Genomic DNA, 115,343 nt, shown 5'->3' on the forward strand with positions numbered 1-115,343 from the left:
TGCCCAATTTGAAGCGCCAAAGTCGACTTCCCGCAGTCCATGGTTCCGGAGAAGAACACCAGCTCGGGCATGGCGGGTTGAGCACCTTTCGGCGGAGGGGATTCGCGGAAGGGATTCCCGGGGCGATTCGGGCGGCCGACGATCAGGAGCGTACTTCGAGCAGCGGGACCAGCTGCTCCGCGGGGGTCATCGAACCGTGGTTGCCGAGCATCGACGACTCCTTCGGCTCCCGCTGCGAGGCGATGAGCAGGACGTCGTCGCGGGCCGCCGCGACCACGTCGCCGATACGGGCGTACACCCGCTCCTCGATCCCGTCGGGCGGCCCGAACCAGCCCGCCGCGATCGCCTCGTCCCGGGACGCCACCCAGAACTGCTCACCGAGCACCTCGCGCCAGCAGGTCAGGACGTCCGACGCGGCGCCCGGGACGGCGTACACATGCCGGGCGCGGCCCTCGCCGCCGAGCAGGGCGACCCCGGCGCGCAGCTCCCAGTCCTCGTCGAAGTCGATGCGGTGCGGCTCGCCGAAGGGGATGTCGATCATGCCGTGGTCGGCGGTGACATACAGGGCCGTGCGGGACGGCAGTTGCTCGGCCAGGCGCTGGACCAGGCGGTCCACGTACATGAGTTGTCCGCGCCAGGGATCCGAGTCGACGCCGAAGCGGTGGCCCTTGCCGTCCACCTCGGAGTAATACGTGTAGACCAAGGAGCGGTCCCCGGCGGCCAGTTGCTCGGCCGCGAGGTCCATGCGGTCCTCGCCGGAGAGGCGCCCGTGGAACGTTCCGCCGCTCAGCGCGACCTTCGTCAGGGGTGTGTTCTGAAAGGTCGGCGAGGAGACCTGTGCGGTGTGCACGCCCGCCGCGTCGGCCAGCTGGAAGACCGTGGGGTGCGGCTGCCAGACGTTCGGCGGTGTCCAGGGGTTCCAGCGGAGCTGGTTCATCAGCTCACCGGTCGCCGGATTGCGCACGGTGTAGCCGGGCAGGCCGTGGACGCCCGGCGGCAGCCCCGTACCGACCGTGGCGAGCGAGGTGGCGGTGGTCGCGGGGTAGGCGGCGGTGATCGGGCGGCCGGTGCCGCCGCGGGAGCTGCCCAGGAGGGAGCTCATGAAAGGGGCCTCTTCGGGGTGCGCCTTCAGCTGCTCCCAGCCGAGGCCGTCGATCAGGAAGACGCAGTTCCGGTCGGCCGGGGTCAGGTCCGTGAGCGTGGCGTTCTGATTCGGTACGCCCATGCCCGCGGCGAGCGTGGGCAGCAGCTCGGCGAGCGAACCGGAGCCGTACTCCGGCACGGGTGCGGACTCGACGGTCAATGGTTCCGGATGGTCCCAGACAGGCTGCGCCATCAGCGAGTGACGTCCGCGGTCGCCTCGGAGAGCGACTGGGCGAAGGCGAGCGTCTGGCGCACGGCGTCCGGGCCGTCGCCGGCCTCGCTGACGCGCAGGCTCAGGTCGTCCGCCGTCGAGCTGCCCGTATAGCCGTGGTCCGCTTCGCAGTTGGGGTCGCCGCAGGCGGCCGGCTCCAGGTCGAGGCGGGAGACCGCGCCCCAGCCGATGGTGAGGACGACCTCGCGGGGCAGTGTCCCGGGCACATACTTCTCCGGGTTGGCGACGACCCGGCTGAGGACGACCGACGAGATCCGGCCAAGCTTCACGGACTCGGTGGACGTCGTCGCGTACGGCGTCGGTGACGTACTGTCCGCGGCCTGCTCGTCGGTGTGGCTCACGATGAAGCGGTTGTCGGTGAGGACGAGCACCGTCACATGCCGACGCACCTCATTGGCGTCGAACGTCGTCTCCTGGTGGACCAGAAACGACCGGATGGCCTCGCCGCCGACAGCGGCCTCCACCGCCTCGGCCACGAGGGCCGGGTAGTAGCCGCTGCGCTCGATCGCCGATCGCAGCCCCTGGGTCGATGTACTGGTCTTGGCCATGCCGCCCATCCTACGGGGGCGCACTGACTGCGAGGCACCGCTCAGTACACAGGAAGCGTGCGCGGACCGAGGTCGTCTCGGGCGGGCGGGGGCGCGAGCCGCACGGAGGCACCGAGCGCGGTCAGCCCGCGCGGGGCGACGACCACGGGCTCCAGGGTGACGGAGACGACCTCCGGGTGGTCGTCCACAAGGCGCGACAGGCGCAACAGCAGTTCCTCCAGCGCTGCCGTGTCCGCCGGTGCCGAGCCCCGCCAGCCGAAGAGGAGCGGCGCCGTCCGGATCGACCGGACCAGGGAGGCCGCATCCCGGTCGGTGACCGGAATCAGCCTGTGCGCGGTGTCTCCGAGCAGCTCCGAGGCGGCTCCGGCGAGCCCGAACGAGAGCACCGCTCCGGCTGCCGGGTCGATCACCGCGCGGACGACGGTGTCGACGCCGCGGGGCGCCATGCTCTGCACCACCGGGCGCAGCTCGGCGGGCTTCCCGAAGAGCTCGGTCAATTCGGCGTACGCCCGCCGCAGTTGCTCCTCGTCCGCCAGATCCAGTCGTACGCCGCCCAGGTCGGCGCGGTGCCTCAGGTGCGGGGCCGTGGCCTTCAGCGCCACGGGGTAGCCGGAGCGCTCCGCCGCCAGGGCGGCCTCGTCGGGCGTCGGCGCGGGCAGGGCACGGCGTACGTCTATGCCGTACCGGCCGAGCAGCGCGCAGGTGTCGTCGGGGCCGAGCGTGAGCCCGGCCGGGTCGCCCTTCGCCAGCAGAGCGTCGATCTGCTCGGCGGCCCCCTTCTCGTCGATGTCCTCGAACTCGGGCACCCGACCGGGCTCGGCGACGTCCCGGCGCCACTGCCCGTACCTGACGGCTTCGGCGAGGGCGCGGACGGCGCGTTCGGCCGCGGGGTAGGCGGGGATGAGACGGGATTCGTCCGCGGGGGCCTGCGCCGTAGGGCGTTCGGCGGGCGGGGGTACCTGGGGCTCGACGGCGTGGGGCGCGGTGCTGGTGGCGGCGGAGAGGGCTTCGGCGAGCCCGCCGAGTTCCACGTGGACCACGAGGACCGGCTTGGCCGGGGACGCCGCCGCGGCCGAACGGAGCGCCTCGGCGAGGGCGGCGTCGGCAGGCGATGTCTCACCGACCGCCGGTATGGCGGTGACCACGACGGCGTCACAGGCGTCATCGGCCAGTGCGTGTGAGAGCGCCGCGTGGAAATCGTCCGCGGATGCCGCCGTGGTCAGATCCAGCGGCGGCAACGGCCGCAGTCCCTCGGCGAGACAGGCGTCGTAGGTCAGCAGCCCGAGCGACTCGGAGTTCCCGAGGATCGCCACACGGGGCCCGGCGGGCAGCGGCTGGCGTGCCAGCAGCAACCCGGCGTCGACGAGCTCGGTGATCGTGTCCACCCGGATGACCCCGGCCTGCCTCAGCAGCGCGGAGACGGTCGCGTGCGGCAGCCGCGTGGCCCGTACGGCATGTCCCGGAGGTGCGGCCCCGCCGTGCCGCGCGCCCTGGACGACGACGAGCGGCTTGGCCGCGGCGGTGCGCCGCGCGAGGCGTGTGAACTTCCGTGGGTTGCCGATGGATTCGAGGTACATGAGCGCGACATCGGTGTCTGGGTCGTCGTACCAGTACTGCAGTACGTCGTTGCCGGACACGTCCGCGCGGTTGCCCGAGGAGATGAACGTCGAGACCCCGGTCACGCCCGTGACGCCGCCGCCGCGCCGCTGCAGCCGGGACAGCAGCGCGATCCCGATGGCACCGGACTGCGCGAACAGACCGATGCGTCCGGCCCGTGGCATCTCGGGCGCGAGCGAGGCGTTGAGCCGTACATCCGGTGCGGTGTTGATGATCCCGAAGGCGTTGGGTCCGATGATGCGCATGCCGTACGCGCGCGCGTGGCGCACGAGTTCACGCTGGCGCTCCCGCCCTTCGGGGCCGCTCTCGGCGTACCCCGCGGAGATCACGACGAGCCCCTGCACGCCATGCTCACCGCAGTCGGCGACGGCCTGAGGGACGTGCTCGGCCGGAACGGCGACCACGGCGAGATCGACGGGGTCGGGGATGTCGTGGATCGAGCGGTACGCCGCGACCCCGCCGAGTTCCTTCTCCTGCGGGGCCTTGTTCACCGCGTACAGACGTCCGCCGAACCCGGCGTCGCGGAGGTTGTCGAGGACGCTGCGTCCCACCCCCCCGGGCGCGCGGCCCGCCCCGATGACGGCGACCGAACCGGGCGCGAGGAGCCGCGCCACGGACCGACCCTCGGCCCGCTGCTCTCTGGCCCACTGCACCGCGCGTGAGCGGTCGGTGGGCTCCAGGTCGAACTCCAGGCGTACGACGCCGTCTTCGAAGCTGCGCTTCTGCTGGTAGCCGGCGTCCGTGAACACCTTGATCATCTTGTTGTTGGCGGGCAGCACCTCGGCGGCGAACCGGCGGATGCCGCGCTCGCGGGCCACCGCGGCGATGTGCTCCAGCAGCGCGGAGGCCACGCCGCGGCCCTGATGGGCGTCCTGCACGAGGAAGGCGACCTCGGCCTCGTCGGCCGGAGCGGAGGCCGACAGCCCCTCGGCGTCGATGCGGTCGTAGCGTACGGTGGCGATGAACTCGCCGCCGACCGTGGCCGCGAGTCCCACCCGGTCCACAAAGTCGTGGTGCGTGAAGCGGTGGACATCCTTGGCGGACAGGCGTGGGTACGGCGCGAAGAAGCGGTAGTACTTCGACTCGTCGGACACCTGCTCGTAGAAGCTGACCAGGCGGTCGGCGTCGTCGGCCGTGATCGGCCGGATGCGCGCGGTGCCGCCGTCGCGCAGCACGACGTCGGCCTCCCAGTGGGCGGGATACTCGTGCCGGTCCGACGAGGTCTGCATGGGCCCCAGAGTACGGCTCGTGTCCGACAATGGCGCGAGGCGGCCTGGGAGCCCGACTCGGGCCCCCGCACGGGCTCGTGGTCTCCGACGGGCTCGGCGCCCGCTCGGGGGCGCTTCACGGTATGGAATAGTGGTCTAGACAACCTGAGAACACCTGAAGGGCAGCATCACATGGCTGAGCGCCGCGTCAACGTCGGCTGGGCCGAGGGCCTCCACGCCCGCCCCGCCTCCATCTTCGTCCGCGCGGCCACGGCCGCCGGCGTCCCCGTGACGATCGCCAAGGCGGACGGCAACCCCGTCAACGCCGCGTCCATGCTCGCGGTGCTCGGCCTGGGCGCCAAGGGCGGCGAGGAGATCGTCCTGGCCTCCGACGCCGAGGGCGCGGACGCCGCGCTCGACCGCCTGGCCAAGCTGGTCGCGGAGGGCCTTGAGGAGCTGCCCGAGACTGTTTAGTGCGCCTAAGCCGGCGCCGCTCTCGCGGACCTGGTTGATCGCCGTCGTGGTTCCTCAATTGATGGTTGCGGTAGGGGTCGCTTTGAAGGACATCTTCCGCACGCACACCTAAAGGGCTCGCCCGGAATGCCGGGCGAGCCCTTTGCAATTCCAGGTTGCGGGCAGCGGAAATAATCCCCCGCGAATTACTCCCCTTTTGTATACGGCGCCACTGTTAATGCCGCAGGCTCGTCGTGTTTACGGGATGTTGCGAAGTCCTCACGCGCTCCACGCGATCACCCCGTTCGGGGAAGCGCAGCCGGTGTGCGGCCGTCGCCCGCTCGGTGTGCAGCGCCGTGATCGCCCGGGCCCGGTCGCTGTCTCCGCGCGCGACGGCGTCCACGATGCCGCCGTGCTCCGACCAGGACTCGGCGGGGTTGGCAGGCGCCTCGACCGAGTACATCCAGGCGATCTTGTGCCGCAGCTGGGTGAGCATCGAGGTCAGCGCGGGGCTGCCGGAGGCCTGTGCGAGCGTCTCGTGGAACCAGCCGCCCAGCGAGCGCAGATCCTCGCTCTGGCCCCTCCTGGAGCGCTCCTGCCCCAGCCTGACCAGGCCTCGCAGCACCTTGAGGTGCGCCTCCGTACGCCTCTGCGCGGCGCGCGCGGCGCCCAGCGGCTCCAGGAGCATGCGCATCTCCAGCAGGTCGGCGGCCTCCTGTTCGGTGGGTTCCGCGACGCAGGCGCCCGCATGCCGGCGGGTGACGACGAAACCTTCCGCCTCCAGCGTGCGCAGCGCCTCCCGCACGGGGACCCGCGAGACGCCGTAGCGACGCGCGAGCAGTTCCTCGGTGAGCCGGCTGCCGCGTTCGTAGACACCCGCGACGATGTCGTCACGGATCGCCGTGCATACCGAGTGCGCGGGAATACGCATGACCCGACCTCCGCCTTAATCCCCGCGAAACGCGGTTGATTGACGCCAGTTCAGTGACTCTATTGCAGAGAGCCGGAAATTCCGATGGCGGACCGGAATCCGCAGCTATTTTTTGGACACATAGTGCCGCAGAACAGGCAGTCGTCCCGTCGGCATGCGCGAAGGCCCCGGCTCGGTGAGCCGGGGCCTTCGGGAGCGGTGCGCCTTCGGAAGCGGTGTGGTGAGTCCGAGTCGTCAGACATCCACGCCGTGCGAGCGGAGGTAGGCGAGGGGGTCCATGTCCGAGCCGTACTCCTGGGACGTACGCGCCTCGAAGTGGAGGTGTGCTCCGGTGACGTTGCCGGTCGCCCCGGAGAGGCCTATCTGCTGGCCCGGGGTGACGCTCTGGCCGACGGAGACGGAGAGGGACGACATGTGGGCGTACTGCGTGTACGTGCCGTCGTTCATCTTGATGACGACCTGGTTGCCGTACGAGCCCTCGAAGCCGGCCTCGACGACGGTGCCGGCGCCCACGGCACGGACGGTGGTACCGCTGGCGGCGTGGAAGTCGATGCCGGTGTGGCTGCCGGAGGACCAGACGGAGCCGCCGGCCTTGTAGCCGGTGGAGACGTACGAGTCGCTGATCGGCGAGACGTAGGCGTTGAGCAGGCGCTTGCGCTCGGCCTCGCGGGCGGCGCGCTCCTTGGCCTCGCGCTCCGCCTTGGCCTTCGCCTCGGCCCGGGCCTTCTCCTCGGCGGCGCGCTTCTGCGCGGCTTCCTCGGCAGCCTTGCGGGCGGCGGCCTCCTCGGCGGCCTGCTGCTGGGCGTGGGCCTGGGCGTCGATCTGGTCGGCGACCGAGTCGCCCATGGTGACGGCCTGCGTCAGCCCTGTCTGCTTGACCGAGGACGGGCCGGCGAACGCCGGGGCGGCCAGGGTGCCGATGACACCGGTGGTGGCGAGCGTCGCGACGCCCACGGCCCTTGAGGAGGACGTGCGCTTCGTACGGCTCGGGCGACGGTGCTTCCCGGTGGCGCGGGTGAACGCCATGAAGTGGCTGGTCCTTTCCTTCCTTCTCGCCTACCGGGTTAGCTGACGGGTTCGGAGCAGGAAGGTCTCCTACGGGCTCCCTCCAGGAGGGTGCCCGATTCACCCCAGGGACTGCGATGGGTCCCCGGCTCCCCTGGCTCGCGCCGTACGGGGACTCGGCGATGACTGTCCGGTGCCGCGGGTGCGGCGCAGTGCCTGACGAACAGCCGGACCGACGCTAAGCGGGCCATCTCTCAAACAACAAACGGATGACGGTTTTTGTAGCGCACGCCACAGCGCAGACACACAACCTCCATATCAACTCCCAACCAAACCAATCAATATGGACAAAGAGGGACCCTGAAGGCTCATCAGCCTCCAGGGTCCCCAGGATGTGCAGCGGCTCTACTCGGCCGCGACCACGCTCACTTCACCGATTCCGAGGGCCTTGACGGGCTCCTCGATCTGGGCGGCGTCCCCGACGAGGACGGTCACCAGACGGTCCACCGGGAAGGCGCTCACGGCAGCCGCGGTGGCCTCCACGGTGCCCGTCGCGGCGAGTTGGCGGTACAGCGTCGCCTGGAAGTCGTCCGACAGGTACTGCTCGACCTGATCGGCGAGCGTGCCGGCGACGGCGGCCGCGGTCTCGTACTTGAGCGGCGCCACGCCCACCAGGTTCTGTACGGCGATGTCACGCTCGGCGTCCGTCAGGCCCTCGGCCGCGAGCGTGCGCAGCACCTTCCAGAGGTCGTCGAGCGCCGGGCCGGTGTTCGGCGTGTCGATGGAGCCACTGATGGCGAGCATCGCGGCGCCGGTGCCGTCCGGGGCGGAGCGCAGTACCTGGCCGAACGCCCGCACACCGTAGGTGTAGCCCTTTTCCTCGCGCAGGACGCGGTCAAGGCGTGAGGTGAGGGTGCCGCCCAGGCAGTACGTGCCGAGCACCTGGGCGGGCCACACACGGTCGTGCCGGTCGGCTCCGACGCGGCCGATGAGCAGCTGTGTCTGGACGGCTCCGGGGCGGTCGACGATGACCACGCGGCCGGTGTCGTCGGCGGTCACCGGAGGCACCGGACGGGCCTCGGCCGGCGAGCCGGTCCAGGCGCCGAGCGTGTCGCCGAGCAGCGCGTCGAGGTCGACACCGGTGAGGTCGCCGACGACGACCGCGGTGGCCGTCGCGGGGCGTACGTGCTTCTCGTAGAAGGCGCGTACCGCCGCCGAGTCGATGGCCGCGACCGTCTCCTCGGTGCCCTGGCGCGGGCGCGACATGCGCGAGGTCGCCGGGAAGAGCTCCTTGGAGAGCTCCTTGGCGGCGCGGCGGGCCGGGTTGGCGGTCTCGTGCGGGATCTCGTCGAGCCGGTTGCGGACCAGCCGTTCGACCTCGTTGTCCTCGAAGGCGGGCGCCCTGAGGGCGTCGGCGAGCAGGCCGAGCGCCTTCGGGAGCCGCGACACCGGGACTTCGAGGCTCAGTCGTACGCCCGGGTGGTCGGCGTGCGAGTCCAGCGTGGCGCCGCAGCGCTCCAGTTCGGCGGCGAACTCCTCGGCGGAGTGCTTGTCGGTGCCTTCGGAGAACGCGCGCGCCATGATCGTGGCGACACCGTCCAGGCCCTTCGGCTCGGCCTCCAGCGGTGCGTTCAGGAGGACTTCGACGGCGACGACCTGCTGGCCGGGGCGGTGGCAGCGCAGCACCGTCAGGCCGTTGCCGAGCGCACCGCGCTCGGGCGCCGGGAAGGCCCAGGGCCTGGCCTCGCCTGCCTGGGGCTGGGGGTGGAAGTCCATGGTCACGGTGGCCTCGGTCACTGGGCGCTCTCCTCGTCGGTGGCGGTCTCCTCGTCGGTGGTGATCGGCTCGTACACGAGCACCGCGCGGTTGTCGGGGCGCAGCCGAGACTTGGCGGCCTCCTGGACCTCCTCCGCCGTGACGTCGAGCACGCGCTGTACGGCGGTCAGGGCGAGCTGCGGGTCGCCGAACAGGACGGCGTACCGGCACAGTTCGTCGGCGCGGCCGGCGACCGTACCGAGCCGGTCCAGCCACTCGCGCTCCAACTGGGCCTGTGCGCGCTCCATCTCCTCGGCCGTGGGGCCCTCCTCGGCGAACCGGGCGAGCTCCTCGTCGACGGCCGCCTCGATGACGGGAACCTCGACATCGCCGGAGGTCTTCACATCGAGCCAGCCCAGGGAGGGCGCTCCGGCCAGGCGCAGCAGACCGAAACCGGCCGCCACAGCCGTACGGTCCCGGCGTACGAGCCGGTTGTAGAGACGGGAGGACTCGCCGCCGCCGAGGACGGTCAGGGCGAGGTCGGCCGCGTCGCACGCGCGCGTGCCGTCCTCCGGGAGCCGGTAGGCGGCCATCAGCGCGCGCGCCGGGACCTCCTCCTCGACGACCTCGCGCAGCTGCTCGCCGATGGTGTCGGGCAGGGAGCCGTCGCGCGGGGCGGGCTTGCCGTCGTGCCCCGGGATGGAGCCGAAGTACTTTTCGACCCAGGCCAGCGTCGACTCCGGGTCGATGTCGCCGACGATCGACAGGACGGCGTTGTTGGGCGCGTAGTAGGTGCGGAAGAACGCGCGCGCGTCCTCCAGGGTGGCCGCGTCCAGGTCGGCCATCGACCCGATCGGGGTGTGGTGGTAGGGGTGGCCCTCCGGGTACGCGAGGGCGGTCAGCTTCTCGAAGGCGGTGCCGTAGGGGACGTTGTCGTAGCGCTGGCGGCGCTCGTTCTTGACGACGTCGCGCTGGTTCTCCATCGACTCGTCGTCGAGCGCGGTGAGCAGCGAGCCCATGCGGTCGGCCTCCAGCCAGAGGGCGAGCTCCAGCTGGTGCGTGGGCATGGTCTCGAAGTAGTTGGTGCGCTCGAAGCTGGTGGTGCCGTTGAGCGAACCTCCCGCGCCCTGCACCAGCTCGAAGTGCCCGTTGCCCTTCACCTGGGCCGAGCCCTGGAACATCAGGTGCTCGAAGAGGTGGGCAAGGCCGGTACGGCCCTTGACCTCGTGGCGCGAGCCGACGTCGTACCAGAGGCACACCGCCGCGACCGGGGTCAGATGATCTTCGGAGAGCACCACGCGCAGGCCGTTGGCCAGGCGGTGCTCGGTCGCTGTCAGCCCGCCGGAGCCGGCCTCGACGGTGGCCGTGTGACCCATGGGCATGTACGTCCCTTCGATCGCGGAAAACTACTGAATTCCTGCTAGTCATGCCACTGTATGCAAGCGCGCCGACAGCTGGCGAAGTTCCCGGGACGGCTACGCCGAGAGCGAGCGGGCCGGTGCTCGCCCGGACCCCTGTGCATGGGGCGTGGTCCGGGTTGTCAGTGGCGCGGTCCACAATGGAGCTCGTCAGAACCCGTTCATGCCCCGGCAGACACTGTGAAGGAGTCGCAGCAGCGATGGCCCGCCGCAGCACGAAGACCCCGCCGCCCGACGACTTCGAGGAGCGCATCCTCGACATCGACGTCGTCGACGAGATGCAGGGCTCCTTCCTCGAGTACGCGTACTCGGTGATCTATTCCAGGGCCCTGCCGGACGCCCGTGACGGCCTCAAGCCCGTGCACCGCCGCATCGTCTACCAGATGAACGAGATGGGGCTGCGCCCCGACCGCGGCTATGTGAAGTGCGCCCGCGTCGTCGGCGAGGTCATGGGTAAGTTGCACCCCCACGGCGACGCGTCGATCTACGACGCCCTGGTGCGCCTGGCCCAGCCCTTCTCGATGCGCCTGCCCCTGGTCGACGGCCACGGCAACTTCGGCTCGCTGGGCAACGACGACCCGCCGGCCGCCATGCGCTACACCGAGTGCCGGATGGCCGACGCGACCTCCCTGATGACGGAGTCGATCGACGAGAACACGGTCGACTTCGCGCCGAACTACGACGGCCAGGAGCAGGAGCCGGGCGTCCTCCCGGCCGCGTATCCGAACCTGCTGGTGAACGGCGCGTCGGGCATCGCGGTCGGTATGGCCACGAACATGGCGCCGCACAACCTCGGCGAGGTGATCGCCGCCGCCCGGCATCTGATCCGCTACCCGGGCGCCGATCTCGAGACGCTGATGAGGCACGTCCCGGGTCCCGACCTGCCCACGGGCGGGCGGATCGTCGGCCTCTCCGGGATCAGGGACGCGTACGAATCGGGCCGCGGCAGCTTCAAGATCCGCGCGACGGTCTCCGTGGAGCACGTGACGGCACGCAGGAAGGGCATCGTCGTCACGGAGCTGCCCTTCACCGTGGGCCCGGAGAAGGTGATCGCCAAGATCAAGGACCTGGTCGGCGCCAAGAAGCTGCTGGGCATCGCCGACGTCAAGGACCTCACCGACCGCTCGCACGGCCTGCGCCTGGTCATCGAGATCAAGAACGGCTTCGTGCCGGAGGCCGTCCTGGAGCAGCTCTACAAGCTGACGCCCATGGAGGAGTCCTTCGGCATCAACAACGTCGCGCTGGTGGACGGCCAGCCCCTCACGCTGGGCCTCAAGGAACTCCTGGAGGTCTACCTCGACCACCGCTTCGAGGTGGTGCGGCGGAGGTCGGAGTTCCGCCGCGGCAAGAAGCGGGACCGGCTGCATCTGGTCGAGGGCCTGCTGGTCGCCCTTCTGGACATCGACGAGGTCATCCGCCTCATCCGCTCCAGCGACAACTCCGCGCAGGCCAAGGAGCGCCTGATCGAGCACTTCTCGCTGAGTGAGGTCCAGACGCAGTACATCCTGGACACCCCGCTGCGCCGGCTCACCAGGTTCGACCGCATCGAGCTGGAGTCGGAGCGCGACCGGCTCAACGGCGAGATCGAGGAGCTGACCCGCATCCTGGAGTCGGACGCCGAACTGCGCAAGCTGGTCTCGGGCGAACTGGCCGCGGTGGCCAAGAAGTTCGGCACCCCGCGGCGTACGGTGCTGCTTGAGTCCTCCGGTGCCACCGCGGCGGCCGTGCCACTGCAGGTGGCCGACGATCCGTGCCGGGTACTGCTGTCGTCGACGGGACTTCTCGCGCGTACGGCGAACGGTGACCCCTTCGGGGAGAGTGACGGCAAGCGCACCAAGCACGATCTGATCGTCTCGGCCGTCCCGGCGACGGCCCAGGGCGAGGTGGGCGCGGTCACCTCGGCCGGACGGCTGCTGCGCATCAACGTCATCGACCTTCCGCAGCTGCCCGAGACGACCGCGGCGCCCAACCTCGCCGGAGGAGCGCCGATTTCGGAGTTCCTCACCCTGGAGGGTGACGAGGAGGTCGTCTGCCTGACCACGCTCGACGAGTCCTCGCCGGGTCTGGCACTCGGCACACAGCAGGGTGTCGTCAAGCGTGTGGTGCCCGACTACCCGTCCAACAAGGAGGAGTTGGAGGTCATCACGCTCAAGGAGGGCGACCGGATCGTCGGCGCGGCCGAGTTGCGCACGGGCGAGGAGGACCTCGTCTTCATCACCGATGACGCCCAGCTGCTGCGCTACCAGGCCTCCCAGGTCCGCCCGCAGGGCCGGCCCGCGGGCGGCGTGGCGGGCATCAAACTCACCGAAGGGGCCAAGGTGATCTCCTTCACGGCCATCGACCCGGCCGCGGACGCGGTGGTCTTCACGGTGGCGGGCTCGCGCGGCACGCTCGACGACTCGGTCCAGACGACCGCGAAGCTGACGCCCTTCGACCAGTACCCGCGCAAGGGCCGCGCCACGGGCGGTGTGCGCTGCCAGCGATTCCTGAAGGGCGAGGACTGCCTCAGCCTGGCCTGGGCCGGCCCCACTCCGGCCCGGGCCGCGCAGAAGAACGGCACGCCGGCCGAACTGCCGGAGACGGACCCGCGCCGCGACGGCTCGGGGGTCTCGCTGCCCAAAACGGTGTCGGTGGTGGCGGGACCGGTGTGATCAGGCCTCGGGGCCCGGTTCCACGGGCTCCGAGCTCAGTTCCTGTACGACGTCCGGGTCCTCGCCGTCAGGGTCCTGTACGTAGCGGAGTACGCCCCACATGCTGTGCTCGTCGGCGTGCGGGGCGTACTCCTTGCACGCCTCCAACTCCTTGCCGAGAGCGGGGGCGTCGATGCCGGAGCCGATGAGGACGAGCTGGGTGAGGCGCTCGTCATCGGTCCCCCAGGGCTCCGGGTAGAACCGCAGGAACCGGCCCACGGCATGCACGGCGTACCGGTTGCGGGTGTCGGCCGCGCCGAAATCGACGTACCCCTTGATGCGATAGAGGCCCTCCGGCCTGCTGTCGAAGAAGTCCATCAACCGGCGTGGGCCGAGGGGCACTTCGGAGGTGAAGGCGAGGGATTCGTAGGCGGAGTGCAGGTGTCCGGCGTGATGGCGCCCGTGCTCGTGACCGTCTTCGTGGCCCTGCTCGTCACCGTGCTCGTGGTCGTCCTCATGAAGGTCGTCGAAGGACAGCTGCCCGATCCGCTCCGTGGACGGCTTACAGTCGAAGAGGAGTTCCGGGTCGATCCGCCCGTACGTGGCGGGGGCGACTGCGGCGCGGTCGGTCAGCGTCCGGACGAGTCGAAGTACCCGCTCGGGGTCCTCGGCCCGGTCCGCCTTGTTGACGACGACGAGATCGGCGAGGCCGAGGTGCCGGTCGATCTCGGGATGCTTCTGTCGCGTGTCGTCGAACTCGGCGGCGTCGACGACCTCCACGAGCCCGCCGTAGACGACACGAGGGTTCTCACTGGCGAGAAGCATCCGCACGAGCTCCTGCGGCTCGGCGAGGCCGCTCGCCTCGATGACGATGACGTCGATACCGGCGGAGGGCTGGGCGAGCCGTTCCAGGTAGACGTCGAGTTCGCCGGCGTCGACCGCGCAGCACAGGCACCCGTTCCCGAGGGAGACGGTCGAGTCCCCGAGCGCCCCGGCAACCGCCATCGCGTCGATCTCGATCGCCCCGAAGTCATTGACGACGGCCCCGATACGGCTGCCTCCACTACTGTGCAGGAGATGGTTGAGCAGCGTGGTCTTGCCGGAGCCGAGGAAGCCCGCGAGGACGACGACCGGGATCTGCTGGGGGCTCGCAGGACTCAACGCGCGACCTCTCTCACACCGATGCGTGCACCGGCTCGTGGACCGGCTCTCGTTACGAGGATTGAATGCCGACTCAGGATACGAGCGGTGGAAACCCCCGTGAAGTGAACGATTGTTAGCGGCGTTCAGGGGGCACACGTTGGACATGGCGCCAGGAACGCGCCCCGCGCTTCCCCCTGTGCGCCCTCTTAGCCGCCTCCCAGCCGATCAGAGCCGCTCGGCACCCTGGAAGACGGCAAGCGCGCCGCCCACCCGCTCGCCGGTCAGTTCCCTGTCGACCCGCACCCGACGACCGGCGGACGGTTGCCTGATTCGGGGGTTGACATGGCCACACAGAGTGCGTTGAAGGGGTGGCTCTCCGCCGCCCGGGGGAGGCTCGCGTCCGCGGCCGGGATGGCCATGGAGGTAGGGACGCGGCACCGCAGGCGTGCCGCACTCACCGAACAGCACCGACTGCATTTCGACCTGCTCTGCAAGGCCATGGTCGATCCCACCCTCGCCGCGGTCCTCAACACGTACGAGGTCGACATCGCTCCCGAGAAGCAGCGGCAGTACCTCTTCGCGAACGCGCTCTACATCAACGCTCTGTACTTCCACCGGATCGGCGCCCTGACTCGGCGAGAGCTCCACGGACACTTCCGCATCATGTGCCAGAACAGAATCTTCCGGGAGTACTGGGCGGCGACCCAGCACCACCGGGAGAGCCTGCCCGACTCGTCCGAAGAGGCCGAACTGGGCCAGATGATGGACGACTTGATGCAGGAGCAGGCCGATTCCGACACCGACGAATGGTGGGTCGTGGGGGCACCGCCCGAAGAATCCCTTTGATCCCATGCGTCGCGGATTGCCCCACAGGCTGGAACACAGGGGCGCCCCGGAGCCACCGGTCCCTCCCCGGAGTCCGCCGAACACTTCTCGGCACAGGTCGCGGAAAACCAGGCATGCCCGGCCGGGCATACGAAAGGCCCGGCATTGCGTCGATGCCGGGCCGAAAGCGTCCCAACCGTGTGCGCAGGATTCCCGACCTCAGGCGTCCGGGATGTCCGCCTTCGCGCGTACGAGAGTCTCGCGTGTGATCACCACGATCCGCTCATAATCGGCCCGTGCGGCGTCGGGCGGAAGCTCGCTGTCGAGCGCAGCTGTGGCTTCGGTCCCGATGACGGCGAAACGGCCGTCACTGAGTTCGAAGATATCGGGACATGACTGACCGGTGGCGCTGCCTCGCTCGCGTGGTGTAGCCCCGACGCGTCGCACGATCTTCACGGATAGGTACCAGCCTTACTCGGAGTGGTGGACGTTCTCCGAACAGGGGTGGTCGCCGGAGGTATGGACCTCCGGTGTATGGGTGTGCGCCGGAGTATGCCCACAGAGTGGGTAGGTCACACATTATGTCGGCATCCTGTTGCTGGTGCGACTTGAAACAGCGTTGAGGCAGGTGAATTTTACCTGAGCCGCTTGACGGTGTGCGGTGTTTAGGTGATATGTGGCTTCGCGGGGATGTTGGTGGCCTGCGATGCGCAGGTGGCATCCGTAAGCCAAAAGGGAGCCGTACTGGGACAGTACTCGGCCAGCGAGGAGCGGCCTTTCACCGAGCAGCCCAGAAGCCCAGCCGGCTGGGCTGTTCGACCAGGCCCTCACTGGCCTGCGCCGCCGCGCGCCTTCCTCCAGACCGTGAGCCAGGCAACGTTCGGTGCGGGAACCAAAGGCCCGCGGCCACCTCAGCCACTGCAGGAACTCTGACCCCAGATGGCCCCGAAAGCCACTCCCGGTAACTCAGGTTAGGCTTACCTCCGTGAGTACGTGCACGAAGGTCTCCCGGGACTTGGACGAGCCCCTCGCGGGGACCGCCGCCACCGCGAGGACGTGGCTGCTGCTGGAACAGCCCGGACCCTGGGGCGCCAGAGCGCTGACCTCGAGTCATCTGGATCCGGACCTCGGACGCGCTCTGGAGAAGGCCATGGAGGGCACCGGCGTACGTATCGCGCTGATCCGCCGCCCGGGGCGGCACGCCGACTGCCACACGGTTGCCGAGCGCAAGGTGTACGCGGCCCACACCGTTCCTGGAAACATATGGCTGCACAGCGCCACAACGTCAGATCCCGAGCAGCTGCTCAAACTTGACTTCGCCGCACTGGGAGGAGGTGCATTCGGCACCTTCGACACGGTTCTCGACGGCCGCCCCCACACTGGCGACCCCCTCGCCCTCGTCTGCACCAACGGCAAGCGAGACCGCTGCTGCGCCCTCCTGGGCCGCCCCCTCGCTGCCGAGCTCGCCGCCTCCGGAGTGGACGGCGCATGGGAAGTCACCCACCTGGGAGGCCACCGCTTCTCGCCCACCCTGCTCGTGCTGCCGTTCGGCTACGCGTACGGGCGCGCGGAGGCCCACGCCGTCAAGGAGGTCCTCCAGGGCGTACGGGAAGGGCGTGTGGTCACCGAAGGATGCCGCGGAAGCTCCGCCTGGGAGCGCCCCGGCCAGGCGGCCGAGCTGGCGGTGCGTACGGCGACAGGCGAAGAGGCCGCCGACACGCTGACGGTCGTCCGCACGGACGGCACGGCACCGCGCTGGGAGGTGACCGTCGCCCACACGGACGGCCGCATCTGGCGCGTCACCGTCGCCCAAGGCGCCTCACTGCCGCCCCGCCAGGAGAGCTGTGGCTCGGCCCTCGGCTCCCCGGCCCGTATGGACGTACTGGCGGTGCGCGAGCTGACCCGTCCGGCTGTGGCGGCCCTCGTGGCCCGCTGATCACGCCCCGCTCAAGAGATCAACGCCACACCCCTACGGCGCGGCGCGTCCACCCCCGTACCGTCATAGGCATGAGTCCCACTCCCCCTGCCCGACGACTCCGCCTCGGCATGCCGAAACGGATGTTCTCGCAGGTGCTGTTGATGCAGGTGGCGATCGCCGCCGGAGTCGCCGTGCTCGCGACCGGCCTGTTCCTCGCTCCGCTCAGCGACCAGCTCGACGACCAGGCGATGCGCCGCGCCCTCGCGATCGCGCAGACCACGGCCGCGCAGCCGCAGCTCGCCGAGGAGCTGACGTCGACGCCGCCCACGGTCGGCGGGCCCGTACAGGCCGAGGCGGAGCGGATCCGGAAAGCCAGCGGGGCCGAGTACGTCGTGGTGATGAACACGGATGGCGTGCGCTGGTCGCACACCGACCCCGAACGGATCGGCGACGTCGTCTCGACCGACCCCGGGCAGGCCTTGGCCGGCCACGAGGTCATGGAGATCGACAGCGGGACGCTGGGCCGCTCGGCGCGCGGCAAGGTGCCGTTGCGCGACGCCGACGGCGACATCGTGGGAGCGGTCTCCGTCGGCATCGAGTACGACAGCGTGCGTGCCAGGCTCCTCAACGCGATCCCGGGCCTCTTCGCGTACGCGGGCGGGGCCATGGCAGTCGGCGCGCTGGCCGCGTATGTGATCTCCAGGCGAGTCCAGCGGCAGACCCGCGACCTGGCCTTCTCGGACATCGCCGCGCTCCTCGCGGAACGCGAGGCGATGCTGCACGGCATCAGGGAGGGCGTCGTCGCCCTGGATCGCGGCGGCAGGGTCCGGCTCCTCAACGACGAGGCTCAGCGCCTGCTGGGCATCGGCGACGAGGCGGTCGGGCAGCCGCTGGACGAGGCCCTCGGCGAGGGACGTACGACCGATGTGCTGGCCGGACGTGTCACCGGTACCGATCTGCTCACCGTCCGCGGTCAGCGCGTCCTGGTCGCCAACCGGATGCCCACCGACGACGGCGGCGCCGTCGCCACGCTGCGCGACCGCACCGAGCTGGAGCAGCTAGGCCGCGAACTCGACTCCACCCGCGGCCTGATCGACGCCCTGCGTGCCCAGGACCACGAGCACGCCAACCGTATGCACACGCTCCTCGGCCTGCTGGAGCTGGAGATGTACGAGGACGCCGTGGAGTTCGTCGGCGAGGTGGTGGGCGACCACAGGGCCACCGCGGAACAGGTCACGGAGAAGATCCACGACCCGCTGCTGGCCGCCCTGTTGGTCGGCAAGGCCACTGTCGCGGCGGAGCGTGGCGTGGCGCTGTGGATCTCGGACAGAACGCTGTTCCCCGACCAGCTGATCGATCCGCGGGGACTGGTCACGATCGTGGGCAACCTCGTCGACAACGCGCTCGACGCCGTCGCCGGCAAGCAGCACGCGCGCGTGGAGGTCGAATTGCGCGCGGAGGGGCGTACAACGGTGCTCAGGGTGCGGGACACCGGGCCCGGAATCCCCGCCGAACAGCGCGAGTTGGTCTTCACCGACGGATGGTCCACCAAGAAGCCTCCGGCGCACGGCAAGCGCGGAATCGGCCTCTCCCTGGTGCGGCGGCTCGCCGAGCGGCAGGGCGGCAGCGCGCGGGTCGCGGAAGCGGACGGCGGGGGCGCGGAATTCACCATCGTGCTGCCGGAGACACTGGCGGAGCCGGGACTCGCACCGCAGCCCGGGCTCGCACGAGGGCCGCGTCTCGTACCCGACTCGGGCCCGCCCCACGAAGCCGCCGTGGCCGGCTCCACGACCACCAAGGAGGAGTCGCGATGATCGAGGTACTGGTCGTGGACGACGACATCCGGGTCGCTCGGGTCAACGCCGCCTACGTGGAGAAGGTCGCGGGCTTCCATGTCGCGGGCGAGGCGCACTCCGCGGCGGAGGCGCTGCAACAGGTGGAGGCGTTGCCGCAGCTGGATCTGGTGCTCCTCGACCACTATCTGCCCGACGATACGGGCCTCGCGGTCGTCCAGGAGATGCGGCGGCGCGGCCACCAGACCGACGTGATCATGGTGACAGCGGCCCGTGACGTCTCCACGGTCCAGGCCGCGATGCGGCACGGCGCGCTCCAGTACCTGGTCAAACCGTTCGCCTTTGCCGGACTGCGAGCCAAGCTGGAGGCGTACGCGGCGCTGCGCCGGACCCTCGACGGCGGAGGCGAGGCCGAACAGGCCGAGGTCGACCGGATCTTCGGCGCCCTCTCCGCGGGCTCGGAACCGGGTCTGCCCAAAGGGCACTCCCCCACCACCGCGGAAGCCGTGCGCCGGGCGCTGCTGAGCGCCGAAGGCCCTCTGTCGGCCCAGGAGATCGCGGACCGGACAGGGCTCAGCCGGCAGACCTCCCAGCGCTATCTGAAGCTCCTGGAGCGCACCGGGAGGGCGACGCTGAGCCTCAGATACGGCGACGCGGGCCGCCCGGAGCACCGTTACGTCTGGGCGACCCGCGCCTGAGGGCACGGTCGAAGTACGGGAGTTGCAACCGCGCCCACCTCAGCACGGCTGTCAGGGGAGGCCAGCCGTGCGAGGAAACCCAAGCCCGCGGCCTGCGTCACCAACTCCGTGTCTGCGCACATGCCTTGCGACCTTAGAGGTGCCGTGTGCAAGAGCAGCAGTCTTGTGAGCGCAAGGCCTTCTTCTGCTTGCAAAAGCGTGTTGTGCTCGTTTTGCTCACGCCACAACACTGGAGCCGGAGCACGGGCACGACGCAGGCCCGGGCTCGGGAAGAGAGACCCGATGATTGATGTCCTGGTCGTGGACGACGACTTCCGTGTCGCCGAGATCAATGCCCAGTACGTGGGCAAAGTGCCCGGCTTCCGGGTCACCGCCCGCGCGCACACCGCGGCTCAGGCCCTGGCCACCGTGGCCCGCGAACCCGTCGACCTGGTGCTGCTCGACCACTACCTGCCCGACCGGACTGGGCTCGAACTCGTCCAGCGGATGCGGGAACTCGGCCACGCCAGCGACGTCATCATGATCACGGCGGCCGGCGACGTGGAGACCGTACGAGCCGCGATGCGCCTCGGCGCCCTGCACTATCTGGTCAAGCCGTTCACCTTCGCCGCGCTGCGCACCCGCCTCGACTCGTACGCCGCCCTGCACCGCACCGTCGAGCGGGTCGAGGGCCAGGGCGCGGCAGGCCAGGAGCAGGTCGACCGGATCTTCGGCGCGCTGCGTACGACACCCACGGCCTCCTCGCCCAGCCTGCCCAGCGGGCACTCGGAACCCACCCTTGACCTGATCTGCAAGGTCCTGCACGAGGCCGACCATCCGCTGTCGGCCCACGAGGTCGCCGCCGAGACCGGCCTCAGCCGCTCCACCGCCCAGCGCTATCTCCGCCACCTGGAACAGGCCGGACGGCTGCGGCTCACCCTCAAGTACGGCGACACGGGACGCCCCGAGCATCGCTACACGTGGGTGGCGCCCTGAGGGACTTGGCCGCTTGGGGTGCCCGGGCGGCCTTGCCGAAGCCCGGTGCAGTTCCCCGAGCCCCTAAAGGAAGCCGCAGGCCTTCCTTTAGGGGCGCGGGGCTGTGACATTTGCGGCTCCGCCGCGGGGCGCGACCAGCCACAACGAACCCGCAGCTTAAAACCGCCCAACCCAGCGGAGCGCTTAGGCGTCGATACGCGAACGGTCCAGTGTCGCCGCCGAGTTGGAGATGAACTCCTTTCGCGGGGCCACCTCGTTGCCCATGAGCAGGTCGAACACCTGCTCCGAAGCCTCCAGGTCGGAGATGTTGATACGGCGCAGGGTGCGGTGGCGCGGGTCCATCGTGGTCTCGGCCAGCTGGTCGGCGTCCATCTCTCCGAGGCCCTTGTAGCGCTGGATGGAGTCCTTGTACCGGATGCCCTTGCTCTGGAACTCCAGCAGCTTGTCGCGCAGTTCGCGGTCCGAGTACGTGTAGACGTACTTGTCCTGGCCCTTCTTCGGCTGGGTCAGCTCGATGCGGTGCAGCGGCGGAACCGCGGCGAAGACCCGGCCCGCCTCGACCATCGGCCGCATATAGCGCTGGAAGAGCGTGAGCAACAGGATGCGGATGTGCGCGCCGTCCACGTCGGCGTCGACGAGAAGGATGATCTTGCCGTAGCGGGCCGCGTCGATGTCGAAGGTCCGGCCGGACCCGGCTCCTATGACCTGGATGATCGCGCCGCACTCGGCGTTCTTGAGCATGTCCGAGATGGACGCCTTCTGGACGTTGAGGATCTTGCCGCGGATCGGCAGCAGTGCCTGGAACTCGGAGTTCCGGGCGAGCTTGGCGGTGCCGAGCGCGGAGTCTCCCTCGACGATGAACAGCTCGCTGCGCTCGACGTCGTCGCTACGGCAGTCGGCCAGCTTGGCGGGCAGCGACGAGGACTCCAGGGCCGTCTTCCGGCGCTGCGCGTCCTTGTGCTGACGGGCCGCGATGCGCGTACGGGCGGCGGCGACGGCCTTCTCCAGGACGGCGCGGGCCTGCCCGGCCACGTCCCGCTTCGTGGAGGTCAGGAACGCCTTGAGTTCCTGGGAGACGACGTTCGTCACGATGCGACGGGCCGCGGAGGTGCCGAGCACCTCCTTGGTCTGGCCTTCGAACTGCGGCTCGGCGAGGCGCACCGTCACCACCGCGGTGAGGCCCTCCAGGGCGTCGTCCTTGACGATGTCGTCCTCGGCGACGCGCAGCAGCTTCTTCGTGCGCAGCACTTCGTTGACCGTCTTCGTGACGGCCTGCTCGAAGCCCGCGACATGAGTGCCGCCCTTGGGCGTGGCGATGATGTTGACGAACGACTTGAGTGTCGTGTCGTAGCCGGTGCCCCAGCGCAGCGCGACATCGACGCCGAGCTCACGGGTGACCTCGGTGGGCGTCATCTGGCCGTGGTCGTCCAGGACCGGCACGGTCTCCTTGAAGGTGCCCTGGCCGGAGAGGCGGAGGACGTCGCAGACCGGCTTGTCGCTCGCCAGGTACTCGCAGAACTCGCTGATGCCTCCGTCGAAACGGAAGGACTCCTCGCCCTTGCTGCCGCCCTCGCCGAGCCCGTACTCGTCGCGGACGACGATCGTCAGTCCGGGTACCAGGAAGGCGGTCTGGCGGGCGCGCTGGTGCAGCGTGTCCAGGGAGAGCTTGGCGTCCTTGAGGAAGATCTGGCGGTCGGCCCAGTAGCGCACGCGGGTGCCGGTGCGGGTCCTGGGGATCCTCTTGAGCTTGCGCAGACCGGCCGAGGCGTCGAAGGGCGCGTCCGGGCCGACCCCCTTGAAGGCACCGGGCGTACCTCGCCGGAAGCTGACGGCGTGCGTGTGCCCACTGCGGTCCACCTCGACGTCCAGCCGGGCCGACAGGGCGTTCACCACGGAGGCACCCACACCGTGCAGGCCGCCGGAAGCCGCGTACGAGCCGCCTCCGAACTTGCCGCCGGCGTGCAGCTTGGTCATCACGACTTCGACACCGGAGAGGCCGGTCTTGGGCTCCACGTCCACGGGGATGCCGCGGCCGTTGTCCCGCACCTCCACCGAGGCGTCGTCGTGCAGGATCACCTCGATGTGGTCGCAGTACCCGCCCAGGGCCTCGTCCACGGAGTTGTCGATGATCTCCCAGAGGCAGTGGAGCAGACCGCGGGTGTCGGTCGACCCGATGTACATGCCCGGGCGCTTCCGCACGGCCTCGAGCCCCTCGAGGACGAGCAGGTGCCGCGCGGTGTAGTTGGAACCGTCCCGGTCTGCTCCGGTCAGCAGCGCTGTGGACGGCACGGACGTCTCGGCGGTCACGCGGTTCGCTCCTCGCTGAATTTCAAGTGGGGCCCTTTAGGGTAAGGACCGGCTTCGGTCGCCGGTCCGAGGGTACCGAGGCCTGGTAGAGCCGTTGTAACGCCACCCTCGTCTGAGACTCAGGGTAGTCCAGGGTCGCATGCCTGTTCGATCCCTCGATGGAGTGAAGTACATATCACGTTCCCTTCCAGGCATGAACCATTTAGGCTCCGGGCACGTCCTCATGAACAACCGGCAATCCAGCCGGGAGGACTTGACCCTGACAGACAGCGCGAACCCGTAAAGATACAAAGACACGCAATACGGCTCATTCGCCGCCAACCGGCAGCAGACAGCCGACTCGGAGAGAGATTTTTTCGAGGCAGAGCCCCGAGCGGGAACGTTTTGGGCCTGGTTGGATGTTGACCCTGGTACGACAGCTCGTCGAGCTAGAGAAGAGGCGACGTGACTACTGTTCTGACCCCCGCGAGCCCACTGACGGCCGCTGACCGCTGCGACCGTTGCGGCGCCCAGGCATATCTGCGCGTCGTTCTCCTCAGCGGTGGTGAACTGCTCTTCTGCGCCCACCATGGACGCAAGTTCGAGCCGGAACTCAAGAAGATCGCCGCTGAGATACAGGACGAGACGGAGCGGCTGACATCCGTTCCGGAAAGCGCCAATGAAGAAGAGCGCTGACACTTCGCATCCACGACGAGCCAGCTACGGCACAGGCCGGTGACCGGGCGGCTGCTCCCCGCATCGGGGGGCAGCCGCCTTAAGTCTGCCTATCGGCCTGGACATCCCAGCCGGCGACCATGCCTGTACGTCCCTGCCGTCGACCACGGCTGGACATCCTCGTCAGCGGCCCGCATCCAGCCCCCTGACAGCGCCTGAGGCCCGCGTATAGACCCCTGGGCTGTCGGCCAGTCCGCAGCCGCTTCCCCACGACACAAGGCCGATCAGCCGCCCCTGGGCGACCAGCGGACCACCGCTGTCCCCCTGGCAGGCGTCCCGGCCACCGTCCGGCTCCCCCGCGCAGAGCATGGAGTCGGCCAGATACGTCCCGTCCACACCGCCCGGATACGCCTTCTCACAGACCGCGTCGGACAGCACCCGCACCCGGGCGGCCCGCAGACCGTGTGCGAAGTCACCCTTGCCCGTCGTATCGCCCCAGCCGTAGACCACAGCGTCCGTACCGGGCCGGTAGGCCGCGTCACCGGGGTCCGCCATGCGAATCACCGAGCTCGCGGGCAGCGGCTCGGCGAGAGTGAGTACAGCGGCGTCACCGGCGTTCGTATAGCTGTCGTACGCCGGGTTGACCCGGATCTCGCGCACCGGGATCTCCCTGCCCCCATCCCCCAGCAGGTCCCCACGCCCGGAGATCACTTTCAGATCGCGGATCTTCCCCAAGGGTGCGCCCAGCGCCTCCTCTCCCAGACAGTGGGCCGCGGTCAGCACAGTCGACCGGCCGATCACCGCGCCCCCACAGAACTGCCCGGCACGCGTACCCCCGAACCGGTCGCGACTCGCCAGCGCCACCGCCCAGGGGCTCTTGGAGATCTCGACGGAATAGCCGCCGATGACGACGCTGTCGGCCGCCGCGGGTGTGGGGGATGCCAACGGGATCACGGCCGCCACGGCCACGAGAGCCAGCGCTCGCACATAAGGCCGACGCATACGCGCTCCTCACTCTGAGGTCATCATGGAAAACCCAGAGTGATTCACGCGACAGCGGCTCGCACTCCACACACACCGAGGGCCCGGCTCCCTGTGCGGGAGACCGGGCCCTGGGTGACGTACGACCGGGATCTAAGCGGTCTCGGGGAGACCTCTTAGTCGAGATAGTCGCGCAGGACCTGCGAGCGCGACGGGTGACGCAGCTTGGACATCGTCTTCGACTCGATCTGGCGGATGCGCTCACGCGTCACGCCGTACACCTTGCCGATCTCGTCGAGGGTCTTCGGCTGACCGTCGGTGAGACCGAAGCGCATGGAGACGACGCCCGCCTCGCGCTCGGACAGGGTGTCGAGGACGGAGTGCAGCTGCTCCTGGAGGAGCGTGAAGCTGACCGCGTCGGCCGGCACGACGGCCTCGGAGTCTTCGATCAGGTCGCCGAACTCGCTGTCGCCGTCCTCACCCAGGGGGGTGTGGAGGGAGATCGGCTCGCGGCCGTACTTCTGGACCTCGATGACCTTCTCCGGGGTCATGTCGAGTTCCTTGGCCAGCTCCTCCGGGGTGGGCTCGCGGCCCAGGTCCTGGAGCATCTGGCGCTGCACGCGCGCGAGCTTGTTGATGACCTCGACCATGTGCACCGGGATACGGATGGTGCGGGCCTGGTCGGCCATCGCGCGGGTGATCGCCTGACGGATCCACCAGGTGGCATACGTCGAGAACTTGTAGCCCTTGGTGTAGTCGAACTTCTCCACCGCGCGGATCAGACCGAGGTTGCCCTCCTGGATGAGGTCCAGGAAGAGCATGCCGCGGCCGGTGTAGCGCTTGGCCAGGGAGACCACCAGACGGAGGTTGGCCTCCAGGAGGTGGTTCTTGGCGCGGCGGCCGTCCTCGGCGATGATCTCCAGCTCGCGCTTGAGCTTGGGGGCGAGCTTGTCGGCGTTGGCCAGCTTGTCCTCGGCGAACAGACCGGCCTCGATGCGCTTGGCGAGTTCGACCTCCTGCTCGGCGTTGAGCAGCGGGACCTTGCCGATCTGCTTGAGGTAGTCCTTGACGGGGTCGGCGGTGGCACCGGCCGCGGCGACCTGCTGCGCGGGCGCGTCGTCCTCGTCCTCGTCCGACAGGACGAAGCCCTGGGCGCCGTCCTCGGCGGGCTCTTCGGCACCGGCCTTGCCGGTACCCGGGGTCTCCTCGGTCGCCTCTTCGTCGATGACCTCGGCGTCGTCCTTCTTGGCGGCGGTCTTCTTGGCCGTCGCCTTCTTGGCGACGGTTTTCTTCGCGACGGCCTTCTTGGCGGTCGTCTTCTTGGCAGCGGCCTTCTTGGCGGGAGCGTCCTCTGCGGGAGCGTCGACGGCAGGCATCGCCGGAGCGGCGGTGGCGGTGGCCTGCTCGGCCGTCGCCGTCTTCGCCGCGACGGTCTTGGTGGCGGTGCGCTTGGCCGGACTCTTCGCTGCGACGCTCTTTCGGGTGCGCTTGGGCTCCGCGGCACTGACCATCAGCGTCACACCCTCTTCCTCGAGGATCTGGTTGAGGCTGCGCAGTACGTTCTTCCACTGAGTGGCCGGAATCTGGTCAGCTTCGAAGGCCCGACGCACGTCATCGCCGGCGATCTGCCCCTCAGCCTTTCCCCGCTCAATGAGCGCCATGACAGAGACGGACTCGGCGATCTCCGGCGGGAGCGTACGGGATGTGCTGGCCGACACGAACAACCTCTCGGAACGTTGGAAAACGGCTTCCGGCCCCGTCCAGTGTGGACCGGAGCCGACGACCGTCGACTGGGGGATGAGTCGACGACGCGGGCGGGGGCCGCGAAGATGCACAGCGCCATGAACGGCGTCCGTATTCCCTCGTCGGCAGTCACCTCTTAGGTCATCGCGCTGTTCCGAGGAGCGTTACGCCCAATCTGCGTGGCCCGAGTCACATCCCGTAAGTTTACAAATGCGGCTAGATACGGTCAAAGTCGGTCAACTGACGGGCGCAAGATCTCAGCACACCGCCGGACTCTGCCGGATCCCAGAGGATCCGGCAGAGTCCGGCGGTGGATCGCTCGCCGACCGTGCGATGCCCTCGAGAGGACACGCCTCCGACTGCGCCGCCCTCGGCGCGCGGTCAGTGCTCGCGAGGCGCGGGCACCACGCGGTCGGGGTGGACGGTGAGCAGTTGACGCACGGCCGCCTCGGCCGCCGCTCCATCACCGGCGGCGAGGGCGTCGACGATCCGGGCGTGGTGTGCGAGGGAGATCTCGTTCGGCCGGTCGCAGCCGGCGATCGGGCCGCCGGAGACCTGGAGTGCGGCCGACACGATCCCGGAGAGGTGCTCCAGCATGCGGTTGCCGGCGACCTGGATGAGGAGCGAGTGGAACTCCGCGTCGGCGCGCGAGAAGGTGAGCGCGTCGCCCTGCGCCATGGAATGCCCCATGATCTCGACCATGTCGGCGAGCCTCTGCTGCACCTCCTCGCGTCCGTGTCCGGCAGCGAGGCGGGCGGCCAACGGCTCGATCGTCCAGCGCAGCTCGCTCAGCTCGCGCCGCTGGTCGTCGCACTGCGGCCCATAGGCCCGCCACTCGATGATGTCCGGGTCAAGGAGGTTCCAGTCGCTGACGGGCCGCACCCGGGTGCCGACATTGGGGCGGGCGCTGACCAGACCCTTGGCCTCGAGGACGCGGAGTGACTCACGGACGACGGTGCGGGAGACCTCGAACCGCTGGCCGATCTCCTCGGGCACGAGCGGGCGGTCCGCTCCGAGGTCTCCGGAAACGATCATCTGGCCGAGCTGTTGGACGAGTTGGCCGTGCAGGCCGCGACCGCGGGAGCCTGCGGCCCGCCTGCTCACGCGGCCCAACTCCGGGTCCGTGCCCTCCCACGCTGGGGCGCCGACGCGATCGACGCCGGGGGCCTCCGCGTAGGGATAGCGGTCGAGTTCGCCCGGGCCGGCGAGGCCGGAGTCTGCGGAGCGGGCGGCGGTCATCATGGTGTGCGCAAGGGTACTCACGCATCCTTTGTCGGCGTCGCCCCCAACTGCCTTGAGGTCTTTGGTGAAAAGCACACGAAAGGGTGATCGCTCACCCCGTCGCAATTGACGCCTTATCGGAAAGAAATGGGCGCTCCCCGATGAGTTGTACGCATCGCGGGAACGCCTGTGCCGCTCATAGCGGTCATCGGGTCCTGCTCCGCAGAGTCGTGAGCAAATACGTGCAGAGCAGGACAGTGAGCGACAACATCAGTGCACCGCCCACGGGTTGAGCGATCATCCGCGCCCCGGCTGCCAGATATCGCTCGCCCCCGAAGGGCCACTGCACCGGCACGAACTCACGTAGCCGCGTCGAAAACCCGGTCGCGGTCCGCACGGACGGTCCTTCCAGGACCTTGTGCACGAGGGGTACGACGACGATCGGTACGGTGAGAACGGCCGCCAGTCCGGCGGTCGTCGACCGGAAGACGCCCGCGGCCAGCACACCCGCCCAGGCGCAGCCCACCACGAGGCCGATCCAACTGGCGCTCAGCGAAAGCCAGTCGGCGGGAACCCCGACGACCTCCCGTCCGTAGACGATGTAGAGCAGTTCGGCGTCCACGCCCACCGTGAGGATGGCCAGGATCAGCGCGGTGATGGCGGCGACGAGGAGTTTGGCGGCGAGCAGTCCCAGGCGGCGGGGGACGGTGCCGCGGTCCGCGGCCAGGGCGGGATGGCGGAACTCGTCGCCGAAGGCGACGGCGCCGAGCAGCCCCGCGCCGAGCGCCGCGGGCGGCAGCGGGAATTGCTGCGGCCACGCGGCGAGCAGGCGCGGCTGCGGCGTGTGCCCCACCCGTGCCAGGAGTACGGAGGTGACGGCAGAGATGGCGACCACCGCTGCCGCAGTGAGGTAACCGGTCCCGACTCCTGCCGCGCGGCGCAGTTCATAGCACAGGGGACGCAGCGGATTGCGGCCTTGGCGGACGGTGATGGGGGGCGGGAGGGAGGGCAGCGCGTCCACGTTCTCCGGCTCGGCGAGCCTCTCAGAGGCTTCGGCCTCCTGAGGGTCAGTCGCGGGCCGCTGCTCGGTCGGGGGCCCCATGTCGCCGACTTCATCGGCCAGTTGATGTACGAGGATGCCGTGGCGGTACGCGGTTTCGCCGACGTCGGCACAGGTGCTGCCGTACACCGAGAGTCGGTTGCCGTCCTCTCGCACGACTTCGACGGAACGCCGTGTGGTGCGCGCCTCCTTGGCGAGGAGGGCGGCGAGCCGGGCGGCGTGTGGGCTGCGGACGGCGACGCGGGGCCGGAGCCGGGTGCGGGCGAAGTCCGCGACCTCCTGGTCGGCTACGAACTTGCCCTCCTCGATCGTGACGACCCGGTCGGCGGTCCGCGCGGCCTCCTTCGGGTCGTCCGTGGTGAACAGCACGGTGCCGCCCCCGGCTGCGTACGCGCGCAGAACTCCGTGCAGCCAGCGGCTTTCACGGATCGAGAGACCGTCGGCGGGGGCATCGAGAACGAGCGTGTGCGGATCCGCCAACAGCGCGCAGGCGAGACCCAGACGACGGTCCATACCGCGCGAGAGCGTGTCGAGGCGTTCATCGCGCAGGCTGACGAGGTCCACCACTTCGAGGACTTCGTCGGCGCGACGGACGGGCACGCCCACGGCGGCGCACAGCATGCGGAGTTGGCCGCGGACCGTGCGTGCCGGATGGCCGGGCACCTCTCCGAGGAGCACGCCCACTTCGCGTGCGGGATGGGGGATGCGGTGCAGCGGACGACCTCTGAAGTGGGTGATTCCGCGGCCCTGTTGGAGTTCGAGCATGAGCCTCAGCACCGTTGTCTTGCCTGCGCCCGGCGCTCCGAGAAGCGCCGTGACGCGTCCCGCGTGCGCCTCGAAGGACACGTCGTCGACGGCGGGCGGAAGCTCCTTGCGGGGGTTGCTGGTCAGTCCGATGGCCTGGATCACCCAACGCAAGATAGCGCGATATGTGCGGTTTTTCGGGCATTCCAACTTCGTTCCGGGACGCCCCTCGCACTGGGCGAGCCGAGTCCTGTGTCAGACCTCGGGACGCAGCATCGGCGGATTGAGCAACGTGGCGCCGCCCGCACGGAAGAGCTGGGCGGGGCGGCCGCCCTGCCGGGTGGTCGTACCGCCGGTGGGGACGAGGAAGCCCGGAGTGCCGGTCACTTTGCGGTGGAAGTTACGGGGATCGAGCACAACTCCCCACACCGCCTCGTAGACACGACGCAGCTCGCCGACGGTGAACTCGGTCGGGCAGAAGGCAGTGGCCAGCGATGAGTACTCGATCTTGGAGCGGGCGCGCTCCACCCCGTCGGCCAGGATCTGCGCGTGATCGAAGGCGAGCGGTGCCGCCTGTTCGCCGTCGCGGCCGTATCCGCCCCGCTGGAGCAGTTCCTCGACGGGGGCCCAGCGCGCGCTGTTCGCGTCGCCGCCCGCCCTGGGCGCGGGCAGATCGGGGGCGAGCGCGAGATGAGCGACACTGACGACCCTCATCCTCGGATCGCGCTTGGGGTCGCCGTAGGTGGCGAGCTGCTCCAGGTGCGCGCCGTTGTCCTGCGCGGGGGCGTCCGGGTCGTGGGCGCACAGCCCGGTCTCCTCGACCAGTTCCCGCGCGGCGGCCTGCGCCAGGTCCTCGTCGGGCCGCACGAAGCCGCCGGGCAGCGCCCACCGCCCCTGGAACGGGGGCTCGCCCCTCCGTACCGCCAACGCGCACAGGGCATCGCGACGCACGGTCAATACGACCAGGTCAACGGTGACGGCAAAGGGCGGGAAGGCTGACGGGTCGTAGGGCATGCCGCGATCATAGTCGTCTGCCTGACGATAAGCACTCCTTTCCCCGGTCGCCTGGACGGTTGATCCAATCCACCCCGATACGGACGCCAGGGGAGGCCGTCGGCCCTTGATCCCATCGGGTCCAACGGGCTCGCACCCCCGGCTGCAGCCCGCCGGCCGCCTCCTCGGCCATGGCGAGACCGAGCCTGCTGACGCGTACGGAGAAGTACCGTTGCCCCACCCTCATGTGTCGCTCCTTGTCTCACGACGTCCAGCCCCTCGCCGGGGCCGAGAAGTGCTGCTCGTGCTGTCGCCGACCCGGCCGCGTCCTTCCGCGGCGGTGGGGCTCTCGGCGGCAGGCCGGGGGCGGCGCGTGCCTCCCGGCCCGGTGGAGCGTCGGCTCGGATGGCCGCCGGAGCTGCCGGTGGACCGCGTCCTGCGTCGGCGGCGGAACGCCGTCCGTGTCGACGGTGTCGGGGTGCGGCCGGGCGGCCCGTCGGCTCCGGCCCGCGGCGCCGAGGAAACGCTCGCCTCGGACCCCGCCGTCACGCCGCTGCGATCGGTGCGCTCCTTCCGAAGGCACCGGCGGATCGACTCGGGATCCAGCCCCTCGTTGCACGCCTGGTGCAGCAGGCGAGCGAAGAGATACCCGGGGTCCGCGCCGAGCGCCATGGCGAGGGCTTCGCGGGCCTCCAGCTCATCGCCGGAGGACCAGGCGACCCATCCCGCGAGGGTCAGCGGCGCAGCGGCGTGCTCTCCGTACGCTCCGACACAGCGGCGGGCCAGGGCACGCCACAGGCGCAACGCCGGACCCGCCTCATCGCCCTCCATCCACTCCGCCGCGCTGTCGCGCGTCGTGCGGTCCTGGAGACCGAGGATCAGGGTGGCGGCCTCGTCATGGGCCAGTAGCTCATCATCGCGGAGATCCGCCGGAAGCGTGCCGGACAAGGGTGGGGCATCGGCGAACCGGCGCATGACCCGGTCGGCCAGCTCCAGGGTCTGGGCCGCCACGTCCGCGCGGCTCTCGTTGTCCAGGATCCTGGGGATGAGGGCCATGCTCACGGCGTTCAGCGCGGACTCCTGCTCCAGCGCCGCCGCGGTCTCCCAGGGGCTGAGCCTGGACCTCAACTCCCGCAAGGTGCCCCGCACTTGGAGACCGGCGTAAGTCGCCGCAGCGGCCAGGACCGAGGTGCCGGGCAGGCCCATGGGCGTACCGCCGGAAGGACAGCACTCCTCACTGGGACAGCAGTACGACCAGAAGCGGTTGTCCGTGATGCACAGTGTCTCGACCACGGGGACGTCTAGAACGCCGCACGCCGTGCGCAGCAACTGCGCCAGTGGGCGCAGCCGTTCCATGACCTCCCACCCGGACTCGTTGTCCTTGGGGTCCTGACAGAGGAAGGCGACCATGCTCTCGACCGGTGCGCCCCTGCGTTCACTTCCCTTGATCAGGCCCTGGGCCAATTGCTCGGCGACGGCCGGCCAGTCGTCCGCGTTGCCGGGGATGCCGAGCCGTGCTCGCCCGCCGAACCGGCCCCGCCCGTCCCGGTCGTGCAGGGCGACGAGCACGATGCTGTCCTCGGGCCGGTACCCGAGCAAGTACGGCAATGCATCGGCCAGTTCGGCCGGAGTGCGGAGCGTGACCTGGTGCTCGGCGCACGGGACACCGTCCGCACCGCGCCCCGCACCGTCGGCACCTCCAACCGCGCGGTCTTCCCCATGACCATCGCGCCCGCTCCCTTCTCCATGCCCGTCGCGCCCGCTGATGTTGCCGTTGCCGGAAGTCCCGGCCGCTTCGCTGTGATTCGTCATGTGGCGACCATCCCGCGGATTCCAGAATTCCGCTTTACCCTGTGGATAACCATGATCATGACCGCGTCAGAAGTTGTCCACAGCGCGGCGGACGCATTCGTGCGATGTCCGACCCATCGGGTTGCATGGGGCCATGACCCACGAAGAACTGCGTACCGCGCGCGGCCGATACTGTTCTCGCCCGCCTCGTCGGCGCCCGGGCGGGCGCGGCCCGACTGTGCGAGGACCAGTGGCGAGCCATCGAAGCACTCTTCGCCGACAAGCGCAGAGCCCTGGTCGTGCAGCACACCGGCTGGGGCAAGTCCGCGGTGCACTTCGTCGCGACCGCGCTGATGCACGAGCAGGGCGCAGGCCCACGGTCATCGTCTCCCCGCTCCTCGCGCTCATGCACAACCAGGTCGAGGCGGCCGCACGCGCCGGGATCCAGGCGCGGACCATCAACTCGTCCAACACGGAGGAGTGGGACACGATCCAGCACGAGGTGGCCGCGGGTGAGGTCGATGTGCTCCTGGTGAGCCCGGAAGCACTGTTTTCTCCACGCACGACGGCCACAGCGAGACCGACCTGGCGATGCCCGCCCTCTTCGGCTGCCCCTACTCGGACCAGGTCCTTGACGGCTACCGGTGGGCGGCATCCCTCGCCGACGGCTGGGCGGACCGCGTCGGACTGCACCAGTTCTTCCCACTGCTGGTGCACGCCGCGTTCGTCGGCCGCGGCTACGCGGAACAGGCCCTGAAAACGGCTCGGGCGGCGCTCGCGCGGTGAGCGCGGGCGCCGCGCGGAGCGACGTCGAGGCGAGGAAAGCGAAGGGACTCATCGCATGTAAGCCGCTTTCACGGCGGAGGAGAAGGAAGCCCTTTCATGGCCTCGCCGCAGGCAACGTTATCGGTCGGCCCGGGGCCAAGTCGTGTGGGTTTTCCGGGGTGATGAGCCGTCTGCGCACACGAAAACTGGGAGGCGCCGCGCGGGCGCCTCCCAGTCGAAGTCGAGGGCGAGGAGAGCGAAAGGACTTGAGTTCATTTGGAGTGAATGAGAAGGAAGCCCCTTCATGGCCTCGCCGTGGGCAACGCTAGCACTCAGCCCGGGATCAGGTCGCGCAGATTTTCGAGGGTGATGATCCGGGAGTCCGGGTGCAGGCCCTCGGGACGTTCGAGACCGATGTACATCACGGGCTCGTCCGGGACCGGCCCGCCGTCCCACAGGTCCACGGCCGTGGTGTCGCGGGACATCAGGTCGATCAGGTACCACACCGTCAGCTGCTCGCGCTCCACGAGGGCGCGCACCACCTTGGACACCGATACCTGGTTCTCCTCGACCCGGTTGGCCGATGAGATGCCCTTCAGGTACAGGTGCAGCCACTTCGCGCGCCACCGGCCGTCGTCCTCGCGCCGGAACACCAGCGGCAGCGCCACCCTGCCCACTCCGCGCAGCTCCGACTTCATCCGCACGGTGCGTGGCTCGAACGGCCGGCCCTTCTGCTCGCCGTCGCGCAGCATGAACCCGAAGAACGACTCCTCGACCTCCTCGAAGCCTTCGCCGGCGTAGATGTTGACCTGCGGCACGATGAATGCGCTGCGTACCCGGTCCAGGGACAGGTTGACGAATTCCGAGGCCCCGTCGGGCGCCTCGGTGACATCGCCCGAGTGCTCGCCCCCGACAGCCGTGAGGGAGGTGTAGGAGAGCCAGGAGTCGGTGCTGTAGTCGGCGTGGAGAAGCAGCGCCGAGAGGTCGTAGTCGGTCCGGTTCTCGGTCTCCTTCCAGTACACGAAGAAGCGCAGCTGTTCGCCGTCGACCGTCGAGACCGAACCTCGCGGCAGTACGCCGAGCCCGGCCGCGGTTGCCCGGCCGCTGAGCGGGAGCGCCACGTCCAGGATGTCGGGGTCGAGCAGCAGCCGGCCCGGGGCCGGGAGCCGACGGCGCATCTCGGCGTCGAGGGCGGCGATCAGCCGGTCGCGGTCGGCGGCGGGGACGGGCGGCCGGACGTCGGGGGTCACCCAGGCGCGACCCCGGCGGTTGACGAAGATGCGGGGTTCGTCGGTCTCCCGCTCCCGGTTGTGGAGGTGCTCGCGCACCGAGAGCACGACCCGGCCGGAGACCTCGGGAGCGACCTCCACCGCGGCGGCCACCACCGCGTCCCGCTCCTCCTGGTCGGCGGCGATGCGCAGCAGGAGGTCCAGGGCACGGAACAGCTTGCCGGGAGCGGACTTCAGCAGCTGCACCGCACCGAGGACGTCGAACGCGTCGAGCAGCTTCTCGACCCGGCTGTCGAAGGAGCGCGCCTCCTTCTCGCCCCGCGCGACGGCGAACACATCGGCGGCGTGCGGCCAGCGCGGGTACTCGTGCGGGTGGAGACGCTCACCCAGCCGCTTGAAGGGCTCGCGGTGCGCGTGCACATCGGCCAGCTTGGCGGGGTTCGCCGCGACCACGGCGTCGAGGCCCGCGAGCAGCCCGCGGCGCACCGGCCGTGACAGCGCCCGGAACCGGGTCGGCTCCTGCAGCATCACGTCGCCGCCCGACAGTGCGCAGGCCAGCCGCAGCACATCGGTGACGGTGTCCAGGAGGAGGTCCGCCCCGACGCCGAGACGGGCCTCGTTGACGACCGCCCGGTTCTCCCGAACCGGGATCGACTCCGGCTGGGGGCCCAGCGCACACCGCTCGGCGAGGGTCTTGAGGTCGCGCAGGTGGTCCTCGCCCAGCGGGGTCGTGCTGCCCGCCAGGGCCAGGTACAGGTCGGTGAGTTCGTCGTCCAGGTCCCGGCCGAGGTGCAGGACGGTCACCCGGTCGCCCGCCGAGGCGATCAGCTCGTCCTGCGCCGCGAGCATCTCCTCGTAGGTGTGCTGGTAGCGGCCGTACGTGGGGAGGCTGAGCAGGTCCAGCACTCCGTGCGCCAGCTGCGTCAGCACGTTCTCGCGCGACTTGTCGTCGCCGAGCGCCTGCGTCACGCACCGCATCCAGAACTCTTCGGTGTCCGGCACGTTCGCCGGGAAGTCGATGAAGTACGAGTTGTGCCGGACGTGGTCGCCCACCATCTCGCTCACGCTGTGCAGCGTCCGCTTGGCGGTGTGCACGACCGCGGCCTCGGACAGCCCCGACAGCCGCGCCAGCAGCTCCGCCGAGAGCTTGAAGCCCACGGACGTCAGCGCCGCGTCGAACTGCCGCGCGGCGGTGACTCCTTCCCCGGCGGAGCCCTTGGGGGAGGAGAGGCGGTGGGTGTGCCGGATGACCAGCGATTCGAGACTGTGCGCCATTCGGGGATGATCGCAGAGGTGTGCGAGCCGACGCACAGGAGTTTTTTGTACGCGCTCCGACGCCGTGGTCACACCCGCCACAGCAAGATCATCTCTGAGTAGTCCGACAGCACCACGGTGGCGTCATCGCGCACCGCAGGTCGGCCTGTTCTGAGGCCAACAGCGCACCGTCACCGGCGACTCCCCCAAGGCGATCGCCGCCTTCCTGCGCCCCGCCCGGTCCGGGAGTTGCCCGGCGTGGGCGCGAAAATCGCCGCGACGCTCGACGAGTACGGCCTGCACACCGTCGGCGACGTTGCCGATCGCGCCCGCTACGGGCACCGGGTGCTCTACCCCGCCGACCTTGCCGTCAGCTTCCATCCCCCGTCAACCCGGCAGTGGGACCCGAGGTGGTCGCCCGGAGGACGCGCGTGGCGTCGTGCGGCATGAGCGCGACAGCGGCAGGCGCCTGCCGCGCGAAGCCGTCCTGCCGCCCGAGCGCATCACCGCCGTCGAGACCGGCGCCTGCCCGCACACCGCGATCCGCGACGACATCTCCGCCAGTCTGGAAGCCGTCGAGCACCTGGAAGAGACCCTCCACCCCCTCGACCTGGTGCTCGTCGAGTCCGGTGGTGACAACCTGACCGCCATCTTCTCCAAGGGCCTCGTCGACGTGCAGATCTTCGTCATCGATGTGGCCAGCGGCGACGACGGCATCCGCGAAGTCGCCGACCGGGTCACCGGCCACCTCACCCAGTGGCGAGCCGGGGCAACCGTATGAACCCCTCCTCCCAACTCGCCCCCGCCCACGCCCCGTCCGACGTCGACATTCCCTCAACCGGCGACCAGGAGCCCGCCGGACACCCCTACGGCGTGTGTGCCACGGCCCGGATCCGCGCCGCACACAACGGACGCGCCACCGCCCTCCCGCAGTTGCTCAGCGACGGCCCCTTCCACCTGCGGCGCATGCGCACCGCCGGCAAAGCCGCCACGGTGGGGATCACCGGCGCGATGAGCGCCCCGCTCGGTGGCGACCGGCTCACCCTCGACATCACCGCCGAGGACCAGGCCGAGCTGGAGGTCACCACAGCTGCCGCCACGCTCGCCCTGCGCGGCCCCACCACCGAAGCGGCCACCTATGATGTGCGCCTCACCGCCGGAGAACACGCCCATCTGCGCCGGCTACCGCAGCCCTTCATCAGCGCCGCCGACAGCAACCTGCAGCAGGCGTACACCGTCGAACTCGCCGCTACCTCACGGTTCGTACTGCGAGAAGAGCAGCTCCTGGTCGTGGACCCACGCCTCGACGTCCGACGAGACGCCGTGCTCCTCGGCGAAGGCACCAAGAACGGGTGCGCCGTCCTCGCACCCCAGCAGGCGGCCCGGCACTGCTCGCCACCGCCATCGCACCAACCACCTCGACGCTGCGGGAACTGCTCGACGAGGCACACACACGCCCTCGGCGGGCCGACTGTCCCACGCCGTCCTGACATCCCAGGGTGGGCGGATGTCAAGCCCCGGAACTACGTGACTACCTCCCCGGGCTCTCTTCGCGGATGGTCGAGTCAGTCGATTCGGCAACCCGCTCGGTCTCGTGAGGATCAACGGGACGAGCGGTCCAAGGGAAAGAAGATGAACATGAACAAGCACTTCCGCAAGGCAGCGATGGCGACCGTGCTGGCCGTGGGCACCGCTCTCGGGGGATTCGCGGCGACGGGCATTGCCCAGGCGGACGAGGACGCCGGCGTCATCGACGGCAGCGGCAACACCCGCGACGACTGGGGCGACGAGGGAACGCTCAAGAAAGGTGACGAGAGCAACGCGGTCGCCCTGTGGCAGACCGTCCTGGTGGCTGACGGCACCTTCTTCAAGGACAGCGGCACCCTGCGCCCGTTCACCGAGGACGACATCAGCGGCGAGTTCGACTCGCGTACCGTGTCGGCGACCAAGGACTGGCAGAAGGACAGGGGTCTGAAGCAGAGCGGCAAGGCGAGCCCCGCGTCCTTCAAGGTCGCGGACAACAACCTCAGTGCCGTGAACGGTAATGGCACTGTCGTCTATGCCGGCAGCGTCGACAACGCGACCTTCAAGCGGAAGACGGTGGCCGGTTTCGAGAAGCAGGTCTACTTCGTAAAGTTCGACGGTTCGTCGGTCCCGGCCACTTACTGAGTAGCCGTCTCTCAGCTGATCATGGAACGTGCGGGTCGGACAGGTTTCCCGCGGGGTGACCTTCCCGTTGTACGCGTATGAAGACAGGGCCTCTCGGCAGCTCGGGGATGCGAATCCGACCGAGCAGTGCCGGGAGGCCCTGGTGTCGTTGTTGTACGCGTCCGAGCCCGTTCAGTTCAACTCGGCTGCTCCATCGTGTGATTGTCTCGCGTATGCGTACGGCAACGCGGCCGGTCATCCGGACCGGGAACGCCGGTATCCCTCCGACATGTCGGACGCGGAGTGGGCGGCTATCCGGCCTTTGCTGCCGGTGCCGGCCTGGCTCCAGGGCCGGGGCGGGCAGCCCGCAGAGTTCACCTATCCGGCCAGGGCGAGGACGAGTGGGAGCACCTGGTCGGCACCGGCCTGACGCAGGAGGCGTGCGCCTACAGCGAGGGTCCAGCCGGAGTCGGTGTAGTCGTCCACGAGCAGAACCGGGCCAGGAGTGGCGGCCAAGGCGGCGGCGAGTTCGTCAGGCACGGTGAACGAGGCAGCCAGAGCGCGCAGCCGCTGGGCGGAGTTGCTGCGGTGCCCTGCATGCTCGCCGGCCTGCGGGGTGTAGGCCAGGCTGCCCAGCAGCGGGAGCCGGCCCACCCGGGCCAGACCCCCGGCCAGGGAAGCCACCAGCTGTGGGCGGGTACGGGAGGGCATGGCGACGATCCCCACCGGCCGCGCCGCCGCGTCGGGGGCACCACTGGCCCAGCCGCCCGGCGAGCGCGCCCAGTCGGCCACCACGGTCACAACCGCGGCCAGCACGTCGTCCGGGACCGGCCCGTCCGCGGCCTGTGCCGACAGGAGCGGGCGCAAGCGGTTGCCCCAGCCGATGTCCGACAGCCTGCCCAGCGCGCGCCCGGTGACCGCTTGCTGGCCCGCGGGGATACGGCCCTTGAGGTCGACCCCGACCGCGGCGAGCCCGGTCGGCCACATCTTGCGAGGCTCGACCTCGACTCCCGGACGGTCCAGCTCACCGGTCGCTGCCGCGAGGGCCCCGGGCGAGACGGCGGGATCGAGCCAGGGCCCGGCGCAGGAGTCGCAGCGACCGCACGGGGCCGCCTCCTCGTCATCGAGCTGCCGCTGCAAGAACTCCATCCGGCACCCCGTGGTCGCCACGTAGTCCCGCATGGCCTGCTGTTCCGCCTCCCGCTGCTTCCCCACCCACGCATACCGCTGCGCGTCGTACGCCCACGGCTCGCCGGTGGCGGTCCAGCCCCCCTTCACGCGCTTGACCGCCCCGTCCACGTCCAGGACCTTCAGCATCGTCTCCAGCCGCGAGCGCCGCAGATCCACCAACGGCTCCAGCGCCGGCAGCGACAGCGGACGACCCGCCTCCTCCAGTACCGCCAGGGTGCGCCGCACCTGCTCCTCGGGCGGGAAACCAACAGACGCGAAGTACGCCCAGATCGCTTCGTCCTCCCGCCCCGGCAGAAGCAGCACATCCGCATGGTCCACGCCACGCCCTGCCCGCCCCACCTGCTGGTAATAGGCGATCGGGGACGAGGGCGACCCCAGATGCACCACAAATCCCAGGTCCGGCTTGTCGAAGCCCATCCCCAGCGCCGAGGTCGCCACCAGCGCCTTCACCCGGTTCGCCAGCAGGTCCTCCTCCGCCTGCAGCCTGTCGGCGTTCTCCGTCTTCCCCGTGTAGGAGGCCACCGGGTACCCGTGCTGCCGCAGGAACGCCGCGACCTCCTCCGCCGCCGCCACCGTCAGTGTGTAGATGATCCCCGAACCCGGCAGATCTCCCAGCCGCTCCCCCAGCCACGCGAGTCGATGCGCCGCATCCGGCAACTCCAGCACCCCCAACCGCAGGCTCTCCCGGTCCAGCGGCCCCCGCAGAACCAGAGCATCCGCACCCCCCGTGCCCAATTGCTCGGCCACGTCCGCAGTCACTCGCGCGTTCGCGGTCGCAGTGGTGGCCAGCACGGGTACACCTACCGGCAGATCCGTCAGCATCGTGCGCAACCGCCGGTAGTCGGGCCGGAAGTCGTGACCCCAGTCGGAAATGCAGTGCGCCTCGTCGACCACCAGCAGACCGGTCGTAGCCGCCAGCTTGGGCAGCACCTGATCCCGGAAATCCACAGAATTAAGGCGTTCCGGACTCACGAGGAGAACGTCGGTCTCGCCGCGCTCCACCTCCCCGTAGATGGTGTCCCACTCCTCCGGGTTGGCCGAGTTGATGGTGCGCGCCTGGATACCGGCCCGCGCCGCCGACTCGACCTGGTTACGCATCAGCGCCAACAGCGGGGAGATGATCACCGTCGGTCCGGAGCCACGCCGGCGCAGCAGAGCGGTGGCAACGAAGTACACCGCCGACTTGCCCCAGCCGGTGCGCTGCACCACCAGGGCACGCCGTCGCTCCTCCACCAGAGCCGCCACCGCCTGCCACTGATCCTCCCGCAGCCGCGCCGAACCCCCCGGATCACCGACCAGCTCAGCGAGGATGGCATCGGCTTCAGTGCGGAGCTCCAGATCGTCCATGCCCCCATGCAACCCGACGGCACTGACAATCGACGAATCCACCAAGCGTGACCAAGAGCTCACGAAGGGCGCACCCGCCACGCCCGGCCCCGGCTCGAGGACGGCCGGGGCCGGGCGTTCAGCCACCACCGCGACGGCCAACGCGCGCGTGACGGCCGATGTGACCAAGACCGGCTGGACTCTCACGGTTGCCACGCGCATGATCCGGAGAACCGGTGCGCAGGGAATGGTGCCGCTGGTGCTCATCGTGCAGACGTGCCTCACGCGTCGCCAGGGAGAGCACTGTGCGGGTATATATAAGACGCATCACCAGATAACAGTCAGTGAGCCTGATTGCTCGTTGCCGCAATCAAGTTCGACAGGAAGAATTGGGGTCGCGCCCCGCATGGCCTGCCCGAAGCCCGCTAGGGCTGTGCCGCGGTGCGCTCCCCCGCCCGACCCCCGCCCGCAATATGGGCGCGTAGCCGAAGGGAGGACCGTGACCTTCGGATTCGCTCCGTCCCCGGCGGCATCGATGCCGACGTCCGCCGCGTCCGCCAACTCACTGGCCCGGATGCTCGAACCCGCTGAGTGGGCCGCCGCGGGGATTCCGCTGCTGCGCGATCCCCGGGAGGTCGTCAACGGGCTGCACTCCCGGCATCGACCCCGGCCCACGACTGCCATAGTGGCCGTCCTCGATCCGGAGGAACGGCTGCAGGCGAGCGCCTCGTTCACCCGGCGTCCGGCTCCGGCGGACGGCTGGATGTTCCGTAACGCGCTGCTCGCGCAGCTGCGCCGGGTCATCCCGCACGACCTGCGGCGCCGTACCCCGGTGCGTACAGCCGTACTGCTCTACTGCCGTGAGGGCGACGCTCGCTGGACGGAGGAGGACGGGGCGTGGATGTGGGGGCTGCGGGACGCGTGCACACTGCACGGGCTGCGCTGCGGGGCGTACATCACGCTGACGGGTGAGGGCTGGCAGGTCCTGGGCGAGGGGCGCGGCGGCCGTCATCCCAACGCGGACTCGGTGCCGGAGTCCTTCGAGTCCTTCGCCGCGGCAGAGGTGTCCCAGCCGCGCACCGGTGGCGCCGCCTCGGACATACTGCGCCGCGCGGCGGCCCGCTGAGCCGAGGAACGAGCCGGCCTGATCGCCGCCAGCGGTCATGGATGCCCACGCGCGCGGGAGCCCGGTCGAGGTGGAATCGGAGTACCTGCCCGAGAACCTGGGCGCCCACGCGCGCGTGGAGCCCGGCCCCGGTGACGTACCGACGCACGGCAAACCTCGACGGCAACCCACATGAAGTCGGGCACGGCGACGATGGCCACGCCGGTACGTCCCCCCGTACCGGCACACGTCGAACCGTCCACCGTGCACATGCCGCCGCGGCGGCACCCACCCCCTTCGGGGGAAGCGGGTTCTCAGACCCCCGCCCCCAGCACCGAGTTGATCTTCTGCGGGTCGCCGCAGACGATCAGCAGGGTGCCGGCTCGGCCGAGGGCCAGCGGCAGGGCCGTGGCGGCAGCGTCGGGACCGCCGTTGACGGCGACGACGACCACGGGACGGGACGCGACACGACCGGCGACGGAGGCGTCGGCGTAGAAGACGTCGTCGCCCGCGTCGTGCTGGGCCCAGTACGCGGCCTCACCGAAGGACAACTCGTGCGCGGCCCACGGATGCGGCTCGCCGGTGGTGATCACCAGCACCTCACCGGGGGCACGGCCCGTGTCGAGCAGCAGGTCGACCGCTTCCTCGGCGGCATCCAGCGCCCCCTCGGCCGAGGCCGGGATCAGCTGGATCTGCGGAGCGGAGGAAGCGGCGGGGGCGGCCGGAGCGGACGGCTCCGGCTTGGCCACAGGCGTGTCGCGCGGCGCACGTTGCGCCGACGGCATCGGCCGGACGGCACCCGGACGACCGGGACGCGGCGGGGCCACGGGACGGGGACCGGGTACAGGGCGGGGGGTCGGCGCGGTGCGGCCGTTGGCCGGAGTGACGCGGGGACCCTGGGCACTCTCGTGAATCTGAGGCTCCTCGGGAATGAGAGGCATGAGCTGATTTTTATCAAACGCCGGTGCGATTCGCCTCGGCGGGTGGCACATGAGTGCGAGCGGAAGTGTCAGAAATCGAAGCCGAGCTGACCTTCGATCTCCGGAACGCTTCCGTCCGCCCAACTGCGGACCTTCTTGAGGTGCCGCCACTGGGGCAGCGCATCAAGATACGCCCACGACAACCGGTGGTGCGGGGTGGGGCCCCGCAACTCCAGCGCGGCCTTGTGCACGGGTGACGGATACCCGGCGTTGGTCGCAAAACCGAAGTCTGCATGTTCGATGCCCAGTTCGGCCATCATTTTGTCACGCTCGACCTTGGCGATCACCGAGGCCGCCGCGACGGCCACGCACGTCCGGTCGCCCTTGATGACCGGACGGACCCGCCATGGAGTGCCGAGATAGTCATGCTTTCCGTCAAGGATGATCGCGTCGGGGCGAACCGGCAGGACATCCAGGGCGCGTACGGCGGCCAGCCGCAGCGCAGCCGTCATCCCCAGGTCGTCGATCTCCTCCGGAGAGGCATGTCCCAGGGCGTACGACGTCACCCACTTCGTCAGCTCCTCGGCCATCTCGGTACGTCGCTTGATGGTGAGGAGCTTGGAATCGGTGAGGCCTTCGGGCGGGCGACGCAGCCCCGTGACCGCCGCGCAGACGGTGACCGGACCGGCCCACGCGCCGCGCCCCACCTCGTCGACACCGGCAATGACTTTCGCTCCGGTGGTGGCGCGCAAGGAGCGCTCGACGGTGTGAGTAGGTGCTTCGTACGCCATGGCGGCACCAGAATACGCCGCCCGAAAGCCCATGCGACACCCAGGTTTCTCCGGGCAACCACAAAAGGGCTTCAGCACCGCTCGAAAGCGGCGCCCGCATCACCTCATGCCCCGCTCGGCCGCAGCAGCGGAACCATCAACTGGTCGACCATCGTTTCCAGTTCCCGCTCGTTCCATTCGCAGGCGCACACCTTCGAGCGGTACAGCATCATCGCGGGCATGGCGTCGAAGACGCACCCGTTCGCGGCATCGGGTCGCACCTCTCCTCGCGCGATCCCGCGACGAATGATCTCCTCTACGAGCCGCGCGCCCGGCTCCACGACGCGTTCGAGGATCACGATGTGGAAGCGCTCGGCAGTACCGAAGTCGCACTCGTAAAGCACCGAGCGCAGCGCGTATCCAGGGCGCGAGAACATCGCCTCACGCACCCGGCGACAGAGAACCAGGAGTTCTTCACGCACGCTGCCGAGGTCGGGCGCGTTCTCCAGCTCCGGCAGCCCGGACCGGAGCGCGTCCACGACGAGATCCTCCTTGGACGGCCAGCGACGGTAGACGGCGGCCTTGCCGGTCTGGGCACCCGCGGCGACGCCCTCCATCGTGAGGCCGTTCCAGCCGACCGTACTGAGCTGATCGAGCGCGGCCTCGAGGATCGCGCGTTCGAGTACGGCGCCGCGCCGACGCAGGGAGGCCGGCTGAGCGGGGGCGGCCGTCAAGCGCGAAGTAGCCATCTGAGTGTCTCCGTTGTGCAGGGGGAGCGGGGATCTTCGGGAAAAGCGAGCGGACCGGCGATACGCCACGAAAGCGATTCAGTGAACGCTTGCGTTCACTGACGGGGACTCACTAACGTTGACGCGACAGTGAACGCGAGCGTTCACTAACGCACTTGTGGGGGACCCAATAGTGACAACCTCTCAACTGACAAAGGACCAGAAGCCGGGGGCAGCCCGCCGGGAGGGACGTCCCGGCATCGCGCTCACCGTCATCGCGGCCTGCCAACTCATGGTGGTACTCGATGCGACGATTGTGAACATCGCACTCCCGCACATTCAAGACGCGCTCAAGTTCTCAACGACCGATCTCACGTGGGTCGTCAGCGCGTACACGCTCACCTTCGGCGGTCTGCTGCTGCTCGGCGGCAGGGCCGGCGACATCCTCGGCCGGCGCCGGGTCTTCATGACCGGCATCCTGCTCTTCACGCTCGCCTCGTTGCTCGGCGGTTTCGCCCAGGAACCCTGGCAGTTGCTGGCCGCACGCGCCCTCCAGGGCGTCGGTGGCGCGATCGCGTCGCCCACCTCGCTGGCGCTCATCACCACGACCTTCCCCGAAGGTCCCGAACGCAACAGGGCGTTCGGGGTCTTCGCCGCGGTCTCGGCCGGCGGCGGCGCGATCGGTCTGCTGGCGGGCGGCATGCTCACCGAGTGGCTCGACTGGCGCTGGGTGCTCTTCGTCAACGTACCCATCGGCCTGCTGATCGCGTTCCTCACGCCGCTCTACATCAGCGAGTCCGAACGGCATCCGGGGCGCTTCGACATCGCGGGCGCACTGACCTCGACACTCGGCATGGCCTCCCTCGTCTACGGCTTCATCCGGGCCTCGGAAGAGGGCTGGCGGGACAACCTCACCATCGGGTCCTTCGGAGCGGCGGCGGTCCTGCTGCTGGCCTTCGGGCTGATCGAGTCCAGGGCCAAGGAACCGATCACCCCGCTGCGCATGTTCGCCGACCGCAACCGCTCGGGCACGTATGTGATCATGCTGAGCCTGGCCGCGGCGATGTTCGGCATGTTCTTCTTCATCGTGCTGTTCGTGCAGAACGTACTGGACTACACGCCCATCGAGGCGGGCCTGGCCTTCCTCCCGGTCACGGTCGCGATCGCCATCGGTGCGGGCCTGTCGCAGCGGCTTCTGCCCGTGCTCGGTCCCAAGCCCTTCATGGTCGTGGGCTCGGCGCTCGCCGTGATCGGACTCGGCTGGCAGACCTTCATCAGCCCGGACAGCTCGTACGCCGGCGGGGTACTGGGCCCGATGCTGGTGTTCGGCTTCGGCATGGGGCTGAACTTCGTGACGCTGACACTCACCGCGGTCTCCGGTGTCGCCCAGCACGAGGCGGGCGCGGCGTCCGGGCTGCTCAACGTCACGCAGCAGGTGGGCGGTTCCCTCGGCCTCGCCATCCTGACCACGGTCTTCGGTACGGCAAGCCGTGACGAGGCGGAGAAACAGCTGCCCGCGTTCATGGCGAACGCATCGCCCGAGCAGAAGGCGGAGTTCGCGCAGACGCAGCAACTGCCCGCTCCCTGGGGCAATGAAGTGCTCGCCCAGGGCATATCCACTGCCTTCATCCCGGCCGCGGCGATGGCCGTACTGGCCCTGGCCGTCGCCGCGTTGGTGATCCGGGTCCGCAAGAGCGATCTCGACGCCCTGTCGGGCACCGCAGGACCCGCCGGGGGCTGACCGCTGCCGAGTGGGTCGGACCCGCGTCCACGGGACGCGGGTCCGACCCACTCAGTACGTTCTGGTGCGTGCCTCAGCGGTACTGGAACTCGTCACGGAGCCGAAGGCACTCCTCCCAGTCCTCCTCGGCCGACAGCGGCCGGTCCTCGAGGATGGCGCGGGCCCGGACCTCGCCCCAACTGGTGGCGTACCAGGGCTTGTTCTCCTTCTTCAGTTCCCTCGCGATGGGCTCGAGCGCGCAGGAGCGCAGCGGCTCCTCAAGCTTGTCGAGGGCGGGTACGGCGTCCGCGGACAGGCCGCGCGCGTAGTCGACGTCGAACTTGCCCTCGCCGTCCTTCTTGCTCGTGGCCTCGTACCGCTCGACGTTGCGCTCGGCGACCAGGCCGTCCGGCGAGACGAGCCCGAAGGCAAGCACACCCGCGGCGGCACTGGCCATCACGGCACGCGGCAGCCAGCGGGCTCCCCATACGCCGGCCGCCATGATGAGCACGATGACCAGGCCGAGCCAGAGCTCCACGGCCACCACCGAGATCCTCAGTCGCGTCAGTCCATACGCCTCCACGTACATGTCCATACGCCGCACCGCCGATGCCACGACAACGAGCGTGAGAACACAGAGAGTTCCCAGGACAGCGCGCACCAGCGTCCAGTCGCGCGCCCCGTCGCGCGGAGCCCAGCGCAGGGCGAAGACGATGACGAGCAGGGTGAGCAGCGTGACCAGGAGCAGCTGCCAGAAGCCCTGGCGCGCGTACTCTGCGTAACTCTGGTCGGTCTTCTCCAGCACGGTGTCGTATCCGCCGAACAGGACGGCGAGTTGGACGGCGTTGAAGGCCGCGAAGAGCACGACGAGCACGATCAGGGGCAGCGCCCACTCGAGACGGCCACGCTCCCGGCCCGGGGGCACCTCGACGCGGTCCCACTGAACGGGCGCTGCGGCCGTGTGTGCCGCCGCCAGTGCGCCGACCAGGCCGAGCACCAGCAGGACGAGGTGCCAGGGGCCGCCGGAGACGGAAGCGTCCGGCATGAGGCCGCCGAGCAGATCCGCGAAGGCCGCGTCGGCCCCCGCGAACAGTGCCCCGAAGACCAGCAGCAGAACCGCGGCCACCGCGAGCGCGCGCAGCACCGGGCCCAGGCTGCCGCGGGCCCCGCCGAACCGTTCCCGCAGGCCTCGCCAGCCCCAGACGGGGCCGGTGAGAACCGAGGTGTACAGGCCGATCGGGCCGAACAGCACTCCGGTCCAGGTACGGCCGCCGTGCAGCGCGAGCGAACCCGCGGCCACGGCGGTCACCACGGCCAGGAACGTCGGCCAGTCGGCGTCACGCAGCGCCGGCACGGCCAGCAGGGCGAAGCCGCCGACTCCCCACACCAGCGTCCAGCGCCGCAGGCCACGGCCGGCCGCCTGAGCGGCGTAGTACGCGGCGAGCGCGGCCGGAACGGCCACCAACAGGAGGTTGAGGGCCAGTCCGTCGCCGAGCAGGAGCATGCTCAGTACGCCGGTGGCCAGGGCGGCCCAGAGGGTGGCGGGGCGGACGGGTGCCGGGGACTTCGCCTGAAGGTCCGCGAACCACCAGGCGGACTCGGCGACCGGGTAGCCCCAGTCGACGTCCCCTCGGTCCGGGTCGTCCCCGTCGGCATCGCCTTCCGAGGCGGCGTCGCCGGAATACGAAGCGGGGACGGCGTCCTCGGGCGCATCGGCATCGGCAGCGGGCTTCTTGGTCAGGGCGACGGTACGCCCACGGACCGCGCCTCCCCCTCCTTCGGAGCCCCCACCTGCGCTCCCCTTGGCGCCCCCTCCATCCTCTGCTCCCGGCCTTCTCGGCTCGGCCTCGGACGGCGTGTCTGACACGGGACCCCCTCCCGACCGGTCCACGGGCGGCTCACAGCACGTGGCTGCGGCGGAAGCCCAGGGGACCGGTGTCTCGTCGGTGCACGCCCGAGATGATCAACGAGCGGCGTGGCGGACAGGGTATCCGCGGGTAAGCCGACTCAGCGGGCCGCGGTGGCTCTGTGTCAGGTCTGTGACAGTTACGGAGGCTTGCGCCGGGAGGAAGCAGAGCACAGCGATGCCCGCACTCTCACGGGATGTGGCACGGCAACCCTCCGGCCGTACCCGACCCGGCAGCCCTTCGGGGCCTATGCCCCGTCCTCCGCCGATATCCAGTCCGGCAGGGCCTCAGTCCGTTCCACCCACTCCGCGGGCGGCGCGCCCGCCTTCCCGGCGGCCAGCACACCACCCACGATGGCGCAGTTCGTGTCCACGTCCCCGCCCACCTGCGCGGTCGTCCAGAAGGCCCGCTCGTAGTCGCCGAGCGAACGTGCCGCCGACCAGAGCGCGAACGGCACCGTGTCGTGCGCGCTCGTACGCCGCCCGCAGCCGAGCACCGCGGCGACCGTCGACGCGTCGTCGTAGTCGAGCATGTCCCGGGCACGCCGCAGCCCGGCCTCCACAGCGCTGCGCGGCACGAGGGCCATGACGCCGTCGAGCAGTGCCCCGGCGCTGGGCGGACCACCCGGGGCGGCGGCCAGCGCGGCCGCAGCGGCCACGGCCATGGCGCCGGCCACGGCCTCGCGGTGCTGATGCGTGGGGTACGCCGAAATCTCGGCCTGGTGCGTCGCCTGCTCCGGATCGTCCGCGTACCAGGCGCCCAGGGGTGCGATGCGCATCGCGGCGCCGTTCCCCCACGAACCCTGTCCGTTGAAGAGGGCCGAGGCCAGCTCGCGCCAGTCGCCGCCCTCCCGGATCAGCCGCAGCAGACGGTTGACCGCGGGCCCGTAGCCCCGGTCGAAGTCGTGGTGCTCCGCGAAGGAGCGGGCCAGTTCGTCCTGGTCGACACGACGGTGGGCGGCCAGAACGGCCACTACGGAGCAGGCCATTTCGGTGTCGTCGGTCCACTGCCAGGGGCCGGCTGGCAGAGCACGGCGCTTGAGCAGCGGGTAGTTCTCGGGCACGAAGAACTGCGAGCCCAGTGCGTCCCCCACCGCGAGTCCGCGCAGGGCGGCCAGGGTGCGGGCCAAGCGCCCGTAGGGAGAGGAGTCAGCGGTCATCGCCCTGCCACTTCTATCCGGTGACTCCGTACGGTTTCGGATCACGCCAGCGGTCAAATGGCCGGTCAAGTGTGTACTTGCCGTCCTCCCCGAGAACGAGCATCCGCATCTCCCCGTTCCCGGGATTCACCAGGCACTCGAACTCCGCGACCGACCAGTGGAACCAGCGCATGCAGAACAGCCGCATGGCCAGCCCGTGGGTCACTATGAGCACGTTCGGCGGATGGTCGGGTGCCTCGAAGCTGCGGAACAGGCTTTCCAGGAAGCCGCCGACCCGGTCGTACACGTCGGCGCCGGACTCTCCTTGCGCGAAGCGGTAGAAGAAGTGCCCGTACGCATCGCGATACGCCTTTTGTTGGCGTACGTCCTCCCGGTCCTGCCAGTTGCCCCAGTCCTGCTCGCGCAGCCGCGGCTCCTCGCGTACACGCACCAGTTCGGGGTCGAGATGGAAGGCGCGGAATGTCTCGTGCGTACGGCGATAAGGGGAGACGTAAACGCTTACGCGCTCATGGCCGAACACCTCCCGCAGCCGCTTGCCCGTCTCTTCCGCCTGCCGCCATCCCGTCTCGGTGAGGGCCAGTGCGTGGTCGGGTTCGCGTTCGTACACGGTGTCATCGGCATTGCCCACCGACTCTCCGTGCCGGACAAGAACGATGCGCCGTGGTCGTGCCATGCCAAAACCCTAGATCGGATCGCGGTTGATCGAGCACTCGTACGGGCCCCATACGACGGAGGTCACACAACTGTGACCGCTTCAGACCGTCCAGCCCGGTTCCAGTTCCACGATGGCGCCCGCGAGGGCCGCGACGTCCGCCTCGATCTGGGCCCGCAGGGCGAGCCGTTCGACGCGCTCGGCACGGTACTTGCCGTGCTCGGCGGCCGACTTCCACATCGACAGCACCAGGAACTCATGACCGGGTGCCTCACCGAACAGCCCGCGCACCATGCCGGGAGATCCGGCCATCGCCGGGTTCCACACCTTCTCCTGCATCAACGCGAAGTGCTCGGCCCTCTCTTCGTGGACGCGGCAGTGCGCCACCCGTACAAGGTCGGCGTCCGTGAAGCGCGGCTCGAAGCCGGTCTTCACGTCGAATCGATGATCGAAGAGTTTGACATGTGGATCCTTGAAGGTGCCGGACTGCGTCGCGGCCAGCCGGTCATGGGAGCGGGCCATGAAGGAGTCGTAGAACGCACGGCTCTCCCAGAAGGCGAAGACATGGGCCACTCCGGGTCGCCCCCGGCTCCAGCCCCCGCCCTGCCCCCGGAACCCCGGCTCCCCCAGAAGCCCCGCCCATTTCCGCTGCCCCCGTTCAAAACTGCGGCGGTCCACCACGGTGCAGCGAATCCACTTGACCAGCACCGCGCCATCGTAAGGCCACAGAACGTGGCCTCGGTCACGCTCTGGCGGAGTACATCCGCGCGAGCGCCCCCAGGTGCGTGACACGATGGACAACACGCTTCAGCTGCCCGCCAGTTGGAGCGACTGTCACAGGGGACCAGGAGGGGAGATCTGGTGAACGGCCTCAGCAAGGGCATCAGCAAGGTCGAGGTCGCGGTGAAGTGGGACCCGAGTCCCTCCGGTGAGCCACCCACCGATCTCGACCTCGTCGCCGCGACCTACTTGGCGACGAGCACACACGAAAACCCCGACTACGTAGTGCACTTCGACAGCCGATCCCCGGACGGCACCATCACCCTCAACCGGGACAGCAAGGACGGCAAGGGCTTCGGCTGGGACGAGGTGATGACCCTGGAGCTCACCCGTCTCGACAAGCGGTACGCGCGCGTTGTCGTCGGCGTCTGCATCCAGCAGCGCTCCGGGCCGAGGACCTTCGTCGGGGTGCACCACCCCTCGCTGCGCATCAGCGAGGGCTATACCGTCCTGTTCGAGGACGACTTCGGCGGCATACTGGGAGCGACGTCCGCGACAGTCGCCGAGTTCGTACGCGACGACTCCGGAGAGTGGGATTTCCACCCCGGCGTCCGAGGCTTCGACACGGACCCGGCATCCTTCGCCAGGACCATGGGCAGCCGCCACGATTCCTGACCCGCTCAGACCGTGAGGGGCGGTACGGCCTGTGGCCGTACCGCCCCTCACGGTGTGTGGATCAGCTGCAGCCGCTGGTCGAGCCGCAGCCCTCGCAGATGTAGCAGGACCCGGCCCGCTGCATCTTCGTACCGCAGGAGAAGCACAGCGGGGCGTCCGCCTGGATACCCAGCTGCATCTCCACCAACTCCGCGCTGGTGTGCGCCTGCTGCGGGGCGGGCTTGGCCGCCTCGACCTCGGCCCTCGGGGATGCGACGGCCTTCAGTTCCTGCGCGCGGGGCGCGGACTGGGCGAGACCCTCGACGTCGAGCTCGTCGTCGGTCGGCTCGTACGAACCGGTCTCCAGGTGACGCTGACGCTCCGGGGCGGAGTGGATGCCGAGCGCGGAACGCGTCTCGAAGGGCAGGAAGTCGAGCGCCAGGCGGCGGAAGATGTAGTCGACGATCGACTGCGCCATCCGCACGTCCGGGTCGTCCGTCATGCCGGCCGGCTCGAAGCGCATGTTGGTGAACTTCGAAACGTACGTCTCCAGGGGCACGCCGTACTGCAGGCCTACGGAGACGGCGATCGAGAAGGCGTCCATCATGCCCGCGAGGGTGGAGCCCTGCTTGGACATCTTCAGGAAGACCTCGCCGAGACCGTCGTCCGGGTAGGAGTTCGCGGTCATGTAGCCCTCGGCGCCGCCCACCGTGAAGGAGGTGGTGATGCCGGGACGGCCCTTGGGGAGGCGCTTGCGGACCGGGCGGTACTCGACGATCTTCTCGACCGTCTCCCGGATGGTCTCCTCCGCCCGCTCGGCGGCCGCGGTGGCCTCGGGGCTCTGGTTGCCCTTGTTCTTGGCGGAGAGGGGCTGGCCGACCTTGCAATTGTCGCGGTAGATCGCGAGCGCCTTGACGCCCATCTTCCACGCCTCGAAGTAGACCTCCTCGACGTCCTCGACGGTCGCCGACTCCGGCAGGTTGACCGTCTTGGAGAGCGCGCCGGAGATCCAGGGCTGGATCGCGGCCATCATGCGGACGTGGCCCATCGCGGAGATGGAGCGCTCGCCCATGGCGCAGTCGAAGACCTCGTAGTGCTCGTGCCTGAGGCCAGGGGCGTCGATCACATTGCCGTGCTCGGCGATGTGATCGACGATCGCCTCGACCTGCTCCTCCTGATAGCCGAGGCGACGCAGGGCCTGCGGCACGGTGCCGTTGACGATCTGCATCGAGCCGCCGCCGACCAGCTTCTTGAACTTGACCAGCGCGAGGTCGGGCTCGAGGCCGGTGGTGTCGCAGGACATCGCCAGACCGATGGTGCCGGTCGGGGCGATGACGGACGCCTGGGCGTTGCGGAAGCCGTTCTTCGCGCCGAGACGGACCACGTCCTGCCAGGCCTCCGTGGCGGCGGCCCAGATCGGGGTGTCCAGGTCGTCCACGCGGAGGGCCACGGCGTTGGCGTCGGAGTGCTGCTTCATGACGCGCTGGTGCGGCTGTGCGTTGCGTGCGTAACCGTCGTACGGGCCGACGACCGCGGCGAGTTCCGCGGAGCGCTTGTACGACGTGCCCGTCATCAGGGAGGTGATGGCGCCGGCGAGGGACCGGCCGCCGTCGGAGTCGTACGCGTGGCCCGTGGCCATCAGGAGGGCGCCGAGGTTGGCGTATCCGATGCCCAGCTGACGGTAGGCGCGGGTGTTCTCGGCGATCTTCTGGGTCGGGAAGTCCGCGAAGCAGATGGAGATGTCCATCGCCGTGATGACAAGCTCGACGACCTGGGAGAAGCGCTCGACGTCGAAGGCCTGGTTGCCCAAACCGTCGTCCTTCAGGAACTTCATCAGGTTCAGCGAGGCGAGGTTGCAGGACGTGTTGTCCAGGTGCATGTACTCGCTGCACGGGTTCGAGCCGTTGATACGGCCGGACTCCGGGCACGTGTGCCAGTGGTTGATGGTGTCGTCGTACTGGATGCCCGGATCGGCGCAGGCCCAGGCGGCCTCGGCCATCTTGCGGAAGAGCTCCTTGGCGTCGACCTCCTCGATGACCTCGCCGGTCATCCGCGCGCGCAGGCCGAACTTCTCGCCGTTCTCGACCGCTTTCATGAACGCGTCGTTCACACGGACCGAGTTGTTGGCGTTCTGGTACTGGACGGACGTGATGTCGTCGCCGCCCAGGTCCATGTCGAAGCCCGCGTCACGCAGGGCGCGGATCTTCTCTTCTTCCTTGACCTTGGTCTGGATGAAGTCCTCGATGTCGGGGTGGTCGACGTCGAGGATGACCATCTTGGCGGCACGGCGGGTGGCGCCACCGGACTTGATCGTTCCTGCCGAGGCGTCGGCACCGCGCATGAAGGAGACCGGACCGGAGGCGTTGCCCCCGGAAGACAGCAGTTCCTTGGACGAACGGATCCGGGAGAGGTTCAGGCCGGCCCCCGAGCCGCCCTTGAAGATCATGCCCTCTTCCTTGTACCAGTCGAGGATCGAGTCCATGGAGTCGTCGACGGCCAGGATGAAGCAGGCGGAGACCTGCTGAGGCTGCGGAGTGCCGACGTTGAACCACACCGGCGAGTTGAAGCTGAAGATCTGGTGCAGGAGGGCGTACGCCAGCTCGTGCTCGAAGATCTCGGCGTCGGCGGGCGAGGCGAAGTACTTGTAGTCCTCACCGGCCTTCCGGTAGGTCTTCACGATGCGGTCGATGAGCTGCTTGAGGCTCACCTCGCGCTGCGGGGTGCCCACAGCACCCCGGAAGTACTTGCTGGTGACGATGTTGACCGCGTTCACCGACCAGAACTCGGGGAACTCGACGCCACGCTGCTCGAAGTTGACCGAGCCGTCGCGCCAGTTGGTCATGACGACGTCACGACGCGCCCACTCGACCTCGTCGTACGGATGCACGCCCGGGGTGGTGTGGATGCGCTCGATCCGCAGCCCCTTGTTCACCTTGGTGCCCTTGGCTCGGGAACTCCGTGCCGGACCGCTCGCCGTCTCTGTCATGCCGCCTCCCTGTATCGGGCCAAAACGCCCTGAAGTGCCTCGTTCTTCCCGGGGCACGTGTGTGTCTGGTGTTGCGCGCAGCGCATACGCGACCGCTCGCAACAGGTCTCTGAATCGCCGCCGACCGGCCGACGCGGGTCGGCCCGCTCGTCAGTCGCCGGCGCCTGCGGGCACGGGGGCTTCGGCAGTCCCTCCGGACCCGCGGTCGCTTCCCTGGCGCCCCTCGCCCGCGTCATCGTCGTCCGCGGCGGGGCGCTGCGTCTGTTCCCTGAGTTCCGCGATGGCGGCCTCGAAGTCCTCCGGCGAGTCGAACGCCCGGTAGACGGACGCGAACCGCAGATAGGCCACGAGGTCCAGCTCCTGCAGCGGGCCGAGAATGGCCAGCCCCACGTCGTGGGTGGTCAGTTCGGCGCTTCCGGTGGCCCGCACCGCCTCCTCGACCCGCTGGCCGAGCTGGGCGAGTGCGTCCTCGGTGACAGGCCGTCCCTGGCAGGCCTTGCGGACGCCATTGATGACCTTGGTACGACTGAAGGGTTCGGTGACTCCGGACCGCTTGACCACCATGAGCGAACACGTCTCCACCGTCGTGAATCGACGGGAGCAGTCCGGACACTGGCGGCGCCTGCGGATCGACGTACCGTCATCGGTCGTACGGCTGTCGACGACACGGCTGTCGGGGTGCCTGCAGAAGGGGCAGTGCATCGAACTCCAACCCTCCTTCACAGCACGACTCAATAGCCTCGACAGGCCACTTGGGCCCCTCGAAGCAGTCCCCAGCATAGGCGATGATCAGACCCCGGAGGACCCGGGGGACCACAACTTCTGGGCTGCTATTGCCATCCAACCACTAGATCTGGGGTTTGGTCGTAAATTTTCCTCGCGTGCGCGTGTCGCTTCCCCCCGAGCGCGCATGGCACATCGATCTCGACATGTGCCGCACACCCATACCGGCGCCGGGGCCTGCGGGGATAACGTGGGCGCCGCACGACAGGGGCCGGTACCCGGTTGACGGGACACCGGGTGGCAGACTGGGCGCCGACCCACGAGGTCATCGCCCCGGCGGCGAAGAGTACAGCGATCAGCCGTTTTGTCCGCCAGATGCAGTGTTGGTCATACACCCAAACACATGATCACGCCAGGCGATTCGCAATCTTTCACTCGAACGTGTGTTTGGCGCAACCTTTCGAAAGCAACTACCGTTGTCCAGCAGGGAGACGAACGAGAGGGGCCAACCGTGACCACCACCGCAGACAGCGCCACCATCACTGCCCAGGACCGCTCCCAGGGCCGACTCGAGCCGGTGCATGCCATGAATGAAGCATTGAATCAGGAGGGACCCAAGCCCACGCGCTCCCTGCCGGGCCGACCTCCGGGAATCCGGGCGGACAGCTCCGGACTCACCGACCGGCAGCGCCGGGTGATCGAGGTCATCAGGGACTCCGTGCAGCGGCGCGGGTACCCGCCGTCGATGCGGGAGATCGGGCAGGCCGTGGGCCTCTCCAGCACCTCCTCGGTCGCACACCAACTGATGGCACTCGAACGCAAGGGTTTCCTGCGGCGCGACCCGCACCGGCCCCGTGCCTACGAGGTCCGAGGGTCCGACCAGTCCACCGTCCAGCCCACCGACACGGCGGGCAAGCCGGCCGCGTCGTATGTCCCGCTGGTCGGCCGAATCGCCGCCGGTGGCCCGATCCTCGCCGAGGAGTCGGTCGAGGACGTGTTCCCGCTGCCCCGACAGCTGGTCGGGGACGGCGAGCTGTTCGTCCTGAAGGTCGTCGGTGACTCGATGATCGAGGCCGCGATCTGCGACGGGGACTGGGTGACGGTCCGCCGCCAGCCGGTCGCCGAGAACGGCGACATCGTGGCCGCGATGCTGGACGGCGAGGCCACGGTCAAGCGCTTCAAGCGCGAGAACGGCCATGTGTGGCTGCTGCCCCACAACTCCGCGTACCAGCCGATTCCCGGCGACGAGGCGACCATCCTCGGCAAGGTCGTGGCGGTGCTGCGGCGGGTGTGAGTACCCGCGGGCGGAACACCCTCCGCCCCCTGATCCGGGCCCCGGAACCACCTGCGCCGGTTTCGGGGCCCTGTGCTGTGCCCGGCCGATGCCGGGGACAGCACAGTCGTCTACTCGCTCTCTGCCTTCCGTGCCGCCTCGTCGATCGTGGCCAGCGACCGCCGTACCTGGTTACGGTCCGTCGTGTACCAGAAGTCGGGCAGTGACGCCTTCAGATAGCTGCCGTAACGGGCCGTGGCCAGGCGCTGGTCCAGTACGGCTACTACGCCGCGATCCCCCATCGCTCGTACGAGACGGCCGGCGCCCTGGGCCATGAGCAGTGCCGCGTGCGTGGCGGCGACGGCCATGAAGCCGTTGCCTCCGGCGTCCTCGACGGCCTTCTGGCGGGCGCTCATCAGCGGGTCGTCCGGGCGTGGGAAGGGGATCTTGTCCATGACGACCAACTGGCAGCTGGCGCCGGGGACATCGACGCCCTGCCAGAGCGAGAGAGTGCCGAAGAGGCAGGTTTTCGGGTCGGCCGCGAAGTTCTTGATCAGCTCGCCCAGGGTCTCCTCGCCCTGGAGGAGGATAGGGAACTCGGGGATGCGTGAGCGTAGTTCCTCGGCCGCCAGTTGAGCGGCCCGCATCGACGAGAAGAGTCCGAGCGTCCGGCCGCCCGCCGCCTGGATCAGCTCCGTCAGCTCGTTCAGCATGTCCGTGCGGTCGCCGTCGCGTGCGGGACGCGACAGATGCTTGGCGACGTACAGGATGCCCTGCTTCGGGTAGTCGAAGGGTGAGCCGACATCGACGCCCTTCCACTGCGGGACGTCCTCGCCCTCCGTGCCCTCGGGAGCCAGCCCCAGCGAGGCCCCGATTCCGTTGAAGTCGCCGCCGAGCTTCAGTGTCGCCGAGGTGAGGACCACGGAACGGTCCCCGAAGAGCTTCTCTCTGAGGAGGCCCGACACGGACATCGGCGCTACGCGCAGGGAGGCTCCGAAGCGGTCATGGCGCTCGTACCAGACGACGTCCCACTCGGAGCCGTTCGTGATCCGCTCGGCCACGTCGTGGATCGACTCCACGGAGGCGAGTGCCTGTTTGCGTACCGCGTCCTCGTCGCCGACGGACTTGTCGCGTGTCGCCCCCATCGCCGAGATCACCGTACGGGCGGCGTCGCGCAGTGCCATCAGCGCGTACCCGAGGTCCTCCGGGATCTCCTCCAGGCGGCCCGGCAGGGCCAGCTCCATCAGGCGCTCGAAGCCCTCGGCGGCGGTCTGGAGCTGGTCGGCCGCCTTCTCGTTGACGAGCTTCGCGGCGCGGCGCACGGCTCGGTTGACCTGGCCGGGAGTGAGCTCGCCGGTCGCGACTCCGGTGACGCGAGAGACCAGCTCATGGGCCTCGTCGACGATCAGCACCTCGTGCTGCGGCAGGATCGGGGCGTCGTCGATGGCGTCGATCGCGAGAAGCGCGTGGTTGGTGACGACGACCTCGGCGAGTTTGGCCCGCTCGCGGGCCATCTCGGCGAAGCACTCTGCGCCGTACGCACACTTCGAGGCGCCCAGGCATTCCCTGGACGACACGGAGATCTGCGACCAGGCCCGGTCGGAGACTCCGGGGGTGAGGTCGTCGCGGTCGCCGGTCTCGGTGTCGTCCGCCCAGTCCCGCAGCCGCAGCAGGTCCTGGCCCAGCTTGCTGGTGGGCGCGGCCGCCTCGAACTGATCGAAGAGGCCCTCCTCCTCGTCCTGCGGCATGCCCTCATGGAGGCGGTGCAGGCACATGTAGTTCGACCGGCCCTTGAGCATCGCGAACTCGGGGCGGCGGCGCAGCAGCGGATGCAGCGCGTCGACCGTGCGCGGAAGGTCCCGCTCCACGAGCTGCCGCTGGAGCGCCAGGGTGGCCGTCGCCACGACGACTCTCTCCCCGTGTGCGAGCGCGGGCACCAGGTAGCCGAGCGACTTGCCGGTGCCGGTGCCCGCCTGGACCAGCAGATGGGAGCCGGCGTCGATGGCCTCCGCGACGGCTTCGGCCATGGTCACCTGGCCAGGGCGCTCCGTACCGCCGACGGCTGTGACGGCGGCATGCAGGAGTTCAGGGAGTGAGTGCTCTGTCATAGCGCGTCCACCCTACGGCGCCGCACTGACACCCGGGCGATCAATGCCGGGGTCGGGCGTGCGATCAAGCGGCCGGGAACCGGATCGGGTTCGACTGGGAACCGGATCGGGTCGAGCGGTGTACCAGAAGTGATGGCGCTACAGCACATCGCGCAGGGCCCGGTCTCGGACCATGAGGGCGGCCCGTTTGTCGGGCAGGTCGACCTCGGCGGAGAACCGGAAGCCGGCGCTCAGGAAGGCGGACACGGAGGGAGTGTTGCGAAGATCGGGTTCCGCGACGACGCGTGCGCACGAGGGGCGCCGGTCGAGTACGAGGTCGGAGACGGCTCTGAGCAGTGTTGAGCCAAGTCCCCGACCGCGGTTGGCGACAGCACCGATGAGGAGGTGGATTCCGGTGTCATGGAGACGAGCGGGATAGTGGCGGGCCAGTGGGTCGAGGTCCGCACGGTAGATCTCCCAGTAGCTCATCGGCGTGCCGTCCAGCACGCCGAGACAGGGAACGCTGCGGCCGTCCCCGTCGAGCTGGGCACTCAGGTGATTCGCGGTGACCGTCTCGGGTCCGGCCAGCTCCCAGAACGCCGCGACGGCGGGGTCATTCATCCAGCGGCTGATGAGCGTCAGGTCACGGTCGATGCGTACGGGGACGAGGTGGAGCAGGCCGGCGGGGCTGGCGATGGGACCCCATCCGCCGATGCCGTCGAGCAGGTCGTCACCGGTCGGGGTGACGGTCGGGGTGACGGGGTCGGGCTTCGCCGTGCTCTTCCCTCCGCCCTGTTCCGCTGCGCGCTCGGCTGCCCTGGCTGCTTCGGCTTCCTCGGCGAAGAGCGCGACGAGTTCGTCGGGCAGACGCAGGTCGAGTGTGTCCTGGCTGTCCGCGTCCGGGCCCGTGTCGCTGCCGAGGGAGGTGATGGGGGCGGAACCGGCGTCGGTGCTCGCATCGGTGGGAGGCACGGCGACGCTCCTCTCAGGAGATGGGGTGGGTCATGTTCCTCAGGAATGAAGGGGGTTGGGGATGGTGACGTAGACGGACTGGGTGTCGACCGGGCCGATGAGTTCGTCGAGCCCGTGCAGCCGGGTCAGCAGGTTGGCCTTGCAGCGCAGGACGGGTGAGTCGAGCAGACAGGCGGGCAGGGGTGTACGCAGTCGTGCGGGGCCGGAGGCGACGTCGGCGAGGAAGTGGCGGAAGGCGGCGAGCAACAGCCGCTCGTCGGCGAGGTGTTGGGAGCCGAAGGCGCCGATGAGGCCGAGCACGTTGTTGATGGCGAGGTAGTAGGCGAAGCGTTCGTCGGTGACCTCGTCGGAGACGAAGGTGTCGCTGTGCTCGCCGATGCCGGGGAGCCGTTTGTCCAGCTCCGTGCGCCGGGACTCGCGGAAGTAGTAGCCCTGGTTGTCGCGGTAGCGGCCACCGACGGGCCAGCCCTGCGGGTCCAGCAGGACCAGGGTGTTCTGCTGGTGGGCCTCCAGCGCGATGCCCGCCTCGCTGTCCAGCCAGAGGACGGGGCGGATCACCTGTTCCAGGTAGCGGAGGAACCACTCGGTGGTGACAGCGCCGCGTGAGCGTCCGGTGTGCCCGGCGAGGCGGGTGACGATCTCGGTGAGCCGTGATCGCATCGTGGGCCTGCCCTGCCCGGAGCCGGACGGTTCGCCGGGCGGGTCCTGAGGCCTGACCGAGACGAGCCCGGCGATACAGGAGACGGAGTCCGTCGGCGTGAACGGGTTGTGGCGGATCATCACGTCGAGCCCGGGCACGGGGTTGCCGTCCGGGTCGTCGACGGCGAGCCAGGCCGGGTCGCGGACGATGTCGAAGCCCGGGTGCGCCGCCCGCCACTGTTCGGCGAGGCCTGCACGCAGCAGGCGGTGGACTTCGACACCGCGGTGGAGTTCCTTGCGGAGGTTCTCCCGGCGGGAGTTGGTGATGCACAGGCCCAGCGAAAGCTTCAGCATCGCGGGGGCGCCGGGGCGGTAGAGGGTGCGTACGGAGGAGGTGGGGTGCCAGGCGTCGCCATGGGGACCGAGGTCCTGGAGCAGACCGGCGTCCAGAAGTTGCGCCGTTGCGGAGCGGTGGCGGACCTCGCGGATCTGCCAGGGGTGCATCGGGAGCGCGGCGTACCCGTCGGGCAGCGGCAGTCCGGGGCCGGCGAGCCGGGCGGTGAGTTGCTGAGCGGGTACGGGGCGGCCACGCTCGGTCCAGGCCGAGTCGGTGGCGAGTACGGAGGGGGCGACAGCCATCCAGTGCGGGGGGAAGGAGCCGCGTGACTCGGGTGAGTAGAGCCGGGTTTCGGCCTCGGAGAGTCCCTCGCGGCTCTTCGGGGTGGGGTGCAGCGGGTGACCGAGCACGAGCGACTGTTCGGCGGAGAGGAAGAGGTCCGGGCCGTCGGCGGGGTGCTCCCTGCGGTCGCTGATGAACAGGACGGTGCGCTGAGCGGAGTCGGCCACGCGGCGCACCAAATCACCGCTGTCGTCGGCCCTGGCCTCCGCCCTGCCCTCCGTACCGTCCGCCTGGGTCTCTCGTCCGAGGAGCGCCGCCAGCGTGGCCGCGTCTGTGGGGGGTGCCTGATGGGGGGCGTCGGAAAGGTGGGGGAGGCCGAAGCGGTGCCAGCCTGTCGGGGACCAGTAGTGCACCGGGACGACCAGGGCAGTGCCGCTGGCCGGGAGTTGGATGCGGAGGATGCCGTCCTTCGGAGCGGCGAGGTCGTTTTCCCGTACCCAGCAGCGCAGCAGGTTCTCCATGGCTGCCGCCTGGGCCGCGGTGTGCGGATCGGGGTGGTCCAGCGGATCCAGGCCGGCGGCGGCACCGCGCAGCCGTGCGGAGTCCCCTGGCGCGGGCCCGGGCCGTCCCTGCTGCCCAGGGATGGATTCTGCGCCCGGGCCCGGCTCGACGGTACGGGTGTCGGTGTGGCTGTGGGGTGCAGGGATGGCGTTCAAGTGAGTTCCTTGGGAGGTGGTTCAGGGTCGTGTCGCGACGAACTGGGGTTGTTCCGGGCTTCGTTGGGCCTGGGCGTTTCGTGGTTGCTTCGGGTGATGTGATGTCGGCGTCCGAGTGGCGCCTGCGTGGAGGTCGGGCCGCTCGGCGACGCCCTGCGGTATCACCGTGCGGCGGCCTGTCCGGCCCACTCGGCCCGTTCCGCGCGCCCGGCCGACCCGCCGTACCCGGCATGCCCGCCATGCTCAATGCCGCGTTCCCGCAGGGCAGTTGGTGCCGCCGCGACCGAGGCGACCGCGTCCGACAAGCGGTCGAGCACCGCGTTCGCCTGCTCGTCGGTGATGGTCAGGGGCGGGAGCAGCCGTACCACGCTGGAGTGTCGTCCGCCGAGTTCCACGATCAGCCCGCGGCGCAGGCACTCCCGCTGGACGGCGACCGCCAGATCGGGGGCGGCGGGACGCGGCCCGCCGACGGCGCTCCCGGCCTGGGCGTCGACCTCGGCGACGGGCTCGGGTGGTTGCTCCGGGTCCACGAGTTCGACGCCGATCATCAGTCCTCGTCCGCTTACGTCACCAATGCAGGGGAAGTCGGCTGCCAGGCCGCGCAGTTGGGCCAGCATGCGTGCGCCGAGGAGGGCGGCGCGCTCGGCGAGACGGTTCTCACGGACGTACGCGAGGGTCGCCGCGCCGGCGGCCATGGCGAGCTGATTGCCGCGGAACGTACCGGCGTGGGCGCCGGGTTCCCATACGTCGAGGTCATCGCGATAGACCACGACGGCCAGCGGCAGGCTGCCGCCAATGGCCTTGGAGAGGACCATCACGTCGGGTGTGATGCCACTGTGTTCCACCGCCCAGAAGGCGCCGGTCCTGCCGACGCCCGTCTGGATCTCGTCGGCGATCAGGGGGATGGAGCGGGCGGACGTGATGTCCCGCATCCGCCGCATCCAGTCGTCGCGCGCCGGAATCACGCCGCCCTCGCCCTGCACCGGCTCCAAGATCATCCCGGCGGGTCCGGGCACCCCGGACTTGGGGTCGTCGAGGAGGGACTCCGTCCAGCGCGCGGCGAGTTCGGCTCCTCGCTCGCCGCCGACGCCGAACGGGCAGCGGTAGTCCTGCGGATAGGGCAGGCGCGCGACCCGTACATCCGACGCGCCCCCGGACGCTTCGAGCGCCCCCGCGGTCATCCCGTGGTAGGCGCCGGAGAAGGCGACCACCCCGGTACGCCCGGTCGCGGCGCGCACCAGCTTGAGGGCGGCCTCGACCGCGTCTGTGCCGGCGGGCCCGCAGAACTGCACGCGCGCGTGGTCGGCGAAACCGGGCGGCAACGTACGGAACAGCTCGGTGGTGAACGTGTCCTTGACGGGTGTGGCCAGATCGAGGACGTGCAGCGGCGCCCCCGAGTCGAGGACCTTTCTGATCGCTTCCAGCACGACGGGATGGTTGTGCCCGAGGGCCAAGGTCCCCGCGCCCGAAAGGCAGTCCAGGTAGCGCGATCCGTCGGCTCCCTCGATCGTCAGCCCACGCGCCCGGACGGGCACGATCGGCAGGGCGCGCGCATAGGTGCGCGCCGCGGACTCGCGCGCCGACTGCCGTCGCAGAATCCCCTCGTGCGCCAAGGGCGCGAGCTCGGCCTCGCGCATCGCGGGCGCCACGCCGGGCTCAGACTCGGTCACGGCCACGTTGTCGGTCCTCCCGCTGTCCAGAGGCGAGTTGCTCGGCCACCCGAGCGGGCGGCAGGGGATGCACGCAGACGGAACGCCACCCGTACGTACCAACGACATGGACCCCGAGGGGCAACGGCGGGACGAAGATCCTTGCCGCGGCGGGACTGCCGAGTGCCAGTGCTTCCGAGGAGAGCGGCAAGGAGCAGGCAGCGAGAGCGGTGACGGGTGTGTAGTGACCGGTGAGCCGGGACCGGATGCGCGACCCTGGCCTGGGAGTGCACGTCCGACTCAATGAGTTCAGGTCAGGCCGCTCACCGTGGTCCTTCCGGGGACGTCAGCCGCAGCACGGTGCCCTCCCCGTCGGCCGAGAGGAGCAGTGTGCCGTCCGGGGCGACGGCGAGTCCGGCGAAGCGGCGGGCCAGGCCGGGCATGCCGCCCGCGAACAGGGCGGGTTCGGCGCGGGGCACTACGCCCGGCGGTGGACCGACCGGCAGCTCCTCGGCGTCGATCCGGGACTCCCCCGTCGTCAGCGAGATCGCCCGCAGCCTGCGCTGCCCGGTCTCCACCGTGAACAGCTCGTCGCCCAGGACCACCAGCCCCTGCGGTGCGCCGAGCCCCTCCGCGACGACCGTCGGTTTCCCGTCCTCCTCGATCCTCAGTACGGCACCCCGCCGCTCGTCGCTGACATAGCAGCGCCCTTCCGCGTCGAAGGCCACGTCCACGGGCTGCTCGAAGCCCTCGGCGAGCACGGTGACGGCATCGCTCGCGTCCACGGCCACGACCCGTCCGGCGCCCGTCTCCGCGACGACGAGCGAACCGTCCGGCCCGACCGTGATGCCCAGGGGCCGGTTCAGTCCGGTGGCCCGTGTCCGGGTGGTCTTCTGCGCCGGGTCGTACGTCTGCACCTGCCCGAACTGCGAGGTGAGGTGCAGGAGTTCACCGTCGGTGGTGATGCCGTGGGAGAAGTGCAGCAGGGCCTCGGTGGTCACGCCACCGGGCTCGCCCCCGGCGGAGCCCGTGCGGTGCGGTTCGCCCTCGTGGGACAGTGCCGGGCTCGCCACCCGGTAGTGGTCGGCGGCGTACACCGTGCCGCCCAGGTCGATCGTGACTCCGTACGGCCCGTCGAAACCGCGCGGCACGAGCTCACGCGTCCGCCCGTCGGGCTGCATCTCGGTGACCCCGCCGCTGGCGTAGCTGGAGACGAACATGCGGTTCTCGGCGTCGAACGCCGCGTTGTCCAGGCCGACCACCCCACTGGTGACCAGCGCCCGCGACCCGCTGCCGTGCAGGTCGATGCGGGTGACGATGCCCTCGGGGCCCCGGGACAGGACGTGCAGGACCCCACCTTGGTCGAACCGCACGGCGACCGGCTGGTGGACGTCGTCCGCGACCACCTCGGGCGCGCCCCCGTCCGGCGGGATCCGCCAGACCTGGCCGTTGAGCAGGGGGTTCGGGCCGCTCATCATGTGCGGGTAGTAGAGGTGGCCGTCCGGGCCGAGCTGCATCGCGTTGCCGAGGGCCAGTCCTTCGGTGAGGACCACGGGGTCGCGGCCGTCCGGGAAGAGCTCCATCAGACGGCCGTCGGGCTTCATCTCGTTCACGAACAGCCGGTCGCCGACGCAGGTGATGCCGTTCGGGTTCGTCACGTCGTCGGAGACGAGCGTGTACTCGCCCCGCGGGCTGCGGCGCCACACCCGCCCCGGAACCAGGTCGGCGATGTACATCGAGCCGTCCGCTCCGAAGGCGAGGTCGTCCGGCGACTGGACGGGGCTGTCCATCGGCACGATCACGTCGACGTCCCCGGTGGCGGGGTCGACGGCGCTGATCTGGCCGGCCAGAAACTGGGCGACGTACAGCCGCCCGTCGGGCCCGAACGCGACACCGTTGGAACCCCACAGCCGGTTGGGCGGGTTGAGCCGCTCGGCCTGCCAACGAGCGCTGGTGACCTGCCGGTTGCCGGTGTCGTCGAACCGGCTGGAAGACACGTTGTTCATGCCGGCTGCTCCGTCTCCCCGAGGACCTCGTCCATGCCGCCGTCCTCGCGCCAGCGGCGGAGCAGCTCGTGGAAGGCGATCGGCCCGTCGCCGTACGACTCGCTGCGCTGCCGCGGCTTGCCTTCGTTGTTGTAGTAGCCGGGGGTGCACTCGGCCTGGAACTTGTGCAGGTCGGCGGCCTTCTCGCGGATCGTGGCCGCCCAGGCGTCCTGGACCTCGGCGGTCGGCTCGACGTACTGGGCCTGCCGCTTGCGCGCCTCGGTGACGATCTCGGCGACGTGGGTCGCCTGCTCGTCGAGGATGTGCACGTAGTTCACGGCGGAGGCGTTCTGCAGCGGGCCGAGTGAGAAGAGGTTGGGGAAGCCGCCCATGGTGAACCCGTGCAGCGTCTTCACGCCGCCGGTCCTCCAGGATTCCAGCAGGTTGGTGCCGCCCCGGCCGTACACCGGCAGCTGTCCGGACAGGATCCCCGACACCCCGACCTGGAAGCCGGTCGCGAAGACGACGCAGTCGACCTCGTACTCGGTGTCGCCGACCACGACGGCGTCCTCGGTGATCCGTTCCACTCCGTGGGTGTCGGCCGTGTCCACCAGCGTCACATCGGGCCGGTTGAACGTGTCGAGGTAGGTGTCGCTGAACGTGGGCCGCTTGCACATGTAGCGGTACCACGGCTTGAGTTTCTCCGCCGTCTCCGGATCCTCGACGATGGAGTCCACCCGGGCGCGCAGCTCGTTCATCTTCATGAAGTCGGCGATCTCGTAGGCGCGTTCCCGCTCCTCGGCCGGCACGTCCGCGTACGCGTTGGTCGGGACGAGCTTCTCCTGCAACCGGGCGCTGCTGGTCCAGGCGTCGTTCACCAGGTCCTCGTCCACCCGGATGCCGGTAACGATCTTCAGGAAGTTCTCCATCCGCCGCTTCTGCCAGCCCGGCTCCAGCGACTTGGCCCACTCCGGGTCCGTGGGGCGCTGGCCGCGCACGTCCACCGTGGAGGGCGTGCGCTGGAACACGTACAGGTGTCCGGCGTCACGGCCCAGGTGCGGGACGACCTGGATCGCGGTCGCCCCGGTGCCGATGACGGCGACATGCTTGCCGGCCAGCTTGTCCAGGCCGCCGTTCGCGTCGCCGCCCGTGTAGTCGTAGTCCCAGCGGCTGGTGTGGAAGACGTGTCCCTTGTATGTCTCGATGCCGGTGACGGCGGGGAGTTTGGGCGTGCTGAGCGTTCCGCTGGAGATCACCACATAGCGGGCCCGCATCCGGTCCCCGCGGTCCGTGCTGACGGTCCACTCCAAGTCGGTGTCGTCCCAGCGCAGTTCGTTCACCTGGGTCTGGAAGCAGGCGTCGTCGTAGAGGTCGAAGTGCCGCCCGATCGCCATCGCGTGCTGCCGGATCTCCTCTCCCGGCGCGTACTTCCACTTCGGGACGTAGCCGAGTTCTTCCAGCAGCGGCATATAGATGTACGACTCGATGTCGCAGTGGATGCCCGGATACCGGTTCCAGTACCAGGTTCCGCCGAAGTCGCCGGCCTGCTCGATCACCCGGATCGACTCCACGCCCGCCTGCCGCAGCCGCGCCCCGGCGAGCAGCCCGCCGAACCCGCCGCCGATCACCACCGCCTCGACCCGGTCGTGCAACGGCTCCCGGGCGACGAACTCGGTGTACGGGTCATCGGCGTACGAGCCCAGGCCGGTGAGGCGCCGGTACTGCTGGTTCCCGTCGGGACGGATCCTGCGGTCGCGCTCGGCGCGGTACTTCGCACGCAGGGCGTCGGGGTCGAAGCCCAGCTCTTCGGGGGTCGAGGGGTGTCCGACGGACTGTGGGGAGGTGGACATGCGTGTGCCCTTTCTGCTGTCCAAGGTGATGGACAGGTGATGCGCTCGTGTGGGGGGACTGCTGATCGGAGCGGAACGCCAGGGCGAGCCGCGGCACATATGCAAGCAGGGCTGGCTGACAGCCTTCGGTCGCTTTCCGGACAGAAACCTGACATGGCGGAGATCACAGCCCGCTGAGACACGAGCGGACTCGATACGTGTCAGACCCAGCGAACTGTCGACGACGAAGCACTCGGGCAGCCGAGCCAGTAACCGAAGCCCCGCCGGGTGTGGATCAGGGCGGGTTTCTCCTGGTCCGCCTTGCCTCGCCGCCGCGACCTGACAGCCCGCCGACTTCAGCGCGCTGGCGAGGGCTTCGGACACGTCGGAACCCTCGGCGCCGGCGATCAGGGCGTGCCGACCTCCGCGGGACGTGGGCGAGGGTTTCTCACGGATGCCAGGCGGTGCGGTCATGGATCTACCGTACGAGCGCTTGCCTAAGTCAAGCAATAGCCTCTCGAAAATTGCTTGACGCAAGTAAAGCGCGCCGGCAGTCGCGCTCGCTACTGGTCGGGGTGGGTCGACTGGCCTTAGGTGTAAGGGAGTTGGTCGATGCGAAGGTGCGTTGCCGACCGTGTTGCCTGCTCAGGGCTTGCCGTCGATCGACAGGTTTCCTTAGCGTTGGCGTGTGAGCAGCACCAAACAGGGCCCGGGAAACCTGCCGGCGGCCTTCACGACGTTCGTGGGCAGACGGCAGGACATCGCCGAGATCCGCCGCCGCCTCGGCGCGGCGAGGCTGCTGACGCTGACCGGAGTGGGCGGGGTGGGCAAGACGCGGCTGGCGCTGGAGGTGGCCGCGGCCGTGCGGAAGGGCTTCGCGGACGGGGTGTGGCTGGTGGATCTCGCCCCGGTGCAGAACCCTGCGACGGTGCCGGGGGTCGCCGCCACCGCTCTCGGCGTGCCCGATCTGTCGGCCAGGCCCGTGATCGAGCAGCTCGCGGGGTTCCTGGCCACGCGCCAGTGCCTGATCGTGCTGGACAACTGCGAGCATCTGGTCGACGCCTGTGCCGAGTTGGCCGACACGCTGCTGTCGGCTGCCCCCGGCCTGCGCATCCTCACCACGAGCAGGCAGACCCTCGGCATCGTCGGGGAGCACGTCTTCACTGTCGCGCCGCTGTCCGTGCCGGACGAGGCGGTGGAGCTGCTGCGGGACCGGGCCGCGGCCTGCCGACCGGAGTTCGAGGTCACCGACGCCAACCGGGCCGCCGTCACCCGGCTGTGCGCCCACCTGGACGGGCTGCCGCTGGCCATCGAGCTGGCCGCCTCCCGGCTGCGTACCCTCTCCGTCGACCAGGTGGCCAACCGGCTGGAGGACCGCTTCGCCCTGCTCACCGGCGGCAGCCGGACCGCCCGCCCCCGCCAGCGGACCCTGCGCGCACTCATCGACTGGAGCTACGAGCTGTGCGCGCCCGACGAGCGGCTGCTGTGGAACCGGCTGTCCGTCTTCGCCGGCGGCTTCGGCCTGGACGCCACCGAAGCCGTGTGCGCGGGGGACGGCATCACGCCCCGGGACGTGCTGGATCTGCTCGACCGGCTGGTCGCCCAGTCCGTCGTCCTCATCACCGAGCGGGAGGGCCAGCCGCGCTACTGGCTGCTGGAGACCATCCGCCAGTACGGCGGACAGCGGCTCACCGAGTCCGGCGAGGAGGAGCGGATACGAGCCCGGCACCGCGACTTCTATCGCCGGCTCGCCGAGCGGATCGCCGAGGGGTGGTACGGCACCGGCCAGGAGGAGGGCCTGGCCCGGCTGCGCGCCGAGCACGGCAATCTCCGTACGGCGCTGGAGCACAGCGATCCGCAGACGGCCCTGGCGCTGGTCGCCGCGCTGCGGTTCCACTGGTGCGCCGACGGGTTCCTCGGCGAAGGGCGGCGCTGGCTGGACCGGGCGCTTCAGACTGCCCCCGAGCCGACCCCCGCCCGGGCCAGAGCACTGTGGGTGGCCGCCTGGGCCGCCCTGCTCCAGGGCGACCATCCTTCCGCGGACCGGGCGCTGGCGGAGGCCGGGGAGCTGGGCGCCCGGCTGGAGGACCCGGTGGTGGGGGCGTACGTCCAGGGCTTCAGGGGCACGTCGGCGCTGTTCCGGGGGCATCTGGCGGAGGCCGTGTCCTCGTACGAGCGGGCGGTGGCCGCGCACGAGGCGGTGGGCGACGGTCCGGGAGCCCTGTTCTCTCTGTTCCAACTCGCCGTGGCACAGGCCCACATGGCCGACCCGCAGGCCGAGCGAACCGGGCGGCGCGCGGTGGCCGCCGCCGAGGCGCACGGCGAGCGGTGGTGCCGCTCCTACGCGCTGTGGGCGCTCGGCCACGACGCCTGGGTGCGCGGCGACCCGGAGTCGGGTGCGGCCCTGACGCGGGCCGGTCTCGACATCCAACGGGGCTTCAACGACTACGCCGGTACGGCGCTGATGATGGAGCTGCTGGCCTGGATCACCGCCTCCGGGGGCGACCACGAGCGGGCGGCGCGACTGCTGGGAGCTGTTCGGCCCCTGTGGCGGGACATCGGCACGACCATCGCGGCGTTCGGCCCGCACCTGGCGGACCGGCACGAGCAGTGCGAGCGGATGGTCGTAGCGGCCCTGGGCCCGGAGGCGTACGAGAAGGCCCTCGCCGAGGGCGGCCGGCACGACCGGCCCGCGCGAGCCATCGTCTACGCCCTCGACAGTCGGCCGGCCCCCGGTACCGGCACCGAGTCGCAGCCCGGGCCCGGTCCGCTGACCCGCCGGGAGCGCGAGGTGGCCGCGCTGGTGGCCCAGGGGATGAGCAACCGCCGTATCGCCGCCGCCCTGGTGCTGTCGCCGCGCACGGTCGACGGCCACGTGGAGCACATCCTGGCCAAGCTCGGCTTCGGCTCTCGTACGCAGATCGCGGCGTGGGTGGCGCAGAAGCAGCAGCGGGGGAATCCGGAGCAGGTGAATCAGGTACCCACCCCGTAGTTCCACCCGTATCCCCGGGCGTGCCCCGCGCCGATGGTGGTCGGCATGGTGCACATCGAGGTGGACGGGAGCCGCTGTGACGGCTTCGGATTCTGCGAGCAGGCCGCGCCCGAGGTCTTCGGGCTCGACGACGACGGCGTGGTCACCGTCCTGGTGGCCGAGGTCCCCGACGAGCTGTCGGAGAAGGCCGAGGCGGCCACTCGGGCCTGTCCCGTGGCGGCGCTGAGGATCGGCCGATGAGGGCGGTGGTGGTCGGCGGCTCGCTCGCCGGAGTGACCGCCGTCGACGAACTGAGGGCGCGGGGCTGGGACGGGGCGATCACCCTCATCGGCGAGGAGGCGCAGGCCGCGTACACCCGGCCGCCGCTGTCCAAGGGCGTGCTGAAGGGTACGGAGGACGCCGGCGATGTCCTGCTCCCGCAGCTCGGCGGTGACGTCGAGGTCCTGACCGGCACGCGCGCCACCGGCCTGGATCCGGACACCCGGCGGGTGCGGGTGGCGGACGGCGAGGAGATCCCGTACGACAAGCTCGTCATCGCCACCGGGGCGCGGGCCCGCACCCTGGGAGAGCACGGGCTCGTTCTGCGCACGCTGGACGACGCCTTGCGCCTGCGCACCGAACTCGCCAAGGCCGCAAGCCTGTTGGTGGTCGGCGGCGGCTTCCTGGGCATGGAGATCGCCTCTGCTGCCGCCGACCTCGGTCTGGACGTCACCGTCGTCGACGTCCGGGAGCCCTTCCTGACCACGCTGGGGCCCTTCCTCGCCGGGCTGTTCGGCCGGGCCACGCGAGAGCGGGGCGTGCGTACGGTCGTGGCCCCGGACGGCGTGGCTCCGCGGCCGTACGGTGCTCAACTCGCCGACGGCAGGCGGCTGGAGGCCGATCTCGTCGTGACCGCCGTGGGCTGCCGCCCCAACACCGAATGGCTGGAGGGCTCCGGAGTGACCCTGCTCGGCGGGGTCGTCGTCGACGAGCACTGCCGGACCACCGTCCCGGATGTCGTCGCCGTCGGCGACGTCGCCGCCTTCCCCACCGGCGACGGCCGCTTCCGGCGCACCCCGCACTGGGACAGCGCGATCGGCCAGGCACGGGCGGGCGTCGCCGCCCTGCTGCACGGGGACGCGGCAGCGCCGTACACCCCGCAGCCGTACTTCTGGACCGAGGCGTTCGGCCTGGCCGTCAAGCTCGCCGGAACCCTGCCCGCCGCCGGAGAGCCGACCGTGCTCAAGGGCTCGGTGGCCGAGCTCTCCGCCCTGCTGCGCTGGGACCACCCGGCCCACCCGGTGGCCGCCGCCCTCAACCACCGCATTCCGGTGGGCCGTCTGCGCGCGCTCGCCGCGTGACACCTGCGTCCTTTCCCACGATTCCCACGATCAAAGGAGATCTCCATGACCACCACCACGCCCCTGACCTCCGACCTCGACCTCTTCAGCGACGAGGCGCTCACCGACCCGTACCCCCACTACAAAGCGCTGCGCGATCTGGGCCCGGCCGTCCACCTGACCCGCCACGGCCTGTGGTTCATCTCCCGCTACGAGCAGGTGCGTTCGGCCCTCGGCGACTGGGAGACCTTCTCCTCCGGCCGGGGCATCGGCCTCAACGACGGCTTCAACGACGCCTGGGGCAGCGCCCTGATCAACATGGACCCGCCCGCACAGACCGAGCAGCGCAAGCTGTTCACCGACCGGCTCTCCCCGCGCGCGCTGCGCCCGGTCGCCGCGGACATCGACCGCCGGGCCGACCAGCTGGCCGCGGATCTGGTGACGCGGGGTTCCTTCGACGCCGTCACGGACCTGGCCCAGGACCTCCCCGTCCACGTGATCATGGACCTGATCGGCTGGCCGACGGAAGGCCGCGACCAGCTGCTCGACATGGCCGCGGGCTGGTTCGACTCCGCCGGACCGGCCTGTCCGCGTACGGCTGCCTCGGTACCGAAGGTCGAGGCCCTCATGGGCTACCTCGCCGAGGTCGTCGCCAAGGAGAACCTCGTACCCGGCGGCTTCGGCTGGACCCTGCTGGAGGCCCACAAGGCGGGCCAGATCCCCGTCGAAGGGGCGATCGGCCTGCTCGCGGGCTATGTGGTGGCCGCCTTCGACACCACCATCAGCACGATCTCCAGCAGCATGTGGCTGTTCGCCCGCCACCCCGAGCAGTGGGACCTGCTGCGCTCCGAACCCTCGCTGGTGCCCGCCGCGTTCAACGAGATCGTACGGATCGAAAGCCCCATCCAGGTCTTCTCCCGGACCACCACCCGCGAGGTGGATCTCGGCGAAGGAGCGGTGATCCCGGCGGGCGCCCGCGTCCTGCACAGCTACGGCGCGGCCAACCGCGACGAGCGGCACTTCCCCGACCCCGACCGCTTCGACATCCGCCGCAACCCCGTCGACCACCTCGGCTTCGGCTACGGCAACCACGCCTGCGCCGGCCAGGGCCTCGCCCGCCTCGAAACGCATGCCGTCCTCAAGGCCCTGGCCGCCCGCGTACAACGGATCGAACTGACCGGCGAACCGGTCCGCGCCCTGAACAACATCACCCGCGGCTTCCAGAGTCTGCCCGTACGCATCCACTGAGCCGCGTACGCCCTCAAGGCGGCCGGGGCAGTCGGCGCCGAGATCTGTACGGCTGTGGCCCACGGCGTGCCGCTTCGAGCGCGGCCACCACATCCGCGTCCAGGTCTCCAGCGGCGACTTCCCCGTGGCAGGCCGGCGCCAAGGCATGACCGCGAGGGTTCCACCACGTACCAGCAGGGCCCCGCTCATCTCGCGTGCACGAGATGATGGTCAACGGCGCGTCTGCGCCACGACTAACAGGTGGGAAAGGGTGGGCCGGTGGCACGGGACTCGCAGATCACGACGGCCGAGCAGGCGGCGAACGACAAGCTGGTACTGGCCTTCGGCTGGCTGCAGGGAGCCGCGAACCGGCTGGAGTACATCCTGGGGCGGGCCATCGAGAAGGAGTGCGGGATCAGCCACCTGATGTTCGAGGTGCTGCTGATTCTGGGCCGGGCAGGAGAGCCTGGAATGTCGATGCGGGCCATCGCACAGGAGCGGGTCCTCACCACGGGCGGCGTGACACGGCTGGTGGACCGGATGGAGGCAGCGGGTCTGGTGGCCCGCGACGAGAATCCGGGAGACCGCCGGGGACGGCTGGTCAGACTGACCCGGCTCGGAGAGGAGACCGCGGTGCGGGCGGCCCGCCTGCATGCCGAGAACGTGCAGCGGCTCTTCCTCGACCAGCTGCCCCCGGAGCACCGAGAGCAGTTCACGCGCGATCTGCGGACGCTGAGCTTCTCGGCGCGCGACGCGCTGCCCCGCCTGCGCTGAGCCGAGTGGACCACCAGCCCCAGCCCCAGCCCGGGCACCGGTGCCCGGGCTGGGGCTGGGGCTGGGGCTGGGGCTGGTAATGCCGAGGTGGATCGATGAGTTTCACCGTGAGGAAATATCTGACACGTCAGATACTGTTGTCTCAGTCGAAGGTCCGCGGAAGGCGGATCCGGTAACCGAGAGGCCCATCCTCATGAAGCTCGTCTACGTCTTCGACGCCTACTGCGGCTGGTCGCACGGTTTCGCGTCGACCTTGGCCGAGGTGGTGCGACGGCGCCCCGACCTGGAGGTGGACGTGGTGTCCGGTGGCCTGTTCACGGGCTCGCGCCGGGTGCCGATCCGCGAGTTCGGATACGTCCAGGGCGCCAACGCCAAGATCAGCGAGCTGACCGGGGCGGAGTTCGGAGCCGGTTACCAGCGGCTGATCGCGGACGGCTCGTTCGTGATGGACTCCGAGGCCGCCGCGCGGGGTGTGACCGCGTTGCGGCAGGTCGCGCCCGACCGCACCGTGGAACTGGCCGCCGCGCTGCAGCACGCGTTCTACGTGGACGGCCTGAGCCTGTCCGACCCGGCCACCTATCGGGCACTCGCCGAAGCGGCCGGTCTGGAGGCGGACAGCGTCGTCGGCGCGTTCACCGCGCCGGAGTCGGCCGCCGCCGCGCAGGACGACTTCGTACGAGCGGCCGGTCTGGGCGTGGACAGCTTTCCCACCCTGCTGGCCGTCACAGGCGACCACAGCACCACGGTCCTGGCCGTCGGCCATGCCACCGCCGAGGAGATCAGCCGGCGCCTGGACGCACTCACCTCCGTGTCCTGACCGCCTGCTCCCCGCTCCCCTCGTTCGTCACCCCTCTCCCATGGAAGGAATCACCATGAGCACCCTCGATTTCAAGGTCATCGACCTGGACTTCCCCGTCGGCTCGAAGAACAAGACCGCCACCCTGATCACCGGCGAGGAGGAGGCCTTCCTGATCGACGCCGGGTTCACCCGCGCGGACGGCCACCGCCTGGTCGCAGAGATCCTCGACTCCGGCAAGACGCTGACCAAGGTCTTCATCAGCCACGCCGACCCCGACTTCTACTGGGGCGCCGAGGTCGTCGCCGACGCCTTCCCCCAGGCCGAACTCTTCGCCACCCCGCTGGTCATCGAGCACATCCGGGACGCGTACGAGGGCAAGCTCAAGGCCTGGGAGCCGGTTGGCGTCAACCGCCCCACCCGGCTGGTCGAGCCGGCCGAACTGACCGGCGACATCACCTTCGAGGGCCACGTCTTCCAGCTCAAGGGCGGCCACCCCGGCCTGCCCGACCGCCACTACCTGTGGCAGGCCGAGCACCGGGCGATCGTCGCCGGCGTGCTCCTCTTCCAGAACGAGCACGTCTGGGTCGCCGACACCGCCACGCCTGAGTCCCGCGCCGTATGGATCGAGCTGCTGGATGAGATGACGGCCCTGGACCCGGCCTTCGCCGTCCCCGGTCACCGGCTGCCCACCACCACCCTCGACGCGAGCCCGATCTCCTACACCCGTGACTACCTCACCGCGTTCGAGGCTGAACTGGCCAAGGCCGACAGCGGCGAGGCCCTCACCAAGGCGCTGATCGCCCGTTACCCGGACGCCGGCATGCTCATCGCGGCCCAGCTCGGCGCCAAGGTCGCCAAGGGCGAAATGACCTGGGGCTGATCCCGCCCCTTCCCGGCGGTCCGGCGCCGGGCGCCCCCACCCGGCACCGGACCGCCCCACCCCCCAGCCACCTACGCCGCCGACCCAGCTCCTCACCGGCGCTGTTCCTCCTGGCCCACACCACCAGAAAGGCCACCACCGTGACCGAGACGACCGGCTTCCACGCCTCCACCGCCCCCGCCGACGTGGTGCGGCGCCAGTACCTCGCCTCCGCCCACGGCGACCTCGAGGCACTGCGGGCCACCCTGGCCGACGACGTGGAGTGGACCGAGATGGCGGGCTTCCCGCTGGCCGGCACCTACCGCACCCCCGAGGGCGTCACCTCCGCCGTCATGGAACAGCTGGCCAAGGACTGGGACGACTGGACCGCCCACGACGACACCTACGTCGTCGACGGCGAGAACGTCGTGGTGCTGGCCCGCTACACCGCCACCAACAAGGCCACCGGCAAGGACATCAACGTCCGCGTCGCCCACCACTTCATCGTCCGCGGCGGCCTCATCGTCCGCTTCGAGCAGTTCGTGGACACCGCCAAAGTCCGTGATGCCATGGCCGCCTGACACGCCTTCACCTGGAGGTCGGCATCGCAGCGGATGACGTCCACCGCTGTACGCGGCTCCGACGCTGCTGAATATCGGTCAGAAGAGGGGCCCCCGCACTTCGTCCTGGACAAGATCGCCGGAGGATCGCCGGATCAGAGGGCCCCGTAGCGAAACCGTTGCCGTTCCATCGGAAGTCCCCCACAGCGACGGCATAGTCTTTGGTGCCGTTCAGCGATCCCAGTTGAACGGCCGAACCGGTCCCCTCCAGGCAAGTCCGGGGCGGCAGTTCCGTACGAAGCTGCATATGGCAGCCAGCGTTCTCTTACGTCCAGGGGGAGTTACACCATGCGATCCATACGCCCGCTCTTCGCCGCCCGTCGAGGGAGGAGCACGCGCCGCGGGCCCTCCCCCGTGCTGGCGGCGGTCGGACTGGCCACCGCACTGGCCCTGACGGCCACCGCTTGTGACTCGGGCGGTGACACGAACGCGGGCGGCGACGCGTCCGCCCCCGCGGCCACCGGCGGCGACGACAAGATCCAGATCCCGGACGACATCCCGGACGACATCCAGGACAGGCTCAAGGAGCACGGGATCGACCTGGACCAGTGGAAGGGCGGCGCCTGGAAGAACTGGGACAAGGACGACTGGCTGCGCGAGGCCGGCGACTTCGTCAACCCGATCATCGAGGACCTGTGGGACCCGGACCGTATGCGCGAGGCCGAGGACCCGGACCAGGGCAAGGGCGTCGACGAGAGCGACCTCGCCGGTGACCAGGGCGTCACCGACCCGGAGCCGGCACCCGTGGACGCGCAGCCCGTGCAGGCGGCGTACCACGACAACGCCCCCGAGGCGGGCAAGGTGTTCTTCGACTCCCCCGAGGGCACGATGGTCTGCTCGGCGACCGTCGTCGAGGACCCGGCCAACCCGGGCAAGTCCAACCTCGTGTGGACCGCGGGCCACTGCGTGCACGCCGGCAAGGCGGGCGGCTGGTACCGCAACATCGCCTTCGTGCCCTCGTACAACAACGACGCCAAGTCGGCGGCGGAGCTCACGAACGCCACCCAGGAGGAGGTCGCTCCGTACGGCGTCTGGTGGGGTGACTGGGTGCAGACCTCGGACCAGTGGATCGAGCAGGGCGGCGCGACAGGTGGCCAGGGTGCCTCGTACGACTTCGCCGTCATTCATGTGACGCCGGAGGAGGGCAGTGGCGGCAAGTCCCTGGAGGAGACGGTCGGTTCGGCCCTTCCGGTGGAATTCGACGCCCCTGCCGTGTCCGAGGTCGGCACGATCACGGCGACGGGTTACCCGGCCGCGAAGCCGTTCGACGGCGAGACGATGCACCAGTGCGAGGACGAGCCGGGCCGGCTCTCACTCGCCAAGTCCGACCCGACGATGTACCGCATCGGCTGCACGATGACCGGCGGTTCGTCCGGCGGCGGCTGGGTGGCGAAGGGCTCCGACGGCAAGCCCGCGCTGGTGTCCAACACCTCGATCGGCCCGGTGACCGCGGGCTGGCTGGCGGGCCCGCACCTGGGCACGGAGGCCAAGGGGATCTACGACGCGGTGAGCGAGAAGTTCGCGGGGCAGTGACCGCACGCTGACGTGTGAAGGCCCGCCCCCTCTCATAGGGGTCGGGCCTTCATCATGTGAAGCTCTCCGGATCAGCGGAGCTCCGTGTGGCTCCGTGTTCAGACGGCGGGCGCCGGAACGTACGGTGCCAGCTCAGCCGCCAGTTCCTCGTGCACCCGTACCTTCAGCAGCGTGCCCTCCGGGGTGTGCTCCTCGGAGATCACCTCGCCGTCGGTGTAGGCGCGGGCGACGAGTCGGCCGTGCGTGTAAGGCACGAGCACCTCCAACTCAACTGCGGGGTGCGGCAGTTCGACGTCGATCAGCGCGAGCAGCTCGTCGATGCCCTGGCCCGTACGGGCCGAGACCGCGATGGAGCGCTTCTCGATCCGCAGCAGCCGCTGAAGCACCAGCGGATCGGCCGCGTCCGCCTTGTTGATCACCACGATCTCGGGTACGTCCGTCGCGCCCACGTCACGGATGACCTCGCGCACGGCGGCCAGCTGCTCCTCCGGCGCCGGGTGGGCGCCGTCGACCACGTGCAGGATCAGGTCGGAGTCGCCGACCTCCTCCATCGTGGAGCGGAACGCCTCGACGAGGTGGTGCGGCAGGTGTCGTACGAATCCGACGGTGTCCGCCAGCGTGTAGAGCCGCCCGGTGGGTGTCTCGGCCCGGCGCACGGTCGGGTCGAGGGTCGCGAACAGCGCGTTCTCGACCAGGACGCCCGCGCCTGTCAGCCGGTTCAGCAGCGAGGACTTGCCCGCGTTGGTGTAGCCGGCGATGGCGACCGAGGGCACCTTCTTGCGACGGCGCTCCCGGCGCTGGATGTCGCGGCCGGCCTTCATGCCCGCGATCTCCCGGCGCATCTTCGCCATCTTCTCGCGGATACGGCGCCGGTCCGTCTCGATCTTGGTCTCACCGGGACCACGGGTGGCGAGGCCGCCGCCCTTGCCGCCGCCCATCTGACGGGACAGCGACTGACCCCAGCCTCGCAGCCGCGGCAGCATGTACTGCATCTGCGCGAGCGCGACCTGTGCCTTGCCCTCTCGGGACTTGGCGTGCTGGGCGAAGATGTCGAGGATCAGGGCGGTCCGGTCGATCACCTTGACCTTGACGACGTCTTCGAGGTGGATCAGCTGGCCCGGCGAGAGCTCACCGTCACAGATGACGGTGTCCGCGCCGGTCTCGAGCACGATGTCACGCAGCTCGTTGGCCTTGCCGGAGCCGATGTACGTGGCCGGGTCCGCCTTGTCGCGGCGCTGGATCACGCCGTCGAGCACCAGAGCGCCCGCGGTCTCCGCGAGTGCGGCCAGCTCCGCGAGGGAGTTGTCCGCGTCGGCCGCGGTTCCCGAGGTCCACACCCCGACGAGCACGACTCGCTCAAGACGCAGCTGTCGGTACTCGACCTCGGTGACGTCCTCGAGCTCGGTGGAGAGGCCTGCGACTCGGCGCAGTGCCGCGCGGTCGGAGCGGTCGAACTGGTCGCCGTCCCACTCGCCGTCGATCGCATGGCTCCAGGCGACGTCCTCTTCCATCAGGGCATCGGCCCGAAGGCGTTCGGGGCTGTTCTGCGCGAGGCTCTGCTTGTCCTGGGAAGGGGAAGAAGAGGAGGTCATTGGGTCCTTACGTCGATGGGAATCTATGGGGCGACGAACTGTGGTCCGTCACTTGATACAACGTGCGGAGCCGCCGGGAGATTCCCGGCTCTGGAGTCCGTCCGGCGGATCATGCCGGAGACCCGGGGTGCCGCGTCGTCGACCTGATGATGGTTGCACGGCGCGCCCGTCTCGTCATCTGGGTTATCGACGGCTCTGTTGTCGACGGCTCTCGATTTCTGAGTCACCGGCGGCTCTCGATCTGAGGTGTCGAGGACTGTGGCGCGTGCTTCGCGCCCTTCTCGGCGGGTGCGACGCTGCGCCAGTCCGGGTGTCCCGGCATGGGCGGGGTCTTCTTGCCGTGCAGCCAGGCCTTGAAGAACGCGCTCAGATCGCGCTCCGCGACGGCCGAGGCGAGGCGCTCGAAGTCCGCGGTCGTCGCGGTGCCGTCACGGTGGATCCGCACCCAGGTCCGCTCCAGCCGCTCGAAGGCCGGGCGGCCGATCTCCTGGCGCAGCGCGTACAGGACCAGGGCGCTGCCGCCGTAGAGGTTCGGCCTGAAGATGCTCATCTTCCGGCCGGGCTCGGGGGCCTTGGGCGCCGCGGGCGGGCCTCCGGCGGTCCGCCAGGTGTCGGACGCCCCGTAGGCCTCACGCATCCGTGTCTCGAGGGGCTCGTCCGCCGTCTCTTCCGCGTACAGGGCCTCGTACCAGGTGGCGTGTCCTTCGCTCAGCCACAGGTCGGACCAGGTGCGCGGGGTGACGCTGTTGCCGAACCACTGGTGTGCCAGCTCATGCACCATGATCGACTCGACGTACCACTTCGAGAACTCAGGACGTGTGAAGAGCTCTCTCTCGAAGAGAGAGAGCGTTTGTGTCTCGAGTTCGAAGCCGGTCCGCGCCTCGGCGATCAGCAGCCCGTACGTCTCGAAGGGGTAGCGGCCGATCTTCCGCTCCATCCAGGCGATCTGCCCGGGCGTCTTCTTGAGCCAGGGCTCCAGCTTCTTGCGGTCCTTGGAGGGCACCACATCGCGTACGGGGAGACCGGCAGGGCCGCCCCTGTGCACCACGAAGGAGCGGCCGATGGACACCTGGGTGAGTTCGGTGGCCATGGGGTGCTCGGTTCGGTACGCCCAGGTGGTGGCCCTCGCACGGCGGACCGCGCCCAGCGGCAGTCCGTTCGCCACGGCCGTGTAGCCGTTGGGCGCGGTGACGCGGATCGTGAAGATCGCCTTGTCGGAGGGGTGGTCGTTGCCCGGGAAGACCCGGTGCGCGGCATCGATCTGGTTGGCCATGGCGAGCCCGTCCTCGGTCCGCACCCAGCCGCTCTTCACGTCCTTCCCGGGCGTCGGGTCGCTGTCGTGGCCCACAGTGATCCGCATCCGGCTGCCGGGCGCCAGCCGCTTCGCGAGCGTGACCACCAGGTCCTCCCCCGCGCCGCGGAACTCCGCGGGCACGCCGTTGACCTCGACGGATCGCACCGTTCCGTGCGAGTAGTCAAGATTGACCTGCTTCAACCAGTCTGTCGCCCGTGCGTCGATCGTGGTGACGGCCGGCAGCGGCTCGCTGTTGTTGCCGGAGTAGGTGAAGGCGAGGTCGTACGCCATGACGTCGTACCCGGGGTTGCCCAGGTGCGGGAAGAGGCGGTCGCCGATGCCGAGCGGCTCCGCCGGCGCGGGACCGCTCGCGGCGATGAGGCAGAGCGAGGAGGAGGCGGCCAGCAACGCCGTACGGAGCGGTCTGTGGGCCTTCGGGCGCGGAGCCGGGGTCCTGGAGGTGAGCGGCATGGACCACGGCTATCAGCGCCCGTTCGGTGTGCGGTGACGACTCGCGCCGCACACACTCGAACGGGTGGCCGATGACCTGCTGATGACCTGCTACGGAGTCGCCGCCTGGTGCTGGGCCCGGCCCACGTCGTACACACCCGGCACGTTGCGCATCGCCCGCATAAGTGCGGGAAGGTGTGCGGCGTCCGGGAGTTGGAGCGTGTAGGTGTGGCGTACGCGCTGCTGGCTGGGGGGTTCGACAGTCGCCGAGACGATGGCGACACCCTCCAGGGCGATGGCTTCGGTCAGGTCGGCGAGCAGATGCGGCCGCCCGAAGGACTCGGCGACCAACGTGACACGGCACTCCGTGGTGTCACCCCAGCGCACGTCGACCTCCTTGCGCCCCGCGTCCTTCATGCGCGCCACCACGGCGCACTCCACGCGATGCACCGTCACCACTCCCCCGCGCACGACGAAGCCGGTGACCGCGTCGGGCGGTACGGGCGTACAGCAGCCCGCGAGCCGTACGGTCGCACCGGGCTCGTCCACGACGGCGTTCGCGCCGGAGGGCGGCGCGGCAGAGCTGTCGACGGGCGGTCTGAGGGGCGCGACGGAGATCTCCGCGTCCGGTGTGGCGTCGGGCGAGGGATGCGTGGCGAGCCAACGCTGGATGGCGATGCGCGCGGCGGGCGTACGCGCATGCTCCAGCCACTCCCTGGAGGGCTCCGAGGACGCGTCCTGGCCCATGAGCAGTTGCACGGTGTCACCGTCCCTCAGGACCGTACTCAGCGTCGCCAGGCGGCCGTTGACGCGCGCGCCCATGCAGGCGTGCGCGTCCTCGCCGTACTGCGCATACGCGGCGTCCACGCAGCTCGCGCCCGCGGGCAGCCCGATCGTGCCGCCATCGGGACGTAAAACGGTGATCTCCCGGTCCTGGGCGAGATCTTCGCGCAGCGTGGACCAGAACGTGTCGGGATCCGGCGCGGCCTCCTGCCAGTCGAGGAGGCGGGAGAGCCAGCCGGGGCGGGTGGGGTCGACGCGCTCGCCGTCACTGTCCAGTTGCTCCTCCGTAGGAGAAGCATAGGGATTGCCGAGTGCGATGACGCCGGCCTCGGCGACCTTGTGCATCTGGTGTGTGCGGATGAGGACTTCGGCGACCTGGCCTGCCATGGGGGTGCCCCCGGGCGAGTCTGTTCGAGCCTGGGGTAGGGCGACGGCCGTGTGCAGCGACTGGTACAGGTTGAACTTGGGGACGGCGATGAAGTCCTTGAACTCCGAGACCACCGGCGTGAGGCAGGTGTGCAGTTCGCCGAGCACTCCGTAGCAGTCGGCGTCCTCGTTCACGAGCACCAGGAGGCGCCCGAAGTCGACGCCGCGCAGTCGGCCGCGCTTGCGGGAGGTGCGGTGCAGGGAGACCAAGTGCCGTGGCCGGATGAGGACTTCGGCCTGCAGCCCGGCCTCACGCAGGATTTTGCGCACCTCTTCCGCGATCTCCGCGAGGGGATCGTCGGGGCGCGCCGCGTTGTCGACGATGAGCCCCCTGGTGCGCTCGTACTCCTCGGGGTGCAGGATCGCGAAGACGAGGTCCTCGAGCTCGGTCTTGAGCGCCTGGACGCCGAGCCGCTCGGCGAGCGGGATCAGCACGTCCCTGGTCACCTTGGCGATACGGGCCTGCTTCTCGGGGCGCATGACGCCCAGGGTGCGCATGTTGTGCAGCCGGTCGGCGAGTTTGATCGACATCACGCGTACGTCGTTGCCGGTGGCGACGAGCATCTTGCGGAACGTTTCCGGCTCGGCGGCCGCTCCGTAGTCGACCTTCTCCAGTTTCGTGACGCCGTCGACGAGATAGCGGACCTCCTCGCCGAACTCCTCCCGCACCTGGTCGAGCGTCACCTCTGTGTCCTCGACGGTGTCGTGGAGCAGAGAAGCCGTCAACGTCGTGGTCTCCGCGCCGAGTTCGGCGAGGATCAGGGTCACGGCGAGCGGGTGCGTGATGTAGGGCTCGCCGCTCTTGCGCATCTGGCCGCGGTGCGAGGACTCGGCGAGGACGTACGCCCGGCGCAGTGGCTCCAGGTCGGCGTCGGGGTGGTGGGCGCGATGGGCCTCGACCACGTGGCTGATCGCATCGGGCAGCCTGCCGCGGCCCGCGGACCCCAGGAGCGCGGCTCGGCCGAGGCGGCGCAGATCGATGCGCGGGCGACTCCTCCTGCGATGCGCCTCGGGCGCGATCGGGCCGGGCGTCGCGGGGTTCGTGGCCTCCGCACTCATGGGCACCTCCGGCTGCTGGACCGACGGACGGGGCGCCCCATGGCGTACACGGCTCTGGGGATGATGTCGTTCCCCCGTCCGGGCCGGTGCTTGATGCTACCGAGCCCAACACGCTCGGCTGACCGCCTCACGCCGAGCGTGAAACGGATCACCCATTCGAGCGATGGTTCAGGGGTTTACGGTTTTGAGCCACTCGGCGTCGATCTCGCCCTCGGCGACGATCACCGCGGGTCCGGTCATCTCGATCTCGCCGTCGGGCCGCTCGGTGATCACCAGGCGTCCGCCGGGCACATCGACGGTGTACGTGGCCGGGGTGCGGGTCACGGCGGGATCGGCGCCGTCCCGTCTCGCCGCCGCCACCGCGACGGCACATGCGCCCGTGCCGCACGAGCGGGTCTCGCCGGCGCCGCGCTCGTGCACGCGCAGGGCGATGTGCCGGGGGCCGCGGTCGACGACGAACTCGACGTTCACCCCGTCCGGGTAGGCGGATGCCGGGCTGAACAACGGGGGTGCGAACAGGTCTCCGGCGTGGCCGAGGTCGTCCACGAAGGCGACCGCGTGCGGATTGCCCATGTTCACGTTGCGCGCGGGCCAGCTGCGCTCACCGACGCTCACGGTGATGGCCCCTTCGGGGAGGAGCGCCTTGCCCATGCCGACGGTGATGTCGCCCTCCTTGGCGATGTGCACCCTCTTCACGCCCCCGCGCGTGGCGACCGCGATGTCCCCTTCGGTCACCTGTCCGGCGCGCTGGAGGTAGCGCGCGAACACCCGCACTCCGTTGCCGCACATCTCCGCGATCGAGCCGTCGCCGTTGCGGTAGTCCATGAACCACTCCGCCTCGGCGGCCATCTCCTTGGCCTCGGGGTGCGCGGCGGACCGTACGACATGCAGCAGACCGTCTCCGCCGATGCCCGCGCGGCGGTCGCAGAGGGCGGCGACGGCGGCCGGAGGCAGGTCGATGGCGTTCTCGGGGTCGGGGACGATCACGAAGTCGTTCTCGGTCCCGTGCCCCTTGAGGAAGGCGATCCGCGTGCTCATTCCTCGATCGTACGGGGTGGGTACGACACCGCGGTCCGGGCTGGGCCTCAGCGCAGGCGGGCCACCCGCCACACGGCGAGGACGACGACGAGGGCGACGATCACGGCGTACGCGATCACGACCCGCCAGTCCGGGCGACGGCCGGAACCGCGCTGCGGCAGGCCGGGCCAGGTGTAGCCGACGCGACGGGCGGCCATCATGCCCCAGCCCGCGGCGCAGGAGGAGATCAGCAGGCCGAGCATGGCGATCATGGCCCCGCTGTCGCCGAAGTCGAACGCCAGCGGGAAGGCGAACATCAGGGAGCCGAGCGCGGCCAGGCCCACGATGGGCGCGAGCTGCCAGATCCGCAGTCGGCGCTGCGGACGCAGCTCGACCTCGACCTCGGGCTCCGCGAACATCTCGTCGGGCCCGGGTCCGTCGGCGGTCACGCCGCCCGGGGTTTCGTCGGGTCCGTCGGGGCTCAGTCGGTCCCCGTCCGGATCCTGCTGATCCCTTACGGTGTCGTGCTCCGTGCCTTGTGCGGTGTCGCGAGGGCCGGCCTCCATCGCCACGCGCCCTCCCAACTCGGACTCCACTTGGTCGATCGAAGCTCGATGATGGCACGGTGGCAGAGGCCGGGATGACGGGCGGAGCGTCCCGATGCCATGACGTGATCAGGCTGTAACCGGTCGTTCGACCAATGTCAGGGCGTGCCGGGGAAGTTCCGTGAGATCCGCCGCGGCCCCACTGAGCCAATGCACCCGCGGATCGCGCCTGAACCAGGAATCCTGACGGCGCGCGAAGCGCTTGGTGGCGCGTACGGTTTCGGCCCGCGCCTCGTCGTCGGTGCACTCCCCGGACAGGGACGCCAGAACCTGCTGGTAGCCGAGCGCCCGCGATGCCGTACGCCCCTCACGCAAGCCTCGCGCCTCCAGCGCGCGTACCTCGTCGACGAGTCCTTCGTCCCACATGCGGTCCACCCGGCGGGTGATGCGGTCGTCGAGTTCGGGGCGCGCCACGTCGACGCCGATCTGCACGGTGTCGTAGATGGAGTCATGGCCGGGCAGGTTGGCGGTGAAGGGCTTGCCGGTGATCTCGATGACTTCGAGGGCGCGGACGATCCGTCGTCCGTTGCTGGGCAGAATCGCGTGGGCCGCCTCGGGATCGGCGGCGGCCAGCCGGGCGTGCAGGGCACCCGAGCCGCGCAGAGTCAGCTCCTCCTCCAGGCGGGCCCGCACTTCGGGATCCGTACCCGGAAACTCCAGGTTGTCGACGGCCCCCCGGACATACAGGCCGGAGCCGCCCACGAGGATCGGCCAGCGTCCCTCGGCAAGGAGGGCGTCGATACGGGCGCGCGCGAGCCGCTGGTACTCGGCCACGCTCGCGGTCACCGTCACGTCCCAGATGTCCAGGAGGTGATGCGGGATGCCTCGACGCTCCTCGGGCGTCAGCTTGGCGGTACCGATATCCATCCCCCGGTAGAGCTGCATGGAATCGGCGTTGACGATCTCGCCGCCGAGTTGCTGGGCCAGCTGAACTCCCAGATCGGACTTTCCGGCCGCGGTGGGACCGACGACGGCGATGACCCGCGGGGCGGGAGCTGCACTACTCACCGCAACAGTCTCGCAAACCTCGGGGCCTCTCCTCGAACGAGTTACGTGACGCCACGGATCCGGGGTCGTTGCCTGTTGCGAGGTTCCAGCCGCCGGTTTTGAGGACCGGCGACCCGGGCGACGCAATGAGACGCACCGGGCGGCACGGAATTTCGCCCACACGAGTAGGGTATGGAGACGATATGGGCGTTTTTGCACGGCTTCTTCGGAAAGATAAGCCTAAGTCCAAGGGGTCGGAGGAGGCGTCAACCACTGAGGCGCAGGCCGACACCCAGACGGTCGAACCCGACGTGAAGGCTGACACGGAGGAAGCAACGGAAGCGGCGAAGGAAGCTGAGGAGTCGGCCGAGAGCGAATCCGAGGCCGCGGAGAAGTCGGCGGAGTCCACCGAGAGCGAGGCGTCGGACGGCGTCGAGATCCCCAAGCAGCAGTCCGCCGAGGAGGCGGCCGACAGCGAGGCCGACGAGAGCGCCCACAAGTAACTGTCCCGCGAGGGAAGGTGCACCATGGGTCTCCTCGAGAGCCTGAAGACCAAACTCACGCCCACCAAGGGAAAGGTCTCGCACCTCGCGCAGCAGCACGGGGGCAAGATCGAACAGGGTCTCGACAAGGCCGCGAAGCTGGCCGACAAGAAGACCAAGGGCAAGTACAGCGACAAGATCCAGACGGGCACGGGCAAAGCCAAGGGTGCCCTGGACCGGCTCGCGCACAAGGAGGGTGACGGGAGGGAGGGCGGCGCGACACCTCCACCACCCGCACCGCCATCGCCCTCGGCATCCTGAAAGACGGCACTTCGGCGGACGGTCAGGGAGCGCTTGGGGCTCCGGGCCGTCCGCCGTGTTGTTGGCCGTGCAGTTGGCCGACGCCCGGTAAGCGACACAGGTAGTCGCATGTGGAGCGAGCCCACCGGGAGAGCCGGGGATGGCACTCCGCGCGTTCGCCGGCTCCGACGCGCCGAGATCAGCGCCGTCCCGGGGCTCAGCGCCCGCTTGCGGCTCAGCGCCGGGCTCGGCTCCGGCCCGGACGCCCTTGGCCTACGCCGGCCGTAGCCGCGCCCGCTACGGCCGCGCCCGTCACCTCGCACCTACGACCAGGCCGCCACCAAGTACCCCACGCCATAAGGCGCGTCCTCGTACAGCAGGGCGCCGCTGAGCCCCGCGCCCTCGGCCGCGCCCGCCAGCACCTGCCAGGGCGCCCGGCCGGAGGCCATCAATTCGTGGGCCAGCTCGGCGTCCAGCGCCTTGAGTGCCGCCACATCCGCCGCCGCCAGCGCATGCGCGACCCTCGCGTCGAAACCCGCCGCCCGCTCGTCCAGATACCCCGGCGCCTTGAGCGACCGGCACGCGCTGGCGTCGCCCATCACCAGCAGTGCCACCCTCTCGGCCCGCGCGACGATTTCCCTTCCACTCTGAATACACCGCTCGGCCGCGAGAGGTTCCCCCACACCGAGACCTTCCACGGGAGCGTGTGACCAGTCCGTTCGTCGCAGCAGCCAGGCGGCGACGGCGAGCGAGGCCGGAAGCTCACGCTCCGGCGCGGTCGAATCCGGCCTGCCTCCGCCCGGACCGACACCGGGGTCAATGCCCAGACGCACCTCGAGGTCCACGCCGAACCCGCGGAACGACCCCCGCGCGCCCTCCGGATACAGCCCCTGCCCGCTCCGCTCGGCAGGGCCGACGACCACGAGCCGGTCAGGGTGGGCGGCGGCCAGTACTCCCAGGGCATCCGCGCATGCCGCGCGCGCGGTGTCCAGCTCGGGCGCCGCGCCCGCGGCGACCTCGGGTACGAGCAGCGGCGGGCAGGGGCAGACAGCGGCGGCGACCAGCATGATCGCCAGCCTACTGCCGCGGTTCCCCGTCGGAGTTCCAGATCAGCTCGGCGGCCCGGAGCATCATCTCGTGCGTGAACACAGCGCCCTGGACGTACACGTAGTAGGCGTCACCACCGAGGTAGCGGAGGTAGCGATGGATACGCCTGCGCCGCCCGCGCCGCCCCGACTTGTAGGTACAGTCGGTCTCCGCGAGCCTGCGCCCGCCCGGGCCTCCATCAGTGTGCGGAGCAGCCCCCTGTGGGGGCCGGCAGCGGCGCCGGGACTCCCACGGCCGGCAGCCCGAGCATCACGCCCGCAGGCTTCGCGGTCTCGGTCGCGTTGCGCTTCTCCCAGGCATCCCCCGCGCGCGTGCGGCGCACATCGAGGACGGCGCCCTCGGCGAGCAGGTGGTGCGGGGCGGCGTAGGTGATCTCCACGGTGACCACGTCGCCGGGACGGACCTCGGCGTCGGGCTTGGTGAAGTGCACCAGGCGGTTGTCGGGGGCGCGGCCGGAGAGGCGATGCGTGGCACCGTCCTTGCGGCCCTCGCCCTCGGCGACCATCAGCTCCAGGGTGCGGCCGACCTGCTTCTTGTTCTCCTCCCAGGAGATCTCCTCCTGGAGCGCGACAAGACGCTCGTACCGCGCCTGCACAACCTTCTTGGGGATCTGGTTCTCCATGGTGGCCGCCGGGGTTCCGGGGCGCTTGGAGTACTGGAACGTAAACGCTTGCGCGAAGCGGGCCTCACGGACCACGTGCAGAGTCTGCTCGAAGTCCTCCTCGGTCTCTCCGGGGAAGCCCACGATGATGTCGGTGGTGATCGCGGCGTGCGGGATCGCGGCCCGGACCTTCTCGATGATCCCGAGGTACCGCTCCTGCCGGTACGAGCGGCGCATCGCCTTCAGGACGGGGTCGGAGCCGGACTGCAGCGGCATGTGGAGCTGCGGCATGACGTTCGGCGTCTCGGCCATCGCGGCGATCACGTCGTCGGTGAAGTCGCGCGGATGCGGCGAGGTGAAGCGGACGCGCTCCAGGCCCTCGATCTTCCCGCAGGCCCGCAGCAACTTGCTGAAGGCCTCGCGGTCGCCTATGTCGGAGCCGTAAGCGTTTACGTTCTGCCCCAACAGCGTGATCTCGGAGACGCCTTCGCCGACCAGCGCCTCGATCTCGGCGAGGATGTCGCCGGTCCTGCGGTCCTTCTCCTTGCCGCGCAGCGCCGGGACGATGCAGAACGTGCAGGTGTTGTTGCAGCCGACGGAGATCGAGACCCACGCGGCGTACGCGCTCTCGCGGCGGGTCGGCAGCGTCGACGGGAACGCCTCGAGCGACTCGGCGATCTCGACCTGCGCCTCTTCCTGTACGCGGGCGCGCTCCAGGAGGACGGGCAGCTTGCCGATGTTGTGCGTCCCGAAGACGACGTCCACCCAGGGCGCCTTCTTCACGATGGTGTCGCGGTCCTTCTGCGCGAGACAGCCGCCGACGGCGATCTGCATCCCGGGCCGCTTCGACTTCATCGGCGCGAGGCGGCCGAGATTGCCGTACAGGCGGTTGTCGGCGTTCTCCCGCACGGCGCACGTGTTGAAGACGACGACATCCGCGTCCCCGTCCGCCCCCTCGGGCGCACGTACGTAGCCGGCGTCCTCCAGCAGCCCGGAAAGCCGCTCGGAGTCGTGGACGTTCATCTGGCACCCGTAGGTGCGCACCTCGTAAGTCTTCGCGCTCATCTCGTACACCAGAGTACGGGGTCCCCACGCGCGCGTTGCCGGGTATTCCGGGCCGTACAGCCTGCACGCGCGCGTGCAGGGCGCTCCATGAGCCCGGCCCTGGTCATCGCCGTCGGTGAGCTGGCAGGATCGCGGCATGTTCCAGGCGCTCCCCCATATCGGCCGTGCCCGCGCCCTGCAGGGTTCGGCAGCCGCCTTCGTGGTCTTCGGGCTGCTGTTGTGGTGGCTGCTGCCCCTGGGCGAGAGCTCGCCGGGCGGGACGGTGTCCTTCAGCACGGGGGCGCGGAACGGGGTCTACCAGCGCTATGGGGAGCTGCTGCAGAAGGAGCTGGCGGATGACATGCCCCGCCTGAACGTGAAACTGGAAAGCAGCGAGGGGTCGCAGCAGAACGTGGAGTGGGTCGCCACCGGGCAGGCCCAGTTCACGATCGCGGCGGCCGACGCGGTGGAGAAGTACAAGCTGGCGAACGGGCCGGGCGCGGACCAACTGCGCGGCTGCGCGCGGCTGTACGACGACTATGTGCACGTGGTCGTCCCACGCACGTCCTCCGTGGACTCCATCAAGGGACTGCGGGGCAAGAAGGTGGCCGTGGGGCCGCCCGGCTCCGGAGTGCGGCTGATCGCGGAACATGTGCTCGACGCGGCCGGCATCGACCTGGAGAAGGACATCACGCCGGTGCCCGACGGCATAGGGACCGCGCCGGAGCTGCTCGAGGAGGGCGAGATCGACGCCTTCTTCTGGTCCGGCGGACTCCCGACGAGTGCCGTGACCGACCTCTCGACCGACTTCGACATCAGACTGGTCCCGATCGGTGAAGACATCGTCGAGGAGCTGCACAAGCAGGGCAAGGAGTCGCGCTACTACAGGGCTGCCCTGATGCCCGCGGACGCCTACCCCAGGGCCCAGGCGGGCCGTGCCGTGCCCACGGTGGCGGTGGCGAACCTGCTCATCACGCGGGCCGACACCGACGCGAAGCTGACCGAGGGGCTGACCCGTACGGTGATCGACAGCCGCGACCACATCGGCGGCGAGGTACACGCGGCGCAACTCGTGGACCTCCGGACGGCGATCTACACCGACCCCTTGGACCTGCACGAGGGCGCGCAGCGCTATTACCGCTCGGTGAAGCCATAGCGGCGCCTGAGGGACCTGAGGGACTCTCACACAAGCCCTACGCGGCTTCAGTCAGGCCGTGGGCCCCGTGCGCGGCACCGTCACCGTCACCCGCAGACCGTGCGGCTCGTGATGGGCGTACGAGATCGACCCGCCGCCCGCCGCGAGCAGTGCCCGCGAGATGGACAGTCCGAGGCCCGAACCCTTGATGTTCTGGTGGCCGGCGCTGCGCCAGAAGCGGTCGCCGATGCGGGCCAGTTCGTCGTCGCTGAGGCCGGGGCCCCGGTCAGAGACCACGACGGTCGAGACCTCGCCGTTGGAGGCCACCTCGACCTCGACGCACTCGCCCTCGGGTGTGAACTTCAGCGCGTTGTCGATCACCGCGTCCAGGGCACTGGAGAGGGCGACCGGGTCGGCCCAGGCGGTCGTGGCCGGGCAGTTCCCGACGAGTCGTACGCCCTTGTCGTCGGCGACCGGAGACCAGGACGCCACACGCTCGGCGGTCAGCTCGCCGATGTCGGTGAGCCGCAGGTCCGCATCGGCGTGCTCGGCCAGCGCCAGGTCGAGCAGGTCGTCCAGGACCTGGGCGAGGCGCTTGCCCTCGGTGCGGACGGAGGCGATCTCCTCGTTGCCCTCGGGGAGTTCCAGGGCGAGCAGCTCGATGCGCAGCAGCAGGGCGGACAGGGGGTTGCGCAGCTGGTGCGAGGCGTCGGCGACGAAGGCGCGCTGCTGCTCCAGGACCTCCTCGACGTTGTCGGCCATCTCGTTGAACGAGTCGGCCAGGCGCCGCAGTTCCGGCGGACCGCCGGCGGCCGCGACGCGTGACTTGAGGCGTCCGGTCGCAATGTCGTGGGTGGTGGCGTCGAGGACGCGTACGGGCCGCAGCACCCAGCCGGTCAGGCGCAGCGCGGCGCTGAGGGCGAGGAGCATCGCGGCGACCTCTCCGGCGCCGATGATCAGCCAGCCGCGCAGGATCTTCGAGCGCATCTGTCCGGTGGGCGAGTCGGTGACCACGACCGCGATGACGTCGCCGTCCCGGATGACCGGGGACGCGACGACGAGACGGTGCCGTTCCCACGGCCAGACCTGCGCCGGATCGTGGCTGCGCCAGCCCCTGAGTGCCTCGTTGAACGCGTCGAGGCCTTCGCCCTCGTCCGGCACGTACCAGTCCGTGGGCGCGTTGGCCATGGGTTCTTTGTCGCGGTAGAAGACGCCGGCCCGGATGCCGTACACGCCGCGGTACTTGGCGAGTTCCTGGCGGAGGGTCTCGCGGCGCTCGTCCGTGGGCGTGGAGGCGACCCGGGAGCCGGTCGCGCGGTCGGCGACGAACTGTGCCAGGGACGCGAACCGTGCGGTGTCGTCGATGCGGTCGACGACCACCTTCTGCTGCTCGGCCGCCGCCAGGCTGACGGCGAGCGGGATGCCGAGCGCGAGCAGCACGGCCGCCATCAGGACGATGAGCAGCGGGAGGAGGCGTGTGCGCACCTGAGCCCGCTACGCGGCGGGGGCGACGAGCCGGTAGCCGACGCCGCGCACGGTCTCGATCAGGGCGGGCATGCGCAGCTTGGAGCGCAGGGAGGCGACATGCACCTCCAGGGTGCGGCCGGTCCCTTCCCAGCTGGTGCGCCACACCTCGCTGATGATCTGCTCCCGCCGGAACACCACACCGGGGCGCTGGGCGAGAAGCGCGAGAAGGTCGAACTCCTTGCGGGTCAGTTGGACAACCGAACCGTCCACGCTGACCTGACGGGTGGGCAGTTCGATACGTACGGGGCCCATGTGCAGGGAGGTCTCTGCGGGGGCAGCCGTTTCGTCGGGAACGGTGCGCCGGCTGACGGCGTGGATACGAGCGAGCAGTTCACCGGTGTCGTAAGGCTTCACTACGTAGTCGTCGGCGCCTAGGTTGAGTCCGTGGATCCGAGAACGTACGTCGGAGCGCGCGGTCACCATGATGACCGGGGTACTGGTGCGCTTACGGATCTTGCCGCACACCTCGTAGCCGTCCTGGTCGGGCAACCCCAGGTCGAGCAGCACCACTCCGAAGCCCGCACCCTCCGGAACAAGCGCCTGGAGCGCCTCCTCGCCGCTGCGGGCATGCGTGACGTCGAAGCCATGGCGCGCGAGGACCGCGGACAGAGCGGCGGCGACATGGTTGTCGTCCTCGACGAGGAGCAGTCGCATTCCGGCCCCCTTCGGTTCATCGGCCATACAGTCTCGGCGCGTAGAGATGGGCACGCACGCGTGCACCATGGAAGTCACGCCGATGCACAAGTACGGCGTCAAGAGGGTTCGGGCCGCGGCGGGTTTCCGTTACCCAGCCGGTACGGACCGGAGGCAGCCGTTCACGAGGAGTGTCCGGTTGCTACCAGATCGTTATGCTCAATTTCCCCTCAGATGTAATGACGCTGGTCGTGCGGGGTTACTACTGTCCTCCCCACCCGAGGAGGACGGAGCAAGAGGCCGATGACCGAAGTATCGGTGACCAAGGACGCCGTACCCGCGGCCGATGATCTGGTCGTGCTGAAGAACGTCAACAAGCACTTCGGCGCGTTGCACGTGCTCCAGGACATCGACCTGACCATCGCCCGTGGTGAAGTCGTCGTGGTCATCGGGCCCTCCGGGTCCGGAAAGTCCACCCTGTGTCGCGCCATCAACCGCCTGGAGACCATCGAGTCGGGAACCATCTCGATCGACGGAAAGCCGCTGCCCGCGGAGGGCAAGGAGCTTGCGCGACTGCGCGCCGACGTCGGCATGGTCTTCCAGTCCTTCAACCTGTTCGCGCACAAGACGGTGCTCGAGAACGTGACGCTGGGCCAGCTCAAGGTCCGCAAGGCGGACAAGAAAGCCGCCGAGGAGAAGGCGCGGGCGCTGCTCGACCGGGTGGGCGTCACCGCCCAGGCGGACAAGTACCCCGCACAGCTCTCGGGCGGTCAGCAGCAGCGTGTAGCGATCGCGCGAGCGCTGGCGATGGACCCCAAGGTCATGCTCTTCGACGAGCCGACCTCGGCCCTCGACCCGGAGATGATCAACGAGGTCCTGGAGGTCATGCAGCAGCTCGCCCGTGACGGTATGACCATGATCGTCGTCACGCACGAGATGGGCTTCGCTCGTTCGGCTGCCAACCGTGTCGTTTTCATGGCGGACGGCAAGATCGTCGAAGAGGCTGTGCCGGACCAGTTCTTCAGCAACCCGCGCAGTGACCGTGCCAAGGACTTCCTGTCGAAGATCCTGCACCACTGACGACTTGTGCCACCCGCAACGACGGCATTCTCCTCACCACTCAAAGGATGTTCACCATGAAGCTTCGCAAGGTCACCGCCGCGGCGGCCACTGCGCTCGTCCTGTCTCTTACCGCGACGGCCTGTGGTGGAGACGGCGACAGCGACAGCGCCGACACCGGGTCGGGGTCCGGGGGCGGCGACAAGATCACGATCGGCGTCAAGATCGACCAGCCCGGCATCGGCCAGAAGACCGCGGACGGCACGTACGAGGGCTTCGACATCGACGTAGCTACATACGTCGCCAAGGAACTCGGTTACACCGAGGACCAGATCGAGTGGAAGGAAGCGAAGAGCGCCGACCGCGAGACCATGCTCGATCGCGGTGACGTCGACTTCATCGCCGCCTCGTACTCGATCACCGACGAGCGCGACCAGAAGGTGGACTTCGCCGGTCCCTACCTGCTCGCGCACCAGGACCTGCTCATCCGCGCCGATGACAACATCACCAAGGGCGAGGACCTGAACGGCAAGAAGCTCTGCTCCGTCACCGGGTCCACCTCGGCGCAGAACGTCAAGGATGACATCGCTCCCCAGGCCCAGCTGCAGGAGTACGGCGGCTACTCGGAGTGCCTGACCGGCCTGGAGAACAAGGTCGTCGACGCGCTGACCACAGACGACTCGATCCTCGCCGGTTACGCCGCCCAGGAGCAGTTCAAGGGCAAGTTCAAACTGGCCGGCCTGAAGCTGAGCAACGAGAACTACGGCATCGGCGTCAAGGAGGGCAGCGACCTCAAGGCCAAGATCAACACGGCGCTGGAGAAGATGGTCGAGGACGGCTCCTGGGAGGAGTCCGTCAAGGCGAACTTCGGCCCGGCCAACTACAAGAACGAGCCGGCCCCCAAGATCGGCCAGATCGTCGAGTGACACCGCTGACTCAATGTCAGCAGGCAGCATAGGCGCGCCGCCGCCCACAGCAGCGGCGCGCCGTCTCGTCCAGACACGCGGAAGCGCGGGAAATCGTGTTCGACTTTCTTGAAGGCTATGACCTGCTGGGGGCGTTCTGGGTAACGGTGCAACTCACCGTCTACTCCGCCATTGGCTCACTGATCTGGGGAACACTGCTGGCCGCCATGCGGGTCAGCCCCGTGCCTCTCATGCGTGGCTTCGGCACGGCGTACGTGAACGTTGTGCGGAACATCCCCCTTACTGTCATCATCATCTTCACCTCGCTGGGCCTGTACCAGACGCTGAGCATCACACTCGGCGCAAAGGACGTCACGGATATCAACTTCCGGCTCGCGGTGCTCGGGCTGATCGCCTACACCGCCGCCTTCGTCTGCGAGGCGGTGCGCTCCGGCATCAACACCGTGCCCGTCGGCCAGGCCGAGGCGGCGCGCGCCATCGGATTGAGCTTCTCCCAGGTCCTCGGGCTCATCGTGCTGCCGCAGGCCTTCCGTTCGGTGGTCGGACCGCTCGCCAACGTGCTGATCGCCCTGACCAAGAACACGACCGTGGCGGCAGCGATCGGGGTGGCGGAAGCCGCCTACTTGATGAAGGAAATGATCGAGAACGAAGCCGAGCTCCTGCTGATCTCCGCCGTCTTCGCGTTCGGATTCGTCTGCCTCACCCTCCCGACGGGCCTGATCCTCGGCTGGGTGAGCAAGAAGGTGGCGGTGAAGCGATGACCTCCATTCTCTACGACGCCCCTGGCCCCCGTGCCAAGCGCCGGAATGTCCTGCTCACCGTGGTCTTCCTGGCCGCATTCGCGGCCGTGCTGTTGTGGGTCTATCGGACGCTGGATGAGCGGAACCAACTCGACTGGGACAAGTGGAGCCCGTTCTTCACCGACTCCCGCTCCTGGACGACGTACATTCTGCCGGGACTCGAGAACACACTGATCGCCGCGTCCCTCGCCATGGTCATCGCACTTCCGCTCGGTGCATTCTTCGGCATCTCACGGCTCTCGGACCACTCCTGGGTCCGTTTGCCCTCCAGCATCGTCGTGGAGTTCTTCCGCGCCATTCCGGTTCTGATCCTCATGCTGTTCGCCAACGAGCTCTACACACAGTTCGAAGGCATCAGCTCGGACAACCGGCCTCTGTATGCCGTGGTCACGGGCCTTGTCCTCTACAACGCCGCGGTGCTCGCCGAGATCGTACGGGCCGGCATCCTGTCCCTCCCGAAGGGGCAGGGTGAAGCGGCCATGGCCATTGGAATGCGCAAGGGCCAGATCATGCGGAGCGTACTTCTGCCGCAGTCGGTCACCGCGATGCTTCCAGCCATCGTCAGTCAGCTCGTGGTCATCGTGAAGGACACAGCTCTGGGCGGTGCGCTGCTCACCTTCTCCGAACTGCTGGCGTCCGTCCGCCCGATGAGCTCCTTCTACGGGGCGAACACCATCGCGTCCTTCACCGTCGTCGCGCTGATCTTCGTTGCTCTGAACTTCGCGCTCACCACCTTCGCGAGCTGGCTGGAGAAAAGGCTGCGCCGCAGCAAGAAAAGCACGGGTGCGGTCCTCGGGGCCGACGACGTGGACGACATCAACGCCGCCGAGGTGGGCGGCACATTCGGAACCGGTGCCGGCGGCACCATCTGATGGGCACTCAAACAGCATGACCCCGTACGGAGGCAGTGGCATGATCGCCACTGCCTCCGTCACTTGACGCAAACACCGGCAATAGGTTGCATACGTTCTGTGATCGCGCACCCCGCTCCACCTGCAAGTCCCGGTAAGACACTCAGGACACCGCTCCGGGCAGGGGGCACCGCGCCGTGGACCCGGTGATCATCGTTGGAGCAGGGCCTGTCGGACTCACCCTCGCCCTGGCGCTGGCACGCCAGGAAGTCCCGTCCGTCGTCCTCGACGAGGGCCCCGGCAAGGACGAACAACGGCCCGCACGAACCGTCGTACTGCGTGAGGACACCGCCGCGCTGATGGAACGGCTCGCGGGATTCCCGATCGCCGAGGCCGGGTTCCGTTGGGCGGGATGGCGATCGATGCGGCGCAAGCAAGTGATGCAGCAGATCACGTTCGGCGACGACGAGCCCGCGCCACTGCACATCGCCCAGCACGTGCTGACGGCCGCCCTGCGGAACGCGATCGCGGGCGAGCGCCTGGTCAAGGTCGCCGTGGAGAACCGCCTCGACTCGATAGAGCAGGAGGCGACGGGCGTGACGGCGCACACACGCGGCCCCAAGGGCACGTGGTGGCGCGGCAGTTACCTGATCGGCTGCGACGGTCCGCGCTCGACCGTGCGCAAGCTCCAGGACATCCGCTTTGCGGGACGTACAGCCGTGGAGCGACACGCCGTCGCAGCACTGCGTACGGAACTTCCGTGGCCTGGTGAGGCGTTGTTGCATCGGATGCCGCCATGGCGGATGTCCGGGCCTTCGGCCGGGGAGGTGACCGGGCGTCCTCTGGCCGACGGTGTGTGGCGGCTGGACTGGCTGCTGCCGCCGGGGAAGGACCTGGTCACGCCCGAGCTGCTGGTGGCGCGCGTCCGGGAGACCCTCGCGGGCTGGAGCGGGGGCTCCACACCTCCGTACGAACTGCTCGACACCGGAGTCCACACCGTCCACCACCGGCTGGCCCGCCGGTGGCGCGTCGGCCGTGTCTTCCTCGCCGGGGACGCCGCGCATCTGCTGGGCGCGCTCGGCGCCCAGGGGCTCGACGAGGGCCTGCGGGACGCCGACAACCTCGCATGGAAGCTGGCCCTCGCCTGGCACCACGGGCCGCACGATGCGCTGCTCGACAGCTACCAGGTCGAGCGGCGCGCCGTCGTCGCCGCCCGGCTGCGCGCCGCCGACCAGTCGCTGCCGCTGCTGCGCGCCGGCGGAGGCCTGCGCTCCGTCGTACCCGGCTCCGCGCGCGGCCACGATGCGCTGCTCACAGACGGCCACCTGGGACGCGGCCCGCTGGGTGCACCGGGGGCGTACGCCGATTCGCCGCTCACACCTCCACGCACCGAGTCGGCGATCGACGTCGCCACGGAGGTAGGTGCTCCGGTCGTCGATGTGCGGGTGACGGCGGAGGACGGTTCGTTCGTACGGCTGCGGGATCGGCTGGGCCGTGGGGCGCTCCTCGTGCTGCTGATCGCGCCGGGTACGGGTGTGTGGGAGCGCAAGCACTGGGTGACGGCCGGGATCATGCCGCGGCTCGCGGCCGCCGTGACCGCGCTGCCGCACCCCGCCGAACTGCTCGTCGCCGAAGCCTATCCGGGCGCCGCCGCGCACACCGTGCTACTGATCCGCCCCGACGGACACCTGGTCACGGCGTTGAGCGGGGTGCGCCCGGCGGATCTGTACGAGGCCGCCGAGGCGACGCTGGGCGGACCACGGGCCACGACCGAGGCCACGGCGGGAACGAGCTGAGCCGCCACTGTCTACGCGATGACACCGGGCCACTTGTCCATACGGTGATCCTGAATTGACCGGCCCGCACCGCCATGGTGTACTCCGGATTGTGACCGACACCTGTGTGCGCCTGTGGCGGAGGGTCCATATGGACCTCATCCGCTATGCGGGCTGCGTGTGTCACCCGTCCTGCTGAATTCGCATTCCACTCCCCCGCGCGCGCCACTCATGTTCCGCTGCGCGCCCCCGCGCGAACACTCATCAGGACGGTACCCGTGTCTGTGTCACCCTCTGTCTCCGCTCCCACGCACACCACCCCCACCCAGGCCGACCTGCTCGACTTCGTCCGGCGAACGGCCGCCGACACCGAGCTGATCGCCTCGCTCCCGCTCGACCCCGAGGGCCGTACCTGGGTACGCCTGGAAGGCCCCGGCGGCAGTGAGGCCTGGCTCATCGGCTGGCCACCCGGCACCGGAACCGGCTGGCACGACCACGCCGAGTCGGTCGGGGCCTTCCTCACGGCGTCGGGCGAGCTCAAGGAGAACTCGCTCACGGCTCGGCTGCCCACCGACGGCTGGAAGACCCTGGAACTCACCGAGGGGATCGACCAGGAACGACGCCTGTCGGCCGGCAAGGGACGCGCCTTCGGCCGCAACCATGTGCACGAGGTGCTCAACGAGTCCACCGAGAAGCACGCCATCTCCGTCCACGCGTATTACCCGCCGCTGCCCCGGATCCGCCGCTACAGCCGTACCGGCCAGGTCATGCGCCTTGAGCAGGTCGAACACCCGGAGGACTGGCAGTGAGCGCCGAACGGCCCGTGGGAATCGACGAGTTGCTCGAGCGCGTCCGCTCAGACCTCGACCGCGTCGAGGCTGCGGACGCCTACGATGCCGCGCAGGCCGGCGCGGCTCTGCTGGTCGACATCCGTTACGCCGCTCTGCGCGACCGAGACGGGCTGATCCCCGGCGCCCTCGTCGTCGAGCGCAACGAACTGGAGTGGCGGCTCGACCCACAGGGCAGCCATCGCGCCCCCGAGGCCACGAGCCACGATCTACGGGTCGTGGTGGTCTGCAACGAGGGCTACGCGTCGAGCCTCGCTGCCGCGTCACTGCGGCAGTTGGGGCTTCGCCGAGCTACGGATCTGGTGGGGGGCTTCCAAGCGTGGCGGGCGTCTGGGCTTCCGGTGACGTCTTAGCTGTCGGGACTCCAAGCGCCGCTGTCGGAGTTCCAGGAGCATTGGCGCGCGTACGTGACGCGAGTCGCGTGAGTAGCGTACGTATGCGGCTACTTGGGCATATGTAGCGGTGGGGGCCCCTGCGTGTAAGGGGCCCCCACCATTGCGTCCCGCTCCTTACTCCTTGGCCGTCGCCGCTGTGACGGGCCGAGGCTGCAGCGCGGCTCGCCCCGGCAGGGCGGTGGCGACGAGGGCCAGCAGTCCGGCCACCGCGACCACCCCGACGTACACCAGGGGTGCGACCGCCGGTGCCGCGCTACCGGTCATGCCGACGCTGAAGGCCGTCAGGACGGCGAGCGCGATACCGCTGCCGAGAGCCGTGGCCAAGAGCAGGACCGACAGCGCCTCGGTGCGCAGCATCCGCAGCACCTGGCGGCGGGTGGCTCCCGCGAGGCGGAGCATCGCGAACTCACGGACACGCTCGGAGACCGACATGGCCAGCGTGTTGACGACGGCGATGGCGGTGAAGGCCAGGACGAGCCCCATGGCGAGATAGTTGACCTCGGCGTTCGCCTGCTGGCGCTCGGCCTGCAGGGAGTCCGCGGCGTCCGGCGAGAGCACCTGGACGCCGGGGAACTTCCGGACGCCGGCCGCAAGTTCTTTCTGTGAACGGGTGGTGGAGACGAGGACCGTGTCCGCGAGTGGGTTGTCGACGTGGCGGGCGACCAGTTCGTGGGCCATGGTGAGGTCACCGAAGCCCAGGCCTTTGGCGTAGACGGCGGCGACGGTGAGCGTGACGGGTGTGCCGTCGCCGAGAGTGAGCTTGAGCGTGCTGCCGGGCTTCAAGTGGAGCTGGTCCGCAGCGAGTTCGCTGACGGCGACGGTGTCGTTCGTGAGCTTCGCGAGGGAGCCCGCGGTGACGTCGGGGTCCCACGTGCGGGTGAGGTCGGCGGGAGTGACGCCCTGTGCCGCGTACTTGTCGAGGCCGACCCGGACGGTTGTGCGGACGACTTCGGTGGCGACGTCGTCGTTCGTACGCAATTGCTGTGCGACCTGCGCCGGGACGCCGGGGCCCTGCGCGGCAAGCACCCAGTCGGCACGTATGCCCTCGCGGGCCTGGGCGCGGGCGGCGTTGCCGAGGGTCGGCTGGACGAAGAGCACGGTGCAGGTCATACCGATGAGGAGAGTCAGCGGCGTGACGACGGAGGCCATGCGGGCGGCGTTGCCCCGGAGGTTGGCCTTGGCGAGCCTGCCGCCTGGACCGGTCAGCCGCAGCGGGCCGCCCAGGATCGCCGCAGCGACCCTCACCAGGAGTGGACCCAATAGCGCCACAGACGTGGAGAGGACCACAACGGCCAGGAACGTCACGGGAGTCGAGGAGGGCTCGGTGCGCAGGACGCTGAGTACGGCGACCAGTACCGTGCCTCCGGCGAGCAGTGCGAGACCTGCGAGGAGGCGACCCCAAGCGGGTCGGGTGCGCTCGGCCCTGGCCTCGGCGAGCGCCTCCGCCGGGCGAATACGGGTGATGCGGCGTGAGGAGATACGGGCCGCCGCCCAGGCTCCGAACAGAGTCGCGGCGACCGCTGCGAACAGCGGGAAGACACTGACCGTGTGCTGAAGCGTGGCCGGGACGGCTCCCATGGCGACGAACCTGCCGTACAGCCAACTGCCGAGCGGCAGTCCCATGAGTGCTCCGGCGACTCCGGCGCCTGCGCCGACGAGCAGGGCCTCACGGCCGAGCAGCTTGCGGATCTGCCCCGGTGTGGCGGCGATGGCGCGTAGCAGAGCGAGTTCGCGGTGGCGCTGCTGCACCGAGAGCGCGAAGGTGCCGACGACCACGAGTACGGCGACGAGCAGGGACGTACCACCCATCGCGCCGCCCATGCTGATCAGCTTGGTGCGGGCGGTGGCGGCGTCCAGGAACTCGACAGGGCCGCGCTCGTCGCCCGCGCTGATCTGCGCGGTGGTGCCGTGCAGCACCTTGGCCACGGACACCTTGAGGGCGGCCGGGTCCGTGCCCTGGGCCGGGATCACGCCGAACGCCGTGACCTGCCCGGGGTGCGCGGCAAGACGCCGGGCCTCGGCGGTGGAGAAGAAGAGGGACGTCTGGTGGCGTACGTCGTCGCCGGAGGGCGCCGCGATTCCAGTGATCCGGTACGCGCGCGGGCTCTGGGTGGACTGGACGGTGAGGTGGTCGCCGGGCTTGAGGTCGGCGCGGTCGGCGAGGTAGCGGTCGACGACCAGGTCGCTCTGTGCTCTGGGAGGGGTGCCGGTGGTGAGGGTGTACGGGGTGAGGGCGGCGGAGTCCCAGGCGTGGCCGTAGGGGGTCCTGTCGCCTGTGCCCGCGGGCGTCAACGGCTGGGCCAGGAAGGTCAGTTCGGGGATGACCCTGCTGACGCCCGGAGCTTTGTCGAGTTGTGCGGCGAGGTCCTCCGACAGCCAGGCCCGCTCGGCTATCGGCTTGGCCTTGTGCTTGGTCTTCGTCTTGCCCTTCTTGTGCTTGACGGTGGTCTGGTGGACGTTCTGGTCGGCGGAGACCACGACCGGGGCGGCGGCATAGCGCTCGGTGCCGATGGTGCCGCGCAGCCCGGTTTCCAGGAGGGTGCCGCAGGCGGTGATGAGGGCGGCCGCACACATCAAGGCGATGAAGGCACCGAGGAAGCCGCCTTTGCGGTCCCGGACGGTCTGCAGGGCGTAGCGCAGCATCATGAGGTCTCGGTTCCTTTTCGGTTGTCAGGCGTGGAGTCGCCCGGGGCATCGATCCCGGAGTCGTCCAAGGCATCGGCCTGGGCGGCTCCCGGCGCATCGGCCTGGGCGGGGAAGGCGAGGAACCGCGTGAGCACCGTGCGCGCGCCAGGCGGGGTGTCGGCCTCGGGGCGCTTGTAGCGGTTGAGGAGAGCGATGTACTCCTCGAAGAACTCGCGGAGTTCGGCGAGCGTCAGCCGGATGGTGCCGCGTGAGTACGGGAACCCGTCGGCCCACGGGTCGTCGGCCGCGTCCCGCTGGAGCTGCTCGAAGAGTTCGAGGTCGGCGGCGTATGCGTGGTGGTTCAACTCGTCCATGACGAGCCGCATTTCGGAGCTCTGGCGGCTGCGGGGCGGGAAGCGGCGGTCGCCCGGGACGGCCCGCCACCAGCGTTCCCGGCCTTGGCCGACGCCTCCGTCTGCCGCCTCGGTCTCCTCTACGAAGCCGTAGCGGGCGAGTTCGCGCAGGTGGTAGCTGGTGGCTCCCGTGTTCAGGCCGAGGGCCCGGGCGAGCGTCGCGGACGTGGCGGGTCCGTGCACGGTGAGGTGCTGCAACATTCGCTGCCGCCGGGGTTGTGCGAGAGCTTTGAGGGCGGCGAGGTCGGAGAGCTCGATGGGGGCGGTCAGCTCCGCCGAGGGGCCGGTCGGGACGGGCCCCTGTTCCGTGGGTTCTGTGGCGCCGGGTTCCTGTGCCATGCATACACAGTCGTCTGTGCACAGGTCTCTGTGCACTACGGCGGCCCAGCGTCTTCAGCGGGGGTTAACCCCACCCCGGGGGCGACGAGTTGGGCCGTGCGCCTCAAGGATCCGGACAAGCATCCGGGTCCTGAACGCGATCGGCGCCCCCGCGCGTCTACCGTGTTCAGGACCCGCGAAGGGTCGGCTGCCGCCGGACAACCAAGGCGCGCCTGGCAGCCAGGTCGGGCCTTGGATCAGAACCCTTCTTCCCTCAACCCCTCCGTGTCCTCGCCTTCTTCCTCCAAAGCCTGCCGGACCACACGCAGGGCCATGCCCTCGGAGTAGCCCTTGCGGGCGAGCATGCCCGCGAGGCGCCGTAGCCGCTTGTCGCGGTCGAGGCCGCGGGTTGAGCGGAGCTTGCGGGCGACGAGCTCCCGCGCTGTCGCCTCCTCCTGCTCGGAGTCGAGCTGTCCGACGGCCTCGTCGATCAGCGTCGAGTCCACGCCCTTGGTCCGCAGCTCCTGTGCCAGCGCCCGCCGGGCCAGGCCCCGGCCGTGGTGCCGGGACTCCACCCAGGCGTCCGCGAAGGCACTGTCGTTGATCAGGCCGACCTCTTCGAAGCGGGACAGCACTTCGTCCGCCACGTCGTCCGGGATCTCGCGCTTGCGCAGCGCGTCCGCGAGTTGCTTTCGCGTGCGCGGGGTCCCGGTGAGCAGACGCAGACAGATGGCCCGCGCCCGCTCAGCCGGGTCCCCTGAAGGCTCCCCCGCCTCGGCCCTCGACGAGGAAGGGGGGCCTCCGTCCTTCGGGCCGCCGGACGACTCCCCGAAGCCGCGCCTCCGGCGGCCGCGGGTCCGTCCACCGCGGCCACCGTCCTGATGTGCGCCGTCACTTGGCGCACCGTCACCACGGCCCGGACCGCCGTCCGGCCGACTGTCACCGTCCCGAGCAGCGCCGTACGCCCCCTCAGCGTCCCGTGCGCCAGTGCCGTCCAGCCCGTCACCACCGTTCACCCTGTCGCTGTCTTCGACCGAGCCGTCGTCACCTCGGTGGCCCTGCCCCTCCAGGGCACCGGAGTAGACGTACTCGGCCCAGTCGGTTCGTCGCGTCATGGATCAGCTCTTGGGTGCCACGGCCTTGGACTTGGTGGCCTTGGCCGCCGGAGCGGGCACGGTCTTCGCAGTCTCGTTCGGGATGGCCGAGACCGCCGCGTCCGCGCCCGGCTCGGCGGTCGGCTCCACTGGCTTCACGCCGACGCCCAGCTTCTCCTTGATCTTCTTCTCGATCTCGTTGGCGAGGTCGGGGTTGTCCTTCAGGAAGTTGCGCGCGTTCTCCTTGCCCTGGCCGAGCTGGTCGCCCTCGTACGTGTACCAGGCGCCGGCCTTGCGGACGAAACCGTTCTCCACGCCCATGTCGATCAGGCCGCCCTCGCGGCTGATGCCGTGCCCGTAGAGGATGTCGAACTCGGCCTGCTTGAAGGGCGGGGCGACCTTGTTCTTGACGACCTTGACGCGCGTGCGGTTACCGACCGCGTCGGTGCCGTCCTTCAGCGTCTCGATGCGGCGGATGTCGAGCCGTACGGAGGCGTAGAACTTCAGCGCCCGGCCACCGGTCGTGGTCTCCGGGGAGCCGAACATCACACCGATCTTCTCGCGCAGCTGGTTGATGAAGATCGCGGTGGTCTTGGACTGGTTGAGTGCGCTGGTGATCTTCCGGAGGGCCTGGCTCATCAGGCGGGCCTGCAGACCCACGTGCGAGTCGCCCATCTCGCCCTCGATCTCCGCGCGCGGCACCAGGGCGGCGACGGAGTCGATGACGATGAGGTCGAGGGCGCCGGAGCGAACCAGCATGTCCACGATTTCCAGGGCCTGCTCGCCGTTGTCCGGCTGGGACAGGATCAGGTTGTCGATGTCGACGCCGAGCTTCTTCGCGTACTCGGGGTCGAGGGCGTGCTCCGCGTCGATGAAGGCCACCTGGCCGCCGGCCTTCTGCGCGTTCGCCACCGCGTGCAGCGTCAGGGTCGTCTTGCCGGAGGACTCCGGTCCGTACACCTCCACCACTCGGCCGCGCGGGATGCCGCCGACGCCGAGCGCGACGTCGAGTGCGGTCGACCCGGTGGGGATGACCTCGATGGGCTCGTTCGGCCGCTCGCCCATGCGCATCACTGCGCCCTTGCCGAACTGCCGTTCAATCTGTGCGAGCGCGGCGTCTAGCGCCTTCTCGCGGTCGGTTCCTGCCATGGGTTCCACCCGATTTGCTTGAGTCGATCGCTTCACGTCAAAGACGCTAACGCCTGCCACTGACAATGCGCCCCGACGCCCGTCCTGCCTGTGGATAACTCGGGCACTTCCCCGCGAAATCACCGTCGAGAGCCCGGCCGGAGATTCCATAAGAATGGATGTTCGATTTTAGTGTCAAGCGCACCACACGCCTCAACCGCGACTCGTTGGGCGGTGCGGTCTGTGTGGATGAGCTACGAGGGGTCCCGCACCGCTTCCTCCTCCGCGACCGGCCGCGTCCTGCCCTGCCCGCGCAACATGTCTCGCACGCGCGCGAGGAGAGCGCCCGAGCCCCGCCTGCGGTGCCCGTGCACCCGAGGGTCGTCGGTGACGTCGTACCGCTTCACGTACGCCCCCAGGAACGCCTGCAGCGTGGCGACCGCGGGGATGGCGATCAGCGTGCCGACGGCGCCGAGCAGTGCGGTGCCCGCGATGACCGATCCGAAGGCGACCGCCGGGTGGACGTCCACGGTCCTGGCGGTCAGTTTGGGCTGCAGCAGGTAGTTCTCGAACTGCTGGTAGATCACGACGAAGATCAGCACCCACAGCGCGTACCAGGGATTGACCGTGAAGGCGATCAGCATGGGCAGGGCGCCGGCGAGATATGTGCCGATCGTGGGGATGAACTGCGAGACCAGGCCCACCCAGACGGCGAGCACGGGCGCGTAATCCACGCCGAGGAACTCCAGCAGGATGTAGTGCGCTATGCCCGAGATCAGTGCCATCAGGCCACGCGAGTAGATGTATCCCCCGGTCTTGTTGACGGCGATCTCCCACGCGCGCAGCACCTCGGTCTGGCGGGCGGGCGGCAGTACTGAGCAGATGGCCCGCCGCAGCCGCGGGCCGTCGGCGGCGAAGTAGAACGAGAACAGCGTGATCGTCAGGAGCTGGAAGAGGCCGCCCACCACCTGCGCGGACACGTCCAGGACACCGCCCGCGCTGTTCTGCACGTACCTCTGGAGCCAGTCGGAGCGGAGCAGGCTGTCCTGGATGTCGACGCGGTTTAGCTCCGTGTGGAAGGTCGTGTTGATCCAGCTGATCACCGAGTCGACGTACTTCGGGAAGTCCTCGACGATGTCGATGATCTGTCCGGCGAGCATCGAGCCGAGCAGGGTGACGAAGCCCGCGCCCGCGATCATCACTGCGAAGAACACGAGCGCGGTGGCCAGTCCTCTGCGCATGCCGTACGCGGCCATCCAGCTCACCGCGGGTTCGATGGCGAGCGCCAGGAAGAACGCGATCAGGATGTTGATCAGCAGCCCGGTCAGCTGGTGGAAGGCCCAACTGCCCAGCTGGAAGCAGGCGATGAGGGCGAGAGCGAGCACCATGGCGCGCGGCAGCCAGCGTGGCATGCGGGCGCGCCCCGTCGGGTCTTCGGTCGCGGGCCGCGTGGGCGGCGTCGTGCCGAGCGGGGGTGCCTGCTGTTCGACCTGGGCGGTCTCATCTGTCGATGCCACCGTGCAAGTCTCGCCTACACCACCGACAATCGGTCCCGGTCTCTCGGCTCTTCGTGGCCGGTCAGCGCTTTTCGTACGGAACGTTCATGGCCGTGCACACCGCGCGCCACACGTCCTTCGCCTCCCAGCCCGCGTCCAGCGCCTGGTGCACGGTGCGTCCGCCGAGCTCCGTCATCACGTGATCGCGCGCGAAGGTGTCGGCGTACCCCTTGCCGAAGTGATCCGCCATCCGCTGCCAGAAGACCGTCAACCGCATGACTCCAGTATCCCGCCCCTGAGAGTGGGGCCGAGCCGGGACCGCTTGTCGAGAACGCTTTCCGTCCTACGGTCGGACCATGGCCGAAACTGGAGCATCCCCACTCCCCCCGAAGCCCCCGGTGCACTCCCCGCTCGCCCGCGCCGAGCACTTCATCTGGCTCACCGCGCGCGTGCTGGAGCAGCGGCGTTTCGCGTACCACTTCCTCGGTGGCGGTGCCGACGCGGTGGAGACCGCGCTGGCCGCGTACCGCAATGAGGACGAGGGGTACGGTCACGCGCTCGAGCCCGATCTTCGTGGCCCGGTCAGCCAGCCCCTGCACACGGGGCACGCGCTGCGCGTCCTGGACTCGATCGGGCGGTGCGGTGGGCAGCGGGTGGAGCGTGTGTGCCGTTATCTGACCGCCGTGTCGACGCAGGACGGCGCGCTGCCGGCGATCCGTCCCAGCCAGCGCGGCTATCCGGCAGCCCCCTTCGTGCCGATCGTGGACGATCCGCCCAGTGAACTCCTCGCCACAGGACCCGTCGTGGGCCTGCTGCACCGTAACGAGGTGTGGCATGCCTGGCTGTTCAGGGCCACCGACTTCTGCTGGCAGGCGGTGGAGTCCCTGGAGGAGTCGCATCCGTACGAGATCGAGGCGGCCATGGCCTTCCTGGACTCCGCTCCCGATCGCTCGCGCGCGGAGGCGGCCGCTGACCGGCTCGGCCGTCTGGTGCGTGAGCACCGGCTGGCGGCGCTGGACCCGGAACAGCTTGAGGAGTTTCCGGTGGCGCCCGGTTACGCGCCGGGCGAGCACCACTTCGCGCACGACTACGCGAAGACGCCGGACTCGCTCGCGCGCGCGTGGTTCACCGACGAGGAGATGGCGCGCTCGCTGGACTTCTTGGCCAACGAGCAGCAGGAGGACGGCGGTTGGCCGATCCGTTGGCGTCAGTGGGCGCCGGGCACCGCCCTGGAGGCGCGTCCGATCGTCACGATCGAGGCGCTGCACACGCTACGGGCGTACGGACGCCCCGTCGGCTGACGTACCCGGGGCGAGGGCTTCCACGACGTAAATCGGCCTCCACGCGCGCGTGCTGCCCTCTGCGTCAGCCCGTCATCGCCCGCGCCCCTGCCGTCACCACCACGGCCGCCGCGACGACGAGCAGGAAGGGAGCGCGCAGTAGCAGCGCCACGGCGGCTGCCGCGAGTCCTGCGGCCTTCGCGTCCAGGACCAGGGCCTGGCCGTGGGCGAAGGTCTGCTGGGCCGTGAGGGCGGCCAGCAGAGCGACGGGCAGCAGGGCGGCCAGTCGTTTGACGAGTGGCCGTTCCAGGACGCCCGCGGGGACGAGGAGACCGATGAGCTTGACGGCGTAGCAGCCGACGGCGGTCATGCCGATCGCGATCCAGATGTTCAACGGTCTTCCCCTGATGTGTCGTTGGCGGGCTCCGCAGCGGCCCTACGTGCCCTGCGGCGGCCCTCCGCCCACAGGACGGCCGGGGCGGCGAGCGCGGCCACCAGGACGGGCACACCGGCGGGCAGTACGGGCAGGAGTCCGAGGCCGAGGACGACCGCGAGGCCCGCGACGGCCCGCTCCGTGGCGGTCTTGAGCATCGGCGCGAGCAGGGCCAGGAAGACGGCGGGCCCGGCGGCGTCCAGACCCCATGCGTCGGTGTCGCCGATGGCTTCGGCACCCAGGGCGCCGAGCAGCGTGGTGAGATTCCACAGCACGTAGAGGGTCAGCCCGGTGACGGTGAAGCCGATCCGCACACTGCGTCGCGTGGGTTGGGCGAGCGCCACGGCCGCGGTCTCGTCGATGACCCACTGGGCGGCGAACGGCCGCACCGCGCGCGGGAGCGCCAACAACTGCGAAAGACGCAGCCCGTAGAAGGCGTTGCGCACCCCCAGGAAGAACGCGCCCGCTGCGGCGGTGAACGGGTTCCCTCCGGCCGCGAGCGCCCCCACGAGGGCGAACTGCGAGGCGCCGGTGAACACCAGGAGGCTGAGCGCGCAGGTCTGCAGCAGAGTGAGGCCGCTTCCCGCCGAGGTCACCCCGAAGGCGAAACCGGACAGTCCGACGGCGACCCCGACTCCGAGGGCGTCTCGTACGACGGCGGCGTCGGGTTTTCCGCCGTCTTCGCCATGTGTGTCCGCGAGAGCTGTCTGTTCTGCCACGCCTCGGACGGTAGAAGGAACCTCTCCTGCGGGTCTTGTACGTTCTTGCGCTCGCGCTGGTACGCCCCAGGCGGCACGCCCACGATCCGGGTGAAGTGGCGGTTGAGGTGCGGCTGGTCGGTGAAGCCCACGGCGTGGGCGGCTTCGGCGGGTGCGGTGCCGGCGTCGAGGAGGTGGCGTACTCGGCGTACGCGGGCGTCGGTCAGCCAGGTGTGGGGAGGCATGCCGTAGGTGTCCCGGAAGGCCCGCAGCAGTGAGAAGGGGCTGGTGCCGAGGTCGGTGGCGAGCCGTTCCAGTGTGGGCGGCTCGGTCATCCTTTCCTCGAGGACGGCACGCGCGCGTGCCGCGATTCGGGCGCCCGCCGTGCGTGGGGGACGCTGCGGGAGCGGCCCGCCGTTCAGTCGCAGCAGCCGGGTCACGGCGACTCTCAGCAGGGTGTCGGCGGCGAGTGCGTTGCCCTCGTCTGTTGCACGTAGCACTTGGTGGACCATGCGTGCGGCGTAGGGGTCGTCGAGCACCGGGGTGGTGAATCCGGGGGTGCCGCGGATCACGGTGGTTTCGGCGGCGATCTCGGCCACCAGGTCGGGGGACGGGTAGACCGCCCCGTACCGCCAGCCCTCGGGACTGCCCGCGCGACCGGTGTGCGGGGTGTCGGGGTTGACCAAGGCCAGGGAGCCGGGTCCCGCGTACTGGTCCGCGCCGCCGTGGTGGAAGACCTCGATGCCGTCGGCGATGGCGGCGATGACGAAGTTCTCGTGGGTGTGCCGGACGAAGGTCTTCCGGATGTACCGGGCCCGAAGCAGGTCGACACCGGGCAGTTCGGCGTACCGCCAGTGCCGCGCTCGCTCCCCCGAACCTGCCATGTGCCCATTCTGCGTCAGGGCGCTCCGCCGGGTTCGGCGGGCTTCGGGCGGCATGGGCACGGGTGTCGCCAGGACGCAGCCCCCGTCACAGCCCGCGCCTCTGGCCCAGGCGCCTCGTGCCGACCCCCACCGGCCTCATTCCACCCCCTCCACGAGACCATTTTCGCAGGTCAGACCCATTGTCAGTGGCGGGGTGCAGGATGGGGGCATGGTCAGGTCTGCACACGGTGCCCTCGACGGCTTCTCGCCCGCGACCCGCGGCTGGTTCGCGGGGGCCTTTGCCGCGCCCACCGACGCCCAGGCCGGGGCGTGGCGGGCCATCGGGGAGGGCTCGGACGTGCTCGTGGTCGCGCCTACCGGCTCCGGCAAGACGCTGGCCGCGTTCCTCGCCGCGCTCGACCAGCTGGCCTCGACGCCACCGCCGGCCGACCCCAAGAAACGCTGCCGGGTGCTGTACGTGTCGCCGCTCAAGGCCCTCGCGGTCGACGTCGAGCGGAATCTGCGCAGTCCGCTGACCGGCATCAAGCAGGAAGCGGTGCGCCGCGGACTGCCCCAGCCCGAGGTGAAGGTCGGCATCCGTTCCGGCGACACCCCGGCCGCCGAGCGCCGCGCGCTGGCCACGCGCCCGCCGGACATCCTGATCACGACTCCGGAGTCGCTGTTCCTGATGCTCACATCGGCCACGCGCGAGGCGCTGACCGGTATCGAGACGGTGATCCTGGACGAGGTGCACGCGGTCGCGGGCACCAAGCGCGGCGCCCATCTCGCCCTGACCCTGGAGCGGCTCGACGAGCTGCTGCCGAAGCCTGCGCGTCGCATCGGCCTGTCCGCCACCGTCCGTCCGGTGGACGAGGTCGCCCGCTACCTCTCGCCCCGCCGCAAGGTGGAGATCGTTCAGCCACCGTCCGGCAAGGAATTCGACCTCTCCGTAGTCGTGCCCGTCGAGGATCTGGCCGAGCTGGGCGGCTCCCCGGTAGCCGACTCCGACGAGGGTGCCGAACGCCCGTCGATCTGGCCGCATGTCGAGGAGCGGATCGCCGATCTCGTCCAGGCACACCGCTCGACGATCGTGTTCGCAAACTCCCGGCGGCTCGCGGAGCGGCTCTGCAACCGGCTCAACGAGATCGCGTACGAGAGGGCGACGGGCGAGCCTCTGGAGGAGCACCATGCCCCGGCCGAGCTGATGGGCGGTTCCGGCGCGGCCCAGGGCGCCCCGCCGGTCATCGCGCGCGCCCACCACGGCTCGGTCTCCAAGGAGCAGCGCGCGCTGGTCGAGGAGGACCTGAAGGCCGGCCGGCTGCCCGCGGTGGTCGCCACCTCCAGTCTCGAACTCGGCATCGACATGGGCGCGGTGGACCTCGTCGTACAGGTCGAGTCCCCGCCGTCGGTGGCCTCCGGGCTGCAGCGCGTCGGCCGCGCGGGGCACCAGGTCGGGGCGGTCTCCACCGGCGTCGTCTTCCCCAAGTACCGAGGGGACCTCGTCCAGGCCGCGGTCGTCACCGAGCGGATGCGCACCGGCTCCATCGAGTCCCTCCGCGTCCCCGCCAACCCCCTGGACGTGCTGGCCCAGCAGCTGGTCGCCATGACCGCCCTGGACACCTGGCAGGTCGACGACCTGCTCGCGACGGTCCGCCGGGCCGCGCCCTTCGCGTCGCTTCCGGAGTCCGCGTTCACGGCGGTGCTCGACATGCTCGCGGGCCGCTATCCGTCCGACGCCTTCGCGGAGTTGCGGCCACGCGTCGTCTGGGACCGTGTTGCCGGGACGGTCACCGGGCGCCCCGGCGCGCAGCGCCTCGCCGTCACCTCCGGGGGCACGATTCCGGACCGCGGCCTCTTCGGGGTGTTCCTCGCGGGCGCCGACCCCAAGAAGGGTGGAGGCCGGGTCGGCGAGCTCGACGAGGAGATGGTCTACGAATCCCGAGTCGGCGATGTCTTCACGCTCGGCACCAGCTCCTGGCGTATCGAGGACATCACGCGCGACCGCGTCCTCGTCTCGCCCGCGCCCGGTGTGCCGGGCAGGCTGCCGTTCTGGAAGGGCGACCAGCTGGGCCGTCCGCTCGAACTGGGCCGCGCGGTGGGCGCGTTCCTCCGCGAGGTCGGCTCCCTGCCCAAGGACGACGCCCGGCTCCGGCTCCTCGCCGCCGGCCTCGACACCTGGGCCGCCGACAACGTCCTGTCCTACCTGGCCGAACAGCGCGAGGCCTGCGGCCACATCCCCGACGACCGCACCATCGTCGTCGAGCGGTTCCGCGACGAGCTGGGCGACTGGCGAGTCGTCGTGCACTCCCCCTTCGGTGCCCAGGTCCACGCCCCGTGGGCCCTCGCCCTTGGCACCCGCCTCTCCGAGCGGTACGGCATGGAGGCACAGGTCATGCACGCCGACGACGGCATCGTGCTGCGCCTCCCTGACGCCGACCTGCTGAGCTTGGATCTGCTCGACCAGGAGCCCGTGAAGCTGGGCACGGAGTACGACTCGGAGCAGGCCCCCGTAGGCGCGGCGGACGTCGCCTTCGACAAGGGCGAGGTCAACCAGATCGTCACCGACCAGGTCGGCGGCTCCGCCCTGTTCGCGTCCCGCTTCCGCGAGTGCGCCGCCCGCGCCCTGCTGCTACCGCGCCGCAACCCCGGCAAGCGCACCCCGCTGTGGCAGCAGCGCCAGCGTGCCGCCCAACTGCTCCAGGTGGCCAGCGAGTTCGGCTCCTTCCCGATCGTCCTGGAGGCGGTCCGCGAGTGCCTCCAGGACGTCTTCGACGTCCCTGGCCTGACGGAACTGATGGGCGACATCGAGTCCCGCAAGGTGCGGCTCGTAGAGGTCACGACACCGGAGCCGTCACCGTTCGCACGGTCACTGCTGTTCGGATACGTCGCGCAGTTCCTGTACGAGGGCGACTCCCCGCTCGCCGAGCGACGCGCCGCCGCTCTGTCGCTGGACTCGCGGCTCCTCGCCGAACTCCTCGGCCAGGCCGAGCTGCGCGAGCTCCTGGACGCCGATGTCCTGAGCGAGCTGGAGCGCGAACTCCAGTGGCTCACCGAAGACCGCCGTGCCAAGGACGTCGAGAGCGTCGCGGATCTGCTGCGTCTGCTCGGCCCTCTCACGGACACGGAGCTGACCGAGCGCGGCGCCGAACCGGAGTGGGCCCCGGAGCTGGCCGCGTCCCGCCGCGCCATCCGGGTCCGGATCGCCGGGGCCGACCACTGGGCGGCGATTGAGGACGCGGGCCGACTGCGTGACGCGCTCGGCACGGCGCTGCCTGTCGGCGTCCCGGAGGCTTTCACCGAGCCGGTCAAGGACCCGCTCGGCGACCTCCTTGCGCGGTACGCGCGCACCCACGGCCCGTTCACCTCGACCGCGGCGGCGGCACGCTTCGGCCTCGGTACGGCGGTCACCGAGGGCGCCCTGCAGAGGCTCGCCGCGGGCGGCCGTGTCGTACAAGGAGAGTTCCACCCGGCGGGGATCGGCCAGGAATGGTGCGACGCGACGGTGCTGCGCCGGCTGCGTCGCCGTTCGCTCGCGGCGCTGCGGCAGGAGCTGGAGCCGGTGCCACCCGCCGCGCTCGCCCAGTTCCTGCCGCAGTGGCAGCACCTGGGCAGTGGGCACGGACTGCGCGGCATCGACGGACTCGTACGCGCCGTCGAGCAGTTGCAGGGCGCCTCGGTGCCCGCATCCGCGCTCGAGAAGCTTGTCCTGCCGTCCCGGGTCGCGAACTACGCTCCTGCGATGCTCGACGAGCTGACCGCCGCCGGCGAGGTGGTATGGGCCGGAGCGGGCGCACTGCCCGGCAAGGACGGCTGGGTGTCCCTGTATCTGGCGGACGCGGCCCCCCTGCTGCTGCCGCCCCCGCACCCTCTGGAGCTGACCGCGCTCCACCAGTCGGTCCTGGACACCCTCTCGGGAGGCTACGGCCTCTTCTTCCGTCAGATCGCCGACCAGATCCGCGCCACCACGCACCCCGACGCCACAGACCCTCAACTCGCCGACGCCCTTTGGGACCTGGCCTGGTCGGGCCGGCTGACGAACGACACGTTCGGCCCGATGCGCTCCCTCCTGGGATCGGGCCGCACCACGGGTTCCACCGCCCATCGCGCGAAGCGCACGGTGCCGCGCGGACGGTACGGCAGCCTGACGGCCGCGGCGCGCCCCGCCTCCCGTACCGGCCCTCCCACCGTCGCGGGCCGCTGGTCGCTGCTCCCCGACCGCGAGGCCGACCTCACCGTGCGCGCCCACGCCCTGGCCCGCACGCTGCTCGACCGGCACGGCGTGGTCACCCGGGGAGCGGTCGCCGCGGAAGGGGTCGAGGGCGGCTTCTCGGCGACGTACCGCATCCTGTCCGCCTTCGAAGACAGCGGACAGGCACGCCGCGGCTATGTGGTGGAGGGGCTCGGTGCCGCACAGTTCGCGATGGACGGCGCGGTGGACCGGCTGCGCGCGGCGGCCAACGCGAGCGAGCGAGGCGAGACCCTGCCAGAGCCGGAGTTCCCGGGCGCGCCCGGGTTCTTGGGCACCACCACCGGCTTCCCGGACCCCTACGCCAACACCCCCTCGGACACCGGCTTCCCCGGCAGCCCCGCATCCCGCCCCCGCCCGGGCAACGCCACCCGTGCCATCGTCCTGGCTGCCGCCGACCCGGCGAACGCGTATGGCGCGGCCCTCTCCTGGCCCGACCCCCCGGCCGGAGCGGGCCACAAGCCCGGCCGCAAGGCGGGTTCCCTGGTCGTACTGGTCGACGGCGAGCTGACCCTCTACATGGAGCGCGGCGGCAAGACCCTCCTGGCCTGGCCCTCCACCCCGGACGACACACTGCTGAACGACCCACGTCTGCGCATAGCCGCCGAGGCCCTCTCCGCAGCCGCCCGCGCGGGCTCCCTCGGCACGGTCACGGTGGAGCGTGTGAACGGCGCCTCAGCCCTGACGTCGCCCTTCGGCACGCTCCTGGAAGGAGCCGGTTTCCACGCGACGCCGCGGGGCCTACGCCTCCGCGCATAGGCCTACTCCGCCCGGCCCGGACACACGCACCTGCGGACCGAACGAAGCTCCGGGCCCCAGACCAGGTCGGCCTCGTCGTCACCACTCCCCCTCCCAGCCGACCAGCCGACCCTCAGCCGCACAACCCGCCAGCAGCCTCCCCGCATCCCGACCAAGACGCCCCCGCCCACCCCATGCCACCCTGGACCCCATGCCCGAAGGAGACACCGTCTGGCAGACCGCCCGGCGCCTACACACCGCCCTCGCGGGCCGCGTGCTCACCCGCTCCGACCTCCGGGTGCCCAAGTACGCCACGGCCGACCTCACCGGACGCACCGTCCTGGACGTCACCCCACGCGGAAAGCACCTGCTCACCCGTATCGAGGGCGGGCTGACGTTGCACACGCACCTGCGAATGGACGGCTCCTGGAAGGTGTACGCACCCGGCGAGCGCTGGAGCGGCGGCCCCGGTCACCAGATCCGCGTGATCCTCGGCACCGCAGAGCACACAGCCGTCGGCTACCGGCTCCCCGTACTGGAACTGCTCCGCAGCACCGACGAACACCGGGCCGTGGGCCACCTCGGCCCCGACCTCCTGGGCCCGGACTGGAACCCCGACAAGGCCCTGGAGAACCTCCTGCGCGACCCAGCCCGCCCGCTCGGCGAGGCCCTCCTGGACCAGCGCAACCTCGCTGGAATCGGCAACATCTACAAGTGCGAGCTCTGCTTCCTGCTCGGGGCCACCCCCTGGCTGCCCATAGGCGACCTCCCCGCCGAACGCGCCGCCCAGCTGCCCGCCCTCGCCAAGAAACTCCTGGAAGCCAACCGCGACCGCCCCGCCCGCAGCACCACGGGCCGCCGTGACCAGAACCTCTACGTGTACGGCCGCGCACCCCGCCCCTGCCTGCGCTGCCGCACCTCGATCCGTACGGCGAACCAGGGTGACGGCTCCCGAGAGCGCCCCACGTACTGGTGCCCGACATGCCAGTCGGGCCCGGCCCCGGGAGCGAAGCCCTCCCCGTCACGTAGACCCCCATCCCGCACGACCCCACCACCCACGCCCCCATCCCGTACGACTAATTGACGACCCGTCAGAAACTCTCGTACGGTCCTTGCATGCCCGTCACGGCGTACGACCTCACCGGACGCACCGCTTTTGTCACCGGCGCTGCGAGCGGCATCGGCCGCGCCTGTGCCGTGCTGCTCGCGGCGGCGGGAGCCGTCGTCCACTGCGCGGACCGCGATGACCGAGGCCTCGACGAGACGGCGGACCTGATCAAGGACAAGGGCGGCGTGGCCCACACATACGCCCTCGACGTCACCGACCGCGCCCTGCTCGGCCAGGCGGTCGCGGCCTGTGAACGCCTCGATGTGATGGCCGCCGTCGCCGGGATCATGCACAGCAGCCCGGTCCTGGAGACTCGCGAGGAGGACCTCGACCGAGTACTCGGCGTCAACTTCAAGGGCGTGCTGTACGCGTGCCAGGAGGCGGCCCGCGCCATGATCGCGTCCGGGACACGCGGCAGCATCGTCACCATGGCCTCGGGCGCTGTCGACACCGGAGGCCCCGGGCTGCTCTGCTACGGGGCGGCGAAGGCGGCAGTCGTCCAGTTGACGAAGACCCTGGCGACCGAGATGGGGCCGCACGGCATCCGCGTCAACGCGGTCGCGCCGGGCTGGATCCGTACGCCCATGACGGACCGCAACGACGACGAGACCCAGGCGCGGACCGAGGCGTTCATGGCCCGGATGTCACCGCTGGGCCGGGTCGGCGAGCCGGAGGACATCGCGCACGCGGTCCTGTATCTCGCCTGCGACGCCTCGGCCTTCACGACGGGCCAGATCCTCCGCCCGAACGGAGGCGTGGCCATGCCTTGGTAGCGCCAGCACCGGGCCTACTCCTCAAAGCGCAACCGAAGCCTCTCGTCAGCCTTGGCCCGGTCCTTCGGCACACAGTGCACCGGAAGCAGACTCAGCCCCCACCCACCGGCCACGGCCATTCCCTCCCATGCCCCGGCACCCGATGCAAACGCCCATCGCACCGCTCCCCACCACCACAGCACCCCGCCCCCCAGAGCCAGCCCCCACCGCCCTATTCGCACCGTCCGGCCCGCCATGGCGTCACCTCCAACCCGCCAGCCGACGCTGGACAGCGACCGTCACCCACCGGCAGGGCGCATCAATCCTCACGAGGCGCACCCGGCGCGCCATCACACCGAAGGCACCGTCGCTCCGCTTCGGGCGCCACAGCCCTTCCACCATCGCCGCATCAGGACACACCGGCAAACGGTGCAAAAGTGATGAAATCGAAACACGAATGCTCCGGCAGCCGTCCTTCGGAACGCAAGAAGTCCCAGCAGCCACCCTCCAGCAACGCAAAAACCCCGACCGCACCCCTCCAGGTCTCCCCGGAGAGGCCCCGATCGGGGCCCTCACACAGTTCTCAGCCAGTTCTCAGCTCATGTGGGCGAACTCACGACCGACCACAAGCCCGCAACCGTCAGGCGGCGACTACGTCGACCGCCTCGGCCGGCGCCTTGATCGTCACTCGTTCCGGTGGCACACCGGTCACTGACACGGAATTGAGCCTCGGGCGTACTGGCGTGGGCACAGGTTCTGTGACCGCTGCCGACCGGGCCAGCTCGGCGAGGGCAAGCTCATCACTCACTTCTCGCATGAG

At 69.8% G+C, this 115,343-nt stretch carries 92 protein-coding genes, 5 pseudogenes and 1 riboswitch (2 of these 98 running past the window's edge); of the genes and pseudogenes, 43 read left to right on the plus strand and 54 right to left on the minus strand.

Annotated features, from left to right (window positions below):
• The 4 genes from IEZ21_RS28595 to IEZ21_RS28610 form a co-directional block, all read right to left on the minus strand.
• On the minus strand, positions 1-71 hold the beginning of the coding sequence (locus IEZ21_RS28595) for a thymidine kinase (protein WP_189324762.1). The gene continues 580 nt to the left of window position 1, outside the view; 71 of the gene's 651 nt are visible here — the first part of the coding sequence; the start codon lies at positions 69-71; the stop codon falls past the left edge of the window.
• 71 nt (positions 72-142) lie between these two features.
• Positions 143-1,336 carry an alkaline phosphatase family protein gene (locus IEZ21_RS28600; RefSeq protein ID WP_189324763.1) on the minus strand — a complete coding sequence of 398 codons (1,194 nt, stop codon included), beginning with the start codon at positions 1,334-1,336 and terminating at the stop codon, positions 143-145.
• Positions 1,336-1,932 carry a DUF5998 family protein gene (locus IEZ21_RS28605; protein WP_033318849.1) on the minus strand — a complete coding sequence of 199 codons (597 nt, stop codon included), beginning with the start codon at positions 1,930-1,932 and terminating at the stop codon, positions 1,336-1,338. Before IEZ21_RS28605 ends, IEZ21_RS28600 begins: the two co-directional genes overlap by 1 nt.
• Before the next feature lie 32 nt (positions 1,933-1,964).
• Positions 1,965-4,769, minus strand: a complete 2,805-nt coding sequence (locus IEZ21_RS28610; RefSeq protein ID WP_189324764.1) for a bifunctional acetate--CoA ligase family protein/GNAT family N-acetyltransferase — start codon at positions 4,767-4,769, stop codon at positions 1,965-1,967.
• Between the two features lie 171 nt (positions 4,770-4,940).
• On the opposite strand from IEZ21_RS28610, the gene IEZ21_RS28615 reads away from it, so the two are divergent.
• A complete protein-coding gene (locus IEZ21_RS28615) occupies positions 4,941-5,222 on the plus strand; it encodes an HPr family phosphocarrier protein (protein ID WP_189324765.1) in 282 nt (93 codons plus the stop codon).
• Positions 5,223-5,436: 214 nt separating this feature from the next.
• Here the strand turns inward: IEZ21_RS28615 and IEZ21_RS28620 are convergent, their stop codons facing one another.
• The 4 genes from IEZ21_RS28620 to IEZ21_RS28635 form a co-directional block, all read right to left on the minus strand.
• Positions 5,437-6,132 (minus strand): GntR family transcriptional regulator, encoded by a 696-nt coding sequence (locus IEZ21_RS28620; protein WP_189324766.1) that lies wholly within the window; start codon positions 6,130-6,132, stop codon positions 5,437-5,439.
• Positions 6,133-6,366: 234 nt separating this feature from the next.
• The gene (locus IEZ21_RS28625) at positions 6,367-7,158 is read right to left on the minus strand and encodes a M23 family metallopeptidase (protein WP_033318853.1); all 792 of its coding nucleotides are present in this window, start codon (positions 7,156-7,158) and stop codon (positions 6,367-6,369) included.
• Positions 7,159-7,171: 13 nt separating this feature from the next.
• Positions 7,172-7,329, minus strand: a riboswitch (cyclic di-AMP (ydaO/yuaA leader).
• Positions 7,330-7,542: 213 nt separating this feature from the next.
• Positions 7,543-8,934: a M16 family metallopeptidase gene (locus tag IEZ21_RS28630; RefSeq protein WP_189324767.1), complete on the minus strand. Its 1,392-nt coding sequence runs from the start codon at positions 8,932-8,934 to the stop codon at positions 7,543-7,545.
• The gene (locus IEZ21_RS28635; protein ID WP_189324768.1) at positions 8,931-10,274 is read right to left on the minus strand and encodes a M16 family metallopeptidase; all 1,344 of its coding nucleotides are present in this window, start codon (positions 10,272-10,274) and stop codon (positions 8,931-8,933) included. The genes IEZ21_RS28630 and IEZ21_RS28635 overlap by 4 nt, the downstream gene beginning before the upstream one ends.
• A gap of 236 nt (positions 10,275-10,510) precedes the next feature.
• Here IEZ21_RS28635 and IEZ21_RS28640 point away from each other — a divergent pair, with 236 nt between their 5' ends.
• Positions 10,511-12,961, plus strand: a complete 2,451-nt coding sequence (locus IEZ21_RS28640) for a DNA gyrase/topoisomerase IV subunit A (protein ID WP_189324769.1) — start codon at positions 10,511-10,513, stop codon at positions 12,959-12,961.
• Here IEZ21_RS28640 and IEZ21_RS28645 read toward each other — a convergent pair whose 3' ends face one another.
• Positions 12,962-14,101, minus strand: a complete 1,140-nt coding sequence (locus IEZ21_RS28645; RefSeq protein ID WP_246568210.1) for a CobW family GTP-binding protein — start codon at positions 14,099-14,101, stop codon at positions 12,962-12,964. It lies immediately after the preceding gene.
• A 324-nt stretch (positions 14,102-14,425) separates the two neighbouring features.
• Between IEZ21_RS28645 and IEZ21_RS28650 the strand changes: the two genes are divergently transcribed.
• On the plus strand, positions 14,426-14,929 hold the full coding sequence (locus tag IEZ21_RS28650) for a DUF6082 family protein (protein WP_033318857.1): 504 nt from the start codon (positions 14,426-14,428) through the stop codon (positions 14,927-14,929).
• 198 nt (positions 14,930-15,127) lie between these two features.
• Here the strand turns inward: IEZ21_RS28650 and IEZ21_RS28655 are convergent, their stop codons facing one another.
• Positions 15,128-15,364, minus strand: a complete 237-nt coding sequence (locus tag IEZ21_RS28655) for a hypothetical protein (RefSeq protein WP_033318858.1) — start codon at positions 15,362-15,364, stop codon at positions 15,128-15,130.
• A 529-nt stretch (positions 15,365-15,893) separates the two neighbouring features.
• On the opposite strand from IEZ21_RS28655, the gene IEZ21_RS28660 reads away from it, so the two are divergent.
• From IEZ21_RS28660 to IEZ21_RS28675, 4 genes are all read left to right on the plus strand, one after another.
• The gene (locus tag IEZ21_RS28660; protein WP_189324771.1) at positions 15,894-16,844 is read left to right on the plus strand and encodes a ferredoxin family protein; all 951 of its coding nucleotides are present in this window, start codon (positions 15,894-15,896) and stop codon (positions 16,842-16,844) included.
• 71 nt (positions 16,845-16,915) lie between these two features.
• A complete protein-coding gene (locus tag IEZ21_RS28665) occupies positions 16,916-18,640 on the plus strand; it encodes an ATP-binding protein (protein WP_189324772.1) in 1,725 nt (574 codons plus the stop codon).
• Positions 18,637-19,317, plus strand: coding sequence for a response regulator (locus tag IEZ21_RS28670; RefSeq protein WP_189324773.1), 681 nt, complete (start codon positions 18,637-18,639; stop codon positions 19,315-19,317). The genes IEZ21_RS28665 and IEZ21_RS28670 overlap by 4 nt, the downstream gene beginning before the upstream one ends.
• 282 nt (positions 19,318-19,599) lie before the next feature.
• The gene (locus tag IEZ21_RS28675) at positions 19,600-20,292 is read left to right on the plus strand and encodes a response regulator (protein ID WP_189324774.1); all 693 of its coding nucleotides are present in this window, start codon (positions 19,600-19,602) and stop codon (positions 20,290-20,292) included.
• 183 nt (positions 20,293-20,475) lie between these two features.
• Here IEZ21_RS28675 and IEZ21_RS28680 read toward each other — a convergent pair whose 3' ends face one another.
• Positions 20,476-22,599: a DNA gyrase/topoisomerase IV subunit B gene (locus IEZ21_RS28680; protein WP_189324775.1), complete on the minus strand. Its 2,124-nt coding sequence runs from the start codon at positions 22,597-22,599 to the stop codon at positions 20,476-20,478.
• A 444-nt stretch (positions 22,600-23,043) separates the two neighbouring features.
• Between IEZ21_RS28680 and IEZ21_RS28685 the strand changes: the two genes are divergently transcribed.
• Positions 23,044-23,274, plus strand: a complete 231-nt coding sequence (locus IEZ21_RS28685; RefSeq protein ID WP_033318863.1) for a DUF7455 domain-containing protein — start codon at positions 23,044-23,046, stop codon at positions 23,272-23,274.
• A 162-nt stretch (positions 23,275-23,436) separates the two neighbouring features.
• On the opposite strand, the gene IEZ21_RS28690 is transcribed toward IEZ21_RS28685, so the two are convergent.
• From IEZ21_RS28690 to IEZ21_RS28715, 6 genes are all read right to left on the minus strand, one after another.
• Positions 23,437-24,255: a serine protease gene (locus IEZ21_RS28690; RefSeq protein ID WP_189324776.1), complete on the minus strand. Its 819-nt coding sequence runs from the start codon at positions 24,253-24,255 to the stop codon at positions 23,437-23,439.
• A gap of 155 nt (positions 24,256-24,410) precedes the next feature.
• Complete coding sequence (locus IEZ21_RS28695; protein ID WP_189324777.1) at positions 24,411-25,952, minus strand: RNA polymerase sigma factor; 1,542 nt, start codon at positions 25,950-25,952, stop codon at positions 24,411-24,413.
• A 406-nt stretch (positions 25,953-26,358) separates the two neighbouring features.
• The gene (locus IEZ21_RS28700; RefSeq protein WP_189324778.1) at positions 26,359-27,240 is read right to left on the minus strand and encodes a FadR/GntR family transcriptional regulator; all 882 of its coding nucleotides are present in this window, start codon (positions 27,238-27,240) and stop codon (positions 26,359-26,361) included.
• Between the two features lie 163 nt (positions 27,241-27,403).
• A complete protein-coding gene (locus tag IEZ21_RS28705; protein WP_189324779.1) occupies positions 27,404-29,167 on the minus strand; it encodes an ABC transporter ATP-binding protein in 1,764 nt (587 codons plus the stop codon).
• Between the two features lie 90 nt (positions 29,168-29,257).
• Complete coding sequence (locus IEZ21_RS28710; protein ID WP_033318868.1) at positions 29,258-30,016, minus strand: NUDIX hydrolase; 759 nt, start codon at positions 30,014-30,016, stop codon at positions 29,258-29,260.
• A 222-nt stretch (positions 30,017-30,238) separates the two neighbouring features.
• The gene (locus IEZ21_RS28715) at positions 30,239-31,807 is read right to left on the minus strand and encodes a DUF4192 domain-containing protein (RefSeq protein ID WP_189324780.1); all 1,569 of its coding nucleotides are present in this window, start codon (positions 31,805-31,807) and stop codon (positions 30,239-30,241) included.
• A 215-nt stretch (positions 31,808-32,022) separates the two neighbouring features.
• On the opposite strand from IEZ21_RS28715, the pseudogene IEZ21_RS28720 reads away from it, so the two are divergent.
• Positions 32,023-32,345, plus strand: a pseudogene (locus tag IEZ21_RS28720) (DEAD/DEAH box helicase); the annotation flags it as partial.
• Positions 32,342-32,572: pseudogene (locus IEZ21_RS28725) on the plus strand (fructosamine kinase family protein); the annotation flags it as partial. The pseudogenes IEZ21_RS28720 and IEZ21_RS28725, both read left to right, overlap by 4 nt.
• A 311-nt stretch (positions 32,573-32,883) precedes the next feature.
• Here IEZ21_RS28725 and IEZ21_RS28730 read toward each other — a convergent pair.
• Positions 32,884-35,055, minus strand: a complete 2,172-nt coding sequence (locus IEZ21_RS28730; RefSeq protein WP_189324782.1) for a TerD family protein — start codon at positions 35,053-35,055, stop codon at positions 32,884-32,886.
• 237 nt (positions 35,056-35,292) lie between these two features.
• On the opposite strand from IEZ21_RS28730, the gene IEZ21_RS28735 reads away from it, so the two are divergent.
• The 4 genes and pseudogenes from IEZ21_RS28735 to IEZ21_RS49140 form a co-directional block, all read left to right on the plus strand.
• Positions 35,293-35,484, plus strand: a complete 192-nt coding sequence (locus IEZ21_RS28735) for a hypothetical protein (RefSeq protein ID WP_189324783.1) — start codon at positions 35,293-35,295, stop codon at positions 35,482-35,484.
• 19 nt (positions 35,485-35,503) lie between these two features.
• Positions 35,504-35,815 (plus strand): annotated as a pseudogene (locus tag IEZ21_RS28740) (GTP-binding protein); the annotation flags it as partial.
• Positions 35,812-37,203 carry an urease accessory protein UreD gene (locus IEZ21_RS47850; RefSeq protein WP_246568214.1) on the plus strand — a complete coding sequence of 464 codons (1,392 nt, stop codon included), beginning with the start codon at positions 35,812-35,814 and terminating at the stop codon, positions 37,201-37,203. The pseudogene IEZ21_RS28740 and the gene IEZ21_RS47850, both read left to right, overlap by 4 nt.
• A 250-nt stretch (positions 37,204-37,453) precedes the next feature.
• Positions 37,454-37,549 (plus strand): annotated as a pseudogene (locus tag IEZ21_RS49140) (transposase); the annotation flags it as partial.
• A gap of 11 nt (positions 37,550-37,560) precedes the next feature.
• On the opposite strand, the gene IEZ21_RS28755 reads toward IEZ21_RS49140, so the two are convergent.
• Positions 37,561-39,720, minus strand: coding sequence for a RecQ family ATP-dependent DNA helicase (locus IEZ21_RS28755; protein WP_189324785.1), 2,160 nt, complete (start codon positions 39,718-39,720; stop codon positions 37,561-37,563).
• Positions 39,721-40,198: 478 nt separating this feature from the next.
• On the opposite strand from IEZ21_RS28755, the gene IEZ21_RS28760 reads away from it, so the two are divergent.
• Complete coding sequence (locus tag IEZ21_RS28760) at positions 40,199-40,825, plus strand: hypothetical protein (RefSeq protein WP_033318875.1); 627 nt, start codon at positions 40,199-40,201, stop codon at positions 40,823-40,825.
• A 293-nt stretch (positions 40,826-41,118) separates the two neighbouring features.
• On the opposite strand, the gene IEZ21_RS28765 is transcribed toward IEZ21_RS28760, so the two are convergent.
• From IEZ21_RS28765 to IEZ21_RS28775, 3 genes are all read right to left on the minus strand, one after another.
• On the minus strand, positions 41,119-41,745 hold the full coding sequence (locus IEZ21_RS28765) for a hypothetical protein (RefSeq protein WP_189324786.1): 627 nt from the start codon (positions 41,743-41,745) through the stop codon (positions 41,119-41,121).
• 68 nt (positions 41,746-41,813) lie between these two features.
• Positions 41,814-42,515, minus strand: a complete 702-nt coding sequence (gene rnhB, locus IEZ21_RS28770) for a ribonuclease HII (RefSeq protein ID WP_189324787.1) — start codon at positions 42,513-42,515, stop codon at positions 41,814-41,816.
• 104 nt (positions 42,516-42,619) lie between these two features.
• On the minus strand, positions 42,620-43,243 hold the full coding sequence (locus tag IEZ21_RS28775) for a TetR/AcrR family transcriptional regulator (RefSeq protein ID WP_189324788.1): 624 nt from the start codon (positions 43,241-43,243) through the stop codon (positions 42,620-42,622).
• Positions 43,244-43,415: 172 nt separating this feature from the next.
• Here IEZ21_RS28775 and IEZ21_RS28780 point away from each other — a divergent pair, with 172 nt between their 5' ends.
• Positions 43,416-44,963 (plus strand): MFS transporter, encoded by a 1,548-nt coding sequence (locus tag IEZ21_RS28780; RefSeq protein ID WP_189324789.1) that lies wholly within the window; start codon positions 43,416-43,418, stop codon positions 44,961-44,963.
• 73 nt (positions 44,964-45,036) lie between these two features.
• Here the strand turns inward: IEZ21_RS28780 and IEZ21_RS28785 are convergent, their stop codons facing one another.
• The 4 genes from IEZ21_RS28785 to IEZ21_RS28800 form a co-directional block, all read right to left on the minus strand.
• On the minus strand, positions 45,037-46,809 hold the full coding sequence (locus tag IEZ21_RS28785; protein WP_373302318.1) for a DUF4153 domain-containing protein: 1,773 nt from the start codon (positions 46,807-46,809) through the stop codon (positions 45,037-45,039).
• 287 nt (positions 46,810-47,096) lie between these two features.
• Entirely contained in the window at positions 47,097-48,008 is a 912-nt protein-coding gene (locus tag IEZ21_RS28790; protein ID WP_189324790.1) for an ADP-ribosylglycohydrolase family protein, read from the minus strand.
• A gap of 13 nt (positions 48,009-48,021) precedes the next feature.
• Positions 48,022-48,681, minus strand: a complete 660-nt coding sequence (locus IEZ21_RS28795; RefSeq protein WP_189324791.1) for a histidine phosphatase family protein — start codon at positions 48,679-48,681, stop codon at positions 48,022-48,024.
• An 81-nt stretch (positions 48,682-48,762) separates the two neighbouring features.
• Complete coding sequence (locus tag IEZ21_RS28800; RefSeq protein WP_189324792.1) at positions 48,763-49,368, minus strand: YdbC family protein; 606 nt, start codon at positions 49,366-49,368, stop codon at positions 48,763-48,765.
• Positions 49,369-49,521: 153 nt separating this feature from the next.
• Between IEZ21_RS28800 and IEZ21_RS28805 the strand changes: the two genes are divergently transcribed.
• The gene (locus tag IEZ21_RS28805; RefSeq protein ID WP_189324793.1) at positions 49,522-50,055 is read left to right on the plus strand and encodes a TerD family protein; all 534 of its coding nucleotides are present in this window, start codon (positions 49,522-49,524) and stop codon (positions 50,053-50,055) included.
• A gap of 61 nt (positions 50,056-50,116) precedes the next feature.
• On the opposite strand, the gene IEZ21_RS28810 is transcribed toward IEZ21_RS28805, so the two are convergent.
• Positions 50,117-53,020 (minus strand): vitamin B12-dependent ribonucleotide reductase, encoded by a 2,904-nt coding sequence (locus IEZ21_RS28810; RefSeq protein ID WP_189324794.1) that lies wholly within the window; start codon positions 53,018-53,020, stop codon positions 50,117-50,119.
• Positions 53,021-53,170: 150 nt separating this feature from the next.
• Positions 53,171-53,722, minus strand: a complete 552-nt coding sequence (gene nrdR / locus IEZ21_RS28815) for a transcriptional regulator NrdR (protein WP_033318886.1) — start codon at positions 53,720-53,722, stop codon at positions 53,171-53,173.
• A 532-nt stretch (positions 53,723-54,254) separates the two neighbouring features.
• Between nrdR and lexA the strand changes: the two genes are divergently transcribed.
• The gene (gene lexA, locus IEZ21_RS28820) at positions 54,255-55,037 is read left to right on the plus strand and encodes a transcriptional repressor LexA (protein ID WP_033318887.1); all 783 of its coding nucleotides are present in this window, start codon (positions 54,255-54,257) and stop codon (positions 55,035-55,037) included.
• 110 nt (positions 55,038-55,147) lie between these two features.
• Here the strand turns inward: lexA and IEZ21_RS28825 are convergent, their stop codons facing one another.
• From IEZ21_RS28825 to IEZ21_RS28850, 6 genes are all read right to left on the minus strand, one after another.
• Positions 55,148-57,124: an ATP-dependent DNA helicase gene (locus tag IEZ21_RS28825; protein ID WP_189324795.1), complete on the minus strand. Its 1,977-nt coding sequence runs from the start codon at positions 57,122-57,124 to the stop codon at positions 55,148-55,150.
• A 138-nt stretch (positions 57,125-57,262) separates the two neighbouring features.
• Entirely contained in the window at positions 57,263-58,075 is an 813-nt protein-coding gene (locus IEZ21_RS28830; RefSeq protein ID WP_189324796.1) for a GNAT family N-acetyltransferase, read from the minus strand.
• A 39-nt stretch (positions 58,076-58,114) separates the two neighbouring features.
• Positions 58,115-60,049, minus strand: a complete 1,935-nt coding sequence (locus IEZ21_RS28835) for an IucA/IucC family protein (RefSeq protein ID WP_189324797.1) — start codon at positions 60,047-60,049, stop codon at positions 58,115-58,117.
• A 161-nt stretch (positions 60,050-60,210) separates the two neighbouring features.
• On the minus strand, positions 60,211-61,725 hold the full coding sequence (locus IEZ21_RS28840) for a diaminobutyrate--2-oxoglutarate transaminase family protein (RefSeq protein ID WP_373302319.1): 1,515 nt from the start codon (positions 61,723-61,725) through the stop codon (positions 60,211-60,213).
• Positions 61,726-62,021: 296 nt separating this feature from the next.
• Positions 62,022-63,704, minus strand: a complete 1,683-nt coding sequence (locus IEZ21_RS28845; RefSeq protein WP_189324799.1) for an SMP-30/gluconolactonase/LRE family protein — start codon at positions 63,702-63,704, stop codon at positions 62,022-62,024.
• Complete coding sequence (locus tag IEZ21_RS28850) at positions 63,701-65,533, minus strand: flavin-containing monooxygenase (RefSeq protein ID WP_189324800.1); 1,833 nt, start codon at positions 65,531-65,533, stop codon at positions 63,701-63,703. Before IEZ21_RS28850 ends, IEZ21_RS28845 begins: the two co-directional genes overlap by 4 nt.
• 667 nt (positions 65,534-66,200) lie before the next feature.
• Here IEZ21_RS28850 and IEZ21_RS28855 point away from each other — a divergent pair.
• From IEZ21_RS28855 to IEZ21_RS28900, 10 genes and pseudogenes are all read left to right on the plus strand, one after another.
• Entirely contained in the window at positions 66,201-68,504 is a 2,304-nt protein-coding gene (locus IEZ21_RS28855) for an ATP-binding protein (RefSeq protein WP_189324801.1), read from the plus strand.
• A 45-nt stretch (positions 68,505-68,549) separates the two neighbouring features.
• Complete coding sequence (locus IEZ21_RS28860) at positions 68,550-68,744, plus strand: ferredoxin (RefSeq protein WP_189324802.1); 195 nt, start codon at positions 68,550-68,552, stop codon at positions 68,742-68,744.
• Entirely contained in the window at positions 68,741-69,844 is a 1,104-nt protein-coding gene (locus tag IEZ21_RS28865; protein WP_189324803.1) for an NAD(P)/FAD-dependent oxidoreductase, read from the plus strand. Before IEZ21_RS28860 ends, IEZ21_RS28865 begins: the two co-directional genes overlap by 4 nt.
• A 45-nt stretch (positions 69,845-69,889) precedes the next feature.
• Entirely contained in the window at positions 69,890-71,071 is a 1,182-nt protein-coding gene (locus IEZ21_RS28870; protein WP_189324804.1) for a cytochrome P450, read from the plus strand.
• A gap of 34 nt (positions 71,072-71,105) precedes the next feature.
• Positions 71,106-71,477, plus strand: a pseudogene (locus IEZ21_RS47855) (CocE/NonD family hydrolase C-terminal non-catalytic domain-containing protein); the annotation flags it as partial.
• Positions 71,381-71,824 (plus strand): MarR family winged helix-turn-helix transcriptional regulator, encoded by a 444-nt coding sequence (locus IEZ21_RS28880; protein WP_245685230.1) that lies wholly within the window; start codon positions 71,381-71,383, stop codon positions 71,822-71,824. The pseudogene IEZ21_RS47855 and the gene IEZ21_RS28880, both read left to right, overlap by 97 nt.
• A gap of 193 nt (positions 71,825-72,017) precedes the next feature.
• Positions 72,018-72,641 (plus strand): DsbA family protein, encoded by a 624-nt coding sequence (locus IEZ21_RS28885; RefSeq protein ID WP_189324805.1) that lies wholly within the window; start codon positions 72,018-72,020, stop codon positions 72,639-72,641.
• A 55-nt stretch (positions 72,642-72,696) separates the two neighbouring features.
• Positions 72,697-73,503, plus strand: coding sequence for an MBL fold metallo-hydrolase (locus tag IEZ21_RS28890; RefSeq protein ID WP_189324806.1), 807 nt, complete (start codon positions 72,697-72,699; stop codon positions 73,501-73,503).
• 140 nt (positions 73,504-73,643) lie between these two features.
• Positions 73,644-74,063 (plus strand): nuclear transport factor 2 family protein, encoded by a 420-nt coding sequence (locus tag IEZ21_RS28895; protein WP_189324807.1) that lies wholly within the window; start codon positions 73,644-73,646, stop codon positions 74,061-74,063.
• Positions 74,064-74,390: 327 nt separating this feature from the next.
• Positions 74,391-75,635 carry a trypsin-like serine peptidase gene (locus tag IEZ21_RS28900; protein WP_189324808.1) on the plus strand — a complete coding sequence of 415 codons (1,245 nt, stop codon included), beginning with the start codon at positions 74,391-74,393 and terminating at the stop codon, positions 75,633-75,635.
• A 98-nt stretch (positions 75,636-75,733) separates the two neighbouring features.
• Here IEZ21_RS28900 and hflX read toward each other — a convergent pair whose 3' ends face one another.
• From hflX to miaA, 6 genes are all read right to left on the minus strand, one after another.
• The gene (gene hflX / locus IEZ21_RS28905) at positions 75,734-77,227 is read right to left on the minus strand and encodes a GTPase HflX (protein WP_189324809.1); all 1,494 of its coding nucleotides are present in this window, start codon (positions 77,225-77,227) and stop codon (positions 75,734-75,736) included.
• A 223-nt stretch (positions 77,228-77,450) separates the two neighbouring features.
• Positions 77,451-78,992, minus strand: a complete 1,542-nt coding sequence (locus IEZ21_RS28910) for a M1 family metallopeptidase (RefSeq protein ID WP_189324810.1) — start codon at positions 78,990-78,992, stop codon at positions 77,451-77,453.
• A gap of 90 nt (positions 78,993-79,082) precedes the next feature.
• Entirely contained in the window at positions 79,083-81,239 is a 2,157-nt protein-coding gene (locus tag IEZ21_RS28915) for a RelA/SpoT family protein (RefSeq protein WP_189324811.1), read from the minus strand.
• A gap of 168 nt (positions 81,240-81,407) precedes the next feature.
• Positions 81,408-82,277 carry a diaminopimelate epimerase gene (gene dapF / locus IEZ21_RS28920; protein WP_189324812.1) on the minus strand — a complete coding sequence of 290 codons (870 nt, stop codon included), beginning with the start codon at positions 82,275-82,277 and terminating at the stop codon, positions 81,408-81,410.
• 47 nt (positions 82,278-82,324) lie between these two features.
• Entirely contained in the window at positions 82,325-82,822 is a 498-nt protein-coding gene (locus IEZ21_RS28925; RefSeq protein ID WP_033318902.1) for a hypothetical protein, read from the minus strand.
• Between the two features lie 108 nt (positions 82,823-82,930).
• Complete coding sequence (gene miaA, locus IEZ21_RS28930) at positions 82,931-83,869, minus strand: tRNA (adenosine(37)-N6)-dimethylallyltransferase MiaA (RefSeq protein WP_189324813.1); 939 nt, start codon at positions 83,867-83,869, stop codon at positions 82,931-82,933.
• A gap of 290 nt (positions 83,870-84,159) precedes the next feature.
• On the opposite strand from miaA, the gene IEZ21_RS48650 reads away from it, so the two are divergent.
• Both IEZ21_RS48650 and IEZ21_RS28940 read left to right on the plus strand, forming a co-directional pair.
• Positions 84,160-84,351, plus strand: coding sequence for a gliding motility protein (locus tag IEZ21_RS48650; protein WP_308429653.1), 192 nt, complete (start codon positions 84,160-84,162; stop codon positions 84,349-84,351).
• A gap of 24 nt (positions 84,352-84,375) precedes the next feature.
• Entirely contained in the window at positions 84,376-84,651 is a 276-nt protein-coding gene (locus IEZ21_RS28940; protein WP_189324815.1) for an antitoxin, read from the plus strand.
• A 302-nt stretch (positions 84,652-84,953) separates the two neighbouring features.
• On the opposite strand, the gene IEZ21_RS28945 is transcribed toward IEZ21_RS28940, so the two are convergent.
• Complete coding sequence (locus IEZ21_RS28945; RefSeq protein ID WP_189324816.1) at positions 84,954-85,697, minus strand: class III extradiol dioxygenase subunit B-like domain-containing protein; 744 nt, start codon at positions 85,695-85,697, stop codon at positions 84,954-84,956.
• 218 nt (positions 85,698-85,915) lie between these two features.
• Positions 85,916-87,403: a tRNA (N6-isopentenyl adenosine(37)-C2)-methylthiotransferase MiaB gene (miaB, locus tag IEZ21_RS28950; protein ID WP_189324817.1), complete on the minus strand. Its 1,488-nt coding sequence runs from the start codon at positions 87,401-87,403 to the stop codon at positions 85,916-85,918.
• A gap of 136 nt (positions 87,404-87,539) precedes the next feature.
• Between miaB and IEZ21_RS28955 the strand changes: the two genes are divergently transcribed.
• A complete protein-coding gene (locus IEZ21_RS28955; protein WP_189324818.1) occupies positions 87,540-88,538 on the plus strand; it encodes a TAXI family TRAP transporter solute-binding subunit in 999 nt (332 codons plus the stop codon).
• Positions 88,539-88,589: 51 nt separating this feature from the next.
• On the opposite strand, the gene IEZ21_RS28960 is transcribed toward IEZ21_RS28955, so the two are convergent.
• Both IEZ21_RS28960 and IEZ21_RS28965 read right to left on the minus strand, forming a co-directional pair.
• The gene (locus tag IEZ21_RS28960) at positions 88,590-90,002 is read right to left on the minus strand and encodes a sensor histidine kinase (protein ID WP_189324819.1); all 1,413 of its coding nucleotides are present in this window, start codon (positions 90,000-90,002) and stop codon (positions 88,590-88,592) included.
• A gap of 9 nt (positions 90,003-90,011) precedes the next feature.
• Complete coding sequence (locus IEZ21_RS28965; RefSeq protein ID WP_189324820.1) at positions 90,012-90,698, minus strand: response regulator transcription factor; 687 nt, start codon at positions 90,696-90,698, stop codon at positions 90,012-90,014.
• A 282-nt stretch (positions 90,699-90,980) separates the two neighbouring features.
• Between IEZ21_RS28965 and IEZ21_RS28970 the strand changes: the two genes are divergently transcribed.
• The 8 genes from IEZ21_RS28970 (at position 90,981) to IEZ21_RS29000 (ending at position 97,289) form a co-directional block, all read left to right on the plus strand.
• Positions 90,981-91,757, plus strand: a complete 777-nt coding sequence (locus IEZ21_RS28970; RefSeq protein ID WP_165341922.1) for an amino acid ABC transporter ATP-binding protein — start codon at positions 90,981-90,983, stop codon at positions 91,755-91,757.
• Between the two features lie 56 nt (positions 91,758-91,813).
• On the plus strand, positions 91,814-92,662 hold the full coding sequence (locus IEZ21_RS28975) for a glutamate ABC transporter substrate-binding protein (RefSeq protein WP_189324821.1): 849 nt from the start codon (positions 91,814-91,816) through the stop codon (positions 92,660-92,662).
• A gap of 95 nt (positions 92,663-92,757) precedes the next feature.
• The gene (locus IEZ21_RS28980; RefSeq protein WP_189324822.1) at positions 92,758-93,423 is read left to right on the plus strand and encodes an amino acid ABC transporter permease; all 666 of its coding nucleotides are present in this window, start codon (positions 92,758-92,760) and stop codon (positions 93,421-93,423) included.
• Positions 93,420-94,334, plus strand: coding sequence for an amino acid ABC transporter permease (locus IEZ21_RS28985; protein WP_189324823.1), 915 nt, complete (start codon positions 93,420-93,422; stop codon positions 94,332-94,334). Before IEZ21_RS28980 ends, IEZ21_RS28985 begins: the two co-directional genes overlap by 4 nt.
• A 176-nt stretch (positions 94,335-94,510) precedes the next feature.
• Positions 94,511-96,109, plus strand: coding sequence for an FAD-dependent monooxygenase (locus tag IEZ21_RS28990; protein WP_189324824.1), 1,599 nt, complete (start codon positions 94,511-94,513; stop codon positions 96,107-96,109).
• A gap of 106 nt (positions 96,110-96,215) precedes the next feature.
• Complete coding sequence (locus IEZ21_RS48915) at positions 96,216-96,287, plus strand: putative leader peptide (RefSeq protein ID WP_373302322.1); 72 nt, start codon at positions 96,216-96,218, stop codon at positions 96,285-96,287.
• A 79-nt stretch (positions 96,288-96,366) separates the two neighbouring features.
• The gene (locus IEZ21_RS28995) at positions 96,367-96,897 is read left to right on the plus strand and encodes a cupin domain-containing protein (RefSeq protein WP_246568216.1); all 531 of its coding nucleotides are present in this window, start codon (positions 96,367-96,369) and stop codon (positions 96,895-96,897) included.
• A complete protein-coding gene (locus IEZ21_RS29000; RefSeq protein ID WP_189324850.1) occupies positions 96,888-97,289 on the plus strand; it encodes a rhodanese-like domain-containing protein in 402 nt (133 codons plus the stop codon). The genes IEZ21_RS28995 and IEZ21_RS29000 overlap by 10 nt, the downstream gene beginning before the upstream one ends.
• A gap of 156 nt (positions 97,290-97,445) precedes the next feature.
• Here the strand turns inward: IEZ21_RS29000 and IEZ21_RS29005 are convergent, their stop codons facing one another.
• The 6 genes from IEZ21_RS29005 to IEZ21_RS29030 all read right to left on the minus strand — a co-directional run bounded on the left by IEZ21_RS29005 (position 97,446) and on the right by IEZ21_RS29030 (position 104,682).
• Entirely contained in the window at positions 97,446-99,977 is a 2,532-nt protein-coding gene (locus IEZ21_RS29005; protein ID WP_189324826.1) for an ABC transporter permease, read from the minus strand.
• Entirely contained in the window at positions 99,974-100,708 is a 735-nt protein-coding gene (locus IEZ21_RS29010; RefSeq protein ID WP_189324827.1) for a helix-turn-helix domain-containing protein, read from the minus strand. Before IEZ21_RS29010 ends, IEZ21_RS29005 begins: the two co-directional genes overlap by 4 nt.
• Positions 100,709-100,944: 236 nt before the next feature.
• Positions 100,945-101,802, minus strand: coding sequence for a recombination regulator RecX (recX, locus tag IEZ21_RS29015; protein WP_189324828.1), 858 nt, complete (start codon positions 101,800-101,802; stop codon positions 100,945-100,947).
• 3 nt (positions 101,803-101,805) lie between these two features.
• Positions 101,806-102,930, minus strand: a complete 1,125-nt coding sequence (recA, locus tag IEZ21_RS29020; protein ID WP_189324829.1) for a recombinase RecA — start codon at positions 102,928-102,930, stop codon at positions 101,806-101,808.
• Positions 102,931-103,163: 233 nt separating this feature from the next.
• Positions 103,164-104,426, minus strand: coding sequence for an AI-2E family transporter (locus tag IEZ21_RS29025; RefSeq protein ID WP_189324830.1), 1,263 nt, complete (start codon positions 104,424-104,426; stop codon positions 103,164-103,166).
• Positions 104,427-104,487: 61 nt separating this feature from the next.
• Complete coding sequence (locus IEZ21_RS29030; protein ID WP_033318917.1) at positions 104,488-104,682, minus strand: DUF3046 domain-containing protein; 195 nt, start codon at positions 104,680-104,682, stop codon at positions 104,488-104,490.
• Positions 104,683-104,761: 79 nt separating this feature from the next.
• Between IEZ21_RS29030 and IEZ21_RS29035 the strand changes: the two genes are divergently transcribed.
• Positions 104,762-105,706: a hypothetical protein gene (locus IEZ21_RS29035; RefSeq protein WP_189324831.1), complete on the plus strand. Its 945-nt coding sequence runs from the start codon at positions 104,762-104,764 to the stop codon at positions 105,704-105,706.
• A 64-nt stretch (positions 105,707-105,770) separates the two neighbouring features.
• Here the strand turns inward: IEZ21_RS29035 and IEZ21_RS29040 are convergent, their stop codons facing one another.
• Genes IEZ21_RS29040 through IEZ21_RS29050 form a run of 3 tightly spaced genes read right to left on the minus strand, consistent with a single transcriptional unit; the run spans position 105,771 to position 107,700 of the window.
• Entirely contained in the window at positions 105,771-106,079 is a 309-nt protein-coding gene (locus IEZ21_RS29040) for an AzlD domain-containing protein (protein WP_189324832.1), read from the minus strand.
• Entirely contained in the window at positions 106,076-106,714 is a 639-nt protein-coding gene (locus IEZ21_RS29045; RefSeq protein WP_373302321.1) for an AzlC family ABC transporter permease, read from the minus strand. Before IEZ21_RS29045 ends, IEZ21_RS29040 begins: the two co-directional genes overlap by 4 nt.
• The gene (locus IEZ21_RS29050) at positions 106,711-107,700 is read right to left on the minus strand and encodes an AraC family transcriptional regulator (RefSeq protein WP_246568218.1); all 990 of its coding nucleotides are present in this window, start codon (positions 107,698-107,700) and stop codon (positions 106,711-106,713) included. Before IEZ21_RS29050 ends, IEZ21_RS29045 begins: the two co-directional genes overlap by 4 nt.
• Positions 107,701-107,908: 208 nt before the next feature.
• Between IEZ21_RS29050 and IEZ21_RS29055 the strand changes: the two genes are divergently transcribed.
• From IEZ21_RS29055 to IEZ21_RS29065, 3 genes are all read left to right on the plus strand, one after another.
• A complete protein-coding gene (locus IEZ21_RS29055; protein WP_189324834.1) occupies positions 107,909-112,684 on the plus strand; it encodes an ATP-dependent helicase in 4,776 nt (1,591 codons plus the stop codon).
• A 190-nt stretch (positions 112,685-112,874) separates the two neighbouring features.
• Positions 112,875-113,747 (plus strand): Fpg/Nei family DNA glycosylase, encoded by an 873-nt coding sequence (locus tag IEZ21_RS29060; RefSeq protein ID WP_189324835.1) that lies wholly within the window; start codon positions 112,875-112,877, stop codon positions 113,745-113,747.
• A gap of 32 nt (positions 113,748-113,779) precedes the next feature.
• Positions 113,780-114,544: an SDR family NAD(P)-dependent oxidoreductase gene (locus IEZ21_RS29065; protein WP_189324836.1), complete on the plus strand. Its 765-nt coding sequence runs from the start codon at positions 113,780-113,782 to the stop codon at positions 114,542-114,544.
• 619 nt (positions 114,545-115,163) lie between these two features.
• Here the strand turns inward: IEZ21_RS29065 and IEZ21_RS29070 are convergent.
• Positions 115,164-115,343 carry the 3' portion of a helix-turn-helix domain-containing protein gene (locus IEZ21_RS29070; protein WP_033318924.1) on the minus strand. 195 nt of this gene lie beyond the right edge of the window, so only the last 180 of its 375 coding nucleotides appear in the window; the start codon falls outside the window, past its right edge; the stop codon is at positions 115,164-115,166.

It is taken from the genome of Streptomyces flaveus, from assembly GCF_014647675.1.
Classification (GTDB): domain Bacteria; phylum Actinomycetota; class Actinomycetes; order Streptomycetales; family Streptomycetaceae; genus Streptomyces; species Streptomyces flaveus.

Bases quoted from the DNA above. Each gene is read 5' to 3' on its own strand.
- IEZ21_RS29035 (WP_189324831.1), top strand. From the start codon at position 104,762: ATGGCCGAAACTGGAGCATCCCCACTCCCCCCGAAGCCCCCGGTGCAC.
- IEZ21_RS28865 (WP_189324803.1), top strand. From the start codon at position 68,741: ATGAGGGCGGTGGTGGTCGGCGGCTCGCTCGCCGGAGTGACCGCCGTC.
- IEZ21_RS28755 (WP_189324785.1), bottom strand. From the start codon at position 39,720: ATGGACGATCTGGAGCTCCGCACTGAAGCCGATGCCATCCTCGCTGAG.
- IEZ21_RS28985 (WP_189324823.1), top strand. From the start codon at position 93,420: ATGACCTCCATTCTCTACGACGCCCCTGGCCCCCGTGCCAAGCGCCGG.
- IEZ21_RS28860 (WP_189324802.1), top strand. From the start codon at position 68,550: ATGGTGCACATCGAGGTGGACGGGAGCCGCTGTGACGGCTTCGGATTC.
- IEZ21_RS28955 (WP_189324818.1), top strand. From the start codon at position 87,540: ATGTTCCAGGCGCTCCCCCATATCGGCCGTGCCCGCGCCCTGCAGGGT.
- IEZ21_RS28870 (WP_189324804.1), top strand. From the start codon at position 69,890: ATGACCACCACCACGCCCCTGACCTCCGACCTCGACCTCTTCAGCGAC.
- rnhB (WP_189324787.1), bottom strand. From the start codon at position 42,515: ATGGCGTACGAAGCACCTACTCACACCGTCGAGCGCTCCTTGCGCGCC.
- IEZ21_RS28795 (WP_189324791.1), bottom strand. From the start codon at position 48,681: ATGGCACGACCACGGCGCATCGTTCTTGTCCGGCACGGAGAGTCGGTG.
- IEZ21_RS28810 (WP_189324794.1), bottom strand. From the start codon at position 53,020: ATGACAGAGACGGCGAGCGGTCCGGCACGGAGTTCCCGAGCCAAGGGC.
- IEZ21_RS28625 (WP_033318853.1), bottom strand. From the start codon at position 7,158: ATGGCGTTCACCCGCGCCACCGGGAAGCACCGTCGCCCGAGCCGTACG.
- dapF (WP_189324812.1), bottom strand. From the start codon at position 82,277: ATGAGCACGCGGATCGCCTTCCTCAAGGGGCACGGGACCGAGAACGAC.
- IEZ21_RS28615 (WP_189324765.1), top strand. From the start codon at position 4,941: ATGGCTGAGCGCCGCGTCAACGTCGGCTGGGCCGAGGGCCTCCACGCC.
- IEZ21_RS28675 (WP_189324774.1), top strand. From the start codon at position 19,600: ATGATTGATGTCCTGGTCGTGGACGACGACTTCCGTGTCGCCGAGATC.
- IEZ21_RS28775 (WP_189324788.1), bottom strand. From the start codon at position 43,243: ATGGCTACTTCGCGCTTGACGGCCGCCCCCGCTCAGCCGGCCTCCCTG.
- IEZ21_RS28670 (WP_189324773.1), top strand. From the start codon at position 18,637: ATGATCGAGGTACTGGTCGTGGACGACGACATCCGGGTCGCTCGGGTC.
- IEZ21_RS28690 (WP_189324776.1), bottom strand. From the start codon at position 24,255: ATGCGTCGGCCTTATGTGCGAGCGCTGGCTCTCGTGGCCGTGGCGGCC.
- IEZ21_RS29065 (WP_189324836.1), top strand. From the start codon at position 113,780: ATGCCCGTCACGGCGTACGACCTCACCGGACGCACCGCTTTTGTCACC.
- IEZ21_RS28730 (WP_189324782.1), bottom strand. From the start codon at position 35,055: ATGGCGCACAGTCTCGAATCGCTGGTCATCCGGCACACCCACCGCCTC.
- IEZ21_RS28620 (WP_189324766.1), bottom strand. From the start codon at position 6,132: ATGCGTATTCCCGCGCACTCGGTATGCACGGCGATCCGTGACGACATC.
- IEZ21_RS28605 (WP_033318849.1), bottom strand. From the start codon at position 1,932: ATGGGCGGCATGGCCAAGACCAGTACATCGACCCAGGGGCTGCGATCG.
- IEZ21_RS28910 (WP_189324810.1), bottom strand. From the start codon at position 78,992: ATGCCGCTCACCTCCAGGACCCCGGCTCCGCGCCCGAAGGCCCACAGA.
- IEZ21_RS28765 (WP_189324786.1), bottom strand. From the start codon at position 41,745: ATGCCTCTCATTCCCGAGGAGCCTCAGATTCACGAGAGTGCCCAGGGT.
- IEZ21_RS28975 (WP_189324821.1), top strand. From the start codon at position 91,814: ATGAAGCTTCGCAAGGTCACCGCCGCGGCGGCCACTGCGCTCGTCCTG.
- IEZ21_RS28885 (WP_189324805.1), top strand. From the start codon at position 72,018: ATGAAGCTCGTCTACGTCTTCGACGCCTACTGCGGCTGGTCGCACGGT.
- IEZ21_RS29050 (WP_246568218.1), bottom strand. From the start codon at position 107,700: ATGGCAGGTTCGGGGGAGCGAGCGCGGCACTGGCGGTACGCCGAACTG.
- IEZ21_RS28825 (WP_189324795.1), bottom strand. From the start codon at position 57,124: ATGACAGAGCACTCACTCCCTGAACTCCTGCATGCCGCCGTCACAGCC.
- IEZ21_RS28940 (WP_189324815.1), top strand. From the start codon at position 84,376: ATGGGTCTCCTCGAGAGCCTGAAGACCAAACTCACGCCCACCAAGGGA.
- IEZ21_RS28635 (WP_189324768.1), bottom strand. From the start codon at position 10,274: ATGCCCATGGGTCACACGGCCACCGTCGAGGCCGGCTCCGGCGGGCTG.
- IEZ21_RS28710 (WP_033318868.1), bottom strand. From the start codon at position 30,016: ATGCCCTACGACCCGTCAGCCTTCCCGCCCTTTGCCGTCACCGTTGAC.
- IEZ21_RS28640 (WP_189324769.1), top strand. From the start codon at position 10,511: ATGGCCCGCCGCAGCACGAAGACCCCGCCGCCCGACGACTTCGAGGAG.
- IEZ21_RS28650 (WP_033318857.1), top strand. From the start codon at position 14,426: ATGGCCACACAGAGTGCGTTGAAGGGGTGGCTCTCCGCCGCCCGGGGG.
- IEZ21_RS28965 (WP_189324820.1), bottom strand. From the start codon at position 90,698: ATGCGACTGCTCCTCGTCGAGGACGACAACCATGTCGCCGCCGCTCTG.
- IEZ21_RS29060 (WP_189324835.1), top strand. From the start codon at position 112,875: ATGCCCGAAGGAGACACCGTCTGGCAGACCGCCCGGCGCCTACACACC.
- IEZ21_RS29010 (WP_189324827.1), bottom strand. From the start codon at position 100,708: ATGGCACAGGAACCCGGCGCCACAGAACCCACGGAACAGGGGCCCGTC.
- IEZ21_RS28610 (WP_189324764.1), bottom strand. From the start codon at position 4,769: ATGCAGACCTCGTCGGACCGGCACGAGTATCCCGCCCACTGGGAGGCC.
- IEZ21_RS28665 (WP_189324772.1), top strand. From the start codon at position 16,916: ATGAGTCCCACTCCCCCTGCCCGACGACTCCGCCTCGGCATGCCGAAA.
- IEZ21_RS28970 (WP_165341922.1), top strand. From the start codon at position 90,981: ATGACCGAAGTATCGGTGACCAAGGACGCCGTACCCGCGGCCGATGAT.
- IEZ21_RS28900 (WP_189324808.1), top strand. From the start codon at position 74,391: ATGCGATCCATACGCCCGCTCTTCGCCGCCCGTCGAGGGAGGAGCACG.
- IEZ21_RS29055 (WP_189324834.1), top strand. From the start codon at position 107,909: ATGGTCAGGTCTGCACACGGTGCCCTCGACGGCTTCTCGCCCGCGACC.
- IEZ21_RS28790 (WP_189324790.1), bottom strand. From the start codon at position 48,008: ATGACCGCTGACTCCTCTCCCTACGGGCGCTTGGCCCGCACCCTGGCC.
- IEZ21_RS28600 (WP_189324763.1), bottom strand. From the start codon at position 1,336: ATGGCGCAGCCTGTCTGGGACCATCCGGAACCATTGACCGTCGAGTCC.
- IEZ21_RS28945 (WP_189324816.1), bottom strand. From the start codon at position 85,697: ATGCTGGTCGCCGCCGCTGTCTGCCCCTGCCCGCCGCTGCTCGTACCC.
- nrdR (WP_033318886.1), bottom strand. From the start codon at position 53,722: ATGCACTGCCCCTTCTGCAGGCACCCCGACAGCCGTGTCGTCGACAGC.
- IEZ21_RS28845 (WP_189324799.1), bottom strand. From the start codon at position 63,704: ATGAACAACGTGTCTTCCAGCCGGTTCGACGACACCGGCAACCGGCAG.
- IEZ21_RS28715 (WP_189324780.1), bottom strand. From the start codon at position 31,807: ATGACGAATCACAGCGAAGCGGCCGGGACTTCCGGCAACGGCAACATC.
- IEZ21_RS28925 (WP_033318902.1), bottom strand. From the start codon at position 82,822: ATGGAGGCCGGCCCTCGCGACACCGCACAAGGCACGGAGCACGACACC.
- IEZ21_RS29005 (WP_189324826.1), bottom strand. From the start codon at position 99,977: ATGATGCTGCGCTACGCCCTGCAGACCGTCCGGGACCGCAAAGGCGGC.
- recA (WP_189324829.1), bottom strand. From the start codon at position 102,930: ATGGCAGGAACCGACCGCGAGAAGGCGCTAGACGCCGCGCTCGCACAG.
- IEZ21_RS28915 (WP_189324811.1), bottom strand. From the start codon at position 81,239: ATGAGTGCGGAGGCCACGAACCCCGCGACGCCCGGCCCGATCGCGCCC.
- recX (WP_189324828.1), bottom strand. From the start codon at position 101,802: ATGACGCGACGAACCGACTGGGCCGAGTACGTCTACTCCGGTGCCCTG.
- miaB (WP_189324817.1), bottom strand. From the start codon at position 87,403: ATGAGCGCGAAGACTTACGAGGTGCGCACCTACGGGTGCCAGATGAAC.
- IEZ21_RS28890 (WP_189324806.1), top strand. From the start codon at position 72,697: ATGAGCACCCTCGATTTCAAGGTCATCGACCTGGACTTCCCCGTCGGC.
- IEZ21_RS28850 (WP_189324800.1), bottom strand. From the start codon at position 65,533: ATGTCCACCTCCCCACAGTCCGTCGGACACCCCTCGACCCCCGAAGAG.
- hflX (WP_189324809.1), bottom strand. From the start codon at position 77,227: ATGACCTCCTCTTCTTCCCCTTCCCAGGACAAGCAGAGCCTCGCGCAG.
- IEZ21_RS29030 (WP_033318917.1), bottom strand. From the start codon at position 104,682: ATGCGGTTGACGGTCTTCTGGCAGCGGATGGCGGATCACTTCGGCAAG.
- IEZ21_RS47850 (WP_246568214.1), top strand. From the start codon at position 35,812: ATGAACCCCTCCTCCCAACTCGCCCCCGCCCACGCCCCGTCCGACGTC.